The organism is Candidatus Binatia bacterium (assembly GCA_023150935.1).
Lineage (GTDB): Bacteria > Desulfobacterota > Binatia > HRBIN30 > HRBIN30 > JAKLJW01.
The window spans coordinates 32,501-117,704 of record JAKLJW010000010.1 but is presented as its reverse complement, the minus strand read 5'-3'; the positions used below and the strand labels follow the sequence as shown (position 1 = coordinate 117,704).

At 65.8% G+C, this 85,204-nt stretch carries 68 protein-coding genes, 1 tRNA gene and 2 pseudogenes (1 of these 71 only partly in view); 53 read left to right on the top strand and 18 right to left on the bottom strand.

Annotated elements, in window-relative coordinates; translation table 11 throughout:
• Both L6Q96_08640 and L6Q96_08635 read right to left on the bottom strand, forming a co-directional pair.
• Positions 1-2,429: hypothetical protein (locus L6Q96_08640; GenBank protein MCK6554629.1), on the bottom strand; the 2,429-nt coding region annotated here is incomplete at its 3' end.
• 223 nt (positions 2,430-2,652) lie between these two features.
• Positions 2,653-3,141, bottom strand: coding sequence for an L-2-amino-thiazoline-4-carboxylic acid hydrolase (locus L6Q96_08635; GenBank protein ID MCK6554628.1), 489 nt, complete (start codon positions 3,139-3,141; stop codon positions 2,653-2,655).
• A 545-nt stretch (positions 3,142-3,686) separates the two neighbouring features.
• Between L6Q96_08635 and L6Q96_08630 the strand changes: the two genes are divergently transcribed.
• Entirely contained in the window at positions 3,687-4,205 is a 519-nt protein-coding gene (locus L6Q96_08630) for a hypothetical protein (protein MCK6554627.1), read from the top strand.
• Between the two features lie 185 nt (positions 4,206-4,390).
• Here L6Q96_08630 and L6Q96_08625 read toward each other — a convergent pair.
• A pseudogene (locus L6Q96_08625) lies at positions 4,391-5,062 on the bottom strand (transposase).
• A gap of 242 nt (positions 5,063-5,304) precedes the next feature.
• On the opposite strand from L6Q96_08625, the gene L6Q96_08620 reads away from it, so the two are divergent.
• From L6Q96_08620 to L6Q96_08600, 5 genes are all read left to right on the top strand, one after another.
• A complete protein-coding gene (locus tag L6Q96_08620; protein MCK6554626.1) occupies positions 5,305-5,547 on the top strand; it encodes a hypothetical protein in 243 nt (80 codons plus the stop codon).
• Positions 5,535-5,945, top strand: coding sequence for a type II toxin-antitoxin system VapC family toxin (locus L6Q96_08615; GenBank protein MCK6554625.1), 411 nt, complete (start codon positions 5,535-5,537; stop codon positions 5,943-5,945). Before L6Q96_08620 ends, L6Q96_08615 begins: the two co-directional genes overlap by 13 nt.
• A gap of 151 nt (positions 5,946-6,096) precedes the next feature.
• The gene (locus tag L6Q96_08610; protein ID MCK6554624.1) at positions 6,097-6,342 is read left to right on the top strand and encodes a type II toxin-antitoxin system prevent-host-death family antitoxin; all 246 of its coding nucleotides are present in this window, start codon (positions 6,097-6,099) and stop codon (positions 6,340-6,342) included.
• 24 nt (positions 6,343-6,366) lie between these two features.
• Entirely contained in the window at positions 6,367-6,672 is a 306-nt protein-coding gene (locus L6Q96_08605) for a type II toxin-antitoxin system VapC family toxin (GenBank protein ID MCK6554623.1), read from the top strand.
• Between the two features lie 43 nt (positions 6,673-6,715).
• A complete protein-coding gene (locus tag L6Q96_08600; protein ID MCK6554622.1) occupies positions 6,716-7,186 on the top strand; it encodes a DUF29 domain-containing protein in 471 nt (156 codons plus the stop codon).
• Positions 7,187-7,327: 141 nt separating this feature from the next.
• On the opposite strand, the gene L6Q96_08595 is transcribed toward L6Q96_08600, so the two are convergent.
• The gene (locus L6Q96_08595) at positions 7,328-8,497 is read right to left on the bottom strand and encodes a Xaa-Pro peptidase family protein (protein ID MCK6554621.1); all 1,170 of its coding nucleotides are present in this window, start codon (positions 8,495-8,497) and stop codon (positions 7,328-7,330) included.
• Between the two features lie 871 nt (positions 8,498-9,368).
• Between L6Q96_08595 and L6Q96_08590 the strand changes: the two genes are divergently transcribed.
• Together L6Q96_08590 and L6Q96_08585 are read left to right on the top strand one after the other, a co-directional pair.
• A complete protein-coding gene (locus L6Q96_08590) occupies positions 9,369-9,524 on the top strand; it encodes an acyl-CoA dehydrogenase family protein (GenBank protein MCK6554620.1) in 156 nt (51 codons plus the stop codon).
• A 271-nt stretch (positions 9,525-9,795) separates the two neighbouring features.
• Positions 9,796-10,641 carry a MaoC family dehydratase N-terminal domain-containing protein gene (locus L6Q96_08585; protein MCK6554619.1) on the top strand — a complete coding sequence of 282 codons (846 nt, stop codon included), beginning with the start codon at positions 9,796-9,798 and terminating at the stop codon, positions 10,639-10,641.
• 28 nt (positions 10,642-10,669) lie between these two features.
• Here L6Q96_08585 and L6Q96_08580 read toward each other — a convergent pair whose 3' ends face one another.
• Positions 10,670-11,407 (bottom strand): sulfite exporter TauE/SafE family protein, encoded by a 738-nt coding sequence (locus L6Q96_08580; protein MCK6554618.1) that lies wholly within the window; start codon positions 11,405-11,407, stop codon positions 10,670-10,672.
• A gap of 168 nt (positions 11,408-11,575) precedes the next feature.
• Here L6Q96_08580 and L6Q96_08575 point away from each other — a divergent pair, with 168 nt between their 5' ends.
• From L6Q96_08575 to L6Q96_08545, 7 genes are all read left to right on the top strand, one after another.
• Positions 11,576-13,996 carry a hypothetical protein gene (locus L6Q96_08575; GenBank protein MCK6554617.1) on the top strand — a complete coding sequence of 807 codons (2,421 nt, stop codon included), beginning with the start codon at positions 11,576-11,578 and terminating at the stop codon, positions 13,994-13,996.
• Positions 13,997-14,291: 295 nt separating this feature from the next.
• Positions 14,292-15,068 (top strand): DUF4412 domain-containing protein, encoded by a 777-nt coding sequence (locus tag L6Q96_08570; GenBank protein MCK6554616.1) that lies wholly within the window; start codon positions 14,292-14,294, stop codon positions 15,066-15,068.
• A 1-nt stretch (position 15,069) separates the two neighbouring features.
• On the top strand, positions 15,070-16,584 hold the full coding sequence (locus L6Q96_08565) for an acetyl-CoA acetyltransferase (protein MCK6554615.1): 1,515 nt from the start codon (positions 15,070-15,072) through the stop codon (positions 16,582-16,584).
• 78 nt (positions 16,585-16,662) lie between these two features.
• Positions 16,663-17,538, top strand: a complete 876-nt coding sequence (locus L6Q96_08560; GenBank protein MCK6554614.1) for a carbon-nitrogen hydrolase — start codon at positions 16,663-16,665, stop codon at positions 17,536-17,538.
• Between the two features lie 68 nt (positions 17,539-17,606).
• Positions 17,607-18,458 carry an NAD+ synthase gene (locus tag L6Q96_08555; GenBank protein MCK6554613.1) on the top strand — a complete coding sequence of 284 codons (852 nt, stop codon included), beginning with the start codon at positions 17,607-17,609 and terminating at the stop codon, positions 18,456-18,458.
• Between the two features lie 247 nt (positions 18,459-18,705).
• Entirely contained in the window at positions 18,706-19,560 is an 855-nt protein-coding gene (rsmI, locus tag L6Q96_08550; GenBank protein ID MCK6554612.1) for a 16S rRNA (cytidine(1402)-2'-O)-methyltransferase, read from the top strand.
• 157 nt (positions 19,561-19,717) lie between these two features.
• The gene (locus L6Q96_08545) at positions 19,718-20,950 is read left to right on the top strand and encodes a M24 family metallopeptidase (protein ID MCK6554611.1); all 1,233 of its coding nucleotides are present in this window, start codon (positions 19,718-19,720) and stop codon (positions 20,948-20,950) included.
• A 202-nt stretch (positions 20,951-21,152) separates the two neighbouring features.
• Here the strand turns inward: L6Q96_08545 and L6Q96_08540 are convergent, their stop codons facing one another.
• The 3 genes from L6Q96_08540 to L6Q96_08530 all read right to left on the bottom strand — a co-directional run bounded on the left by L6Q96_08540 (position 21,153) and on the right by L6Q96_08530 (position 24,836).
• Positions 21,153-21,662, bottom strand: a complete 510-nt coding sequence (locus L6Q96_08540) for a hypothetical protein (protein MCK6554610.1) — start codon at positions 21,660-21,662, stop codon at positions 21,153-21,155.
• Positions 21,659-23,158, bottom strand: coding sequence for an acetyl-CoA carboxylase biotin carboxylase subunit (accC, locus tag L6Q96_08535; protein MCK6554609.1), 1,500 nt, complete (start codon positions 23,156-23,158; stop codon positions 21,659-21,661). The genes L6Q96_08540 and accC overlap by 4 nt, the downstream gene beginning before the upstream one ends.
• A 70-nt stretch (positions 23,159-23,228) precedes the next feature.
• Positions 23,229-24,836 carry a methylcrotonoyl-CoA carboxylase gene (locus L6Q96_08530; GenBank protein MCK6554608.1) on the bottom strand — a complete coding sequence of 536 codons (1,608 nt, stop codon included), beginning with the start codon at positions 24,834-24,836 and terminating at the stop codon, positions 23,229-23,231.
• A 157-nt stretch (positions 24,837-24,993) separates the two neighbouring features.
• Between L6Q96_08530 and L6Q96_08525 the strand changes: the two genes are divergently transcribed.
• The 4 genes from L6Q96_08525 (at position 24,994) to rpmB (ending at position 28,478) form a co-directional block, all read left to right on the top strand.
• Positions 24,994-25,548 carry an AAA family ATPase gene (locus tag L6Q96_08525; protein MCK6554607.1) on the top strand — a complete coding sequence of 185 codons (555 nt, stop codon included), beginning with the start codon at positions 24,994-24,996 and terminating at the stop codon, positions 25,546-25,548.
• Positions 25,545-27,689, top strand: a complete 2,145-nt coding sequence (locus tag L6Q96_08520) for a bifunctional (p)ppGpp synthetase/guanosine-3',5'-bis(diphosphate) 3'-pyrophosphohydrolase (protein MCK6554606.1) — start codon at positions 25,545-25,547, stop codon at positions 27,687-27,689. The genes L6Q96_08525 and L6Q96_08520 overlap by 4 nt, the downstream gene beginning before the upstream one ends.
• A gap of 70 nt (positions 27,690-27,759) precedes the next feature.
• Positions 27,760-28,170: a Rid family detoxifying hydrolase gene (locus L6Q96_08515; GenBank protein ID MCK6554605.1), complete on the top strand. Its 411-nt coding sequence runs from the start codon at positions 27,760-27,762 to the stop codon at positions 28,168-28,170.
• 116 nt (positions 28,171-28,286) lie between these two features.
• The gene (gene rpmB, locus L6Q96_08510; protein ID MCK6554604.1) at positions 28,287-28,478 is read left to right on the top strand and encodes a 50S ribosomal protein L28; all 192 of its coding nucleotides are present in this window, start codon (positions 28,287-28,289) and stop codon (positions 28,476-28,478) included.
• A 21-nt stretch (positions 28,479-28,499) separates the two neighbouring features.
• Here the strand turns inward: rpmB and rfaE2 are convergent, their stop codons facing one another.
• Positions 28,500-28,979: a D-glycero-beta-D-manno-heptose 1-phosphate adenylyltransferase gene (gene rfaE2, locus L6Q96_08505; GenBank protein MCK6554603.1), complete on the bottom strand. Its 480-nt coding sequence runs from the start codon at positions 28,977-28,979 to the stop codon at positions 28,500-28,502.
• Positions 28,980-29,146: 167 nt separating this feature from the next.
• The gene (locus L6Q96_08500) at positions 29,147-29,473 is read right to left on the bottom strand and encodes a hypothetical protein (protein MCK6554602.1); all 327 of its coding nucleotides are present in this window, start codon (positions 29,471-29,473) and stop codon (positions 29,147-29,149) included.
• A gap of 252 nt (positions 29,474-29,725) precedes the next feature.
• Here L6Q96_08500 and L6Q96_08495 point away from each other — a divergent pair, with 252 nt between their 5' ends.
• The 25 genes and pseudogenes from L6Q96_08495 (at position 29,726) to L6Q96_08375 (ending at position 61,678) form a co-directional block, all read left to right on the top strand.
• A complete protein-coding gene (locus L6Q96_08495; GenBank protein MCK6554601.1) occupies positions 29,726-31,129 on the top strand; it encodes a glucose-6-phosphate isomerase in 1,404 nt (467 codons plus the stop codon).
• Positions 31,126-33,003: a DNA mismatch repair endonuclease MutL gene (gene mutL / locus L6Q96_08490; protein ID MCK6554600.1), complete on the top strand. Its 1,878-nt coding sequence runs from the start codon at positions 31,126-31,128 to the stop codon at positions 33,001-33,003. Before L6Q96_08495 ends, mutL begins: the two co-directional genes overlap by 4 nt.
• Positions 33,004-33,163: 160 nt before the next feature.
• Complete coding sequence (miaA, locus tag L6Q96_08485; protein MCK6554599.1) at positions 33,164-34,075, top strand: tRNA (adenosine(37)-N6)-dimethylallyltransferase MiaA; 912 nt, start codon at positions 33,164-33,166, stop codon at positions 34,073-34,075.
• A 153-nt stretch (positions 34,076-34,228) separates the two neighbouring features.
• Positions 34,229-35,317 (top strand): prephenate dehydratase, encoded by a 1,089-nt coding sequence (pheA, locus tag L6Q96_08480; protein ID MCK6554598.1) that lies wholly within the window; start codon positions 34,229-34,231, stop codon positions 35,315-35,317.
• Positions 35,318-35,329: 12 nt separating this feature from the next.
• Positions 35,330-36,454 (top strand): histidinol-phosphate transaminase, encoded by a 1,125-nt coding sequence (hisC, locus tag L6Q96_08475; protein ID MCK6554597.1) that lies wholly within the window; start codon positions 35,330-35,332, stop codon positions 36,452-36,454.
• A complete protein-coding gene (locus L6Q96_08470) occupies positions 36,444-37,316 on the top strand; it encodes a prephenate dehydrogenase/arogenate dehydrogenase family protein (protein MCK6554596.1) in 873 nt (290 codons plus the stop codon). Before hisC ends, L6Q96_08470 begins: the two co-directional genes overlap by 11 nt.
• Positions 37,313-38,593 carry a 3-phosphoshikimate 1-carboxyvinyltransferase gene (gene aroA / locus L6Q96_08465; protein ID MCK6554595.1) on the top strand — a complete coding sequence of 427 codons (1,281 nt, stop codon included), beginning with the start codon at positions 37,313-37,315 and terminating at the stop codon, positions 38,591-38,593. The genes L6Q96_08470 and aroA overlap by 4 nt, the downstream gene beginning before the upstream one ends.
• Positions 38,590-39,276, top strand: coding sequence for a (d)CMP kinase (cmk, locus tag L6Q96_08460; GenBank protein MCK6554594.1), 687 nt, complete (start codon positions 38,590-38,592; stop codon positions 39,274-39,276). Before aroA ends, cmk begins: the two co-directional genes overlap by 4 nt.
• Positions 39,277-39,283: 7 nt before the next feature.
• On the top strand, positions 39,284-41,077 hold the full coding sequence (locus tag L6Q96_08455; GenBank protein MCK6554593.1) for a 30S ribosomal protein S1: 1,794 nt from the start codon (positions 39,284-39,286) through the stop codon (positions 41,075-41,077).
• 8 nt (positions 41,078-41,085) lie between these two features.
• A complete protein-coding gene (locus tag L6Q96_08450; GenBank protein MCK6554592.1) occupies positions 41,086-41,391 on the top strand; it encodes an integration host factor subunit beta in 306 nt (101 codons plus the stop codon).
• Between the two features lie 39 nt (positions 41,392-41,430).
• Positions 41,431-41,892 carry an HIT domain-containing protein gene (locus tag L6Q96_08445; protein MCK6554591.1) on the top strand — a complete coding sequence of 154 codons (462 nt, stop codon included), beginning with the start codon at positions 41,431-41,433 and terminating at the stop codon, positions 41,890-41,892.
• 78 nt (positions 41,893-41,970) lie between these two features.
• Positions 41,971-43,368, top strand: a complete 1,398-nt coding sequence (locus tag L6Q96_08440; GenBank protein MCK6554590.1) for a magnesium chelatase — start codon at positions 41,971-41,973, stop codon at positions 43,366-43,368.
• 54 nt (positions 43,369-43,422) lie between these two features.
• Positions 43,423-45,012 carry a VWA domain-containing protein gene (locus L6Q96_08435; GenBank protein ID MCK6554589.1) on the top strand — a complete coding sequence of 530 codons (1,590 nt, stop codon included), beginning with the start codon at positions 43,423-43,425 and terminating at the stop codon, positions 45,010-45,012.
• Positions 45,013-45,050: 38 nt separating this feature from the next.
• A complete protein-coding gene (gene mutS / locus L6Q96_08430; GenBank protein MCK6554588.1) occupies positions 45,051-47,639 on the top strand; it encodes a DNA mismatch repair protein MutS in 2,589 nt (862 codons plus the stop codon).
• Positions 47,640-47,792: 153 nt separating this feature from the next.
• Positions 47,793-50,486 (top strand): [protein-PII] uridylyltransferase, encoded by a 2,694-nt coding sequence (glnD, locus tag L6Q96_08425; GenBank protein ID MCK6554587.1) that lies wholly within the window; start codon positions 47,793-47,795, stop codon positions 50,484-50,486.
• A 13-nt stretch (positions 50,487-50,499) separates the two neighbouring features.
• Positions 50,500-51,417 (top strand): site-specific tyrosine recombinase XerD, encoded by a 918-nt coding sequence (gene xerD, locus L6Q96_08420; protein ID MCK6554586.1) that lies wholly within the window; start codon positions 50,500-50,502, stop codon positions 51,415-51,417.
• A 71-nt stretch (positions 51,418-51,488) separates the two neighbouring features.
• Positions 51,489-52,148 carry a site-2 protease family protein gene (locus L6Q96_08415; protein MCK6554585.1) on the top strand — a complete coding sequence of 220 codons (660 nt, stop codon included), beginning with the start codon at positions 51,489-51,491 and terminating at the stop codon, positions 52,146-52,148.
• A 163-nt stretch (positions 52,149-52,311) separates the two neighbouring features.
• Complete coding sequence (trpS, locus tag L6Q96_08410; protein MCK6554584.1) at positions 52,312-53,316, top strand: tryptophan--tRNA ligase; 1,005 nt, start codon at positions 52,312-52,314, stop codon at positions 53,314-53,316.
• The gene (locus L6Q96_08405) at positions 53,313-54,128 is read left to right on the top strand and encodes a segregation/condensation protein A (GenBank protein MCK6554583.1); all 816 of its coding nucleotides are present in this window, start codon (positions 53,313-53,315) and stop codon (positions 54,126-54,128) included. Before trpS ends, L6Q96_08405 begins: the two co-directional genes overlap by 4 nt.
• A gap of 4 nt (positions 54,129-54,132) precedes the next feature.
• Positions 54,133-54,699, top strand: a pseudogene (gene scpB / locus L6Q96_08400) (SMC-Scp complex subunit ScpB).
• A gap of 196 nt (positions 54,700-54,895) precedes the next feature.
• Positions 54,896-55,642, top strand: a complete 747-nt coding sequence (locus tag L6Q96_08395; protein ID MCK6554582.1) for an rRNA pseudouridine synthase — start codon at positions 54,896-54,898, stop codon at positions 55,640-55,642.
• Positions 55,643-55,869: 227 nt separating this feature from the next.
• Positions 55,870-55,943: transfer RNA gene (locus tag L6Q96_08390), tRNA-Met, on the top strand.
• A gap of 252 nt (positions 55,944-56,195) precedes the next feature.
• Positions 56,196-57,887 (top strand): right-handed parallel beta-helix repeat-containing protein, encoded by a 1,692-nt coding sequence (locus L6Q96_08385; protein MCK6554581.1) that lies wholly within the window; start codon positions 56,196-56,198, stop codon positions 57,885-57,887.
• Between the two features lie 125 nt (positions 57,888-58,012).
• Positions 58,013-59,194 (top strand): hypothetical protein, encoded by a 1,182-nt coding sequence (locus L6Q96_08380; GenBank protein MCK6554580.1) that lies wholly within the window; start codon positions 58,013-58,015, stop codon positions 59,192-59,194.
• Positions 59,195-59,245: 51 nt separating this feature from the next.
• Positions 59,246-61,678, top strand: coding sequence for a tetratricopeptide repeat protein (locus L6Q96_08375; GenBank protein MCK6554579.1), 2,433 nt, complete (start codon positions 59,246-59,248; stop codon positions 61,676-61,678).
• Between the two features lie 95 nt (positions 61,679-61,773).
• On the opposite strand, the gene L6Q96_08370 is transcribed toward L6Q96_08375, so the two are convergent.
• Positions 61,774-63,603 carry a thrombospondin type 3 repeat-containing protein gene (locus L6Q96_08370; protein ID MCK6554578.1) on the bottom strand — a complete coding sequence of 610 codons (1,830 nt, stop codon included), beginning with the start codon at positions 63,601-63,603 and terminating at the stop codon, positions 61,774-61,776.
• 578 nt (positions 63,604-64,181) lie between these two features.
• Here L6Q96_08370 and L6Q96_08365 point away from each other — a divergent pair.
• Positions 64,182-64,889: a cyclase family protein gene (locus L6Q96_08365; GenBank protein MCK6554577.1), complete on the top strand. Its 708-nt coding sequence runs from the start codon at positions 64,182-64,184 to the stop codon at positions 64,887-64,889.
• Between the two features lie 86 nt (positions 64,890-64,975).
• On the opposite strand, the gene L6Q96_08360 is transcribed toward L6Q96_08365, so the two are convergent.
• Positions 64,976-65,227, bottom strand: a complete 252-nt coding sequence (locus L6Q96_08360) for a helix-turn-helix transcriptional regulator (GenBank protein ID MCK6554576.1) — start codon at positions 65,225-65,227, stop codon at positions 64,976-64,978.
• 487 nt (positions 65,228-65,714) lie between these two features.
• On the opposite strand from L6Q96_08360, the gene L6Q96_08355 reads away from it, so the two are divergent.
• Positions 65,715-66,293: a septal ring lytic transglycosylase RlpA family protein gene (locus L6Q96_08355; protein ID MCK6554575.1), complete on the top strand. Its 579-nt coding sequence runs from the start codon at positions 65,715-65,717 to the stop codon at positions 66,291-66,293.
• A gap of 138 nt (positions 66,294-66,431) precedes the next feature.
• On the opposite strand, the gene L6Q96_08350 is transcribed toward L6Q96_08355, so the two are convergent.
• Both L6Q96_08350 and L6Q96_08345 read right to left on the bottom strand, forming a co-directional pair.
• Entirely contained in the window at positions 66,432-66,878 is a 447-nt protein-coding gene (locus L6Q96_08350) for a phasin family protein (protein ID MCK6554574.1), read from the bottom strand.
• Between the two features lie 942 nt (positions 66,879-67,820).
• A complete protein-coding gene (locus L6Q96_08345; protein ID MCK6554573.1) occupies positions 67,821-68,765 on the bottom strand; it encodes a hypothetical protein in 945 nt (314 codons plus the stop codon).
• A gap of 13 nt (positions 68,766-68,778) precedes the next feature.
• On the opposite strand from L6Q96_08345, the gene L6Q96_08340 reads away from it, so the two are divergent.
• Positions 68,779-69,339, top strand: a complete 561-nt coding sequence (locus tag L6Q96_08340; protein MCK6554572.1) for a hypothetical protein — start codon at positions 68,779-68,781, stop codon at positions 69,337-69,339.
• 20 nt (positions 69,340-69,359) lie between these two features.
• Here L6Q96_08340 and L6Q96_08335 read toward each other — a convergent pair whose 3' ends face one another.
• The 4 genes from L6Q96_08335 to L6Q96_08320 form a co-directional block, all read right to left on the bottom strand.
• Positions 69,360-70,373 carry a 2-oxoacid:ferredoxin oxidoreductase subunit beta gene (locus L6Q96_08335; GenBank protein MCK6554571.1) on the bottom strand — a complete coding sequence of 338 codons (1,014 nt, stop codon included), beginning with the start codon at positions 70,371-70,373 and terminating at the stop codon, positions 69,360-69,362.
• Between the two features lie 5 nt (positions 70,374-70,378).
• Positions 70,379-72,247 (bottom strand): 2-oxoacid:acceptor oxidoreductase subunit alpha, encoded by a 1,869-nt coding sequence (locus L6Q96_08330; GenBank protein ID MCK6554570.1) that lies wholly within the window; start codon positions 72,245-72,247, stop codon positions 70,379-70,381.
• A gap of 145 nt (positions 72,248-72,392) precedes the next feature.
• Positions 72,393-73,928 carry an Rne/Rng family ribonuclease gene (locus tag L6Q96_08325; protein MCK6554569.1) on the bottom strand — a complete coding sequence of 512 codons (1,536 nt, stop codon included), beginning with the start codon at positions 73,926-73,928 and terminating at the stop codon, positions 72,393-72,395.
• 5 nt (positions 73,929-73,933) lie between these two features.
• The gene (locus L6Q96_08320) at positions 73,934-76,732 is read right to left on the bottom strand and encodes a TIGR03960 family B12-binding radical SAM protein (GenBank protein ID MCK6554568.1); all 2,799 of its coding nucleotides are present in this window, start codon (positions 76,730-76,732) and stop codon (positions 73,934-73,936) included.
• Positions 76,733-76,908: 176 nt separating this feature from the next.
• Between L6Q96_08320 and L6Q96_08315 the strand changes: the two genes are divergently transcribed.
• The 6 genes from L6Q96_08315 to rny form a co-directional block, all read left to right on the top strand.
• Positions 76,909-77,523 (top strand): HNH endonuclease, encoded by a 615-nt coding sequence (locus L6Q96_08315; protein ID MCK6554567.1) that lies wholly within the window; start codon positions 76,909-76,911, stop codon positions 77,521-77,523.
• A gap of 96 nt (positions 77,524-77,619) precedes the next feature.
• Positions 77,620-81,198: a chromosome segregation protein SMC gene (smc, locus tag L6Q96_08310; protein ID MCK6554566.1), complete on the top strand. Its 3,579-nt coding sequence runs from the start codon at positions 77,620-77,622 to the stop codon at positions 81,196-81,198.
• Between the two features lie 90 nt (positions 81,199-81,288).
• Complete coding sequence (gene ftsY / locus L6Q96_08305; GenBank protein MCK6554565.1) at positions 81,289-82,374, top strand: signal recognition particle-docking protein FtsY; 1,086 nt, start codon at positions 81,289-81,291, stop codon at positions 82,372-82,374.
• A 51-nt stretch (positions 82,375-82,425) separates the two neighbouring features.
• Positions 82,426-82,653 carry a cell division protein ZapB gene (zapB, locus tag L6Q96_08300; protein ID MCK6554564.1) on the top strand — a complete coding sequence of 76 codons (228 nt, stop codon included), beginning with the start codon at positions 82,426-82,428 and terminating at the stop codon, positions 82,651-82,653.
• A gap of 3 nt (positions 82,654-82,656) precedes the next feature.
• A complete protein-coding gene (locus L6Q96_08295) occupies positions 82,657-82,929 on the top strand; it encodes a cell division protein ZapA (GenBank protein ID MCK6554563.1) in 273 nt (90 codons plus the stop codon).
• Between the two features lie 1,020 nt (positions 82,930-83,949).
• Positions 83,950-85,204 carry the 5' portion of a ribonuclease Y gene (gene rny, locus L6Q96_08290; GenBank protein ID MCK6554562.1) on the top strand. Its footprint extends 311 nt past the window's final position, so 1,255 of the gene's 1,566 nt are visible here — the first part of the coding sequence; the start codon lies at positions 83,950-83,952; its stop codon lies off the right edge, out of view.

Here is an 85,204-nt window from a genome sequence, read left to right as displayed (position 1 = left end):
ATCCTCGACGCGCGCCCGCACATGAATGATCCGCCGTCGTCGTTGCAGGCCAGTTCCGGTCCGACGCAGGTGCCCTCCCGGACGTACAGTACGCTGTCGAAGTTGGTCGCGAAGGGGGAGCCGCAGAGGGAAATGCTCGCGTCGTGGGATACCGTCGGCGTCCACTGGAACACCCGCTCGGGCGCGAACACGGCGCCACCGCAGCTTCCACCGAACGCGCTGCTGCCGCCGGCGGTCGTCCCCGCGACCACGCCGCCTTCCGGCGGGATGATCGTCGCCGCGCCGCAGGTGACGCACGCCGTGCAGTTGTCGTTGCAGACGTCTCCAGCGGCGCACTCCCCCTGCTCGCCGGCCGGGTCGCAGACTTCGTGTGCTCCGACAACGCCGTCGCCGCAGGCCGCCGCCTCGCAGGTCAGGCTGCACGAACCGCCGGGGGGGCAATCGCCCGTCTTGCTCTCGTACGTGAAGTCCTCGGTCGCTCTCGACAGCGGTGGCGGGTCGAGTCGCGCCAGCGCCTCGGCATTGTCGTTCAGTGTCGCGTCAAAGAAGTTGAGCGCGAGGTAGTTGATGATGTGCCGGGCGTGGCGCCAGGGGATTGTTCCCGGCTCACACTCGGGTGCCGGGCCACCCGTCGCTGCGAGGATCCGATCGGGAACCTCGCACGTATCGCCGCTGAACGTCTCGTGTACGGCGTCGGTCAGGTTCGCGAAGGCCAGCACCCTCGGCCCCGGTTCCAGCGCGTCGAACACAAACGGAGGCTGGGCCGTGAAGCGGCTCAGCGTTCCCCCCACGAGGAGGGTGGGGATGTCGAGCGCCGCAAAGACGGCCGCAGACTGGTCGGCGAGAAATGGCGTAACGTTGGGATCCATCGAGAAAACCGCCTTGACCCGCGGGTCGTCGAATGCACCGAGGGAGAAGGGGCACATGGCGAGTGCCATCACCGTGTAGCCGCCTGCCGAGTGGCCGGCGACCCCGATGCGATCGGCATCGATTGCGCCTGCGAGGAAATGGCCGGCCTCGCCGTCGAAGGCCAGGAGTTGGTCGAGCACGACGCGCAAGTCGAGCGGGCGGTTAACCGCGAAGTTCGCATCGGTGTAGTCGAACGCGTGGTCGCCGTGGTGTTCGACGCCGGCCACGATGAATCCGTGACTGACGAGGTGGGCGGCCAGATACACCCAGTTCCAGGGATCGGCACCGTTGCCGCCCGAGAAAAGTATCAGCGGAAAAAGGCCGGGGGCGCGGTCGACGTCCCGGAAGCTCGGCGTGACGAACAGCTCGGTGCCGAAAATCGTGACGACGTCCCGTGGCGCGCCCGCCACGGCCTCGATTGTGGACGGGTAATAGAGTGCGACCCGCACGGGCCGTGGTCCCGTGCCCGCGACATCGAGCCGCGCCGGGTCGACCAGGTCGACCGTGCGGACGCCCACCGGGAACGCCCCGAAGAGTCCCGTGGGGCCGAGGTCGAGCGGCGGGTAGACGCGCTGCGCGAGTTGGCGCGCGTGGGCGACGACGGTATCCATCAGCACGCCGATGCGCCCGGCGACCGTGGGGCTGGCCGTGAGCGGGACGAGGCCGAGGGTGTCGAACGTCGGCCCGCACGCCGGTTCGATGATCGCCGCCGCCTGTGCGCGCGCCTGCGCGACTCTGTATCCGCGAATACCCCGGTCGCAGAATCCTCCGTTGAATGCCCTGACGTAGCAGCCGGGTCCGTACGCCTGAACGACCTCGTCGTGGAGCGTCGCGAGCTGGGCACCGACGACCTGCTGGCACGCCAGTGTCTCGGGCGCCGGTGGTTCAGGAAAGTTGGCGTAGGTCGTCGCGATGAGATCCTTGCCCCACTTCTTGCACGCCTGGGCGGTACGCGAGACGAGATCGTCTAAGCCGGCGAGGAAGGTGAGCTGACTCGCGGTGTCGAGCGTGCAATTGCTGCGCACCGGCTCCTCGGTCGCGGCGAGCAAGGTGGCGAGTGTCCCTGTCCCACCGCCGAGCGCGTCCTCGCACGCCTCGTCTGCCTCGTTGCGGCAGGCGGCGATCGCCGCCGCGTACTGGCGCGCGCACGTTGCCGCCGCGCTCCCGGATGCGACCAGGCACCGGTCGCCCCCGCAGCCGTTCATGGCGTTGTTCACCGCCCTGATGATCAAAGTGATGTCGACCTCGGCGCCGGCCGGCACGCCTCGGGGGCACGCCGCGAGCTGCGCGTTGCCGAGGCTGATGTTGACGAAGATCAGCAGCTCGTCGATGCCCACGCTGCCGGTTGCGTCGCAGTCACCCGTACATGCGGCCGGCGTAGCGGTCTCGGCCGCAAGAATCGCGGACTCCGTGGCGAACAGGACAGCGGCGCACAGAAAGGCCGCAGACTTTAATCTCGCCAGGAACCGACGCCATCCACCCGGTGTTGCCGATTGGTTCGCGATGACCTCCGCAGCCATTGTCTTTCCTCCCGGTTCGGTTGCGGCACCATGTCGCAATCGGTGTCCACGTACCGAACAAGGATCGTGCCGCGCCCGCGGGCTCCACTGGCAATGACGCCCTTCGTTGCGGCGTCCAGCGTTCTGCACGAGTGCGGGTCCGTACGTACAGTGGCTTGGACTCCTGATCAGCGCGCGGATCCGGGGGACCTTGCGAGCGCCTGCTGCAGATCGCCGCCGGATGTCATCCCTGCGGCGTCATGCGGTAGCGGAAGTCGCAGAGCTTGCCGCCCTTCATGATAGTCTGGGCGCGAGTCAGCTCCACCTCCGGGCTGCCGACTTCGACGACGTGATCGTCTCCCTCGCACAACAAGACGGCTCCCAGCTCGGGTTCGCCGATGGCGCGAAAGAAATCTGCGTAGCGGCAGCCGGTGACGTCGAACTCCATCGCGTCGGGCTCCAGCTTGAGCATCTGCACGTCGATGTCGCCACCGATTCTCGGTACCGGCTCGGCGCTGAGTGCCGCCCACTTGTCCCTCGGGCTTCCCGGCTTGAGCGCGCCGAGGCGCAGGAACATGTCGCGCGACCACGCGCGCAGCGCGGTCGTCACCAGGCGGTTGGCGCGGTCCGCGCCGAGCTCGGCGCGCAGGGCCTTGAGCACCGGCACCAGCACCTGAGCCTGGATCTTGACCTGGTCGAGCAACGAGATCTCGGGGTTGATGACGATGTCCATGGCCGCCTCCTCTGGGTGATTCCGGCGGATCGTACCTCGGTGTGGCTGCATGCGCCACGGGTGCGCCAGGATGGCAGGATGGAGACACCCACGATGGCAGGATGGAGACAGGATGGAGACACCCACGACGTCTCGTCAACGGCACGACAGGATGGACAGGATGGAGACACCCATGACGTCTCGTCAACGGCAACCCGACCGGCGATCGGGCCACCCGTGGTTGCACCGGCAGGCCACCGAAGGAATTGCGCCCGTCGAACCCGTGTCCTCATTCGGAGGACAACCCCGGGTGTCCGGGAACCCCTGGCCCGTTTGACCAACGGCACCGTCGTCACCTCGAACACGGGGAGCTCGGGAGTCCACGTGACGCGTCGACGGCGCGAACAACCTCCGTATCGGACCACCGCCAGCACGTCCCGTTGCCGGTCGCCAACGTACCAGCCCGGCTGCGCTCGGCCGTCGCGGATGGGCGTCTCGTCAGTTCTGGCATTAGGACAACATGGGTGTCTTGATCCCTTTCCCTTCTTCGTTCTTCTTAGGACAACATGGGTGTCTTGATCCCTTCGACCGTCGATCAACAGGCCGTCCGCGCCTCCGCAGCCGCAGACGGCATCTTCCCCCTGGTCACCAACCTGCCGACCGACACCCATCCACCCCGGGAGATCCTCAAAATCTACCAGTACCAGGCTTTCGTCGAAAAGCGTCACGCGCAGCTCAAGTCCGTTGCCGAGGTCGTCCCGGTCAACTTCAAGAGCCCAGCCCGCATCGACGCCTTCCTGTTCCTCTTCTTCGTCGCGCTCACCATCGACGCCCTGCTCGAGCGCCAACTCCGCAACGCTATGGCCGTCCACCACCTTGACTCCCTGCCGATCTATCCGGAGGCGCGCTCCTGCAAAGCCCCCACCGCCGGCAAGATCATCGCCCTCTTCGCCAACCTCCGCCGCCATCGCCTCCTCGACGGCGACCGTCTCATCAAGACCTTCTGGGATCCGCTGACTGACGCTCAGCGTCTTGTCCTGCAACTCCTCAACGTCCCCGCCACCCAATTCGGTGCCCCAGCTTGAAGCCCTCCAACGCTTTTCCCCCTCATGCTCCGCACGCAATCTGCGGAATGTAGGTCAGAACACACTGAAACAGCTGAGTTTCGCTCGAATAGATTACCCCCGCAGAGGCTTATCGAGGCATTTTCGGCGCCGGGATGGCGGCTGTAAGCTGCGGCGGCCTCGCGCAGGCTGTGCATACCCGCCGCCTCTTCGATCTTCCGGTATCTGCCGCGGCCGCCGAGCGTACGCTGCACACTCTCGACGAACTCCCGCCCACCCACGGCCACGCTCTCGCTCCATTGTGGGTCGCGTTGCCGCGCCCTCGTGCGCAAGGCCGTCTCGATCCACCGGCTATGCGCCTCGGCCAGCTGCGACAAATCAACCCCGAGCGCATCAGCCAGCGCCTGACGATCGACGATGCGGTAGCGCAGACGCTCCTGCTGGACCTCGTGGTAGCCGCCGGTCTCCCACTGCGCCGGGTGCCTGACGACACCTGCCCGGACCATGTTTAGATCGATGTAAACCAGGCAGCGCGCCAGGTGCTCGCCCGTCTCGACCGCAGTGGCGTGGTAGCGGTCTTCCCAGAACGCGCCGCCGCGTGCCTTGCGCCGGTTGAACGGTTGCGCCGTCCGACCTTCGATGAGTTGCATGCTCGCAGCCACCTCCCCCCGCCCCTGATCCTGCACGAGGAGGTGGACGTGGTTGGAGGTGGCGGTGTAGTCGAGCACGCACAGCCCATAACGCTTGCGGGCCTCGAAAAGCCATCCGCGCCACGCCCTGCGATCGCGTGCGAACTTGAGCAAGAACTCCCGCCGGTGGCAGCGATGGGTGAGATGCCAGACATAGCCGGGCAGGTGATAGCGATGAGCGCGTGGCACTTCCGAACTTCCTTAAGGCGTCGATTCTCGCGCTCGAATCCGAGCGCTAACCCTTATTTAAGACCCTAAATACGACTCCTGTCAAGTGTATTCAAGTGCTTCCGCGGGTCCGACCCCGGAGGACCCCGGAGGCTCTCGATACCGGCACGGCTGACGCTCGATGAAGGTCTTCGGTGTCCGACGGGAACGGCCCGCGGCGACTTCCGTTGACGGGTTTCGTCCATGTGTGTACACGTACACGCATGGCCACCAAGACAATCTCGATCGACCTTGATGCCTACGAACGGCTGCGCGCCGCCCGAGTGCGCCCGGACGAGTCGTTTTCGCAGGTGATTAAGCGCGGGCAGTGGAAACGCCCGCGCTCCACCGGCGCAGCCTTGCTCGATGCGGCGCGAGCTGCGCCAGTGCCCCGCGAGCAGACGTTCACGCGGTGGGAGAAAGCTCAGAGACGGGACGTGCCACCGAAGGACGCATGGAAAGAGTAGCGTTGGACACGACGTTCTTGATCGACCTGCAGAACGAGCGGCGCGAACGGGGCAAGCCGCGTGGCGCCGTGGCATTCTTGCATGCCCACCCCGATACCGTGATCCTCCTGCCCACGGTTGCACTCGGCGAGTATCTGGAGGGATTCGACAATCCGTCCAGCCCCGAGGCGCAAGCTCTGGTCGGGTTTCTGCACCGGCTGGAAGTCTCGGAAGAGGTCGCCCGGATCTACGCACGGATGGCTCGCCGACTGAGAGCGTCCGGACGGTTGATCGGGACCAACGATCTGTGGATTGCCTGCACTGCCCTGGCAGCGGACGTCCCTATTGCGACCCGTAACGTCGCGCACTTTCGCCGCGTGCCCGGCCTGGAGATCGTGAGCTACGCGGCAGGGTCCTGAGCGGAGCAGTCGCAGCGGACAGAGCGGATAGCGGGTGCGGATCGCGGGCCTTCAGGGCCGACCTCATCTCATGACAACATACGACGGTCACGGAATGCCCTGACCTGAAGCTGGCCAGCCCACTACTCTATTGGTCAAGGTTGACCAACCAATGGCAGAAACCATCTACAATTCGTACGCGGCCAAATCGGCGATCTCGCGTCTCGTCGATCGTGCCGCCGCGGGCGAGGAAATCATCATCGCCAAGGCCGGCAAGCCGAAGGCCAGGCTGACCGCGCTGTCCTGGCCGGCACGTCGGCGCAAGCCGGGCGGCTGGAAGGGACGCATGTCCATCGCCCGCAACTTTGACGCGCCACTCCCCGGCGAGCTCCGGAAGGCGTTCGAAGGGCGGGAGTGATGCCTGCCACCCGACTGCTCCTCTGTGCGCAAAGCCATCGCGGAGGCCGAGATCGTCTTCGTCAGTGCCGCCTCGGCCCGGGAGGCGGCGATCAAGATAGCCCTCGGGCGTCTACGGATTCCGGATACGATCGAGGCCGGGGTCGTCGATAGCGCTTTCGAAAAGCTGCCGATCAACTTCTCCCACACAGAAGACGCGGCGCGACTGCCGCCGCATAACAACGACCCGTTTGACCGCATGCCGATCGCGCAAGCGGTCACGGAGGGTCTGACTCTCGTAACCCACGATCGGCGCCCACGCCGACACCGCCCCCCGCCGCGCCCCCCGTAGCCTTGTTGCGGACCCCCGCTCGTGAGTCGTACTATCGAGAAGCATGAAAACCGCCACGAAGACGAGGACATACTCGGCGTCCGAAGCCAGCCTGTACGACACCGACTTCTTCGAATGGACGCAACATACTGCGGAGCAGCTCCGGCGGCGGCATTTCGATAAAGCCGATATCGAACATGCGGCCGAGGAGATTGAGGACATGGGGAAGCGCGACCTCCGGGAGCTGAACAGCCGCACGGAGGTCCTCATGGCGCACTTGTTGAAGTGGAAGCTCCAGCCGCGCAAACGCTCGAATTCGTGGCGCGTCACCCTCGTTGTGCAGCGTCGCGAGATCGCAGCAATCTTACGGGACAGCCCGAGCTTGCGCCCACGATTGATTGCTGCCACCAGCAGGAACTACGCGGGAGCGGTCGATCGAGCCGTTGCCGAGACCGGTATCGGGGTCAACAAGTTCCCGCCGCACTGTCCTTTTTCGCACGCAGAGGTTCTCGACTCTCGCTTTCTCCCGGAATAAACCGCCGCAGCCCGCAAGGCACGTGCGCCCGGCTCGCTCTCACGTCCGGCCTCGCGCCGAGGCGCTGATCGATCGACTGACCGGAAAATTCCATGCGATGGCACGCCTCAACTGTGGGGAAGTGTAATTGTCGCTCATCACTCACGCGCCGATCACGGTCAATGTCGGGAGCGTCGAGCAAAGTAACTCGCCGCCGTAGGGCGTGACGCGGACCGGGCTTTCGAGGCGCATCCCGCACACCCCCGGCACCACCATGGCGAGGAACGCCACCTCGACGGCATTCTCCTCCAGCACCACGTCGCGGAACTCGTCGGTGTTGACGATCGCCGGATACCACTCGTGCCCCATGATCCCGAGTCCGTGCCCGAAGGCCGGAATCGTCGCCCCGCCGAAGCCGCAGGCATCCACGGTGTCGGAAACCTTCCCAAACACATCACCCACCGTACTGCCGGCGCGCAACGCCCCGATGAGAGTTTCCGCGGTTTGCCGAAACGCGTCGGCGAGTCGGACCTGGTCGGCACCGGGTGCACCGATGATGAAGTTGTGCGCGACATCCGCATAGTACAGGTTGTGGCACGGGTGGAAATCGACGATCACATTCTCGCCACGCTGGATGAGCTTCGTGCTCGGCGGCGTGGTCGCGTTCATCGGCCATGCGGCCCGGTACCCCGATGCCACCTCGGACGAGCCGGTCACCGCCCAGTGGTAGACGCTGCCGAGCCGCCGCAGCTCCATTTCCCCGATCCCCGCGACCTCGGCCTCGGACATCCCCACGCGCAGGTGTTCCTGGACGCGCGCCACCGCGGCGTCGGCCATCGCCGCGGCTTGCCGCATCAACGCGATCTCGCCCGGTTCCTTCACGTATGTCGCCCGGTCCATCACGTGGTTCGCCGGCACGAGCTCCGCGTCGGGCAGCGACTGGCGCAGGAGGTCGAGCTCGGTCGAGAAGAGATACCCGGCGTTGCCGCGCGGCGAATGCCCGACCTCGACCCCTATACGCGCCCGCGCCATGCCGAGGTCCTTGATCTGCCGGATCGACTGGTCCCACAGGTCCATCCCCGGTGCGCCGAAGTATCCGTGGACGGTGTCCAGCCACGACTCGTGTCGCAACCGTTCGAGATCGATGGCGAGGGTGGTCAGCGACATATGACCGTCGCGCGAAACGATCACGGTGCTCCGCCACGGCACGAACGCACCGGACACGAAGCTCAAGCTGACCGTACGCGTGCCGATCAGCAGGTCGAGCTTGCTGCGTTGCATTTCCTCGCGGATCTTCCGCAGGCGTTTCTGGTAGTCGATGAAGACGTCCATGGTGTCTCCCTTGAAGCAGAATTGCTGGGGGATTGTGAAGCAGACCGGGAAGCCATGGCAGCTGCCGTCTCCTCGCGCAGGCGTTCGGCAGGAACCGAGCGGAGTCGGTATCGCTATCGGTATCGGAATCGAAGGGAAGGATGATCTGCGGTTACGAACGACTGGATGTCTACCCGGCGGCTATCGAGGGCTGGGTGTAACGCTTCTGTCAAGGCCTCAAGGGGCATCGGAACGCCAGGGATGCTCGACCGGATCGTGGCCATGCTGACCAAGCTCGGTCGGCGTGGCTATGCGGTTCGCGAGGAACCGGCCCAGTACGCGACGGGGGGGATCGATACCGAAGCCGATTGCACGATGGGGAGGCAGGTGACGACGTCATCGAACGCGACGATCCAGGCCGAGCGGGCTCGGCCGGCGAAACACCTCGATCCAGACGGATGTGTCGACCAGCGTCATGAGCGCCGCCGGGACGCCGGCGGGGCATCGTCCCGCATCGCCTCGAGATTGCCCTCCCAGAGCCCGGAGCCTCGCAACTGGAGGATCCGTCGCGCCCTGGCGTGGCGGATGAACTCCTCGAGTGCCCGTTCCACCGCACGCTAGTACGTCTTTTCGCCGCTGAGCCGGGTGGCCTCTTCCAGCAGATCCTCACGAAGCACAAGATTCGTCCGTTTCATGCGCATTCTTGCATAGCAGGCACACGCCGGCGCAGCCATCGACGGGGGAGGCCTGCTTGCGTGCGGCAAGAAGTCCGGTCAAGAGGGACCGTCGGCGAAACGCGGACCGCGTTCGACCGCCACGGAGTCGATGATCACCGGCCGCGCGGCGGCCAGACCGAGCGCACGAGGACGCATATGAGCCCGTGGGACCCCCGATGCGCCCGTTCTACACCCCCAGCGACGAAGAGTTCCGGGCCACCGTCCGCCGCTTCGTCGAGCAGGAGATCACTCCGCACGTCGACGAGTGGGACGAGGCCGAAAGCTTTCCCCGCAAGCTGTACAAGAAGGCTGCCGAGGTCGGCAGGGTATAGCTACCGCTCGCCCGCAGCGGCTGCGGCGTGGTCGCCGTTGGCGGAGCGAGGACGGTCCCGACGGCCTCGGGCGGCGCCGAGACCGGCGAGCTTGGCGCTGACGACGGCGACGTCCAGTCGGCCGGGGTCGTGTTGTGGGGAGATTGTAGCGACATGTGTGTCCTCCTCGATCGCTAGCACGCTCGGCGGCCCCGAAAGGTTGCAGGGGCACCCGTCGACCCCGGGGGGTCTGGCTTGACTCAGCGAGGAAGTTCACTCAGAAAATCACCCCATGGCCAGACCAATATCCAGTGACCTCGTGGGCATGACTTTCGATCCGATCCCGTTCGCGTGGGAGACGAAGGACGTGCTGCTGTATGCCGTGGGCGTCGGCGCCAAGCCGGAAGGGGAAATCGAGTTCGTGTACGAGGGCAAGGGGCCCAAAGTCCTGCCGACGTATGCGGTGATCCCGGGCATGCTGTCGATGAGCGGACTCGTCAGCAACGTGGAGATCAATCTCGCCATGCTGCTGCACGGCGAGCAGTCCATCACCCTGCACCGCGAGATCCCGCCGGAAGGGAAAGTGAAGGTCACGGGCCGCGTCAGCGAGGTCTGGGATAAGGGCAAGGCCGCGGTGATTGGTGCGGAGGGCATCGTTGCCGATGACAAGGGCCCCCTGTTCACCACCAAGGCGACGATCTTCATCCGCGGCGCCGGCGGCTTCGGCGGCGAGCGTGGCCCCTCGACCGCCGGCCTCAACGAACCGCCCGACCGCCAGCCCGATTGCGTCATCGAGGACGTTACGCGCCCCGAACAGGCCGCCATCTACCGGCTGTCCGGCGACCGCAACCCGATCCACATCGATCCGGACTTCGCGAAGATGGGCGGGTTCGATAAACCCTTTCTCCACGGCCTGTGCACGTACGGGTTTGTCGGGCGCGCGCTCCTGAAAGGCTTGTGCGGCGGCGACCCGGCGAAACTCATATCGCTTTCGACGCGCTTCGCCGATCAGGTGTACATGGGCGATACGATCGTTACGAAAGTGTGGAAGACCGCTCCGGGCGAGGCCATCGTCCAGGCGGTCACGCAACGCGGCAACGTCGTCCTGTCGCAGGCGAAGGCGACTTACAAGGAGTAGCTCCCGCGCGCGGTCGAGAGCAGCCTGGTCAGTACAGCCCGAGCATCCGCCCGGCCAGCGCGATGACGGCGGCGACCAGGACCGGGCGAATCACCCGTTCGCCACCGTAGACGGCCACGCGCACGCCGATGATGCCGCCCACGATGAAGCCCGCGGCCAGGACCAGCGCCGGAACCCAGACCACCTGACCGCTCAGGGCGAAGACGGTTACAGCAACCGCCGTGAGCGCGGCGTTGATGACGACCTTGATGCTGTTGCCGCGGAGCAGATCGTAGCCGGTGAACGATAGACCGTAGAGCAAAGCGATCCCCACGCCGGCCTGAAACGCGCCGCCGTACAGACCGACGAGGAAGAAGAACCCGAAGGTCGCCGGTGCCGACCACTGGCGCGGCTGGCGGACTCCCCCCGCGCTCGTGTGGAGCAAGGGCGGCAACAGCAGCACCATCAGCACGCCGAAGAGCTTCTCGAACAGATCGTCGGGCACCCAGGCGATGGCGAAGGCCCCGGTGAAAGATCCCAGACATATCGGCAGCAGCATCGGCAGTGCCTGCCGGACCCCCGGCACGCCTTCAGCGCGAAAGCGCCACGCCGCGGTCAGGTTGTGGAGCAGAACGCCGATACGGTTGGTGCCGTTGGCAACGCCGCCGGGTAAGCCGGCCAGGACCAGCAGCGGTACGGTGAGCAGGGAGCCGGCTCCCGCCAGCGTGTTCACGATCCCCGCCGTTACGCCCCCGACGATAAGCAGTACGGCGTCCCACAATTCCATGTCGCCGCCTCGTACGAGGCGGGATACGAGGCTGTCAAGCCGGCGGCGAGAGCGGTTGACTCTCCGCGTCCGGCCTTACATGGTTGGAAGATCGATTGTATGAGAGCGGATCGGCTCCGGTGCGCCGGGAGTGTATGCCAATCCGACTCGTGGCGGGGGAGGGTTTGCATGACCGAACGAATTCACTCCGTTAAGAGTGGCGCTCAACTGGGGCTGGCGATGGCCGCCCTGATTGTCCTGTGCGCCTGTGGCGACAACGACGGTGCACCGGTGCCGCCGCCCCAACCCACGCCGACGGCGGTGCCCCCGCGGGCCGAGATCGTGCAGCCCGCAGACGGACTGCTCTCCGTGCCCGGAGACGTGGACGTCGTGTTGCGGGTTCCGCCCGGTACGGCGCCCGCCGACGTCTCGCTGACCCTCAACGGTTCGCGCGTCAGCATCCCCTTGCAGGCCACCGGCGACGAGCTGCGCGGGGTGCTGCCGGCCATGGCCGCCGGCGTGTACAAGCTTGGCGCCGTCCTGCACGGCGGCGACCGGGGCACCGCGGCCTTCGATCTCGTGTCGCTCGACCGGCCCGACGAATGCGAGATCCTCAACTCCGCTGCATGCCTACTGCCTTATCCATCCTCCCGCTTTCTGGAGACGGCCGACACACCGACCGGCTATCGGCTGCGCTTCCCCGAAGGCGGCATGCCGAAGCAGTTCAGCCGCATTCTCTCCCCCGCTCCTTATGCGGCTCTCGACGGGTTCAGTCCCACCGTACAGATCCTGATGACCTTCCCCGGAGGTGTCGATCCGGTGCGGTCGAATGCGTCGCGCCTGCTGCCCGAGCTGCGTACATACGACGATCGCTCCCTGCAGGCGGACAGCCCGACGATCCTTCTCGATGTGACCGCGAATCCGCCGCAGCGTGTGCTGCACTTCATCGAGACGGATGCGCGGGCGACCGATCCCGACCGTCAGGTGATCTTTCTGCGGCCCGGTCGCAGCTTGACGCCCGGACACCGTTACGTGGTGGCGGCCCGCAATCTTCGCCACGCCGACGACAGTGCGGTGAGCGCCGAGCCGGTGTTTGCGGCCTTGCGTGACGGCCGGCCGTCGGACATCCCGGCCGTCAACGCGCGGCGCGCCCCGATGGAGTCTATATTTGCCCATCTTGCCGCTGCCGGTATCGCGCGTGGCGATCTCGTCCTCGCCTTCGATTTCGTGGTCCAGAGCGACACCGGTCTGACCAGCCAGATGTTGTCGATGCGCGATCAGGCGTTCGCGTGGTTGGCGGAGCAGGAGCAGGCCGGCGCGCGCACCTTCACCGTCGATCGGGTCAGGGAATTCGACTGCTCGCAGCCGGGCGCCCGGGCGTGGCGAGTGGTCGAAGGGACCTATCAGGTGCCACTCTTCCTCGGGCGCGACCCGATGACAGCCCCCAATACGCCTGCATTCCTGAACGTCGATGCCATGGGCGTCCCCGAGCGTAACGGGTTCACGGCGCCGCCGTTCACGATCGCGATCCCCTGTTCGGTACTGACCGACGGTCCGAAGCCGCCGATCGTCCTCGGGCACGGCTTGATGGGTACCGGACGGGGGCTGGTGCAGGATGTGGCCGGGTCGGCGGCGTTCTGGGACTTCGATCTGGTCGCCGGCGCTACGGACTGGCGCGGGCTTTCGCAGCCTGACGCGGACGGCGATTTGCTGGGAACCTTCATCGGTAAGGTGATTCTCGACCTGCGCAACTTCGCGGCACTGCCCGACCGCTTGCGTCAGGGCATGCTCAACACGCTGGTGCTGGCGCGCATGATGAAGAAAGGGTCGTTCAACGCCGACCCGGCGTTCGTGGCACCGGGCGGAGCTGGTGCCTTGCCGGGCCCGGCCACGGAGGCCTTCTACTCCGGCGGCAGCCTCGGCGGCATCATGGGCTTGATGTTCGCCGCGCTGTCGCCCGACATCGTCAACGCGCACATCGCCATCCCGGCGATCAATTTCTCGATCCTCCTCCAGCGCGCGACGCCGTTCCTGCCCTTTCAGGGCGCTCTCGAGCTTACCGGCGTGACCGATGCCGCCGACCAGGCACTGCTCATCGGCATCATCCACGAGCTCTGGGTACGGGGCGAATCGGCCGGCTACGCAACTCACATCACCGCCAACCCGCTGCCCGGCACCAATGCCAAGAACATCCTCATGACGGCGGCGTACCTCGATCAGGCCGTATCGAATCAGGGTACCGAGATCGCGGCACGGACGCTCGGACTTCCGAGCCTCGTCGGCTCGCTGCAGACCGGTCTTGTCGAGATCCCCGATGTTGCAGGACCGGTCCCGTCGGCGCTCGTTACTTACGAAACCGGCTCGTACCGGCTCGATAATCCCGCTCATGTGCCGTTCATTCCACCGCTGGCTAATCTGCAGGCCGAACCGAACCGCTGCGACCCGCACGGCTTCCAGATGGTAATCCCGGCGGCGCTCGATCAGACGGCCGAGTTCCTGTCGCCGGGCGGCACGATTCGCAACTTCTGTGATGGTCGCTGCGATGGCGGGCTGTCCTACGAGCGGCCTTACGGTCTCGAAGAGACCTGCGACCCACTGGCGGCGGAGTAGGGCCAGGGCGCCCGCGGCGAAAACTCTCCCGGAGCCCGCGCGCTCGACTGTCGAGGCCCGATTCGGTTAAGTAGTGATGGGCACAATTACGGCGACGTATTCCGTGCGACGCTTTCCGTTCGCCCCGAGTAGCCCCGTTTTCTCAGGGGCGTATCGAGGGGCAGCCTGGCGGGCGGCTTTGCGGCCCCGCCCCTCGATACGCCGCCGGAAAGATGGTGCTACTCGGGGCGAACGGAATACGCTGCCGAATCAATGAGCCGGAGTACTGAGTTCTCGCTTAAGTGAGGTGGTTAGGATGACGAACCGAAGGCTCTTGTATCTGCTGCCGTGGGTGCTGGCGGCTACCGTGCCGGCTGGCGCGCAGGCTATGGACCTGATCATCAAGCAACGGCAAAGTTTCGATCGCGGCGACGGGCAGGCCAGCAGCAAGGAGGCCACGGAATACTCGGCCGGCAACAAGCGGGTTACGGACAGCGCCGACAGCCGGTTCATTGTCGATCTCGACGCCCGCACGGTCACCCTGTGCAGCAAGGCTTCGCGGACGTACTACACCCGGTCGTTCGACGAGGTGCGAGAGCAGGTCGAATCTGGCCGGAAGCGGTTGGCGGCAATGTCGGAGCAGACCCGCAAGATGGTTGAGGAGATGATGGGCGGGGGAGAAGTGTCGGTCGCGCCGACCGGCAAACAGGAGAAAATTGCCGGCTATACCGCCAGGGAGTATGCCGTGCAGAGTCCTCGGGTCACGGGGGCGATGTGGGTGACCGAGGAGATTGACGATCCGTTGGCCCGACGGGCTGCGGAGGCGATGGCCGATGCGGTCGGTGGCTCCGGCGGCCCGAGCGGTGCGCTGACAACGGCTCTGGGCAAGGTCAAGGGCATGCCCCTGCGCACCAGGATTACGATGAAGAACGGACCCGCCTCGGTGACGACGATCAACGAGGTGACGGAAGTCATCAAGGCCACCCCGCCTGCCGACGTGCTGACGGTGCCCGCCGGTTTCACGAAGCAGGAGGCGCCGTCGCTCAAGCCCTCGGCGCCGAAGGTTGTGCCCCAGCGCCCTGTGAAACCATAACGTGAAGCGCGACGATCGCTTGCCCGTCCTGATCGGGGCGGGACAAATCACGCAACGCGATGTCGATCCGGCGGTGGCGTTCGAGCCGCTGGGTCTCATGGCCGAGAGCGCGCGATTGGCAGCCGCGGATACGGGGGCCGGCCCGGGCGTGCTGGCGCAACTCGATACCGTCGCCGTGGTCAACACCATCGGTTGGCACTACAACAACGCTCCCGGCGCTCTGGCAGCGCTCCTCGAAGCCCGCCCCACCAGACAGATCTATACCCACGTCGGCGGCAACACCCCGCAGTTGCTCGTCAACGAGCTGGCGGCGGCAATCGCCGCGGGCAGCGTGGGCTGCGCGCTGATTGCCGGAGCGGAAGCGATTAGCACCGCGGTGCGGGCTCGCCGTGCCGGCGTTACTCTCGATTGGTCCCGGGGCGTCGACGGCACGCCGGAGACGATTGGCAGTGCTCGGCTCGGATCGAGCGACCACGAGATGACCCACGGGTTGCAACTGCCGGTGCAGATCTATCCGTTGTTCGAAAACGCTTTGCGGGCCCGTACCGGGCTCAGCCTGGCGGCGCATCGGGAACGGATCGGCGCCCTTTACAGCCGCTTCTCGGAGGTGGCGGCCCGCAACCCCGGAGCGTGGTTCCCGCACGCGCGTAATCCCGAAGAGATCACGAAGGTTACCGACGAGAACCGAATGATTGCGTTTCCGTACACGAAGCGGATGAACGCCATCATCGAGGTCGACCAGGGTGCGGCACTCTTGTTGACCTCGGTCGGCACGGCCCGCGCCCTCGGCGTGCCCGAGTCGAAATGGGTCTATCTGTGGGGTTGCGGCGACGCCACCGATCTCTGGTACCCGACGGATCGGGTGGATTTCTGTAGCTCTCCCGCCATCCGTGCAGCCGGTCGTGCCGCACTGGCAATGGCCGGCGTGGGCATCGACGACATCGACCATTTCGACCTGTACAGTTGCTTCCCGTGCGCGGTGCAGATCGGGCGCGACATGCTCGGTGTCCGCGACGACGACGCGCGCGCCTTGACCGTCACCGGCGGACTCGCGTACCACGGCGGACCCGGCAACAACTACTCGACTCACGCGATCGCCACGATGATGGAGCGGGTACGCAACTCGCCGGATACCCTGGGGCTGGTCACCGCCCTGGGCTGGTACCTGACCAAGCACGCCGTGGGCGTGTATGCGGCCACGCCGCCGCCGCACGCCGCGACCTGGCGGCGCGAGGATCCGGCTCGTTACCAGGCCGAAATCGACGCCATGGCGCACCCGCCACTGCAGCCCGAGCCGCAAGGCCGGGGGACGATCGAGACGTACACGGTGGTCTATGCGCGCGACGGTGCACCGGAGAAAGGTATCGTTGTCGGGCGACTGTCCGATGGCAGCCGCTTCGTGGCCAACACGCCGAGCGATCGCGCCGTGCTCGAGAGCCTGACCGAGAGAGAAGGAGTCGGACGTGCAGGCACGGTGACGTCAGGGGGCGGCCTGAACCGTTTCGATCCGGACTGATGGCGCGCGGGCTGCCGGCGTGCCGGTCGGTTGCTTGTCTTCGTCCGGTGGCTTCGGGATACTTGCGCTATGGGGCCCATCGAGTTCGTGGTGGCGGTGGCGCAGGTGAATCCGCGGCTGGGTGACGTCGAATTCAACCTCGATCTCTACGAGGAGCGCGTCCGGGCGGCGCGCGCCCGCGGTGCCGATCTGGTCGTGTTCCCCGAGCTGTCGCTGAGCGGTTATTTCCTGAAGGACATGGTGTCGACGGTGGCTCTGCGCATCGATGCCCCGGAGATCGCTCGGTTGCGGACGCTAAGTCGCGGGGGAGCCATCGTGGCGGGGTTTGTCGAGGAGACCGCCGACTACCGGTTCTTCAATAGTGCCGCTTACCTCGAAGACGGCGAGATCCGCTACGTGCACCGCAAAGCGTATCTGCCGACCTACGGTCTGTTCGACGAGGGGCGCTATTTCGCGCGCGGGGACCGTATTCGGAGCTTCGCGACCCAGCGTGGCCAGAGCGCGATGTTGATTTGCGAGGACTTCTGGCACCCGTCGGCGGTTTATCTGGTCGCGCTCGATCATGCGTTGCTGGTCATCTGCCCTTCGAGTTCGCCGCTGCGCGGTGTCAGCGACGACCGCGAGCAGGATGACAACGCGCGCTACTGGGAACTGCTGATTCGGATGTATGCGCAGACTTATGCCTTGTTCGTCGTGTATGCGAACCGGGCGGGCTTCGAGGACGGTGTCGGCTTCTGGGGAGGGTCGGAGATCGTCGACCCGACCGGGGCGCGGTTGGCCAAGGCGAAGTACTACGAGGAAGACATGATCGTCGCGCCGGTGAACCTTAAGGCGGCTCGGCGGCAACGCCTGGCGGCCCCGCTCCTGCGTGACGAGGACCTCGACCTGACGATTCACGAGCTGGTGCGCATCCGCGACCGGCAAGGAGCCGGCGGTGACGACGCGGGGAAGTGATAGGGCGTTCGCTTGCACGCGACCGACGGCGAACGACGAGTGACGAGCGGTTACTGCGCGGAGTGCCTATGGTTGCATCCCGGGATACGAGCGGCGGGCGGGTGCCCATTCCTACCAACCCGGCTTTGCTGCGGCGGGTGCTGACGGGCTTCGTCGCCAACGAAGTCCGCAAGGTGGGCGTCGAACGGGTGGTCGTCGGGCTGTCCGGTGGGGTCGACTCGGCGGTCAGTGCCATGCTCGCCGCCGCGGCGCTCGGGCCGACCAACGTCCTGGCGATCAAGATGCCTTACCGCACCTCGAGTCCGGAGAGCCTGGAACATGCCGATGCGGTGATTGCCGTGGCGGGTATCGAGAGTTTGCAGGTCGATATAACGCCACAGATAGATGCTTACTTCGCCCGCTTTCCCGACGCCGACAACATGCGCCGCGGGAACAAGATGGCGCGGGAACGCATGACAATTCTTTACGACCACTCGGCGCGCTGGCGGGCGTTGGTGCTGGGCACGAGCAACAAGACGGAGTTGCTGCTCGGGTACGGGACCCTGTACGGCGACATGGCCTCGGCTCTGAACCCGATTGGCGATCTGTACAAGACGCAGGTCTGGGCCCTGGCGCGGGCCATTGGCGTGCCGCCGGAGATCGTCGACAAGGAGCCTTCGGCGGATCTGTGGAGCGGGCAGACCGACGAGGCCGAGCTTGGCTTCGGCTACCGCGAGGTCGATGCCTTGCTTTATCTGATGGTCGATCTGCGCTACTCGCGGGCGGAGTTGCTGGCGGCCAGGTTCGCGGCGCCGTTTGTCGAGCGCGTCAGCGGCATGGTGCGCGGGTCGCAGTTCAAACGCCGCCTGCCGGTGATCGCCAAGGTGTCGGCGCGGACCATAGACCGGGATTTCCGCTACGCCCGTGACTGGGGACGGTGATACAGGGTGTTAGTTCCAATCCGAAAAGAAGAATCCGCAGATGGCGCAGATGACGCCGATGGGAGCGGCCAGATGGCTCCCTCAGCCGCACGATCTCCAGGCTCATCCGAGTGCGGTTGGGTCGGGAGGGGTGGTGGTCGCCCCAACCATTGGCCCATCGGCTTCCGCGAAATCTGCGACATCCGCGGATGTTCGCTCTGGGGGCCAACAACCTGACGACCCGAATCCCCGAACCCCCAAGCCCTCCATGTCCGGCACCCTCTTTATCGTTGCCACGCCGCTCGGCAACCTGGGCGACATCTCTCTGCGGGCGCTCGAGGTCCTGAAGACGGTGGACCTGATCGCGGCGGAGGATACTCGCCACAGTCGGGCATTGCTTGTGCATTACGGGGTGGCGACCCCGCTTACCAGCTACCACGACCACAGCGAGCGCGAGAAGGCGCCGCGCCTGGTGGCCGAACTGCAACGTGGGAAGCGCATCGCCTTGATTTCGGATGCGGGGACGCCGGGAATTGCCGATCCGGGTTTTCGTCTGGTCCGCGCCGCGGTGGCCGCGGGCATTAGCGTTGTGCCGGTGCCGGGTCCGTCGGCGGTGGTGACGGCGTTGAGCGTCGCCGGGTTGCCCACGGATCGGTTCGCTTTCGACGGCTTCGTGCCGGCGCGCGCGGGTGCCCGGCGGCGGTTCTACGAACGCCTGGGCGGCGAGACGCGCACCGTCGTCGTCTACGAGACGGCGCGCCGCCTCGCGGACAGTCTGGCTGACGCCCGGGCGGTTCTCGGCGAGCGCGCGGTTGCCGTCTGCCGCGAGTTGACCAAGCGCTTCGAAGAGGTTGTGCGCGGTCCGCTCGGCGTCGTCCTCGAACAGGTGCGGCTCAGGCCTGTCGAGACGATGCGCGGCGAGGTGGTGCTGGTTATCGCGGGTGCGGAGCCGCGCGCGGCGGAGACGCCGGAGGAGAGCCTGCCGGCCGCCATCGTGCGGCTGCGCGGTGAGGGACTCAGCCTGAAGGAGGTTGCCCGCAGGCTGGCGCGAGAGCGTAAGATGACCAGTCGCGAGATTTACAAGGTGGGCCTTGCCGTCGGTAGCGCGCCGGAAGATGACTGACACGATCCCGGCGACACGCCCGCCCCCCGGGGATGAGTGAAGCAGCGACGAAGTCGAGTGGGCGGCCGCGATGGGCCGGACTCGACACCGGTGTGGCATTCTGCCAACAAGCATGGTGGCGCGGCGTCCTGGTCGTGCATCGAAAGGAGCCCTCGCCATGGCAGGAAAGCTCGCCGTTATCGATCGTACCGATCCCTTCTTCGTCGACTGTCCGCAGCGCGTTAGAGCCGTGCAGGCCGCCATGCAGGCGGGCGGCATCGACGTTTATCTCGGTACGCGCCCGCGAACGCTGAGCTGGCTGCTCGACGTCTTCGTCCCCTGGCGCAGCTACGTGCTCGTTCCGGCCGAGGGCATGCCGACGCTGTTCACGTTTCTCCTCGATGGCGATCGTATCCGCAGCGAGACCTGGATCGACGCCGATCGTGTACTCGGCTACGCGGGTCTGCCGGGCATGGAGCCGATCCCGAATATCGCCAACGCGATCAAGCAACGGATAGACGGCGCGCGCGGGCGCGTTGCTTACGAAGACGGCATCTCCGTGTACACGCCCGAGGGTTACCTGACGCGCTACGAGTATCAGGCCCTGCAGGCCGAGCTGCCGAGCGTCGAGTTGGTCGACGGGCACGCTATCGTCGATCAGCTCTCTCTGGTGAAGGACGCGGGCACGATCAATCGGTTTCGCGAGGCCGGACGGATCTGCGACGTCGGCCACGAGGCCGTTCGCGCGGCGATTGCGGATGGCGGCTGGCGCGGCCTGACGGAGACCGCGGTGGCGGGCATTGCCGCGCTGGCCATGCGGCGCGCCGGCAGTGTGTCGGAGTGGAACTTCGCCGGGCTCAACGAGATCGCCACCGGCTGGCGCACGGCCCTTGGCGCGTGCACGCCGCCGACGGATAAGCCGCTCGCGGGCGGTGAACCGTGCATGTTCGACCTCCACTCGATGTTCAAGCTCGGCCTGGGCGATCATTCGCACAATTACTTGCTCGCACCCGCCACCAGCCGGCAGCGCTGGCATGCCGACAACTTCGTGGCGTTGATCGCGCACCTGCTGAAGACATATCGCCCGGGCATGACGCCGGAAAGCATGCTCGCCGAGGTCACGGGGCTGGCTGCCGAACGCGGGTGCGCGGACTTCGTGATGCCCGCGGTGGAGCACGGGATCGGGCTGTGGGGCGACGAATGGAAGATCGGCGCCGAGCAGAATCAAGCGATGCCGTACTGGACCGACCGCTCGCACGTGTACCGGGAGAAGGAGATGCTGATTGCGGCGATGCAGTACGTCTGCCCGCAGGACCAGATCGGCTTCCGTTACGAGAACGCGATCCTGCTGCACGAAGGCGGCTGCGAAACCATGTCGAAGTTCGCGCTCGGCATCGAGGAGATCTTCTGATCCGGTCACGCCCGGAAGTTCCGGGGTCCCGGACGAGCGTCTACGCGGTGTCGAACTCGGGGGGAAAGGCGGGGCTCACCGCAGAGAACGCGGAGGGCCGCAGAGGATCGATTCCTCTCGAGGCCCGGTACGTTCACCGGCCTCTGCGTCCCCCCTGCGTCCTCGACGGTGAGTATCTTCTTGGCCTGCGGTGGCGGGCTGCTCAAGCTCGCGAGCTGCCGTCGTAGTCGAGCACCACGAGCACCTGCCCTCCGTCGACTGTCTGACCGGCGGTGACGCGCACCTCCGTGACGGTCGCCGGCGCGTCGGCGGTCAGCCGGTTCTCCATCTTCATCGCTTCGAGGATCAGCAGACCGGCGCCCGCATCGACGCGGTCGCCGGGTTGCACGAGCACCTCCAATACCTTGCCAGGCATCGGCGAGACGACCTCGGGGGTGGCGACGGTGCCGAGGCTGTGCCCCGAAGCGGCGCCGCTTTCGGAGACGACATGGTAGACCTCCCCGGCCAGTCCGACGAAGCGTTCGCGCCCCTGCCGCGCGATCGCTACCCGGTAGCGGCGGCCGTCGACCGTCAACAGCATCGTGCTGTCGTCCAGGTACGTCGCCTCGACGACCTTTTCCGTGTCTTCGATCGTGACTCGATACGCCGCGCCGTCGCGCTGGACGGTGGCCGGCAGGTGTCGCGTGCCGAGGCGGAGGTGGAGGTGGTTCATCCGCGGCCGAGCCTCCACAGACCGAGGGTTTGCCACGGAGTCTCTGGCGTTGCGGGTGCGGTGCCGTCAGCCGCGACTGCGGTGCGGCGCGAGCTGTCGATCGCGGCGGCGATCGCGGCCACGAGTTGGTGCCGCGTGCGCCCGGGCCAGGCTGGGATGTGATCCTCGATGAAGTGCGTGTGCGTCTCGCCGCGGGCGAACGCCGGGTGTTCGAGGATATCGATCAGGAAGGGAATGCAGGTCATGCAGCCGAGAATCACGCAATCCCCGAGGGCGCCGAGCATGCGCCGGCGGGCGGCCTCGCGGTCCTCGCCCCACACGGAGATCTTGGCCAGCAGGGGATCGTAGTACAGCGGCACCGCGAACCCCGCCGCGATGCCCGAGTCGACGCGGATGCCTGGCCCGAACGGCTCGCGCAGATAACGAATCGTTCCCGGGCTCGGCAGGAATCCGTGCGCCGGGTCTTCGGCGTACACGCGGCACTCGATGGCGTGGCCGCGCGGGCGGATGTCGTCCTGCTGCACCCAGAGCGGCTCGCCGCCGGCGACGCGAATCTGTGCGTGGACGAGGTCGAGGCCGGTGACCAGCTCGGTGATCGGGTGCTCGACCTGCAAGCGGGTGTTCATCTCGAGGAAGTAGAAACTGCCGTCCGCATCGAGCAGGAACTCGACCGTGCCCGCGTTGCGGTACCCGACACTGCGCGCCGCCGCGAGCGCGGCATCGGTCATGCGGCGGCGCAGCGCCGGATCGACGGCCGGCGATGGGGTTTCCTCGACGATCTTCTGATGGCGGCGCTGAATGGAACACTCGCGTTCGCCGAGGTGTACGACGCTGCCGTGGTTGTCGGCGAGCACCTGCACTTCGACGTGCCGGGGGCGCTCGACGTAGCGTTCGAGAAAGAGGCGGTCGTCGCCGAAGGCTCCGAGAGCTTCGCGCGCGGCGGCACTGAACGACTGTGCCAAATCGGCGCCGGCGCGCACGATGCGCATGCCCTTGCCGCCGCCGCCGGCGGCGGCCTTGATGAGCAGCGGATAACCCAGGGTTGCGGCAGCGGCGGCCAGTTGTTCGGCGTCGCGAGGTGGGTCTTCGTTAGCCGGGACGACGGGCACGCCGGCGGCGGCCACCGTCTGCCGCGCCAGGGTCTTGTCGCCCATGGCCGCGATCGCCCGGGGACTCGGTCCGATGAAGGTCAGCCCGGCAGCTTCGACTGCGGCGGCGAAAGCGGCATTTTCGGCAAGGAAACCGTAACCGGGATGGACGGCGTCGGCGTCGGTTCCCTGAGCGGCGGCGACGATGCGCGGAATGTTGAGGTAGCTCTCGTGGCCTGGCGGTGGTCCGACACACACGGCATCGTCGGCGCACAGCACGTGCGGCGCATGCGCGTCGGCCTCGGAGTAGACGGCGATCGTGGCGATCCCCAGCTCGCGACAAGCGCGCATGATGCGGACGGCGATCTCTCCACGATTAGCGATGAGGACGCGGCGGATGGCAGGCATGGGCGGTGGCCAGACGCGAGTGGCGAGTCCTTAGGGGTTAGCCCCAATCCGACAGTCCCGTTTCCGGCCTCTACATGCGAAAGACCCCCGGACGCGTGTCCGGCACCGGCGCATTGCGGGCCGCCGCCAGGGCGAGTCCGAGCACGTCGCGGGTGTCGACCGGGTCGAGGACGCCGTCGTCCCAGAGGCGGGCGGTCGAGTAGTAGGGGCTGCCTTCTTCTTCGTACTTGGCGAGGATCGGGGCGGTGAACGCGGCCTGTTCTTCGGGGGTCATGGTCTGTTTCTTCGCGGCGAGCTGCTGCAGTTTTACCGTCAGCAGTGTACTTGCCGCCTGCTCGCCGCCCATTACCGAGATGCGGCCGTTGGGCCACATGAACAGCAGGCGTGGCTGATAGGCGCGGCCGCACATGCCATAGTTGCCGGCGCCGTTCGAGGCGCCGATCATCACCGTGTACCTGGGTACGGCGGCGGTGCTGACCGCGTGTACCATCTTGGCGCCGTCCTTGGCGATGCCGCCGTGCTCGTACTGCTTGCCGACGATGAACCCGGTGATGTTTTGCAGGAACACGAGGGGGATCTTCCGTTGCCCGCATAGCTCGATGAAGTGTGCGGCCTTGAGGGACGATTCGGAAAACAGGATGCCGTTGTTGGCGACGACGCCGACGAGGTAGCCGTGGATGCGGGCGAATCCGGTGACCAGGGTCGTGCCGTAAAGCGCCTTGAATTCGTGGAAGCGGCTGCCGTCGACGAGTCGGGCGATAACCTCGCGAACGTCGAACTGCTTGCGCGCATCGCGCGGGACGATGCCGTAGATCTCGTGCGGGTCGTAAGCCGGGTCCTCGGGCGCCTCGCAATCCAGGGTGGTGCGGGTGGTCGGGCCGAGGCTTTGGAAGATCGAGCGTGTCAGCTCGATGGCGTGGTGGTCATTGGCGGCGAGGTGGTCGGAGACGCCGGAGATGCGGGTGTGGACGTCGCCGCCGCCCAGCTCCTCGGCCGTGACCTCTTCGCCGGTGGCTGCCTTCACCAGGGGCGGCCCGCCGAGGAATATCGTGCCGGTGCCGCGCACGATGACGGTTTCGTCGCACATCGCCGGTACGTAGGCCCCGCCCGCCGTACACGAGCCCATGACCACGGCGATCTGTGGGATGCGTTCCGCCGACAGGCGAGCCTGGTTGTAGAAGATGCGTCCGAAGTGATCGCGGTCGGGGAAGATCTCCGCCTGCAGAGGGAGAAAGGCGCCGCCGGAGTCGACGAGATAGACGCAGGGTAACCGGTTCTCGAAGGCGATCTCCTGAGCCCGCAGATGTTTCTTGACCGTGAGGGGATAATACGTGCCGCCTTTGACGGTGGCGTCGTTGGCGACGACAACGGCCTCGCGGCCGTGGATGACGCCGATGCCGGTGACGATTCCGGCGGCCGGCGCTTCATTGCCGTAGAGGCCCCATGCGGCCAGCGGGGCGATTTCGAGAAAAGGAGTATCGGGGTCGAGCAGGGCGTCGATGCGCTCGCGCGCGAGCAGCTTGCCCCGCTCCTTATGGCGGCGGCGCAGCTCTTCGGGTCCGCCAGCCTGCGCGGTTTCGAGGCGCGACCGCAATTCGGTGGCGAGTCCCTCCTGGTAGGCGCGGTTCGCCTGGAACTCCGGATCGGAGGTGCGGATCTTCGACTCGATGCGCCGCATCGGCCGGTTGATACCAAGGTTGTAGAGGCAGGGCCAGTGGGCTCGACGCCCGGGGGCGCTCGATCTCCGAGGCGCTTGTCGGTTCCCACCGGGACCGTCTGGCCGGCCGACGGGCCGCGTTGTTGCCACCGGTCGATCCGGCTACTATCGAAAGGTGATGCTGATCACGATCTCGGGTACGCCGGGGAGCGGCAAGACGACGGTGGCAAAGCTGTTGAGTGCCCGGCTGGGCCTGCCGCACATCTACGCGGGCGACCTGTACCGCCGGGCAGCCGCCGAGCGCGGTATTTCGCTGGCGGAGTTCAACCGCCTTTCGGAGCAGGACCATTCGATCGACCGCGATCTGGACGCGCGCATGGCCGCATATGCCTGTGCCGGCAATGCCATACTCGAAGGCAGGCTGGCCGCTTTCGTCGCCCGCCAGGAAGGCGTCGATGCGCTCAAGGTGTTCCTGACCGCCAGTGACGCCGTGCGGGCCCAGCGCGTCGGCCAGCGCGAGGGTAGCGACTGGGAGCACGTGTTGGAGCAGAATCGAGCGCGCCAGGCGTCCGACGCCGGCCGTTACCGGGATATCTACGGCTTCGACCTCGGCGACACTTCGATCTACGACATCGTCCTCGATACCGACCGCGCCACCCCCGACGAGCTTGCGGAGCATGTCCTTGCCGCCGTGCGCGAGCGGTACGGGGCAGACGCGGTCTGCGATCCATGAACCTGCCCGCCCTCATCGACCGCGTCCGCGGCTACGATAGCGCCGCCGACATCGAGGTTCTGCGCCGGGCCTACGATTTCTCCGTGCGCGTGCACAAGGGGCAGCGCCGCGCTTCCGGCGAACCCTATTTCACGCATCCCGTCGAGGTGGCGGGCCTGATTGCCGACCTAAAGCTCGACGTGCCCAGCGTCGTCACCGGTCTCCTCCACGACACCGTCGAGGATACCCTGACGACGATTGACGAGATCCGCGATCACTTCGGAAGCGACGTGGCTGCTCTGGTGGACGGTGTAACCAAGATCAGCCAGATGAATTTTAGCAGCCGCGAGGAGAAACAGGCGGAGAACTTCCGCAAGATGCTCGTGGCGATGGCGCGCGACATTCGGGTCATTCTGGTGAAGCTGGCCGATCGCACGCACAACATGCGCACGCTGGAGAGCCTGTCCCCCGAGCGGCAGCACGAGATCGCGCAGGAGACGCTCGAGATTTACGCGCCGCTGGCGCACCGGCTGGGCATTTACTGGATGAAGAGCGAGCTCGAAGACGCTTCCCTGCGCTACCTGCACCCGGAGGTCTACTACCAGCTCAAGCGCAACGTCGCGAAGAAACGAGCCGAGCGCGAGAAGTACATCCACGAGGTGATCGGTATCCTGTCGAAACGACTGGCGGATAACGGTATCGAGACCGAAGTGACGGGTCGGCCGAAGCACTTCTACTCCATCTACCAGAAGATGCAGACGCAGAACCTCCTCTACGACCAGATCTACGATCTGGTCGCCTTCCGTGTCCTGGTCGACTCCGTGCGCGACTGTTACGGCGCGCTCGGCGTCGTGCACGCTCACTGGAAGCCCATCCCGAGCCGGTTCAAGGATTACATCGCCCTGCCGAAACAGAATATGTACCAATCGCTGCACACCACGGTGATCGGTCCGTACGGCGAACGCATGGAGGTGCAGATCCGCACCCACGCCATGCACCGGGTTGCCGAGTTCGGTATCGCCGCACACTGGCGATACAAGGGCGGGCGGCGCCAGGCGGAGGACGATGCGCAGCGCTTCACCTGGTTGCGCCAGCTCCTCGAGTGGCAGCAAAACACGCAGGACCCGCAGGAGTTCCTGCGTTCGGTCAAGGAAGACCTGTTCAGCGAAGAGGTGTTTGTCTTCACGCCGCAGGGCGACCTGCTTAACTTCCCCGAGGGTTCGACGGTCATCGACTTCGCGTACCGCATCCACTCCGAGGTGGGGCACCACTGCACGGGGGCGCGGGTCAACGGCCGGCTCGTCCCCCTGCGCTACCATCTGCACAGCGGCGATACGGTCGAAATTATCACGACGGCGAGTCAGACGCCGAGCAAGGACTGGCTCAATTTCGTCAAGACCAGCCGCGCCAAGCAGAAGATCCGCAACTGGATCAAGTACCAGCAGCGGACGCGCAGCGTCGCGCTCGGACGGGAAATTATCGAGCGCGATCTGGCGCGCCACAGCCTCGATCTCGGCCGGCTGCGCAAGGACGGCAGGCTTACCCAGGTCGTCGCTGCGCTGGGGCAGAAGGACGAAGAGACCGTCCTGGCGAGCATCGGCTACGGGAAGCTGACGACACACCAGGTGCTCGCTCACCTGCTGCCCGCGGAAGCGTTGCAGCAGGGGCCCGTCGACGAAAGCCCGCTGCGCCGCTTGTTCCGGCGGATTGCCCGACAGAGCCCTGCCGGCGTGCGCGTCAGCGGAGTTGAAGACATGCTCGTGCGGTTCGGGAAGTGTTGTGCCCCGCTGCCCGGGGAGCGCATTCTCGGTTTCGTCACGCGGGGGCGCGGTGTCACCGTGCATGCCATCGACTGTCCGCGGGTGCTGGAGAGCGACCCCGAGCGGCGCGTCGAGGCCGTATGGGACGACGGTGCCTCCGGACCACGCCCGGTGACGCTGGAAGTGGCATGCATCGACGAGCCGGGCCTGCTGGCGGCGATCAGCAAGGCGATCAGTTCGACAGGGGTTAACATCAGCGGCGCGCAGATCCGCAGCGTACCCGAGAAAAAGGCCCTCAATACCTTCGACGTCGTCGTTAACAGCGTCGACCAGCTCAACCGCGTGATCCGGGCTATCGGCAAGGTGCGCGGGGTGATGAAAGTGGCCCGCGCCCGCGGCTGACTGCTCGGCGAGCAACGTGCGGCGCACAACGACCTGCAATAAACGACAATCTCATACCCCGGAGCCTCCTATGCCCACGCATCCCGCAGCCCCCCACACCTCTCCCGTGCCGATCGCCACTGCCGCCGCACCGCAGGCGATCGGTCCATACTCCCAGGCCGTGCGCAGCGGCGATTTCGTTTTCTGCTCCGGGCAGATCGGACTCGATCCCGTGCGCGCGGAACTCGTTGCCGGCGGCGTGGAGGCGGAGACAACTCGGGTGCTCGAGAACCTGCGCGCCGTACTTGCCGCCGCCGCCTTGAGCCCCGGCGCCGTCGTGCGGACGACGATATACCTGACCGACTTGAACGATTTCTCTCGCGTCAACGCGCTCTACGAGAAGTTCTTCGCGCCGCCGTATCCGGCGCGCAGCACGGTCGGGGTTGCCGCGCTACCTCGCGGTGCCCGCGTGGAGATAGACGCGATCGCGCGCGGGGCGTGAGGTCTCGGTCGCAGGCGGAAGAATGCCTTTGACATCCCTCCGCCCATTGGCTAGGCAAACACCCCGGTTGATTCAAGGAAGCCCCCAGGCCCACAAGCCCTCAGGAGACCCCACCAATGGCCCGAAGCTGCGAAATCTGTGGCAAGCACAGCTCAGTCGGTCATAACGTCAGTCACGCGAACAACAAGAGCAAACGCACCTGGGCGCCGAACCTGCAAAGTGTGAGAGCGCAGGTCGGCGGCGGCGTCCGACGGCTGCTCGTCTGCACCCGCTGCATCCGCTCCGGCAAGGTAGCCAAGGCCGCCTGACGCCTCCCGGCCCCCCGGCCCTCAATCCCTCCGCCCGTCCCGTATCCTTTCCACCAGCCCTGTCGTCGAGTAACCCCGCGCGAAGCGCAGCGCGCGCACCTTGCCGCCGCGGGCACGGACGATATCCGCCCCGACGATGTGGTCGGGCTGCCAGTCGCCGCCTTTGACCAGCACGTCGGGCTGGATCGCCCGGATCAGTTCGTACGGGGTGTTCTCCGTGAAGAGCACGACGGCGTCCACCATTTCCAGCGCGGCGAGCACCTCGCAACGCGCCCCTTCGGGAACGATGGGGCGCGACCGGCCTTTGAGACGGCGCACCGAGGTGTCGCTGTTGATACCCACCACGAGCACGTCGCCGAGCCGGTGCGCGGCGCGCAGATAGCGCACGTGTCCGGGGTGGATGATGTCGAAACAGCCGTTCGTGAAGACGACGCGCAATCCCTGGCGCCGCCAGGTGGCGACGCGACGCCGCGCCGCCGTCCAGGTGAGGATCTTGTTCAAGTCTAACCTCCGCCGTTGAACTTATGCGGGGTTACCGCGCAGGGATCAAGGCCGTGCCGACCCTGCTGCCGCGCCTGTGCGCCGGAAACACAGCGGCCCGGTCCACCTTGGCAGCGAACCGGGCCGGCGTCAGCTTTGCGTCGATAACGTCGAGGTCTTGTAGTGGTCTAGACTTCGTCCCAGCCGGTGAGATCGAGATGCCGTTTAGCTTCGTCGGGAGCGATCAGGGCGCATGCCACGCAGAATACAACCCCGTCTCCGAAGCAGGCCGAATCGGTAACCGTCCCGCAACCGTGGCATTCGATCGGCTGCATCGCGTGCACGCGGCGAACCTCCCAGCGCTGGCCGCCGCTCAGCACCTGGACGCGGTCGGTGACGCGCATGCGATCCTGCACCGTAGCCTCAACGCGGTTCCGGTCCGCGACACTGCGCGCGGGAAGAAACACTCCGCCGCCGGCGAAGGATACGTGCACCACACCATCGACGATATGCATTATGCGAGCTCCTCTCTCTGAAGTGCGTGACCTGTGGGTGAAAGCAATCGCGGTGCCAGTGTCCGGGCATTTTGCCCGCGACTCCGGAGGCGGCCGTGCGGCTCGGTTTGGGTAGTTGGGTGTCAATTCCACACGGCAGAGCGTCATTCGGCGTGACGCTCCGTCCGAGGTGGGTGGCTTGACTGGTCAGGTGCTGTGGGGTGGCGCCGGCGATTCCTTGTAATGGTGCGGGGTGGGTGGTAGGAACCGCGCATGCCGGACTACCGTCGCCGGGCGACGCGCGAGGCGATGAGCGCGCGGCTCGACGTCAACGGCATGATGGCCGACATCATCGGGTCCGAGGGGGTGGCACGCGACGAGGTGGAATCGTTGTCGGTCCGCCTTTCCGAGGCCATATACGCGTTCCGGGCGCGGCGCGATGCCGGCGCGATGGCGGCGTTCGACCTGCCATATCGGAAGAGTCTTGTCGCCCAGACCAAACGACTCGCCGCCGAGGTCCGGCCCGAATGCGACACCATCGTGGTGCTCGGCATCGGCGGATCGGCGCTGGGCGCCCGTGCGCTGGTCGATGCGCTCGCGGGGGGGTCGCCCAGAGTGGTGGTCGCCGACACCGTCGACCCGTGCAGCTTCGGCCGTCTGCTGGATGGCCTCGACCTCGAACGAACGACGTTCAACGTGATCAGCAAGTCCGGGGAGACGGCCGACACGATGGCGCAGTTCCTGGTCGTGCGCGATCTGCTGTTGCGGCGTCTGGGGGCCGTCGACTACGGGCGCCGGATCGTGATTACCACCGACACGGAGGCCGGCTCGCTGCGGCAGATAGTCCACGACGAGGGTTTCCGGGCCCTGCCGATGCCCCCGGGGGTGGGTGGGCGGTTCGCGGTGCTCGGTCCGGCGGGCCTCTTTCCGGCCGCCGTCGGTGGGGCACGTATCGACGACGTTGTCGCCGGCGCGGCATGGATGGACACCCGCTGCGAGCCGACGGAGGTGTGGCGCAATCCCGTCTATCTGCTGGCGGCGCTGCTGTTCCTGCTGGCGACGCGGCACGGTCGCAACGTCTGCGTGCTGATGCCTTACTGCGAGCGACTCCGCGGATTCGGTGCCTGGTTCGTGCAGCTCTGGGCCGAGAGCCTCGGCAAGGCCAAGACGCTGGATGGTGCGAAGGTGCATGTCGGTCAGACCCCGCTGGTTGCCGTCGGCGCGACGGACGAGCACTCGGTCTTGCAGCTTTTCGTCGAAGGGCCGCGCGATAAGGTGGTCCTGATGATTCGCGTCGACGACCATGGGCGGGAGGTGTCGGCGCCCGCAGCTTACGCGGATCTCGAGGGCATCGGGTACCTGGGCGGCGTGGGTCTCGGCCAACTGCTCAACGCCTCGCAGCGTGCCACCGAGATTGCCCTGGGCGTGCACGGGTGCCCGGTCGGCGTCATTACGCTGCCGCAGCTGAACGCTTTCACGATGGGTCAGCTTTTCCACGCGTTTGAACTTGCCGTGGTTCTCGTGGCGGGATTGCACCGGGTCGATCCGTTCGTGCAACCGGGACTCGAGTACAGTGAGGGGCTGACCTGCGGGCAACTCGAGCGGTCCGGGTTCGAAGCCCAGCGCGACGAGGTGCGGGCGTGGCTGGCGGCAAAGCGTGCGGAGTATCTGTTGTGAGTGTGCGGCAGGCTGATCTTGTGGGCGCGCCTGGGGAGGGGCTCATTCTGGTGCTGCCGCCGCATGTTGCCGAGCAGATTGCGGCAGGGGAGGTGGTCGAGCGGCCGGCATCGGTGGTCAAGGAGCTGGTCGAGAACGCTCTGGATGCGGGAGCCACGCAGGTGCGGGTGGAGCTTGAAGACGCGGGGCTCGGGGTCATTGCGGTGATCGACGACGGCGAGGGCATGAGTGCCGACGACGCGCCGCGGGCGTTCGCGCGACACGCGACCAGCAAGGTGCGCACGACCGACGATTTGTTTCGCATCCGCACGCTGGGCTTTCGGGGCGAGGCGCTGGCGAGCATTGGTGCGGTGTCGACCACGACTTTGACGACCCGGCGGCCCGTGGACCTGAGTGCCGCGCAGGTGGTTGTGCGCGCCGGGGAGATCGTCGACCAGCGAATAATCGGTGCGGCGGCAGGGACGCGAGTGGAGGTGGTCGACCTGTTCGGCAACGTGCCGGCGCGCCGCAAGTTCCTCAAGGCGCCGGCCACCGAGGTGGGTCATGTGAGCGAGCTGTTGACGCGTACGGCACTGGCCTGGCCGAGAGTCGGCTTTACGCTGCGGCATGGGACGCGGATGCTGTTGGAGTATGCCGCCGTCGGCGATGGTGCCGAGCGAGTGGCGCAGGTCTTCGGCCGCGAGCGCGCGGCAGGGATGCTAGCTTTCGAGTGCCGTGGCGCGGCGGGTCGCATCCATGGCTGGCTTACCAACCCGCAGGTGAGCTTTCCGTCGGCCCGGCAGATCTTTACTTACGTCAACGGCCGCTTTGTGCGCGACAAACTCGTGAGCCATGCGCTCGTAGCGGGGTACAGCACGTTGCTCATGCACGGCCGTTATCCGGCCGTGGCGGTGTTCATCGAGGTGCCGCTGGACGAGGTGGACGTCAACGTCCATCCGGCGAAGTCGGAAGTCCGCTTTCGGCGCGGTGGGGCGGTACACGATCTGATCACGCGTGCGGTACACGACCGGTTGCGCGCCTATCGGCCGCCACTGCCGGAGGTGGAAGAGGCGGCGCCGGAAGCGGCCGCGGCGGCCATGACGGCGGCGCAGTTAGGTCTGGGTTTGCGGCCGCCGTTGCCGCCGTGGCGGCCCGACACGATGCCGGCGATGTCCGCGGCGCCGCTGACGGGTTCCTGGGCGATCGTTCACGGCAGCCCCGGCCCGTTAACGGCGGAGATGCCTGCCGGTGGCGGGCCGCGTGCAGTTGTCGTCGAGGGGGGCAGCGGCTCGGCTGCGGCGGAGTCACCGGGTTTCTTCGCCCGCCTGCGGGTGCTCGGTCAGGCCTTCGAGGGCTACCTCGTGTGCGAGACCGCCGATGCTCTCGTGGTGATCGATCAGCACGCGGCGCACGAGCGCGTGATGTTCGAGCGTCTGCGAAGCGCATACGTTGCCGGGGGCGTGGCCCGCCAGCGCCTGCTGGTGCCCGTCGTGGTGGACGTCGGTCCGGCGGCGGCGGCGCTGCTCGAGGAGGCCAGGGGCGACGTCGAGAATCTGGGCTTCGAGCTCGACGGTTTCGGGGGCAGTACGGTGGCGGTGCGGGCGGTGCCGGCGTTGCTGGGCGACAGTGATCCGGCAGTGCTGGTGCGCGACCTGGCCGAGGAGCTAACCGAGGTCGGCCGTTCGCGTCGCATTGCGCAGGCAGCCGAGGCGGTGATTGCCCGGCTCGCCTGTCACAGCGCGGTGCGCGTCGGCCAGGCTTTGAAGGGAACTCAGGTGCAGGCGCTGCTGGCGGCAATGGACGGCATCGAGCTGTCGACGAACTGCCCCCACGGGCGTCCGGCGTTCGTCACGTTGCCGCGGCGGGATCTGGAACGTTTGTTCCGACGCACGTGAGGGAAACGGGGGCGAGTCCGGGGCGAAGCGGCCGCGGCCTGGCCGCCTACCGGGCGGCCCCCTGAGTTGCTAACAACCTGACGGCCCGACAGTCCAATTGCCCGCACGGTGCTCCATGTCTTCTCGGACTGCAGATTTCAGCTGCCGGCCCCCGCGGATCGTGGCGATTCTTGGCCCGACGGCAGTCGGCAAGAGCGCGGTGGCGCTCGCCGTTGCCGCGGCGCTCGATGCCGAGATCGTCAACGCGGACTCGCGGCAGGTGTATCGCGGGCTCGACATCGGCAGCGCCAAGCCGACCGCAGCGGAACAGGCGCGCGTGCGCCACCACCTGATCGATGTCGTCGCTCCGGACGAGCATTTCGATTGCGCTCGCTTTCGGGAATTGGCCGGCGCTGCGATCGCGGATATCGCGGCGCGCGGCAAGCGCGTGTTGCTGGTGGGCGGGACGGGGCTGTACGTGAAGGCGGTTGTGCGCGGTCTTGTGCCGGTACCCGGGCGCGACCCGGCGGTGCGAGCGCGGCTGACTGCCGCCGAGGCCGCCGCGCCCGGGTCGTTGCACGCGCGCCTGACGACGGTCGACCCGCCGCTGGCGGCGCGGCTGCATCCGCACGACGTGGTGCGGCAGGTGCGGGCGCTCGAAGTGTACGAATTGAGCGGACGTCCGCTCAGCTCATGGCAATCCGCGCACGGTTTCCAGGGCGGCGACGTCGAGGCGCTGCTGCTCGGGCTGACTCTGCCGCGTGCCGAGTTGTACGCCCGGATCGCGGTGCGCTGCGAGGCGATGATCCGCGACGGGTTGGTGGAGGAGGTGCGGCGGCTGTTCGCGGCCGGGTACGATGCGGCGTTGCCGGCGTTGCGCAGCCCGGGTTATCGCGAGATCGGTGCGTATGTGCGCGGGGAGTGCGATCTGGCGACCGCGCGCGACCACATGGCGCAGGCGACGCGGCGGCTGGCGAAGCGCCAGATGACCTGGTGTCGCGGCATGGCGGGGCTGCGGTGGACGTCGCCCGAGGCCGAGGACGTCATCCGCAGGGCCGACGCCTTCTGGCGTCTGGCGGTTGACGCCGCGTAACAATCGTTGCATTCCGTTCGGGCATGCGGTACCAACAGCCATCGTTTGTCGAATCCATGAAGACGCCGAGTAGAATCAACGTCACGACGCCGTCGGTCGGGTGGGCCGACGTTCGTGGCCGGTGCAATCGGCCGGTGTCTTCGGGGGAGCCTCTTGCCGCGCGCGACCTCGATTGATGCCCTGCGCGCCAAAATCGACCGCATCGACGACCGCCTGCTGGCGCTGCTGAATCGGCGCGCCAGCCTGGCGGTGCAGATCGGCCAGCAAAAGCACCATCACCAGGCGACGGTTTACACCCCCGACCGCGAGAAGCGCATCCTGCAGCGCCTCGGAGCCGCAACCGGGGGGCCGTTGGACGCCGCGCGTCTGCGTCCCATCTTCCGCGAGGTGATCGCGGCGTGTCTGTCGCTGGAGCAGCCGCTTCGCATAGCCTGCCTCGGGCCGCTGGGAACGTTCTCGCATCAGGCGGTGCAGCAGCAATTCGGGTCGCTGGCCGCCGTGGTGCCGGTGGATTCGTGCGCCGCGGTCTTCGACGAGGTGGAGCAGCAGCGGGCCGAATACGGTGTTGTGCCGGTCGAGAACTCGACCGAGGGCGTGGTGACGGCGACTCTCGACCGGCTGGTCGAATCGCCGCTGTCGATCAAGGCGGAAACGCAGTTGCGTATCGAGCACTGCCTGATGGGTCGTGCCCGCGGCCTGGGCGGCATCCGGCGGATCGTCTCCCATCCGCAGTCGCTAGGTCAGTGCCGCCAGTGGCTGGCCCGTCATCTTGCGTGCGTGCCGCAAGTGGAAGCGGCGAGCAACGCGCACGCCGCGGAGATCGCCGCGCGCGACCCCCGGGCAGGGGCGATCGCCGGGCGGATGGCCGCCGAGCGCTACGGTCTGCGGATTCTCGCGGCGGGCATTCAGGACCAACCCAACAACTACACGCGCTTCCTGGTGATCGGCCGCGACGGTGTCGGCCGTCCGAGCGGCGACGACAAGACGTCCGTCGTGCTCGGCGCCCCGCACGAGGCCGGGGCGCTGCACCGCATCTTGAAGCCGTTTGCCGACAATGCCGTCAACCTGTGCAGCATCGAGTCGCGGCCCCTGAAGAGCAGGCCGTGGGAGTACGTGTTCTTCCTCGATCTGGTGGGTCACGCCGGCGAGCCGCGCGTGGCTCGTGCGCTGGCGGCTCTGGCCAGGCGCTGTCTGTTCGTGCGGGTTCTGGGGTCGTATCCGGCGGCGTTGCCGCCGGTTTGATGGGAGAGAAACATGACCATCGACATTCGACAACTCGTGCCCGAGCACATTCACGGACTCGCTCCTTATCCGCCCGGCATGCCGATCGAGGAGCTCGAACGCGAGTACGGCGTGTTCGATTCGATCAAGCTGGCGTCGAACGAGAACCCGCTCGGGCCGTCGCCGAAAGCGCTCGCGGCGATCCAGCGGGCGCTACCTAACATCCACCGCTATCCGGACGGCAACTGCTTTTATCTGAAGCGCGCACTGGCCAAGAAACTCGGCGTCTCGCCCGAGGCCGTCATCGTCGGCAACGGCTCCAACGAGATCATCGAGCTTGCGGTCAGGACCTTCATGCAGCCGGGCGACGAGGCCGTTATCGCCGACCAGGCGTTCGCCATCTACCGTATCGTCGTACAGGCCGCCGGGTGCGTCGGGCATCTCGTGCCGCTGCGCAGCTACACGCACGATCTGGAAGCGATTGCCGACGCCGTGCGACCGGGAACGCGCATGGTCTTTCTCGCCAATCCCAACAACCCGACCGGGACGATCTTTCGTCGCCGTCAGTGGGACGAGTTTCTCGTCGGCCTGCCGGCGCAGGCGATCGTTGTCATGGACGAAGCCTACTTCGAGTTCGTGGACGACCCCGAGTATCCGGACTCGTTAACGTATCACCGGCCGGGGCGGCTGCTCATTACGCTGCGGACCTTCTCTAAGATCTACGGTCTGGCCGGGTTGCGGGTGGGGTTCGGCGTCGCGCAGCCAGAGCTCGTCGAGGTGATGAACCGCGTGCGTCAGCCCTTCAACGTGAGCAGTCTGGCGCAAATCGCGGCGCTGGCGGCGCTCGACGACGACGCCCATGTGGAGCGGACACGAGCGTGCAATCGCGAGGGCATGGCTTACCTGAGGCGGGAGTGCGAACGCATCGGGCTCGAGACGGTGCCGAGCTGGGCGAACTTCATGATGGTGCGGGTCGGTAACGGTGTGCGCGTTTACGACGCCTTGCTGCGGCTCGGTGTCATCGTGCGGCCCATGGGTGTGTACGGCTTTCCGGAGCACGTGCGGGTCACCGTCGGTACGGCGGAGGAGAACGCGCGCTGTGTCGCCGCGCTCGAACAGGTGTTGCGCCAGGGAGTAGCGGGTGTCGATGCGTTTTGAGCGCATGACCGTCGCCGGCGTCGGCCTCATCGGGGGTTCGCTGGCGCTGGCTGCCCGCGCCGCCGGCGTGGTCGGCGAGATCGTCGGTCTCGGGCGCGGCGCGGCCAACCTAAGGACGGCGCTGGAGCGCGGCATCGTCGACCGTTACAGCCACGATCCCGCCGAAGCGGCGCGCGATGCCGACCTGCTGGTGCTCGCGGTGCCCGTGCGTGCCTGTGCGGCGGTTGCCGCGGAGTGCGGTCCGGCGCTCCGGCCGGGGGCCGTCGTCACCGATGTCGGCAGCGTCAAGGCTCACGTGGTTGCCGCGGTGGAAGCGGCGTTGGCGCCGGGTCCGGCGTTCGTTGGGGCGCACCCGATCGCGGGCACCGAGGGTTCGGGGGCGGCGGCGGCGACCGCGGAACTGTTTCGCGGCAGTCGCTGCGTGCTGACCCCGGGCGCGCGTTCCACGCCCGCGGCCGTAGCTCGTATCCGGGCGCTGTGGGAGGCCGTCGGGATGCGCGTCGAGACCATGCTGCCGGAGCGGCACGACGCCGTGCTGGCATGGACCAGCCATCTGCCGCACGTCCTGGCCTTCAGTGCGGTGACGGCGATCCTGGATAAGGATGCGACGCTGGAGCGGTGGGGTGGGCCGAGCCTGCGGGACGTCACGCGGGTGGCCGCCAGCTTGCCGGAGACCTGGACCGACATCTTTCTCTGTAACGCGGCCGCGGTCGAGGCGGCGATCGTCGGCTTCGAGGGGGCGGTGGCCGAATTGCGGGCCGCCGTTGCCGCCCAGGACGCCACGCGAGTGACGGCGATCCTGACGCGTGCGCAGGCGGCGCGCCGGTCGTGGTTCGCGGCCGGCGGGGGAGGGGCGCCGTGAGTACGGACGTGCGCGTCATCGTTCCGCTGCAACGGGCGCCCGATTGCGAGGTGCGGGTTCCCGGTTCGAAGAGCATCACCAATCGCGCGGTGCTTCTTGCCGCTCTTGCCGAGGGCGAGTCGACGCTCGATGGCGTGCTCTTCAGCGACGACACGCGCTTCATGCTCGATGCCTGGCACCGTCTCGGGATCGCCGTCGCGGTAACCGAGGGTGCCGAGCGCTGTTGCGTGCGTGGCTGCGGAGGCGCGGTGCCGGCAGCGACCGCGGATCTTTTCGTCGGCAATGCCGGGACGGCGATGCGGTTTATCGTGGCGGCACTGTGTCTCGGCCACGGTCGGTTCCGCGTCGACGGCAGCGCGCGCATGCGGGAGCGCCCGATCCAGGATCTGCTCGACGCCCTCGGGCAGCTCGGGGGGCGCGCGCGCAGCGAGAGTGGGGGCGGCACGCCGCCCGTACTGGTGGAGGCCGACGGTCTTCTCGGCGGTAACGCGCGGATCGTCGGTTCCCGCAGCAGTCAGTTTCTCTCCGCGGTGCTCATGGTCGCACCATACGCGCGTCACGGCGTGCGCATCGCGGTGGAGGGTTCGCTGGTGACTCCCCCGTACGTCGATATGACGGTGGCGATGATGGCGGCGTTCGGCGTGCACGTGGAACGCGACGGCTACCGGTCGTTCGCCGTGCCGCCGCAGCGCTATTGCGGGCGCGCCTATCGTATCGAGCCGGACGCATCGAGTGCGCAGTACTTCCTGGCTGCGGCGGCGCTGACGGGGGGACGGGTGCGGGTTCCGGGCCTCGGTAGAGATTCACTGCAGGGCGACGTGACCTTCGCTGACGTACTCGAGCGCATGGGCGCCCGGGTCGTTCGCGGAGACGACTTCGTCGAGGTTCGCGGCGGTGCCGCACTGACGGGGATCGAGGTCGACATGAACGCCATCTCGGACACGGCTCCGACGCTGGCGGCGATCGCCCCGTTTGCCCGGTCGCCGGTGATCATTCGCAACATCGCCCATGCGCGCCTGCAGGAAAGCGATCGTCTGCACGCCGTTGCTACCGAGCTGCGGCGGCTCGGCGGGCGCGTCGCCGAGCGGCCCGACGGCCTCGTCATCGAACCCTCGGAGGTGCGGGGCGGCACGGTGGAGACCTACGACGACCACCGCATCGCCATGAGCTTTGCTCTCATCGGACTGCGGGTGCCGGGAATCGCGATCCGGGAACCCGGCTGCGTGGCGAAGACCTTTCCCGGCTACTTCGACTGTCTGGAGGGACTGCGGCGGTGACGGCGATCGTCGTCGCGATCGATGGGCCGGCGGGGTCCGGCAAGAGCACGGTCAGCCGGCGACTGGCGACGGCGCTCGGGTATCGCTACGTGGATACCGGCGCGATGTACCGCGTCATCGGAGTGCTCGCGGCGGAGGGCGGTGTACCGATCGGCGACGTCGGTGGGTTGGCGGCTCTGTGCGATCGGACGGAGATCGAGTTCGTTGACGCGGGCGACGGCGGCAGAGTCCTCGCCAATGGCCGTGATCTCAGCCGGGCGATCCGAACCCCGGCGGCGGCGCAGCAGGCCTCGCGGGTTTCGGCCGTGCCGGCGGTGCGCGAGCGCCTGGTGGCGAAGCAGCGGACGATGGGGGCCGGTGGTGGGGTGGTGATGGAGGGACGCGACATCGGCACGGTCGTGTTTCCGGAGGCGCCCGTGAAGGTGTTCCTCGATGCGTCGGCCTCGGAGCGCGCCCGGCGGCGCGCGGCCGAACTCGGGGACGCCGGTGCCGCGGCCGTTGCCGCAATGGCCGGAGAGATTGCCGAGCGCGACGCGCGCGACCGTGGGCGCGCGCACTCGCCTTTGTGCCCGGCGGCCGACGCCGTCGTGGTCGACACCACGGAAAAATCTATCGAGGAGGTTGTCTGCGGGCTGCGCGATCTCGTTCGACGACGCATCGCGGCGCTTGCAAGGCAGAATTGACGAAGATATGACTGACATCACATCCCCTGGGGGTACCAACAACATGGAACAGCAACAGAACGCCGCCGCCACCGCCGGCGACAATGACTTCGGCGCGCTTTTCGAGCAGAGCCTGCAGGCCGTACGTCCCGGCGAAGTAGTGCGCGGCCGCGTCGTCAAGGTGGCGCGCGACGCGGTAACGGTGGACATCGGATTCAAGTCCGAGGGCGTCATCAACATCGACGAGTTCATGGATCGGGACGGACACGTCCTGGTCGCCGAGGGCGACGAGATTGACGTCTTCTTCGACGGGACCGACACGGAGCACGGCGGGGTGCAGCTCTCGCGCGCCAAGGCCGAGCAACTCAAGGTGTGGCGGGAGATCGAGCAGGCATTCCAGCGCGACGGCGCCGTCGAGGGTACCATCGTCGGCAAGGTGAAAGGCGGTCTCAAGGTCGATGTGGGCGTTCCGGCTTTCCTGCCGGGTTCGCACGCCGACCTGCGGCCGCCACGCAACCTCGACCGGTACGTTGGCCAGCGGGGCCGCTTCGCCATCCTCAAGTTCAATCGGGCCCGCGGCAACGTCGTGGTGTCGCGCCGCGCCGTGCTGGAGCGCGAGCGCGAAGCTCTCAAGGAAGAAACGCTGAAGGTGCTCGAGGAAGGCGTCATCCTCGAGGGCGTGGTGAAGAACATTACCGAGTACGGGGCGTTCGTCGATCTCGGGGGCATCGACGGATTGCTGCACGTCACCGATATGTCCTGGGGGCGAGTCGCCAAGCCGGCGGACATTGTCAAGGTCGCCGAGCGCGTCAAGGTTGTGGTACTCAAGTACGACGCCGAACGCGGTCGCGTCTCGCTCGGCATGAAGCAGATCCAACCCGATCCGTGGTCGAGCGTCTCCGAGCGCTATCCCATCGGCATCCGCATCCACGGCAAGGTGGTCAGCCTCGCCGACTATGGCGCCTTCGTGGAACTCGAGCCGGGCGTCGAGGGGCTGGTGCACGTGTCGGAGATGTCGTGGACGAAACGTGTCACGCATCCCTCAAAGGTGGTCGAGATCGGCCAGGAGGTCGATGTGCTCGTCCTCGACGTCGATCCGGTCAATCGGCGCATCTCCCTCGGCCTGAAGCAGGCGGCGCCCAATCCCTGGGAATTGCTCCGCATCGACCATCCGGTCGGCAGCCGTGTCGCGGGCAGCGTCAAGCACATCACCGAGTTCGGCGTCTTCGTCGGCATCGAGGAGGGCATCGACGGGTTGGTGCACGTCTCCGACCTGCACTGGACCCGCAAGGTCAAGCACCCTTCGGAGATCTACAAGAAGGGCGATCCGATCGAGGCGGTGGTGCTCGATATCGATGTGCCCAACGAGCGCGTTGCCCTGGGCGTCAAGCAACTGACCGAGGATCCCTGGGCGTCGCTGTCGGTGCGCTATCCCGCCGGCGGCCGGGTGCGCGGCAAGGTCACGAGCGTCACGGATTTCGGGGTGTTTGTCGAGATCGAGGATGGCATCGAGGGACTCATCCACGTCTCGCAGCTCAGCAACGAGCGCGTCGAGAAGCCGCAGACTCTCTTCCAGCCCGGTCAGGAGGTCGAAGCCGAAGTGTCGAGCATCGACACGAAGGAGCGCAAGATCGGCCTCAGCATCAAGGCGCTGCGCCGTACGGAAGAGCGTGAGGAGATGGAGTCTTATCTGCAGCGCGAACGTGCCGGGGCGCGTTTCTCCTTCGAGGATATCCTCGGGCAGGAGTTGCGGCTCGATCGCGACGAGGTTGCGCGTCAGACGCCGGGCGGCGAGGATGCCCCCCCCAAGAAGGACGACTGAGGCAGAGTATGACGAAGCGCGGCCTCATCGAGGAGGTCGTCAAACGCTACCCGCAATACTCCCGGCGCGATGCCGAGGTAATGGTCAACGCGGTCTTTGGGAGCATGGCGGAGGCGCTGCGACGAGACGAGCGTATCGAGATCCGCGGGTTCGGCAGCTTCGTGGTCAAACGGCGCCGCGCCCGCGAGGGTCGCAATCCGAAGACCGGCATGACGGTTGCGGTGGCCGCCAAGCGCGTGCCGTTCTTCAAGGTTGGCAAGGAACTCCGCTTGCGCGTCGACGGGCAGCCCGCTGAGGTGGGCGCGGAGAGTTGAACCACCCGACCTATGCAGGTGCTCTGGGCCCCTTGGCGCATGGCCTACGTCGGGGCGCCTCAGCCTCCCGGCTGCATCTTCTGTCACGCCGCGACGACGCCGGACCGCCGCGGCGCGCTGGTGCTGGTGCAGCAACCTGTCCTCGTTCTGCTTAACCGCTTTCCCTATACCGGTGGCCATCTGATGGTGGCCCCCCGCGCTCATCACGGCGACTTCGCCACGCTGAGTGCCGAGCAGGCCACCCTCTTGTCGGACGTCTTGCAGCGGGCGGTGGCGCTTCTGCGCGAGACCATGCAACCACAAGGTCTGAACATCGGCATGAATCAGGGGGCCGCCGGTGGCGCCGGTATCGTCGATCACTTGCACTGGCACGTCGTCCCGCGCTGGGTGGGCGACACCAACTTTATGCCGATGCTCGCCGAGGTGCGCGTCATTCCCGAGCACCTCGAGGCGACCTACGACCGGCTCGCCCCCGGATTCGCGGCGCTCGAAGCCGGTTGATCGATAGCGTTCCTAATGGTCGGGGTCGGACCTATATAATCCGGAGCGAACCGGGGGAGAGAGAGGCTACCGATCGTGATACCACAGGCGGCGACGCTGGGAGAACTGCGGCGCGAAGGCTACCGGGTCCGCCCGGTGCGCGAGGAAATGCGGAACAACCTGCTGCGACGGCTGGCAGCGCACGAACGCATTCTTCCGGGCATCGTCGGTTTCGACGACTCGGTAATCCCGGAGATCGAAAATGCCGTTCTTGCCGGCCACCACATGGTGTTCCTCGGCGAACGCGGACAGGCGAAATCGCGAATCATCCGCGGCCTCGCCTCGCTGCTCGATCCGCTGGTCCCCGCGGTACAAGGCTGCGCGATCAACGACCACCCGTTCATGCCCATCTGCAAACAATGCCGCCGGCGACTCGATGCGGAGGGCGACGCCCTGCCCATTGTCTGGATCGCACCCGAAGCGCGCTACGGGGAGAAGCTGGCGACTCCGGACGTGTCGATTGCCGATCTCATTGGCGAGATCGATCCGGTGAAGGTGGCCGAAGGACGCTACCTGGCGGACGAAGAGGCCATCCACTACGGCATCGTGCCGCGGACCAATCGCGGCATCTTCGCCATCAACGAACTACCCGACCTGACCGAGAAAGTGCAGGTCGGGCTTTTCAATCTGATGGAGGAGAAGGACGTTCAGATCAAAGGCTACAAGATCCGGCTACCGCTCGACGTCGTCATCGTGGCCAGCGCCAACCCCGAGGACTACACCAGCCGCGGCCGAATTATCACGCCGCTCAAGGATCGCTTCGACGTGCAGATCCGCACCCACTACCCGCGCACCATCGAAGACGAGATCGCCATCATGGAACAGGAGCTGCCGGCCCTCGAACGGCCCGACCGCGAAGTTCACGTGCCGGCGTTCATGGCCGAGATCGTCGCGCAGCTCACCTTCGAAGCGCGCGGCTGCAACGAGATCAATCAGGCATCCGGGGTCAGCGTCCGCGTGACCATAAACAACTACGAGACGCTCATCAGTAACGCCGAGAAACGTGCGGTGCGTAACGGCGAGCGTGAAGTCGTGCCGCGACTCACCGACCTCCATGCCCTGGTAGCGTCGACCGTGGGCAAGATCGAACTCGAATACGCCGGCGAGGACAAGAAGCCGGACGATCTCGTCGAGCGTCTGCTCAACCGCGCCGTGCTGCGCGCGTTCGACAAGTGGCTCACCGTCGAAGAGTGCCGGAGTGTCATCGATTACTTCGCCCAGGGTTGGGGAGTCGAGGTCTCCGACACGATGCGCGCCGAGGATTACATGGAAGGAGTCAGCGCCATTCCGGGGTTGCGCGACATCGTCCGCTGCCTCGGTAATGCCGAAAGCCCCGGTTTCATCGCCGCCGCTACCGAGCTGATTCTCGAGGGCCTCCATTTGCATCAGAAACTCAACAAGGACCGCTCGGGAGCCCGTTACGCCTTTCGCGCCTGATGACCCGCTAACGACCGGCGCCCAGCCATCGTCCTGACGACCGACACCGGCTCCATGCTCACCCTGCGCTACACCGAATGGGACGGCCGCCAGCGGGTGCGGTTGGAGGCGGACCGGGTGTTCGAGAAGCTCGCCGAGTACCTCTCTTACACCGACGATCTCCAGCAGGCGCTCGACTGGCTGATGCGTCACGGGGTGGAGTGGGAAGGGATGCGCGTCGTCGGCCTCGACGAGATCCTCGAACGCGTGCGTGAGCAGCTCCGTGAGCGCTATCGCACGTTCAATCTGGACCACGTATTTGACGAGCGGCGACAGCGCCTGGATGACGCGCTCGACCTCGAACGCGATGCGCTGGGACAGCGGGCCGACGACCCCACGGCGGCCGCCCGCCTGCGTCAACTCGCCGAGCTGCCGTATCGGCTCGCCGAGGCGCTGGAGCGCCTGCGCGAAGGCCACTTCGCTGACGACGAGGCGCGCCGTGCTATCGAGGAATTGCTCGACGAGCTGGACGACATCCGGGCGCTGGAGGATTTCCAGCGCCGTTTCGGAGAGCTCTTCCACGGTCGCGAAGCGCTCGGCTACGACGAGGCGCTGGATCTGATGCGAGAAATCGAGCGTCTGAAGCGGCTCGAGGAACAACTCGTAGCCGGCACTCTCGACGGTATCGACGGCGGTGACGTGGAGGGCCTGCTCGGGGCCGGTGTGCGTCGCGATTTCGAGGACCTGCGAAGCATGATGGCCCTGTTGCACGAGGCCGGCTACCTTGCGCAACGCGAGGGGCGCACCCGGCTTTCGCCAAAGGGGGTGCGTAAGGTCGGGCAACTCGCGCTGCGCGAGATATATCATACTCTGTTGCGCGACCGGCCCGGAGGTCACCATAGCGACCACCGCGGCATCATGGAGGTGCGACCCGATGCGACGCGCCCGTATCGTTACGGCGACCCCCTCAACATCGATCTTGTGGGTACCCTGAAAAAGGGCCTCGGGCGCCGCGCGGGGGTCCCGATCGAGATCCGGCCGGGCGACTTCGAGGTCTTCGACACCAATCTTTCGACTACCGCGTCGACGGTGCTCTTGCTCGACATGAGCTGGTCGATGAGCTGGGAGGGGCGGTTTGCCGCCGCCAAGCGCGTTGCGCTGGCTCTGGAAAGCCTCGTCCGGGCTCGCTTCCCCCGCGACTACTTCGGTATCGTCGGTTTCTTCACGCGCGCCGTCGAGTTGCGGGCCCGCGATCTGCCCGAAGCGAGCTGGAACATGGGCGACCCTTTCACCAATCTGCAGGACGGTCTCCGGCTGGCGACCGAACTGCTCGGCCGGCATCGCAGTACCAATCAGCACATTATCGTCATCACCGATGGGCAGCCGACGGCGTACTTCTCACGCGGCAGGCTTTACTGTGAGTGGCCGCTCTCGTTCGGCGGCATCAGCCTGCGTGCCGCGCAGGAAACCCTGAAGGAGGTAGAGCGTGTCACGCGACGGGGCATAACCATCAATACGTTCATGCTCGACGACAGTCCCAGTCTGCGCGCGTTTGTGGAACGTATGACCCGCATCAACAAGGGACGCGCCCTTTACACCCGCCCCGACCACCTCGGCCAATACCTGCTCGTCGACTACCTCGGCCGGAGGCGAAAGAAAGTGTAACCCCCCCCAAGCCCCCAAGCCCCCAAGCCCCCAAGCCCATGAAAATCACCCCGATGCTGGAGCAGTACCTGCGTGTCAAGGACCGGCATCGCGACGCCATCGTCTTCTTCCGCCTCGGCGATTTCTACGAGGTGTTCTTCGAGGACGCCGAGATCGCGGCCCCGATCCTCGAGGTGGCGCTCACCACGCGCAGCAAGAAGGACGAAGTGCAGATTCCCATGTGTGGTGTGCCGTATCACGCGGTACAGCCGTACGTAGCCAAGTTGCTTGCGGTCGGACGCAAGGTCGCCATCGTCGAGCAGATAGAGGACCCGGCAACCGCCAAGGGCCTCGTGGCGCGCGCCGTGGTGCGCGTCATTACGCCCGGAACCGTCACGGAGGAAGAGTGCCTCGATCCGAAGGCGCCCAACTATCTGGTTGCCGTCGTGCGTGGCGGGTCGGAGCCCGGTGGCGACAGCGTCGGCGTCGCGGCCGTGGATCTGTCGACGGGAGAAGTGCGGGTCTCGACGCTCCCGGACACGGCCGTCCTGGCTGACGAACTGGGGCGGCTGGGTCCGCGCGAGCTCCTTGTCTCGGCTACGGACGAGGCACTGGCGGCCGCGGCGATAGCTCTGGTCCCCGATGTGTCCACGAGCCGTCTGCCCGCCGACGACTTCCGGGTCGACGCTGCGGACGAGTGGCTCGCCCGCAGCGGTGCGCCGGCGCTGCCCGCGGCCGCGCGGGCGGCGCTTGCGGGTTGCTTGCGGTATATCGCGGCTACCCACCGTGCCGGAACGGCGCACCTGCGCCTCGTCGATCTCGGCGGCGGTCACGACCGGCTCGTGCTCGATCAGGCCACCCGGCGCAATCTCGAGCTGCTCACGACACTGCGGGGCGAGCGGCGAGGAGCGCTGTTGTGGGTGCTGGATCGAACGGCGACGCCGATGGGCGGCCGCCTCTTGCGCCAGTGGCTGGTCGCGCCGCTGACCGACCTGGCGGCGATCGGGGAGCGCCTCGATGCCGTCGAGTATCTGCGCGAGCACCCGAGTCTGCGCCAGGACATCGAAGCCGACTTGAAGCCGATCGGCGATATCGAGCGGCTCAACGGGCGGCTGGCGGCGGCGCGTGTCACCCCGCGCGACGTGGCCGGACTGGCGGCGAACCTCGAACGCGTCGCCCGGATCCGCACTCGGCTCGTGGCGCCGGCGCCGTCGGTTCTGACGGCGGCGGCGGCCGATCTCGATGCGATGCCCGACACGGCGGCGCGCATTGCGGCGACGCTGGTCGATTCCCCGCCGCTGGCGGTCAGCGCGGGAGGGCTGATCCGCGCCGGTTGCGATGCGGAGGTCGACGAGTTCCGGACCCTTGCGCACAGCGGCAAGCAGTGGATTTCCGAATACGAGGCGGCGGAGCGGCGCCGCACCGGGATCGGCTCGCTCAAGGTGCGCTACAATCAAGTCTTCGGCTACTACATCGAGGTCACCAGGCCGAATCTGCCGCAAGTTCCCGCCGACTACCAGCGCAAGCAGACGACGGCGAACGCCGAGCGCTTTACCACCCCGCAGCTTGGCGAGTACGAGGCCAAGGTGGTCGGCGCCGAGGAGCGTCTGCGGGCCCGGGAAGCCGAGATATTCGCCGCCCTCGTCGCCGACCTGGCGGCGCAGCAGGAGAGGATCGGGCGCACCGCGGCGACCCTGGCGCGCCTCGACGTCCTCTCGGCGCTGGCCGCAGTCGCCGAGCGGCACCAATACGTGCGGCCGCAGCTCACTCGGGACCGGCGGCTGGTCATTCGCGATGGCCGGCACCCGGTGGTCGAGGCGCTTGCCGGCCGCGGCGGGTTCGTGCCGAACGATTGCACCCTCGATCCGGACGGCCCTCAGATACTGACGATCACCGGGCCGAACATGGCGGGCAAATCGACGTATCTGCGCCAGGTGGCGCTGATCGTGCTGCTGGCGCAAATGGGGAGCTTCGTGCCGGCCAGTGCCGCGGAAATCGGACTTGTCGATCGCCTGTTCACGCGCGTCGGCGCCTCCGATAACCTCGCCGGCGGCGAGTCGACCTTCATGGTGGAGATGAAGGAGACCGCCGAGATCCTGGGCAATCTTACGTCGCGCAGTCTGGTGGTGCTGGACGAAATCGGGCGCGGTACGAGCACCTTCGACGGCATCTCGATCGCCTGGGCCGTGGCGGAACACCTGCACGCGGCGCCGGGGCGGCCGCTGGTGCTGTTTGCCACGCATTACCACGAGCTGACCGATCTGGCGCGCACCCAGGCGCGCATCGGCAACGCCTCGGTGGCGGTGCGCGAATGGAAGGGCGAGGTGGTCTTTCTGCGCCGCATCGTTCCCGGGCCGGCAAGTCAGAGCTACGGCATTCAGGTAGCCACGCTGGCGGGGGTGCCGTCGCCGGTGATCGAGCGCGCGCGTCAGATTCTGCGCAACCTCGAAGCGGGCGAACTCGACGACGCCGGCCGGCCACGGCTCGCCGAGGGCACCGCGAATGCCGGCCCGCAACTGGCACTGTTCGCGCCGCCTCAGAACCGCCTGCGGGACGAGCTGGCGGCCATGGACGTCAACCGACTGACGCCGATGGAAGCGCTGGCGCGCCTGCACGAGCTGGTCGAGCGCGCACGCAAGGATGCCTGATGGACGTCGGGCACACGGTGGTACGCCTGGCTCGGGGATCGAGACGGTCTTTCTGCCGCGCCTCAGGAAAGGTAGATTAGGACGGTGCGGGCGAGTGCTGAAGGCCATGGCGGGGAGCCTACGACGTTGACGGAGGGCGGCGCGGGGGAGGTCGTGCGGAGGTCGTTCGGTCCCCTGAGGGCGGATACCGACTGGGGGCAGCAGGCGCGAGAGTACCTCGATGCGACCCGGGCGCACCTGTTCAAGGAGCACCTCGCCGGTGCGGCCGGCTCCGCGGTGGTCGAGAGGTACACGGCGGCGATGGACGAGGTCTTGCGGACGCTTTTTGACGCCGCGGTGGCGACCTACGTGGCCCGCTATTCTCGCATCGATCAGCGCTGCACGGTCGTCGCGCAGGGCGGCTACGGACGCGGGGAGCTCAACCCATGTTCCGACATCGACCTGCTCTTCCTCTACCCGTACAAGCGCGAGCCGTACGTCGAACACGTTGCCGAGAGCATCCTTTACAGTCTGTGGAACACGAAACTCGACGTCGGCCATGCCATGCGCAATGTGCGGGAGAGCATTCGCCTGGCGGGCAGCGATCTCAAGGTGAGGACGGCGCTGTTGGATGCGCGGTTCCTGTGTGGCGACCGGTCGCTTCATGAGGAGCTAACGGCCGCGGTGGAACAAGACGCCGCGCGCAGTGCCGATCGGTTCTTTCAGGAGAAACTTGGAGAAACTCGGGCACGGCACGAACGGTTCGGCGACTCCGTGTACCTGCTCGAACCGCAGTTGAAGGAGGGAGAGGGCGGGCTGCGCGATCTGCACACGGCGATGTGGATGGCGAAGGTGAAGTTCAAGATCCACGCAGTTGAAGATCTGGTGCAGAAGGGAGTTGTTACCGAACGCGAGATGGCGGAAATCGCCGCCGCGCGGGACTTCCTGTGGCGGGTGCGCAACGGCCTGCATTTTCTTTCCGGCCGGCATCAGGACCAGCTCACGTTCGAGTATCAGGAACGGCTGGCGGCCGATCTCGGCTTCGTGGACACGGCGACGCGCAAGGGCGTCGAGGAGTTCATGCGGACTTACTACCTGCACGCCGCGACGGTAAACCGTTTCGGCGAAATGGTCGGTGAACGCTGTATCGAGCGGCCGCTGCCGCAGCGACTCATCGGCCGCTTCAACCGCCGGCAGATTCGTCCGGGGGTGGTGGTCGGCCACGGCATGCTGTCGATCACCGGGGTCGAGGTGCTGCACACCGATCCCGCCAATTTCATTCGCGTGTTCGCCGATGCGCAGCGCCAGGAGGTGCCGATCGCCAGCGGGACGAAGCGGCTGCTGCGGGCCAACCTGGATCTCGTCGGCGAAGCGGAACGCAGCTCGCCGGCCATGGTCGATGCCTTCTTCGAGGTGTTGCGCGGCAAGCATCGGGTTTACGAGACGCTGCTCGAGATGCACCGGGTCGGCGTGCTGGGAGCCTTCCTGCCGGAATTCGGGGCTTTGCTCTGCATGGTGCTGCACGACCTGTATCACATCTATACGGTCGACGAGCACTCGTTGCGGCTGGTGCGCGAACTCGAACTGTTGCGGGCAGGGGCCTATGAGGATGCGGCGCCGCTGCTCACCCAGGTGATGCGCGACGCCGACCGGGTGGAGATCCTTTACCTGGGGGCCATCCTCCACGACATCGGCAAGGGACACGGCGGCGGCCACCCCGAACGCGGGGCGCGCATGACGCGCGCCGTTGCCGCCAGGTTGGCGCTCAATCGCGACGACGCCGAGCAGTTGGAGTTCCTGGTGGCCTGCCACCTGGTCATGTCCCATCTGGCGCAGCGTCGCGACATCCACGACCAGCGCCTGATCATTGACTTCGCGCGGCGCGTCGAGACGCTCGACAATCTGAAGAAGCTGTACTTGTTGACCTTTGCGGACATGCGCTCGGTAGCGCCGAAGATCTGGAACAACTGGCACGACATGCTGTTGCGGGACCTTTACCTGCAGACTCTGGACGTGTTCGAGCGCGAGGCGTTCGTCGAGGAAGACGTGGCGGAGCGGACGGCACGGGTCAAGCAGCGGATTGCTGCTGTGGCGGCGGATCTGTCGCTCGGGCCGGTTCTGGGGGCTTTTCTGCGCGACATGCCCGACCGCTACTTCCTCGGCACGCCGGAGGAGAGCGTCCTGCACCATCTGCAGCTCGTGCGCGCGATGAGCGACGATCCGTTCATCAGCGAGGTGAAGCACTATCCCGAGCGTCAGTTCAGCGAGTTCGTCGTGATTACGCCGGACCGTCCGGGCCTGTTCTCGATGCTCACCGGGATATTGCTGTCGCACGGCATGAACATCCTGACCGCGAGCATCAACACCAGCGCCCGCGGCATGGCGCTCGACGTATTTCGCATCTCGCACGGCGATCAGGCGGAGGCCGCGCAGCGTCCCGAGCGCTGGGAGCGCGTGCAGGTGACCCTGGCGCGGGTATTGACGGGGGAGGTCGACGTCGAACGGGTGGTTGCCGAGTCGGTGCGGCCGTCGATCTTCGCCACGCGGGTGGTGCCGCGCGTGCCCACGGAGATCGAGATCGATAACGAGGTCTCCGATCATTTCACCGTGCTCGACGTGTACACGCAGGACCGGGTCGGGGTCCTGTTCTCGATCGCCAATGCTCTGTTCCACCTCGGTCTCTCGATTCACATCGCCAAGATCACGACGAACGTCGATCAGGTGCTCGATGTGTTCTACGTCACCGACCTGCAGGGGCGGAAGCTTACCGATCCCGAAGGGTTGGAGCGGGTGCGCGCCGATCTGTACACACGGCTGACGACTCAACCGGCGGCTACGGAGCCGGCCGCCGTCGCCGCAGGTGCGTGAACGGTCGGCGCGGATGCCGGCACCAGAGTTCCCAGCGTTGCCCGGCGTCGACGGTCATGTCGATCAGTTTCTGACGTACTTGGCCGCCGAGCGCGGACTTTCCGCGAACACCCTCGAGGCATATGGGCGGGACCTCGCGGCGTTTGCGGAAGTGTGCGCGCGCCGCGGCGTTCGGACCGCGAGTGCGGCACAGCCACGGGACGTGGTGGCGTTCCTCGATGCGCTTCAGGCGCGCGGCCTGAGTGCGCGCAGCCGGGCCCGCATGTTGAGTGCGGTGCGCGTCCTTTTCCGTTTCCTCGTTCGCGAGGGCGTATTGGCGACCGATCCGACCCGCGATCTCAACCTGCCGCGCCTCGATCTGCGACTACCGCGTTCGCTGGCGCCGGACGAGGTGGGTGCTCTGCTGGCGGACGACGGCAGCAAAACGATCGGTCGGCGCGACGTGGCGATGATCGAGCTGCTGTACGCCACCGGACTGCGGGTGTCGGAGTTGGTGGCGCTACGAGTGAGTCAGGTTAATCTGGAGGCGAGTTACCTGACGGTGGTTGGCAAGGGACGCAAGGAGCGCGCGGTGCCGATCGGCCGCAGCGCGCGTGCGCGGCTGCTGGCGTACCTGCAGGACACGCGGCCGGCGCTATTGCGCGGGCGGGCGAGCACCTATCTGTTCCCGAATCGCTATGGGCGCGCGCTGACCCGACAGGCATTCTGGCGGCGCCTGCGTGCCGCCACGCGGCGCGCCGGACTGGCCGGCCGGATCAGTCCGCACACGCTCCGCCACGCCTTTGCGACTCACCTCGTGGACGGCGGTGCCGATGTGCGTGCCGTACAGATGATGTTGGGCCATGCCGACATTGCGACCACCCAGATCTACACCCACGTAGCTGGCGACCGCCTGCGCGCCGTCCACCGCAAGTTCCACCCCCGCGCATAAACTGTCCCCAAGCCCCCAAGCCCCTCCTTCACCTTCCCCCCACCCATCCCATTTGCTACCGTCCCAGCCACGTGGAAGCATTCGTCCAGCAATTGTCGGTATGGGCCCTGCCGGTATTGGCAGCGATCATTTTGCACGAAGTGGCGCACGGGATGGTGGCGTACCGCCTCGGCGATCCGACGGCGGCGCGAGCGGGTCGGCTCACTCTCAACCCGCTGCCGCACATCGATCCGGTCGGGTCGGTACTCGTGCCGCTCGTGCTGATCGCCATCAAGGCCCCGTTCCTGTTCGGCTGGGCGCGTCCGGTGCCGGTCAATTACTCCAATCTGCACCATCCCAAGCGCGACATGATGTTCGTCGCCGCGGCCGGGCCGGTGACGAACATTCTGCTCGCCGTGGCCAGTGCCGTCGTTCTGCGGTTGCTCATGGGGATGGAGGTGCCGGCCGATTCGGTCTACGCGCCGCCGCTGGTTGCGGGACTCACGCCGCTGACTTTGATGGTGCAGAACAGCATCGTGGTGAACATCGTACTGGCGGTCTTCAATCTTCTGCCGATTCTGCCGCTGGATGGCGGGCGCGTGATGGTGGGTTTGCTGCCGCTGGATCTGGCACGAGCGTATGCCCGTCTGGAGCCGTACGGAATGCTGATCGTTGTCGGACTGCTGGCCACCGATGTGCTCGACGGCGTCATCGGTCCGGTGATCACGGTCATGCTCCGGGTGCTGCTGTGACGAGCGGCTCGGTCGACCCGCGCGGGGAGCGCGTAACGCACAATCCATGCCGGGGACGAGGGGATGTTTTTCCGCGCTCGGTGGCCGCGCTTTCGGTTCTTGGTTCGGGGTTTCGTATCTCGGCTTCGGCGGGCCAGGCGGGGATGGCGGCGAGGGCGGCGGAATGAGCGTGATCGTCAGTGGTATGCGTCCGACGGGCCGGTTGCATCTCGGGCACCTGCACGGTGCGCTGCGCAACTGGCTGCGGTTGCAGGAGGAACGGCGCTGTTTCTTCTTTGTGGCGGACTGGCACGTGCTGACCACCGATCCCGAGCACACGGGGGCGATTGCCGCGCATGTGCGGGACATGGTGGCCGTGTGGCTGGCTGTCGGTCTCGATCCCGAGCGGGCGGTGCTGTTCTGCCAGTCGGCGATCAAGGAGCACGCCGAGCTTCACCTGTTGCTGTCGATGATCACGCCGACCCCCTGGCTGCTGCGTAATCCGACGGTGAAGGAGCAGGCGCGCGATCTGGGTTTGCTGAGCGTCGACGAGGAGGCCGACGCCTCGACGCTCAACTACGGCCTTCTCGGTTACCCGGTGCTGCAGTCGGCCGACATTCTCATGTATCGTGCGACCGGAGTACCGGTAGGGGTCGATCAGGCGCCGCACATAGAGCTGACGCGCGAGATTGCGCGGCGTTTCAACGGCCTTTACGGGCCGGTGTTTCCCGAGCCCGAAGCGTTGTTGACGGCGGTGCCGAGAGTGCCTGGCACCGACGGCCGTAAGATGAGCAAGAGTTACAACAACGCGGTCTTTCTTTCGGATACGCCCGAGGAGGTGGACCGCAAGCTCAGTCGAATGATGACCGACCCGCGGCGGGTGCGGCGCACCGACCCGGGCGAACCGAACGACTGCCCCGCGTTCAACCTGCACCGCATCTATTGCACTCCCGACGAGATCGAGTACGTGACTTCCGGCTGCCGCACGGCGGGCATCGGGTGCCTCGATTGCAAGAAGGTCGTGATCAAGCACGTGATTGCGGATCTGGCGCCCATCCGTGCGCGTCATGAGCATTTCGCCGCGCACCCGGAAGAGGTTGACGCCGCGCTCGTGCGTGGCAATGCAAGGGCGCACGAGGTTGCGGTAGCGACGATGGCCGACGTGCGCGGGGCGATGCGCGTAGGATGACCTCTCCCTACCGGGTCAAGCTCGATATTTTCGAGGGGCCGCTCGATCTGCTCCTCCACCTGATCAAGAAGGACGAGGTGGAGATCGTCGACATTCCGGTGGCTCGAATTACCGAGCAGTACATGGAGTACCTCGAGATGATGCGCGATCTCAGTCTCGACGTCGCCGGGGAGTATCTGGTGATGGCGGCGACGTTGATGCTGATCAAGTCGCGCATGCTGCTACCGCCGTCGGAGGAAGACGCGGAGGAAGAGGAAGCCGATCCGCGGGCCGATCTCGTCCGCCAGTTGCTCGAATACCAGCGTTACCGTGAAGCGGCGCTGGCGTTGGCGGAGCGGCCGCTCCTCCAGCGCGACGTCTTCGCCCGCGAGCCGTTCGCCGATGTCGAGCTACCCGCCGATGCCGGGGTGCCGCGACTGCAGGTGAGCACTTGGGAGTTGCTGGCGGCACTGAAAGCGGTGCTGGCGCGGGCCCGGCCGGAGGCCGTGCACGAGGTGGTTACCGAACGCGTCTCGCTGCGCGAGCGCGCGCAAGTGCTGCTCGACCGCCTGGTGCGGAAGCGTGCGGTCGACTTCGACAGCCTGTTCGACGATACCGCCACGCGGCTGGAGATGGTGGTGACCTTTCTGGCCCTGTTGGAGCTGATGAAAATGGGGGCGGTGCGAGCCGTGCAGGCCGATCTCTTCGGAAGGATCGTCATAGAGCTCGCCACCGACGACCCGGCGTCGCTGGAGTTCGGGTTGCTGGACGACTACGACGGCAAGGCCCGTCAGCCGGACCCTGAAGGTGCCAACGAGACGAATCAGGACTGAACCCATGCCCACAAAGGAAGCGGAAACCGAAGCGAGCGACGATCTCCAGGCCGACGGGGTTCCCCCGGACCAGGAGGTCGAACAGGTCCACGCCGACGCTCCCGTCGACCGGGACGCCGGAGAGCGTATCGAACGGATTATCGAAAGCGTGCTTTTCGCGGCCGGTGCGCCGGTGTCGTTGCGCAAGCTTGTGGAGGTCCTCGGCGCCAGCGGTCCGCGGCCAAGCTCGAAGGAAGTCGAAACGGCGCTGCGATCCTTGCAGGAAAGCTATGTTGCCGAGCAGCGCGGGATCCGGCTGTACGAGGTCGCCGGGGGTTATCAGGTCCGCACTGCCCGCGAGAATGCGGAGTGGGTGCGGCAATTGTTCCGCGAGAAACCGGCCCGCCTGGGCCGGGCAACCCTGGAAACGCTGGCGATCGTCGCCTACAAACAACCCGTCACCCGGGTCGAGATCGAAGCGATTCGCGGCGTGGACGTCGACGGTGTCCTGAACACGCTGCTTGCCCGCAAGCTCATCATGATCGCCGGGCGCAAGGAGGCGGTGGGGCGGCCGCTGCTATACGGAACCACCCCGGAGTTTCTGGAGACCTTCGGTCTCAAGGCCCTTGACGAGTTGCCCACGCTCCACGAGTTAGGACCCATTCCAGATGGAGAAGCGTCCGCGTCGCCAATCGAAGAGCCGGCCGGCACACCCGCCGCGGCCGCCGCGGCCGAGTCAGCCGGCCACGAGGCCGTTACGCCCGACCTTGTCGCGGCAGCGGGCAACGTTGCCGGGGCCGCCGCCGGCGGGCCCGGGGCCGGAACGATTGCAGAAGATCCTGGCGCGGGCGGGGGTTGCGTCGCGGCGCACGGCCGAGACGATAATTGCGGCGGGGCGGATCCGGGTGAACGGCCGGACAGTGACGGAACTGGGGGCGAAGGCGGACCTCCGCCGCGACCGGATCACGATTGACGGCAAGCCGCTGCCGGTGGCGCCGTTGGTTTACGTGCTGCTGCACAAACCAACCGGCGTGGTAACGACCCTCTCCGACCCGGAGGGGCGCCCGACGGTTCGCGACCTGGTGCCGCACGTTCGGCATCGGGTGTTTCCGGTTGGCCGTCTCGACTTCAACTCATCGGGCCTCGTCCTGTTGACCAACGACGGCGAGCTGGCCGTGCGGCTCATGCACCCGCGTTACGGTGTCCGCAAGGTGTACCTGGCCAAGGTCAAAGGGGAGCCGGCGCCGGAGACGGTGGCGCGATTGGCTCAGGGGGTCAGGCTGGAGGAGGGGCTCACGGCGCCGGCGGCGGTACGTGTGGTGAGGAAGCAGGACGATAAGACGTGGTTGGAGCTGGAGCTGACGGAGGGGCGTAAGCACGAGGTGCGGCGGATGTGCCTGGCGGTGGGCCATCCGGTCGAGAAGTTGCGCCGGGTGGCGCTGGGGCCGCTGGCACTCGGCAAGCTGCCGCCGGGAGCGGCGCGAGATCTGACCGACCGCGAGGTCTACGAGTTACGCCGGGCGGTCGGCCTGTAGCCCCAGTCCGGGTGGAGAACGGAACGCGCGCTCCGCGCGTGTTCGGCGTTGGGATGCACTCCCGACGTCTCTCGGCCGATTGACCCTTCGGGCGGTGGAAGTTGGGTGCGGGTGTGACGGGGTTTCGGCGGGGGCTGCGGGCGCAAACGAGGCGCGTACGCGGGCAGGCCGTGCGCGTCGCCTCCGTTGACATCGGCACGGACGGCAGCTAATCCCTTCGCTCTTGCAGCGGGGTGGAGCAGTCCGGTAGCTCGTCGGGCTCATAACCCGAAGGTCGGAGGTTCAAATCCTCCCCCCGCAACTGGATGGCGGGCCCGGTGACCGGTACGGTTACCGGGCCCGCGTGCGTTGGGGGCGCTCCCTGACGGTGTCCGTGAGAATTTTGTGTCTGCACCCCTGCAGGCTACCGATAATGCTTGACTGTCCGCTGGCGGACGGAGTATAGCCACCAAAGTCGGTAGTTTTCGGTGGACAGTAATTTCCTTGGGAGATCGGGGGAAGTATGCGCGGGATAACGGGAAAATGTCGTCGAGCGGCGATCGGGGCCCTGGCTGTGGCGGCCGCTGCGATATGGGTCGCGCGGGCCGACGCCTATCCGAGCTACGACGACGGTGTGGGCAACGGTTGCGTGCAGTGCCACACCGGCTTTCAAGGCGGGCCGTCTGTTGGGACGCTCCATCTGCGGCATCAGAACGATTTCGGCATCACGAGCTGCACCCTCTGCCATCAGTTATTCGGTGGGGATACCCCCGTCCTGACGTATTACAGTGCCCAGGGGTACGGCTGCTCCGGTTGTCACGCGCAGGACTACGGTCACACATCTCTCCTGAGTGGCCAACCTAAAGCTACCGGCTACGGTTTGCGGCTGTATCACGCGAGTGAGGGTGTGACGGCCTGTGTGACCTGTCACTTCCCGGGCTCGGGTGTCACCGGTGAGCCCGACCCGGCGCCGGCGGTCTTACCGGAAACCTCCCTCCCGCCCTATTACGGGTTGGCGAACAACAACCTAACCGATCCGTGCAGCAGCACCCAGGAAGACATGTCGTACGATGCCGACGCGGTTGGTCTCGACAACGACGGTAATGGTCTCGTCGATGGCCTCGATCCGGCGTGCGCGGCGCCGCCCGTCGATACCCCCACCCCGACACCGACATCGTCGGCCCCGACTCCGACTCCGACGGGCACATCCACGCCGGCGATGAGCGGCAAGCGGCTGATCAAGGTCTTCCCCGGAAGCTCTATTCAGGCGGCTGTCGATGCCGCCGCTCCGGGAACCACGATCGTCGTGATGCCGGGGCTGTACGAGGAGACGCACGGTGGGCAGAACGCCGTGAGCGTCCGCAAGGACGGTATCCGGCTGATTGGCCGGAAGTACGGTCATGACCGGGTCGTACTCAAGGCCGTTCCCGGACAGAAGAACGGTGTGGTCGTGGAGCCCTCCGCCCCCGGCGGCCGTATCGACGGCTTTACCATCAGGGGCTTCGTGATTCGGGATTTCCCCAAGAACGGTATAGTCACCCGCTACGTCGACAACTTCAGGATTCAGGGGAATGAGTCCATCGACAACAAGGAAAACGGCATCTGGCCGACGCTGTCCGCGAAAGGACTGGTGAGCCGCAACGTTTCCTATGGCTCCGACGACAGCGCCATGTGGGTCGAGACGTCGGTGAACGTCCGCGTCGTCAACAACGTCCTGCACACTAGCGTCACGGGACTCGAAGTCTCGAACAGCGACGACATCCTCCTGCGAGGCAACGAGGCATACAACAACACTGTCGGGATCGGTCTCTACATGCAGCCGGGTTTGGAGCGTAAGCAGTCCAACCGATGGCATGTGACCCGTAACCATGTCTACGACAACAACAGGGCGAACACGGCGCCGCCGTCGTCGATGGCAGGTGCCCTGCCCACGGGCGGAGGAGTGCTGCTGCTGGGACCGGATAGCAACCTGGTCGAGAATAATTTGATCGAGAACAACGGCTTTTATGGGGTTGCGGTGGTTGACTACTGCCTGGTCGTGGACGGGACGGCGTTCAATTGCGTGGATAATGTGCCGGACTTCGATCCTTCCCCTGACAACAACCGGATCAAGAGTAATCGCTTTGTAAATAACGGCACATCGCCACCCATCGGTCACCCATTTGCCTTCCTGGCGAATGACGCGATCGCATTTGGAGGCAGCGGCAACTGCTTCGAGGACAATATCCTGAGCACCTCTTTCCCCAATCCCCTTCCCGGGTGTTAGAGCGGGAGGCGACTGCGGCGAAAGCTTTGGAGTCGAGCCTCGACGCGGCGCGCCAACCGGAACGGTCGGCGCGCCGCGAGCGTTTGCGGGGGAACGTTTGCGGCGCTTGCGGCCGTGCCATCTAGATGAACGACCCCCGGCCTATTGTTCGCCGCTTTACGGGCCCCGAGGCACACGAGCTCTACATCCTCTGCCGACCAGACGGAACCGCGAGGCCAGCCCTTCAGGCTGAGGCCCTGTACAGGGCAGTCGCCTCTCTTCTCGCCGATGAAGGGGCGTCGCCGGAGAACGTCGTCTGTGAGGCCGTCTATTTCCGGGACATCCAGAGTGACGGCGATGCGGTCATCGGCGCGCGAGCGCGCGTTCTCGGAGAAGCGATCCGATCGTCCGGGGCGGTGACAACCCTGGTGCAGCAGCCGCCGCTCGATGAACGAATATCTCTCGAGGTGGCGGTGCTGGCTCTGGTTCCGCGCCGCTCAACCGCCGGTGGTGTTGCGCGGGACGTCCGTGTCGAGTCCCGCTGCGAGTGCCCCGGGTGTTCACGGGTTCGTGCGCGGCTTGTCCACGTTGCCGATTGGACGTCCGCCTACACAGGAAATATCTACGGTTTGGGAGGAAACGCTTTCGACGAAGCGTACGACATGTTCGTCTCCGCGGAGGTCCTTCTGGAGGCGGCAGGGATGACCTTCGGCGACGTGGTTCGCACGTGGATATACGTGCGCGACATCGAACGGGACTACGCGGCTCTGAATCGGGCTCGCCGCGAGTTCTTGCGGCAGAGGGGCATCGACCTACTCCCTGCCAGCACCGGTGTCGGCGGAGGGCTCCTTCCGGAGCGGCACAACTTCTCGATCAACCTGTACGCCGCACGGTCGCCGCGACCCATGGAGATCGGACGGATGTCCGCCCCGAGTCTCAACGAGGCCCCGGACTACGGCGCCGATTTTTCCCGCGGTCTCAAGGTCGTGGAAGCCAACAGAGTCGCGCTTTACGTGTCCGGGACGGCCAGCGTCGACGAAGCGGGTCGTACGGTGCATCCGGGGGATTTCGTGGCGCAGGTCGATCGTATGCTGATGAACATTTCCTCGTTGCTCGCGGCGCAAGATGCCTCTTTTCGGAATGTCGTTTCGGCAGTAACCTATGTAAAGTATCCGAAAGATGGGGCACGCCTGCGTTCGTTGTTTCGCGACCGGGGCTTCGGCGGTTTTCCGACCGTGCTGGTCGAGGCGCCGCTATGCCGCGCCGATCTCCTTTGCGAGACCGAGGTAGTTGCAGCCTTACCGCTATCGCAAGCCACGACGCCGTAGGCCGAGGATATGGGCAATACTAAGCGCCGGAAGCCGCAGCCTCGCCGGAGAATGCGGCCGGCAATCGTTGCAGTTACGGTTCTGCTCGCCGGGCTCGTCGCGGGACTGTTCATGGTTCTCCGGGACGATTTGCCGGATGCGCAAGACATCCTGACGAGCAGCCCGAGCGGCGCCGCTGGAAGGCTGACCGTCACCTACCCGTTGGACGGCACGTTGTTTCCTCCGGAGATTGTCGCTCCGACGTTCGTCTGGGACGATCGCTCGGCGGGCGTCGACCGCTGGTTTGTGGTGACGCAATTCGGGGACGGCGAGCCGCCGTTCATGTTCTCGGCTTCAGAACGACGATGGCGTCCGTCGGAACAGGACTGGGCACAAATCAAGCGGCGATCGTTGGAGAAAGATGCCACGGTTGTCGTGGCCGGAGTCGATAGTCGTGACCCGGCGAAGATTCTGTCGTCGGCCAGGGTGCGTATCCAGACGTCGACGGACGAGGTGGGCGACTCGATCTTCTATCGAGAGGTCCCGTTGCCGTTTCTGTCGGCGGTAAGGGATCCTTCGCGGATCAGGTGGCGATTCGGATCGATCGACTCAGAGGCCGCGCCGCCGATCGTTCTGCAAGACCTCCCGGTCTGCGGGAACTGCCATTCGTTCTCGGCCAACGGTCGCGTGCTTGGTCTCGACGTCGACTACGGCAACGACAAGGGCGCCTATGCCATCCTCCCCGTGGCCAAAGAGATGCGTCTAGATGACTCTAAGATCATCACCTGGGCAGACTACAAGCGGGACGACGGGGAGCTCACGTTCGGGCTGCTTTCTCAGGTATCGCCCAACGGACGCTATGTGGTCAGCACTCTAAAAGACCGCTCGGTATTCGTCGCCACGCCGGAGATCACCTTTTCGCAGCTCTTCTTTCCCATCAAGGGAGTTCTGGTGACGTACGACCGTGAGACGAAGAGCTTCCAGCCGCTGAGGGGTGCGGACGATCCGGAGTTCGTGCAGAGCAACCCGACCTGGAGTCCGGACGGCAAGCGTCTGATCTTTGCGAAAGCGAAGGTCTACCAGGCCGAGCGTATCAGTCAGATTCAAAGTATCCTGCTCAGCGAGAAGGAGGTCCCCGAGTTCGTCTCCGAGAAGCGGCCTTTCCGCTACGACCTCCACACGATTCCGTTCAACGATGGGCAGGGCGGAACGCCGGAACCTCTGCCCGGAGCATCCGGCAACGGTATGAGCAACTATTTCCCCAAGTACTCGCCGGACGGCAAATGGGTCGTGTTCTGCAAGGCGAGGAGCTACATGCTGCTGCAGCCCGATAGCGAGCTTTACATCATGCCGGCTCAGGGCGGGGAGCCGAGACGGTTGCGCGCCAACACGCCGCGGATGAATTCGTGGCACAGTTGGTCTTCCAACAGTCGCTGGCTCGTCTTCTCCTCGAAATGGAACACGCCGTACACGCAACTGTTCCTCACGCATATCGACGAGAACGGTGAGGACAGTCCGCCGGTGCTGCTCGAACGATTCACGGCGACCGACCGAGCGGCCAACATACCCGAGTTCGTCAGACTTGCGCCCGACGAGATTACCCATGTGCGCGAGGAGTTTCTGGATGCGTACTCGTTCCTGAGGGCGGGGGAGGCCAACGAGCGCACCGGAGATCACGCCGGCGCCGAGCGCGCCTTTCGCAGGGGCTTGAAAGTAGAACCCAGTAACCCCGACCTTCTGAACGCGCTCGGCTGGACGCTGTTCCAGCAGGCGCGGACGGCGGAGGCGATCGAGCAATTCGAGCAGGCCTTGCGCGCCAACCCGAAGCACGCCAAAGCGAACAACAACCTGGCGCTGGCGCTCATCGATCGAGGTGATCCCGCGCGCGCGGTGGAGGCGTATAGGGCCTCCCTGGCGGTGGAACCGAAGGCGGAGATCTACAGCGACCTTGGTTTCGTCTTGCAGCAGTTGGGCAGGAAAGACGAGGCGATCGACAGTTACCGGAAGGCAATCGACCTCGATCCGGAGTGTGGCCCCGCTCATTTCAATCTCGCGGTCGCCCTGCTTGGCGAAGATAAGTTCGAGGAGGCAGCGCTACATTACGAGAAAGCGATCGCGGCAAGTCCCAGTGCGGAGGCCCACAACGGCCTCGGCTTCGTCCTCGATAAGCTCGGCAAGAACGTGGAGGCGATCGCCCAGTTCCGTCGGGCTATCGAAGTCGACCCGGCCTACGTGCCGGCGTACAACAATCTTGGCGAGGTGTATGTGAAGGAGGGCAAGCTCGATGACGCGGTGTCGGCTTATCGCGACTCGCTCAAACAGCGCCCGAGCGCGGCAATTCGCACCGACCTCGCGACGGCACTGTGGAAGCAGGGCAAGACGCAGGACGCCATCCGTGAACTGCAAGATGCGCTCAAGGTCGATCCTGGCAATGCCCGGGCGCGCCACAAGCTGGAAGCCATGCGCGGCGCACAGATGGCGGCCGGAAAGGCGGGTGTCGAGTAGCGGGGAGTTGCCCGCCAGTCCTCCTCGCCCACCCTCCGCATCCTCCGCCGGCGCCACCTATTTCCGGGGTGCGACGCCAGTCCGTTGAGAGATGCTCACGGTGTCGACGAGCACTTTAATGCGGTACCCTTGGTGTTCGCCTCGCAGGCGACCACCGCGGTGGCGCAGTCGTCGCCAATGCGGATCGTCTGGCGCACCTTGATTGGAGCCGTCGTGTCGATGATCGCCGGTATGTACTTGCTGGCGAAGACGTACTTGATCTTGTTCTCGCGCAGCCCGAAAAGGGCCTTGACCAGGCCGAGGGCACCGGCGACATCTCCCTCCTTATCTTTGAACTTCCACTTCTCTTTGGTCGGTTGACCGCTTTGGACGAATGCCCCTGGCGGGTTCAGCGTTGCCGCGAAGAGGCTCGCCGTCTGGTTGAAGATAATAGTGACCACCTGGCTGTCCGGGTCGATACTTATCCCCGCCGGCAGGTTGAAGTCGCCCCTGGATGTGTGCTTGTCGAAGGGGCCCGGAACCTTGGTGGTATCGGTGAATCTTGCCTTTGCGTAAGCGGGAATCATGTGCGGTCCGAGCACGTCCTCGCAACCGAGGACCGGAATGCCCCCTGTGGTCAACTGGCAGGAGTTGTCGCAGAGGTCGTCCGCGACGGCGTTGCCGTCGTCGCAGGCTTCGGGAGATGTGGTTAGTCCGTTTCCGCAACACGTACCGGCGCCGCACTCAGCATCAGTAGCGCACACGGCACCGGGGGTAGGGCCGCCGATGCACTCGCCCTGTACCTGGCAGGTCGACGAGCACGGACTGGTGGGGCCGTTGGCGGGGCCAAGATCGCAGGTTTCGGAGGGCGTGTCGATGACCGCGTCACCGCAGATGCAGGCCGCAGCACGGAACGGGCAATAGTCGCAGGCGTCGCCGAGACTGTCGCCGTCACTGTCCAGTTGGCTCGGATTGGCGTCGTTCGGGCAATTGTCAAGGCCATCCGGGACGCCATCGTCGTCACCGTCGGGATAGACCGCAAACGCGTGTACGGTCTCGGCGCTGAGTCCGCCCGTGGAACCGTCGAAAAACAGATCGACGGCGCCGACCGGTGAGGCCCCAAAGGTGCCGACGTATCGCAGGATATCGCGCGAGGGCTGATTCGGGGGCAGGCCGATGCCGGAACTTGGCGCACGGAAGAGCAGGGTATCAGGTTCTATCAGGTCGAAGGCCCAGTTGTCGGAGGTGAAGCTCCCAGAGCCGCCGCCGTTGATTGCGCTGGCATCGAGGAAGAGGGAATAGTTGCAGGCCGTAATGGACCCGCCGGACGACCAGGCTGTCGGCGTGCACTTGAGGATATCTTCATCGCTGAAAGTGATCCCGCCGAGGGTTGCCGTCGACGGCAGGGATAACAGGACGTCGCAGGTGGGCGGGTTCTGGTTTTCGCAGGTGCCGTCGGTCACGACGTCCATACCGGTCCAAACGCGGCTGTCGCTCGATCCCTTTACGGCGTCGCCGTCCAGGTAGAGGCGCCATTCTCCACTCGCGTAGGGTAGCGTGGTCGGATCGTCGGGTACGAACAGCGCGAGGTCCTTCGACTTGATGGCCGAGAGATCGGGTATAGAGCCGTCTATGTTTACCCGCATCACGATGCCGCCGTTCGGGAGGATGTCGACCGCTTTGACGGCCGAGTTCAAACCGGCGGAGCTGCCGTCGAAGAGAAGACTCCAGTCGCAGATGGTGTTGTTTTCGCCAAGACTGACCGGGTCGCAGAGCAGCAGGTCTTCGTTGAGTACCGGAACGCCGCCGATTGTGCCGCTACCCGAGATGGCGATCACCATCTTAGGTTCGCCGGCGAACGAGAGGCTCGGTTGGGCGAGCGGGGTGACGGCCATGGCAAGGCCAACCGCCGGTGAGAAGGCGCGAACGCAAGCAGCCAGTTTCATCGTATTCCTCCCCTGCGGACGATCGCTGCACGTCCGTAAAACGACTAATCTCGGTGCTGATGTTCTCGCTGCACCCAATGCGCAGGTTACTTGATAAAGCATATAGCGCATCGTGGTTGCGATGTACACCAGAGGTTGTTCCGGCCCCGCGCGCGGTTTCCGGTGCCAATCGGGGTACGTTGAACCCCTCGACCGGTTTCCGGTTTCGAGTCCCGGGAGGTGCGGCAAGTCATTGTCGAGCGACGGAGCCCGCAGCGTCCGACTCGGGGCCGAGGTATTCAGACGAGTCCTTGCCGGGAGAAATCCGGTGGCCGACTTGGTGTTTTCTTGCTGACTCTGGCCGGCGTGTTTGCTACAGCCGGTGGCAGTCGACTATGCCGGGGACGGCCGGTCACGTGTCTTTGGGGGTGGCCGAGGCCCAGCCATCGCCGCCAGTGAGGATTCAGTCGAACTCGGGAAGTGAGGAGTTCAGTATGACCAAACGAAGGAGTGTGCGTGGGTGGTGGCCCCGCCTGTTGTGCGTCGCGGTGGCGGTAGGGGCGGTGGGTTGTCGATCCGACGGCATCAGATCGGTTCCGATGCCGCGCAAGATCGTCGACCTTTCGCCGGTGATCACCGAGGATCTGATCGTTCGACAGATCGGGTATCGTGCTGCGGATTTCCTCGGCGTGCCGCCGCGTATTCCCTTCGAGCCTGTGACTCCATCGAAGGAGGAGTATGCCTTCGGGCTGACCTACTTCCGGCTGGTGAGTAATCTCGGGGCGCACCTGGACCCGTCCGGGCGGCTGGTCAAGGGTGGGGAGCGGAGCGACCAGGTCCCGTTGGATCGTCTGTACGGCCCGGCCCGGCTGGTCGATCTACGTTGGAAGGATCGTCACAGTCCGCTGCAGATCACCGATCTGGAGAGCTACACCATCCAGAGCAACGAAATCGTGTTGCTGTTCGTGGGCTATGCGCATCCTGAGGACGAGGAGTGGCCGGCGTACCCGCCGCTGTCGTTGCAGGCAGCCAAGTGGTTAGCTCAAAAGCGCATTCGGGCACTGGCGACCGATATGCCAAGTATTGGTAGTTTCAGCCGATACGCCGATCTGATGGATAAGGATCGGCCGCCCGAGGAGGTATGGGCTGAGCGGCTGGCGTTCGCGCAGGCCGGAATCCCCGTGGTCCAAGGCCTGACAAATCTCGGTAGCCTGCTGGGAGAAAAGAATCTGGTCTTTGTGGGGTTTCCCCTTGCCATCGCCGACCGCGGGGGGGCCCCCATGCGGGCCGCCGCTCTGATCTTTTGAGCGGGGCGTGGAATAGCCGTTTCCGGTCCGGCCACGCCCCGTTACGACGCTGCGGCTTGCGGTTGCGGCGACTGACACGAGGGGCATCAACTCGCGCGCGCCATCAGGGGTTCGGGAGCGATAGTTACGGCGTCTGCCGCCGCAGCGGATGCCGGGTGAACCTGGGCTTCGAGCTCGCGCAGGGCGCGTCGGGCAAGGCGGCTGGGCTCGATGTGGCCGTTCTCCCAGCGGTTAACGGTCGATACGGTGACCCCGAGCGCGTGAGCGAATTCCTCCTGCGTCATATTGAGCTGGTGCCGGAGGAGGCTGATGTTCGATCCGTCTTTTGCGTTGGACATCTGTTTCTGAGCTCCTGTACCTCTCGATTCGAGCCGTGGTTCCCTGGCTTTCTGAGCCGTAGGCCCTGCTTTAGACTGAAGCAGGGGGTGTGCCACGCCGATGACCGGTTTTCTCGATGGTGCTGTCGAGGTCCGTGCGGGACCGGGCGGCGTCAGTACAGTGACGCTTCGGGGGAAAATGTGGCTGAGGGGGGGTTGATATCGTTAGCCCGGTTTGTCAGAAGAGAGACGCGACCGAGCCGAGTCCCTGGAGAAATCGGGGAGCGGAGGAACCACGTTACTGGGGTGAATCCCGGGCTTGAGCCCGGGAGGGGCAACTCTTTGAGCTCTAACCCGTCAGCTAACTTCGCAGGCTTTCAAGGAGAGGAGTCGCCACGAGCGGATCGTCGCGGAAGCGGCGTGGGGCCCGTGGGACGCCAGTGGGTAGCGGTGGTGGTGTGGAGTACCTCTCCAGTTGTGGGTCGCATGACACCGATTGGAGGGGTCTATGGCCACTACCACGACGACTCGTTTACTCACCTTTTTCACGCTCATTCTCAGCCTGACCGTTGGGGCGGTTGCGACCTCGCATGCGCTGGACTTTGGCAGTTGGCCGGTCGCGCGGGGGTGGCAGCAGGTAACGCATGCGTCTTGGTACGGTCGAGAGTTTGCCGGCCGGCGCACGGCGATGGGTCGACGCTTCAACCCGAACGAGCTGACGGCCGCGCATCGGTCGCTCGAGCTCGGTACCTGGGTGCGCGTGACCGACTTGTCGAGCGGGCGGTCAGTAGTCGTACAGATCACGGACCGTGGGCCATACAAGTATCGGCGCGGGATCGATCTGTCGTATGAGGCGGCGCGACGTTTGGGAATGGTAAGCCGCGGGGTTGCTCGCGTGCTCATAGAGCTGGCGTCAGCGCCGGCGCAGCAGCGGGATGCGGCGGTACGCCGGAACGGGCGAGCTACTCGTGCCGAGGCGTTGGCGGCCCATGGAAAAGTGGTCGGCACGGATGCGGTCTCGTCCAGCGGAGCGTGGTTGGCCGCGCCCCGCCTCGAGTGGCGCCCGCCGACGGCGGCGGAGGGCTGATCCGATCGTCGCTTTTGGGGTGGCCGGTCCTCACTTGGCGCTTGCCGAGATCCGGGCTATCGGGGCCCCGGGATAGCGTCGGATGGAGGTGGGACGGCAAGGGGGTGGCGCCCCTTTCTTATGCCGTAATTCGGCCGTTCAACTTTCCGCGCTTCTCTCGCCTTTGTCCCGGACTCGGGTCGAGGTCGCACGGGTTACGGTCCTAACGCGCCGTTCCAGTTGGCCGATGCGTCGGGACAGGCTGTGGATTTCCTGGCGTGAGGGCAAGTCCAGGCGTTTGAGTAAAGGGGATATGCGCTTTGCCGCTTCCTTCTCGAGGGTCGAGAGGAACCGCTCGGCGCGCGATTCGACATCCTTGGACGCGCGTTGAGCGCGGCGTTCGAGGTCCGATCGTAGCCTCTGGGCCTGGGAGAAGAGCCGATCGAGAGCGCGCCGTTGATCCCTGGAGATCAGGCTGGTTGCCTGTTTGCGCGTGCGGCCAAGCAGGCTGCGGGCCTCGCGCTGCAAGTCCTTCATGCTCTGCTGCAGTCGACCGATGACTTCGTTGGCAGGTTCGACGTTTCGCGATCGCGCACTTTTAGCCATTGACATCTCTCCCTTGCCTGAGGTGGCGGACTTCTACTACCGGGTCCCGCCGCTTGGCAAGGGGGTCCGGCCGCCAGGACGGCGGCTTGACGGGTCCGATCTGCGGGCGGCATAAGACGGCGTACCGTCGGGACTGCGTGCGAGGCGAATGGGCAAAGTGGGAGTGTGGGCCTGGTTTATTGGCCTGATGCTGTGGGGCTCAGGGGCCGCCGGCGGGTTGGTGGCGATAGCCCGTGGCGATCTCGACTGCGACGGCGAGGTTGGTCTGACCGATGCGGAGATCGTGGTTGGAGCCGTCTTTGGCATCGCACCGGCTTCACCAACCTGCGCGGGTGTCGACGTCAACGCCGATGGCGGCGTGTCGGCGGCGGACCTTGCGGCGCTCGTGGCTCAGATCGTGGCGGCACCGACGCCGTCTCCGACGCCGACGGTGACACCGGCGTTGGGTCCGATAGTAACCTTCTTGGGGATGGCGGCTGCGGACGGAACGCCGATCGATCCTGTGCAGGTCGGGGCAGACGGTACCCCTGTGTATCAACGATCCATTGGGGCCGGGTTCTATGTCGTCGTCGAAGCGGACCGTGGGGCCACCGGGTCACCGGTCGGTCTGAAGGTGTTCGACTCGCGCCCCGGAGACACCGGAGCCCGTCCCGACCTGCAGGTGGAGGTGTCGCGTCCTCTGGGGGCGGGAGATCGGCGTGTGTGCGCTGGTGGTGGCGTGCCGGGATTCGATCCCGAGGATTTTTCGGAGCGCAAGGAGGTTACCGACGCCTTGAACGACCTCGGTTGCGGGTTTGCCGTGAACACGAACTCGGTCAGGGCGTGCACCGTCAACCGTCATGGTTCGCCGGCTTTCATGTCGGACGCGCGACCCGAGGTGCAATTCTGCCTGCTCATCGACGGCGACAACGAGTTTGCGACGGGCGATACCCGAATCGTTGTTCAGGTTCGCGATGCCGGTGGAGAGATCGGGCCGCGGCGGGCTATGGTGCTGCGCGTGGGCAAGCAGACAGTCCCAACTTCTACCGTTTCACCGTCCCCTACGTGGACGCCACCGAGAATACCCACGACAACGCCCAGCCCTACGGCTTCCCGTCTCTTGACGCCCACGGCAACCGGACAACCGGGTCGTTCGCCAACGGCTACAGCCTCGGTGCCGGCGGTGGCTACGGCGAGCCCTAGCGCGAGCGCGCCGGCAGCGACGCCAACGCGGACCGGGACCCCAGTGGGGCCGGGATCCCCGACGCCCAGCCTGACTGTGACGGCGTCCCCGACGGCATCGCGAGTTGCATCCGCGGGGACGACGCCGACGTCAACGACGCGCGCTACCGCCACGCAGTCTGGTGTGGCGACGCCATCGGTCACGCCGACGCCGAGCAGCTCCCGCGTGCCCGCTGCCACGAGTACGCCTTCTCCGAGCGTAACTGCGGTTGCTCCGACACAGACGGGTCTACCATCCGCGACTGCCAGTCGTACCCTGAGCCCTTCGCGTACGGCGACGCGGACCGCAACCGTTACGTACACACGCACGGCAACATCGACTCCGCGTCCGTTCCTTTCCGTGACCGCCTCGCCCACGCGGACGCCGACTCGTACCCGCGTCCCGAGCCGGACCGCCACGGAAAGTCCGACCCCGACGGCAACTCGAACGCCTTCGTCGACGCGGACCGCGACGGCGACGCCGCTGCCGTCCGGTACGCCGACGGCGACACGCACCGCCACCGAAACGCCGACGGTGACGCCGTCTCGGACGCCGTCCTCGACGCGAACGCCGACCGCGACACCGACGCCCAGCCGGACGGCAACGTCAACGCTGACGCGCACGATCACTGCCACGCCGACGGTGACCGGCACTCCGACCCATACGGTTCCTCCAGAGCCGTTCATTACGTTCTTCGGGGTGGCGCGCGCGGACGGAACGGTTGTCGAGACACCGACCGCGATGTTGCGGCCCGGTGTGCCGATCTACGAGCGGCCGCGCTTCGGCTTCTTTCTGGTGGTGGAAGGGCAGCCGGGTGCCACAGGCGCCCGCATGGGCACTTCTGCGTATGAATGGGACCCGGATGACCCGAGTGAGCTTCCGGACGTGCAGGTGATCGTGTCCCGACCACTTGGGAATGGAAGCGCGGCGGTGTGCGACGACTTGCCGGATAATCGTGGCGGAGTTCCGGCCACCGTCGAGTTCACGCTGGATCAGGCGATGGCGGACGCGGTCAACGACCTCGGATGTCGCTTTAAGGACGGCAAGGGAGAGCCCGGTGGCCGGGGAGCTTCGGACGCCTGTACGCGACTGCGCAACGGGATCGATGCGTTCTGGGGAGAAGGCACGACGGTGCAGTTCTGTAGCCTAATCGACCGTCCGTTCGAGTTCCCCTCGGGGGATACGCTGGTGAGGGCCCGTTTACGTGACGAGGCAGGGCATGTCAGCCACGAGTCCGCGCTGGTCGTGCGCACCCGTTAGCCGTATTCAGCCCTGTCGTCTCACGACACCGTCCACGTTTCTCCGCGGTGCAGCAATTCCGTCGGATCGCCGGGCCCGAGTCGTTGCGTTGCGGCAAGCATCTGGTCGGTGACGGCATCTTCGTACGTGGGACGCTCTGCGGCTCGAAAGACCCCTATGGGTACCGGAAACGCCGGGGGCGCCAGGGTGCTCAGCATGAAGGCGAGCGCGCGATTTTTCTCGTCGTGAACGATCAGGTCGGCTTCGTCGACCCCGTTACCGAGCGTGACAACTTCCAGGTTGTGCCCGCGTAAGCGGATGCCGCGATTGCCTTCCTTGCCGAACACCAGCGGCTTGCCGTGTTCGAGGACGAGCTGGTGGTCCGCCTTGCGATCTTTCTCCGTCAGATCGGCCCACGCCCCGTCGTTGAAGATGTTGCAGTTCTGCAGGATTTCCACGAAGGCTGTGCCGCGATGTTCGTGTGCCCGGCGGAGCACGTCTTGCAAGTGCCTGGCTTCCACGTCGATCGTTCGCGCGACGAAAGTTCCGTCGGACCCGAGCGCGACGGTCATCGGGTTGAACGGGTTGTCTACCGAGCCGACGGGTGTGGACTTCGTCACCTTGCCCTGCTCGGAGGTGGGCGAGTACTGTCCTTTGGTCAGTCCGTAGATGCGGTTGTTGAACAATAGGATGTTGACGTCCAGGTTGCGGCGCAGGATGTGGATCAAGTGGTTGCCGCCGATGGACAGACCATCGCCGTCCCCGGTGACTATCCAGACGGAGAGCTCGGGCCGGGTGATCTTGAGTCCGCTGGCGAGGGCGGGAGCGCGTCCGTGGATGCTGTGGAACCCGTAGGTGTTCATGTAGTACGGGAAGCGGCTCGAGCAGCCGATGCCGGAGATGAACACCACGTTCTCGCGCGGGACACCCAGTTCCGGCATCACCTTCTGTACTTGGGCGAGGATAGCGTAGTCGCCGCATCCCGGGCACCAGCGCACGTTCTGGTCGGAGATGAAATCCTTGCGGGATAGTTTCGGGTTTGTGGCAGATGACATGGGTGTCAGTCCTCGAGCATGCGCGCGATGCGCGCGCTGATTTCGGATACCTTGAGGGGGAGGCCCTGAATCTTGTTGAGGCCAACGGCGTCGACGAGATACTCGGCCCGCAGGAGCTTGACGAGCTGGCCGAGGTTCATTTCCGGAACCAGGATTTTCTTGAAGCGGCGGATGATGTCGCCGAGGTCCGGCGGAAGCGGATTGACGTATCGCAGATGGACGTGGGCGACCTTGCGGCCTTCGCTGTGGGCCTGCCTGACTGCGGCGGCGATCGACCCGTAGGTGCTGCCCCAGCCGACGATCAGGAGATCGCCGTGGTCTGGGCCATGGACTTGCGTGGGTGGGATCTCGGCGGCAATGCCGGCGACCTTGCGAGCCCGCACACGAACCATCTGCTCGTGGTTAACGGGCGCGTAGCTGACGTTACCGGTCAGGTACTCCTTCTCGATTCCACCGATGCGGTGTTCGAGACCGGGGGTTCCGGGTACGACCCAGGGGCGCGACAAGGTTTCCGGGTCGCGGAGATAGGGGAAGAAGCCTTCGGGATCGGTGCGGAATCGTGCCGGTATCGCTGGTAGATCATCGATCTCCGGCAGCAGCCAGGGCTCGGCGCCGTTAGCCAGGTAGCCGTCGGTAAGCAGGATCACCGGTGTCATGTACTTCACGGCGATACGAACGGCCTCGAACGCGGTGGCGAAGCAGTCGGCAGGCGTCGCTGCCGCTAGCACCGGCACGGGTGAGTCGCTGTTCCGTCCGTATATGGCCATCAGGAGGTCGGCTTGTTCGGTCTTGGTTGGCAAGCCGGTGCTGGGCCCGCCACGCTGCACGTTGGCGATAACCAGCGGCAATTCGACGCTGACTGCCAGGTTGATGGTCTCCGCCTTCAGGCACATGCCGGGACCGCTGGTCGTCGTAACCGCCACGGCGCCCCCGAAGGCCGCGCCGAGGGCGCTGCCGACGCCGGCGATCTCGTCCTCGGCCTGGAACGTGTACACGCGGAAGTTCTTGAAGGCGGCCAGTTCGTGCAGGATCTCGCTCGCCGGCGTGATCGGGTAGCTGCCGAGGAACAGCGGCAGACCGGCGCGATGTGCCGCCAGCACGAAACCCAGCGCCGAGGCGGTGTTGCCGGTGATGTTGCGGTACGTGCCCGGGGCGATTCGCGCCGGCCGCACCTCGTAAGAGCTCGTGAACATCTCGGTCGTTTCGCCGAAGTTGTAACCCGAGCGCAGTACTTTGAGGTTGGCGTTGGCGAGATCGGCGCTCTTGGCAAAGCGCTGTTCGATCCACTTTTCGGTGGGTTCGAGGGGACGGTGAAAGAGCCAAGACACGAGGCCGAGGGCGAAGAAGTTCTTACAACGACTCACGGTTCTGGCAGGCAGGAGGGCATCCTTTAAGGTTGCCTGGGTGAGCCTGGCGATATCGACCTGGAACACTCGAAAGCGGTCGAGAGAGCCATCGGTGAGGGGGTTGCCAGTGTACTCGGCCTTCTTGAGGTTCTGTTCGCTAAACGCCTCCGTGTCGACGATCAGGATGCCGTTAGGACGCAGGTCCGCAATATTGACCTTGAGGGCCGCGGGATTCATCGCCACCAGCACGTCGAGTTCGTCGCCGGGCGTGAAGACCTCCTGGCTCGAGATATGGACCTGGAATCCGGAGACTCCACCCAAGGTGCCCGCCGGAGCGCGAATCTCTGCGGGGAAATCCGGCAACGTGCTGAGGTCGTTGCCCGCGACGGCGGATTCGGTGGTGAACTGCATGCCGGCGACCTGCATGCCGTCGCCGGAATCGCCCGCAAAGCGGATTACCACGGACTCGCGTTCTTCAATGATCTTCGATGCTTGAGCAGCCTTTGCGGTGCTCTGTGGTGCGCCCATTGGCAGAACCCCTCCTCCGAACTGGCCCTTGACGGATGCTTCGGTACGGGGCGGTAGGTCGCCGTACCTCGGTCACGGCCGCTTGGCCCGGTAACAAGTGCCTATAACGGCGCGCGACAGCCATTTCAAACGGGTACGCGGGCGCTCAGGCGGCGGCCTCGACGGCGGTGACCTCGTAGCGGTCTTCGCTCATGTCGGGGCTGACTTTGACGGCTATCTTTTTGTCGAGCCTGGTTTCCAGCATCTGGAGGGACTGCTCCTCGTTGCGCCGGAGGAAGTCTGCGACCGCGGGGTGCACGTGAACCGTAATCTGGGCAACGGATGCGTTGAGGGCGCCTTCGCGCTGAATTCTGCGCAATACCTCGTAGGCGATCGTCGCCGTGGCCTTCACGTGACCGCGCCCCTCGCAGGTCGCACACGGGGCGCACAAGACCTGCACCAGGCTTTCCCGAGCTCGCTTGCGGGTCATCTCGATCAGCCCCAACTCGGATAGGGGCAAGAGCTTCGATCGCGCCTTGTCGCGTTTCAGTGCTTCCTGCAAAGCCTCGACAACGAGGTTCTGACTTGCGGCCTCCTCCATGTCGATGAAGTCGATGACGATGAGGCCGCCGATGTTCCGCAGCCGAACCTGTTCGACGATGACACGGACCGCTTCGAGATTCGTCTTTAGGATCGTCTCTTCCTGGTTTTGTTTGCCGACGTACCTGCCGGTATTCACGTCGACGACCGTCAACGCTTCGGTGTGGTCGATGACGATATAGCCCCCGGACTTGAGCCAAACCTTGCGTTCGAGGGCGCGGTTGATCTGGGTCTCGATGCCGTAACGGTCGAAAATAGGTTCGGCGACATCGTCGTATTCGATCCGGTTCTTCAGGCGAGGCATGACGGTGTCCACGAACTCCAGGATGCGTTGGTGCTCGTGCTCGCTGTCGACGACCAGTCGCTGGGTGTCCGTCGTGAAGAGATCGCGAACGGTGCGCAAGACGAGGTCCATGTCCGCGTGCAGGACGGTCGGGGCGCCGGCACGTTCGCTACGGGATGAGATGCGGTTCCACAGCTTTTGCAGGAACTTTATATCCCCCTGAATCTCGCGTCGCGATAAGCCTTCGCAGGCGGTGCGGATGATGAATCCGCCCTCTGGCGGCCGTTCGCCGAGCACCAGATCCTTGAGCCGCGCCCGTTCGGTTTCGTCTTCGATGCGACGGGAAACCCCGATGTGCGCCGACGACGGGGTATAGACGAGGTAGCGCCCCGGGAGGGAGATCAGCGACGTGACGCGGGCGCCCTTGGTTCCGAGTGGCGGCTTGGCGACCTGAACGAGTATTTCCTGCCCTTTCCTGAGGCGGTCTTCGATCGGCACACGGCGCTGCGCAGTGCGCGTATCGTGCGCATTCTCATCGGTCAGGACGTCGATTGGAGTGCCGCCATCGTCGGCGATGAACTCGTCCCCGATGTCGATTAACAGGTCAGAGCCGTGCAGGAAGGCAGCCTTCTCGAGGCCGATGTCGACGAAGGCGGCCTGCATGCCCGGTAGCACGCGCGTGACGATGCCCTTGTAGATGTTGCCAGCGATGCCACGGTCGTGGGAGCGTTCAATGAAGATCTCCACGAGGCGCTGCTTTTCGAGCAGGGCCACCCTGGTTTCGAAGGGTGCTGCGTTGATGACGATCTCGCGCGCCATCTGGATCAGCCTCCGCTGGCGGATACCGGGGCGGACTCCACGCGGTCGTGGAATACGGTAGCGATTTTCCGCACCGGCAGCGCGCGGGCTGTGGTGCTGTCGATGCCCAGCACAGCCGCAAGCAAGTCGCTCGGCTTGAGGGTGCCGTCGGCCCCGAAGGCGACGGTCATGTCGAGCGCTCGGTCGGTCAGAGCCAGGTGCGACACGAACTTGCGTGCATCGACGCGTCGCGGACCGTTGCGGCCGTGCTTTTCGATCGGGAAGGCGTCCTGTGCCCAAAAAGCGGCGACCCGCGCTTGCACCCGCGCGCGGGCATCGCTCATCGCCCCGAAGCGGACATCGACCGAGTACTGAAAGGCGACGATCTGCGAGGTCACGCTCGGGGTGGACAGGGGGATGGATGTGGCGCCGCGGATCTCGATCCCGTCGGGCATCTCGTTGCCGAGAGCGTTCGCGACGTCGTTCGCCGGTAGGTTGTCGGTTAGATCGATGTCGATCAGTTCGCAGGCGCTCTCTACGCCGAGCGGGAGAGCCGGCCCGAACGCGAAGCGCGGCAGCGGGTGGAATCCCTGGGAGAAGGCGACTGGAACGCGCGCACGTCGGGCGGCACGGTAGAAGAGATTCGTCAGCTCCAGAGCGCCGATATAGCGGGCGCTGCGTAGCTTGGCGTACTGGAGCCTGATGCGGGCGATCGCCGGCGCGGTGCCGCCCCGGACGGGCGGCCGTATCGATTCACCATCGGCGGACAGCCATGCCTCGGCGGTGCCCAGGCCACGGGTTGGGCCGGGGGCTGATTGCCGCCGGGACGACGGGGCATCCGCGTGTGCGGCTATGTGACGCTCCGACAGGCTGGTGGCGAGCGCGGCCGGCTCTTTGGTGTGAAGCTTCTGCCACCTGCGCGGTTCCCACCCCCCCTCGTCGGTGGTTCCCACCACGTCGCCGGCCCAGTGCGCTATGGCTTGGCCGCGGTGCTCTGCGGCCTTAGCGCCGGTGAGGTGGTAATCGATGTTACGAACGGTCGTGAAGTCGCAAGCCCCGCAGTATGTGCAACGGGACACGCTGCAATCCGGCGTAAGTGTACGTTCGAACGCGCCAGCCAATTCGCGTTGGAGGAAGTCCTTCGTTACGCCGCAGCTCAGATGATCCCACGGGAGCACTTCGTCCAACAAGCGGCGTCTCAGGTGAGCGCTCGGTTCGGTGCCGGTGTCTCGGAGTGCGGCCTCCCACAGGTCCGCGCGGCTGTGGTCCGACCACCCGTCGAAGCGACAACCTTGCCGATAAGCCGCGAGCAGGATGTTGCCGGTGCGGCGATCTCCGCGCGAGAAGATCCCCTCGATCCACGACAGACGCGCATCGTGCCAACGGAAGCGCAGATTGCGCTTGCGTAGTTCCCGGCGCAGCAATTCCTGGCGGGCCTCGATTTCGCGAACCGAGATCTGGGGTGCCCACTGAAACGGCGTGTGGGCCTTGGGGACGAAGTTGGAAACGCTGGCAGTTACCTCGGTGCGGAAGTTGCCAGCCGAAGCCACCTTGTGCGTCAACTCCACGATGCCGAGGAGATCGTCTTCGGTCTCGCTCGGCAGGCCCAGCATGAAATATAACTTCAGGGCGCGCCAACCGAGAGCGGAGATCTGCGCGGAGGCCTCGATCAACTCGGCCTCGTCGTATGCCTTCTGGATCACGTCGCGCAGGCGCTGGGTGCCGACTTCCGGGGCGAGCGTGAAACCCGTCTTGCGAACCCGCTTGATCTGCTCGAGCAGCGGAGGCGCCAGGGCATCGACGCGCGTCGAGGGTAGGGAGACGGCTATGCGCTGCGCTGCCAGCCGGTTCATAAGTTCGGTCAACAGCGGATTGACACAACTGTAATCTCCGGTGCTCAGGCTCAGCAGCGACACCTCATCCTGCCCGGTCTGACGGACGGCACTCTCGGCCTGCGTCAGTACACGTCGCGGGTCACGTTCGCGCAACGGTCGGTAGATGTATCCAGCCTGGCAGAAGCGACATCCCTTGACGCAACCGCGCATGACTTCGAGACTCGGTCGGTCGTGGACAATCGGTACCGTCGGGACGATGAAGCTCTGCTGGAGCGGGATGGTATTGAGATCGGCGACGACGCGCTTTTCCACCCGGTCGTAGCCGGGGCGAAGCGGCTCGATGGATACCAGTTGTCCCTTGCTGCCGTAGCGCGGTGAGAAGAAGGCCGGGATGTAGACGCCGCGCACGCGGGCCAGTTCAGCGAGCAGATCGGGGCGGTTGGCGCCGTCCCAGGCTGCCACCCGATCGCAGATATCGTGAATGACTTCCTCGCCGTCCCCGAGGACCACTGCGTCCAGAAAGTCGGCGAGCGGTTCGGGGTTGAAGGCGCAGGGGCCACCGGCGATCACCAAGGGGTCCTCGGGGCCCCTGTCGGCGCTGTGCAGCGGGATGCCGCCCAGATCGAGCATGGCGAGCACGTTGGTGTAGGTGAGCTCGTACTGGAGTGTGAAGCCGAGCACGTCAAGATCGCGCAACGGCGTTGCGGTCTCCAATGTGACCAAAGGAAGCTTCGCGGCTCGCAGCTCGGCTTCCAGGTCGAACCATGGCGCGTAGACCCGTTCGGCGTAGGTGTCGGGTCGCCGGTTCAACAAGTCGTAAAGAATCTGCAGACCCGGATGGGATTGGGCGATCTCGTAGACGTCGGGGAAGGCGAGGCCGAAGCGGACGGTAACTGAGGCGGTGTCCTTACGGATCATGCCGCGTTCGTTGCCCAGGTAGCGGCCGGGACGCTCCACACGGGCAAGTATCGCTTCGTACGCGGCGCGCATGACAGTTATCTTTCAGCGGACAAATCTGGCGAATCATAGGGCGGTGATGGTGGCAGGGCAAGGAACCGCGACGGATTTCAGGCTTCGAGCCTTGGGCTGTACCTCGAGGTGCTTGACTTCCCATGCGGGAAGCAGTACCAGCTTGCAAGTTTTATCTGGTTTGACGTCGTTCCAAAATGTCTGCCGGCGTTACCGTTCTCAATACGAAGGTTCTGGTGTTGAATCGGGCGTTCCTGCCCATTCAAATCACCTCTGTTCGCCGTGCGTTTTCTCTTTTGTATCAGGGAATTGCGCGTGCGGTTAATGAGGAGTACCGGACTTTCGATTTCGAAAGCTGGGCGGATGTCTCTGCGTCGGTGCATGACGATACCATCGGTCTGGTGAATCGGGTGATCCGGGTCCCGCGAGTCATCTTGCTGCTGGCATTCGACCGGGTGCCGCGCCGTCAGGTGCGCTTCAGTCGCTTCAATATCTATTTGCGTGACCGCAACACCTGCCAATATTGCGGCCGCAAGTTCGCTCGGACGGAACTGAATCTGGATCACGTCCTGCCGCGCTCGCAAGGGGGTCTGTCGCTTTGGGAGAACGTGGTTTGTTCTTGTCACGAATGCAACCGGCGCAAGGGTGGGCGGACGCCGGAGCAGGCGGGCATGCGGTTGTTGCGGGAAGCGGCACGGCCGGACTGGACCCCGTTCATGCTCCAGACCTTCAGTCTGCGGCGGTATCGGGAGTGGGCGCCGTTTCTTTCCGCGGTGGACGTTTCGTACTGGAACGTGGAGCTGGAGCCATAAGGGATCTGCGGCCACCTTACGAGGAGACGACTCTCCTTGACCCAACGAGGCGGCGGGTGTGAAATAGCGGCGACGAAGAGGGGTGGTGGTGGGGTTATGCGGCTCAAGCAATTAGAGCTCGGCGGTTTCAAGTCATTCGCACATCGAACGGTACTCGACTTCCCCGCCGGAATCGCGGCGGTGGTGGGGCCGAACGGTTGCGGCAAGTCGAACATCGTAGACGCCATTCGGTGGGTCTTGGGCGAGCAGAGCCCGAAGCACCTGCGGGGCGATTCGATGGAAGACGTCATCTTCAAGGGAAACGACCGTGTTGCGCCGCTGGGGATGGCCCACGTGTCCCTCACGTTCCTGAACGAGGGACCGCCGCGGGTGAGTGATCCGGAGGGTCTGGGCGTGTCGACGGTTCCGGCGCACCTCCGCGACCTCCCGGAGATCACGATCTCACGGCGCTACCTGCGCTCCGGCGAATCGGAGTATTTCATCAACAAGACACCGTGTCGGCTGAAGGACATCACGGAGTTGTTTCTCGGGACCGGGGTCGGTACCAAGGCGTACTCGATAATCGAACAGGGCCGGGTCGAACAACTCGTCAACGCCAAGCCGGAGGACCGCCGGTTGTTCATAGAGGAAGCCGCCGGCACCACCCTCTACCGGAGCCGTAAGCTGGCCGCGGAGCGTAAGATGGAGCGCACCCGCGAGAACCTTCTTCGGGTAAGCGACGTCTTGCGTGAGGTCGACCGGCAAATCCAGTACCTCAACCGCATGGCGCGCCGTGCTGAGCAGTACCGCTCGCTCCAGGAAGAGCTGCGGCACCTGGAGTTGCAGCTCGGCAGTGTCAGGTGGCGCCGATTGATGGCGGCGATCGCGGCGGTCGAGGCCGAGCTCCGGGAGAGCCGCGATGCCGAACACGGTGCGCAGGAGCGGCTGGTGGCATGCGAGACGCAGAGGGAGGCGGAGGCGCTTGCGTATACCACGGCCGAGCATGGTCTGGCGGCGCGGCGGGAAGCCGCAGCGGTGGTCGATGCCGAACGACAGGCTTTGGGCGAACGCAATGTGCTCTTGCGCAAGGAGTGCGAGGAGCGGGAGCGGAGGCGCACGGCCCTCGATGCGGAGCGAGGTCTGGCGGTCGAGCAACGTTCACGCGCCGAGCACTCGTACGAAGACCAGGAGCAGGCACAGGCGGCGAGTGCGGCGGCTTTGGCGGCCGACGAACAGCGACTGGCTGCCCGTGAGGCGGAGCTGGAAGAGGGGCGGTTCCGGCTGGCGCTCGCGAGCGCGGAAGTCGAGGATCTCAAGGCTTCGCTGGTCGGACTTGCGGCGCGCGAAGCGGAAGGACGCAACGTCGTTGCCACGCAGACGCGGCGACGCGAGGAGGCGGATCGCCGGGCCGAAAGGGCGCGCAGCGAGCAGGAGGAGTCGAGCGGCCGCCTCGCCGCGTTAGACGCGGAGGATGCGCGTCAGCGTGCCGTGGTGGCGGACCTGCGGGATCGACTCCATCGTGCGGAAGGCGAGCGCGAGCAGCGGGCCGAGCGGGTTCGTACGCTGGCTGGCGAAGGTCGCGACTGGGCCCGAAAGGCCCAGGCGTCCCGCGACGTGCTGGTGCAGGCGCGTTCGCGGTGGCAGTCGCTGCGGGACCTGCAAAGCAATTACGAGGGGTACCAGCGTGGCGTCCGGTCGGTGTTGCTCGACGAGCAGCGCGCCGAGGGCGTGCTGGGCGTCGTCGGCGAAGTCATCGGCGTGGCCGCGGAGCACGAGCGGGCTTTGGCGGCCGCGCTCGGCGACCGACTGCAGTACGTTATCGTCGAGCAGGCAGATGTAGGGCTGGGTGCCGTGTCGCGCCTGCGTTCGCAGGACTCGGGGCGGGGTAGTTTCATTCCGCTGACCCCGAGACGGGTGCCGGTCAATGGCAACGGTGCGGCACGTATGAATGGCACCACGCGACCGTTGCTCGACCTTGTCGACGTCGAAGAACCCTATCGGCTGGTCGCCGAGACGCTGCTCGGCGACGTGGTGCTGGTGCCAGACCTCGATGCCGGCCTGTCGTTGTGGCGGCAAAACGGCATTCACGTCACCATGGTCACACCGTCCGGCGAGGTCATCGATGCCACGGGAGTGATTACCGGAGGTAGCGAAAGGCCGTTGGAGGAAGCGATTCTGGCGCGTCGCCGCGTGCTCGCCGAGCTCGAAGCCGAAGCGGCGGCCGCCGAGGCGGAGTTGGCCGAGGCTGAGCGAGAGATGCGGTGCCTCGACGCGGAAATCAGCCGGGAGGAAGCGGCGCTCAAGGTTCTCAGCGCGGATGCCCACGCCCTGACGGTCGAGCTGGTGGCAGGGGAGAAGGCTCTCGAACGACTCGAGGCCGAACGCCCGCGCTGGATCGACCGCCTCGAGGTTGCGCGGTTCGAGGCGGCCGCGGCGGCGTCGGAAGCGGCGGATAGCGCGTTATTGCTGACCGAGGCCTGCCGACAGGCCGAAGCCTTGGCGACCGAGCGTGCCGAAGTCGAGGGGCGCCTGAGGGAGTGCCAGGGGCGGACGTCAGAAGGCGCGGCGCGGGTGGATGCGCTGAATCGGGAGGTGTTGGCCTTGCGGGTAGGGGTGGCGCAAGGTCGTGAGCGCATCGAGTCGGCCCGCGCTGCGATCGACGCGTTGGGGACGCGGATTGGGGAGCTCCGGGACCGCGAGGCGACGCTGGGGCGTGAGATCGAAAGGACCGATCAGGAGCGCGCCACTCTGGACGCTGCCGCTGCCGAGGCCGCGGCCGGCGCGTTGAGGTTGGCGGAAGAGCGGGCGGCGATCGAGGCGGAGGTGAACGCGGCGCGCGCGGCGGTCGAGGCCGCAGCCGGTGCACTGGCGGCGCAGGAACAGCGTGCGCGCGCACTGCGAGATGAGATCGGATCGTTTCGGGCGCGGGCTGGGCAGCTCGAGATCGCCGCAGCGGAGGATCGGTTGCGCGCCGAACATCTCAGCCGTACGATCGAGGAGCGATACGCGGTCGTGTTGGCGGACGAGCCTGCGGTGGAGCTCGACGTCGCCGAGGACGAAGCCCAGGCACGGCTTGATGGGTTGCGGGAAAAGCTTGGGCGCTTCGGTGAAGTCAATGTCGCGGCGATTGCCGAGGTGCAGGATCTGGAAGAGCGCGCCCGCTTTCTGCGCACGCAGAAGGATGATCTCGAACGGTCTCTGGGCGACCTCGATCGCACCATTCAGCGTCTCAACCGGGCTTCCAAGGCGAGGTTTGCCGAAACGTTTGCGGCCGTTAACGAACGCTTCCAGGCGCTTGTGCCGCGCCTGTTCCGCGGCGGTGAGGCGCGGTTGGTGCTGACGGACGATCGCGATATTCTTGCTTCTGGGGTCGATATCGTCGTGCGTCCGCCGGGCAAGCGGGTGGAGTCGATCGCGTCGTTGTCGGGCGGCGAGAAGGCGCTGGTGGCGGTCGGCTTGATCTTCTCGCTGTTTCTGATCAACCCGACACCGTTCTGCTTTCTCGACGAGGTGGACGCGCCTTTGGACGACGCCAACATCGGCCGCTTCACCGAACTCGTCGAGGAGGTGAGCCAGCATTCCCAGTTTATCGTGATCACGCACAACAAGCGGACGATGCAGGCTGCCGGCGTTCTGTACGGGGTTACAATGGAGGAGCCGGGTCTGTCGAAGATCATTTCGGTGTCGATGCGGTAAGTGCGGTTGAGGTCCCGCCACCGCGGGGGGGGGCGGATGTGGAGTGCGGACCAGCGGTAGCGCGCGATTGGCTGGCAGAATATGGAGCGGGTGTACAGCCCCGAGGTTCTCGCGCTTATCGGGGCGGCGGTTGCCGTCGGGATCTGTCTGACGGCGGTGGGGGTGTGGTGGTACCTGCGTGCTCGCCCGGCTGAGACGAAGACGGCGGCGGCGTCCGGCGTTGCGCACACGGCCGCTCCCGCCGTGTGGAGTCGAGTCCGTGAAGGCCTTGGTGCCGCGGGGCTGGCGGGGCGACTGCGCGCTGCCTGGGGGAGCGCCAAAGACATCGAGCAGCGCTTTTCGGACGTTGAGGAGATCCTTCTCGGTGCGGACGTTGGGGCGAGGGCAACTGCCGAGTTGCTGGCCAGGCTGAGGCCGCACGCCCGTGACCTCGGCGATCCCGAGGCATTGCGCGCGGCGCTGCGCGCCGAGTTGACGGGTATACTTGCGGAGGCCAAGGCGACCGGGGGCGAGGAGAGGAGCCCGCAGGTGATCCTGGTGGCGGGGGTCAACGGTGTCGGCAAGACGACGACGATAGCGAAGCTGGCGCATCGTTACCGGCGGCACGGTAAGAAGGTGTTGTTGGTGGCGGCCGACACGTTTCGTGCGGCTGCGGCGGAGCAGTTGGCGCACTGGGCTGAAAGGGTGGGCGCCGACTGTGTTCGCCATCAGGCCGGGTCGGATCCGGCGGCGGTGGTACACGATGGGCTGTCGGCGGCTCTAGCGCGGAGTGCCGACGTGGTCATCGTCGATACCGCCGGACGACTACACGTGAAGAAGCAGTTGATCGAAGAGCTCAAGAAAATTGTTCGGGTTATCGGCAGGCAGATAGATGGCGCACCGCACGAGGTGCTTCTCGTGTTGGATGCCACAACCGGTCAGAACGCGATCGCGCAAGCTCGGGTCTTCGAGGAAGCATTGCAGGTGACGGGCATAGTGCTGACGAAGTTGGACGGAACGGCGAAAGGCGGGTCGGTCGTGGCCATCCGATCCGAGCTGGGAATACCGATTCGGTTCGTGGGCCTCGGGGAGAAGCTTGACGATCTGGCGCCGTTTGACGCGGTCGAATTCGTCGAGGCCATGCTGGCCCCGGCGCCGCCCACCGGGGCGAACTCTGCTGTTGCGAATTCTGCTTGACACCCCGGGTGATCGCACGTAACGTCTCGCAATTCCTAGGCATCTACGCCTATGTCGCTGGATAGTTTGAAGGTCCTTGAGGCTAGGATCGGCCAGTTTGTCGACCAACATCGGCGCGCGAAGGACGAACAGGCCGCCCTTGCCGAGCGTGTCCGCGAGCAGGAGCGCCAACTCGCGGAGGTAGCGGCGCAATTGAAGCGATACGAACTGGAGCGGGCAGAGATCAAGGCGCGTCTCGAAAGAATTCTGAGTCGACTGGATGGTTTAGATTTGGCCTAACCAATGAAGACCGCTATCGACGTCGAGATAATGGGGCAGCGCCTCAGCGTCACGAGCGACGACGGCGAGGTGCACCTCCGGCGGGTCGTCGATTACCTGAACGATCGCATGCGGGAGTTGACGGCGGGAGGGAGTGGTGGTTCCGGTACTGGCACGGCAATCCTCGCGGCGTTGAATATAGCCAGCGAATATTGGAAACTAAGGGAGGAACAAGAGGAAGTTTCTCGGGCCTTAGACCGGCTGTCTCGGCGCATCGTCGACCAACTCGGCGGTTGAGACTGCCGGTATGGAAAGGAGAGAGCATCGCGACTTGGCGAAGCCATCGAGGTGCGGTCCGGAATGACGGCGTTTCCGCGGATGCGGAGTGCGGCCAAATAGGGGCGTTGGACGTGTCAGGAAGCCGCAAGTCGGCCGTGACCCACAAGAGCGGATGTGAGGGTGGGATGCGGGCGTTGGACTAGGTTTCGGTCATCGACATTAGGTGCGTTACCAGTCGAAAGAGGAGATGCGCGGGGATAGATGTGGTTGGCACGATCGGCCGTCCAGTGTGCGCGTGGTCGGTACGAAGGAGGCCGCGAGCCTCTTAGGATGAAATCCGTACCTAGCGAACGGCGTGGGTAGCGGTTAAATGCCCCGTCTCCTCAGATCCCCTCCGGAGTAGCTTCGCCCGGTCGCTTTGACCGGACATGAGTGACAAGAAGGCAGCGATCCGACGGGTCCTTCGGGCGCAACGTGCCCGCTTGTCCGAGGATCAGATCGGGGGTGCCGCGCTCGCAGTTGCCAGCCGCGTGCTGGCATTTGGCGCTTACAGGGAGGCGCGGGCGGTGGCTGCCTACGTCGCAACGGATGGCGAAATCCCGGTCGACCGTGTTGTCGCCGACGTGGCGGCCTCCGGGCGGATGATCTTGCTTCCTCACCAGGGGTGCTCGGGGTTCGTTAGGTGGGAGCAAGGGGAGCCCTTGTTTGCGGGGCACGGTGGGATTTTGGAGCCGAGCGCCAGCCGCGCCACGGTGCCGTCGCCACCGGCAATAGTTCTGGTTCCGCTTGTAGCCTGGGATAGCACGGGTTGCCGTCTGGGGCGCGGCGGTGGTTTCTACGATAGGGTATTGGCGGGGCTGCACCAGGACGTTGCCGTTGTAGGGATAGGGTATGAGTTCCAGGAGTACCGCAGAATCCCGTGTGATCCGTGGGATGTTCCTGTCCACTACGTGATCACGGAACGTCGTGTCGTGACGTGTGCCACGACAAGGGTCACTCGTTCGACGGGCCGGATACAGAAAGGAGGGTTATCCCGACATGGGTGAGATGATGTTCACCGTATTGGCGGTTCTGGTCCTTGCCTCAGGGCTGGCGCTGCTGTTCGAGATGTTTCGCCGTCAGCAGGTCCGTCACCGTACGGCGGGTGCCGTGGAGACCGCTCAGCGGACGGTTGCGGAGTCAAGGACCGAGGCGGAGAGCATTCGGCGCGAGGCGGAGATAAAGGCGAAGGAGATGCTGGTCCAGGCCCGTGCCGACGCAGAGAAGGAGTCGCGCGAGCGGCGGCGGGAACTGAGCCAGATGGAGCGCCGTCTGGTGCAACGTGAGGAGAGCCTCGAGAAGCGAGGTGAGCAGGTTGAGAAAAGGGAGGCCGACAGCGGGAGGCGTGAGCAGACCCTGCGCGATCAGGAGCAGGCGTTGGCGCAGCAGCGGGACGAGGCTGGCAGGCTGCTGGAGGAAACGCGCAAACAACTGGAGCGGGTCGCAGGGCTGACCAGGGAGGAGGCGAAGCGGGCGCTTGTGGAGCAGATGGTCGATGAGTCGCGGCATGAGGCGGCGAAGCGAATCCGTTTGGTGGAGGAGGAGGCGCGATCGGAGGCCGACCGCCGGGCGAAAAAGATCGTGACCGTGGCGATCGAACGCCTAGCAGGGGAATTCGTGGCCGAGCGGACCGTGTCGGTGGTGCATTTGCCCAGCGACGACATGAAGGGGCGGATTATTGGTAGAGAGGGGCGAAACATCCGGGCGATTGAGGCGGCAACAGGGGTAGACCTGATTATCGACGACACGCCCGAGGCGGTCATCGTGTCCTGTCACAACCCGATTCGGCGGGAGATTGCGCGGCTTGCGTTGGAGCGTTTGTTGAGTGACGGGCGGATTCATCCGGGCCGGATCGAAGAGGTCGTCCGCAAGGCTGAGCAGGAAGTGGAGGAGAGCGTTCGCGAGGCCGGCCAGCGGGCGGTGTTCGAGGTTGGCATCCATGGGGTGCATCCCGAGATCGTCAAGTTGCTCGGTATGTTGAAGTACCGGTATAGCTACGCCCAGAACGTCCTGGCGCATTCCGTTGAGGCGGCTTTCATCTGCGGAATGATGGCCGCGGAATTGGGACTGAACGAGAAGCAGGCGCGCCGGGCTGCGTTGTTGCACGACATCGGCAAGGCGTTGACTCACGAAGTCGAGGGCTCGCACGCGATAATCGGCGCGGATTTCGCGCGTAAGTACGGCGAATCCGCCAAGATCGTAAATGCCATCGCAGCGCACCACGAGGAAGTGAAGGCTGAGACCATCCTTGCAC

Coding starts and splice junctions, on each gene's coding strand:
- L6Q96_08530 (MCK6554608.1), bottom strand. CDS start 24,836: ATGCGGCGCATCGAGTCGAAGATCCGCACCTCCGATCCGGAGTTCCAG.
- L6Q96_08335 (MCK6554571.1), bottom strand. CDS start 70,373: ATGTCATCTGCCACAAACCCGAAACTATCCCGCAAGGATTTCATCTCC.
- L6Q96_08540 (MCK6554610.1), bottom strand. CDS start 21,662: ATGAACCACCTCCACCTCCGCCTCGGCACGCGACACCTGCCGGCCACC.
- L6Q96_08545 (MCK6554611.1), top strand. CDS start 19,718: ATGGCAGGAAAGCTCGCCGTTATCGATCGTACCGATCCCTTCTTCGTC.
- L6Q96_08320 (MCK6554568.1), bottom strand. CDS start 76,732: ATGCGCGCCGCGTACGAAGCGATACTTGCCCGTGTGGAGCGTCCCGGC.
- L6Q96_08380 (MCK6554580.1), top strand. CDS start 58,013: ATGAACGACCCCCGGCCTATTGTTCGCCGCTTTACGGGCCCCGAGGCA.
- L6Q96_08455 (MCK6554593.1), top strand. CDS start 39,284: ATGACTGACATCACATCCCCTGGGGGTACCAACAACATGGAACAGCAA.
- rpmB (MCK6554604.1), top strand. CDS start 28,287: ATGGCCCGAAGCTGCGAAATCTGTGGCAAGCACAGCTCAGTCGGTCAT.
- L6Q96_08375 (MCK6554579.1), top strand. CDS start 59,246: ATGCGGCCGGCAATCGTTGCAGTTACGGTTCTGCTCGCCGGGCTCGTC.
- smc (MCK6554566.1), top strand. CDS start 77,620: ATGCGGCTCAAGCAATTAGAGCTCGGCGGTTTCAAGTCATTCGCACAT.
- accC (MCK6554609.1), bottom strand. CDS start 23,158: ATGCCTGCCATCCGCCGCGTCCTCATCGCTAATCGTGGAGAGATCGCC.
- L6Q96_08355 (MCK6554575.1), top strand. CDS start 65,715: ATGGCCACTACCACGACGACTCGTTTACTCACCTTTTTCACGCTCATT.
- L6Q96_08610 (MCK6554624.1), top strand. CDS start 6,097: ATGGCAGAAACCATCTACAATTCGTACGCGGCCAAATCGGCGATCTCG.
- L6Q96_08580 (MCK6554618.1), bottom strand. CDS start 11,407: ATGGAATTGTGGGACGCCGTACTGCTTATCGTCGGGGGCGTAACGGCG.
- L6Q96_08595 (MCK6554621.1), bottom strand. CDS start 8,497: ATGGACGTCTTCATCGACTACCAGAAACGCCTGCGGAAGATCCGCGAG.
- L6Q96_08360 (MCK6554576.1), bottom strand. CDS start 65,227: ATGTCCAACGCAAAAGACGGATCGAACATCAGCCTCCTCCGGCACCAG.
- rsmI (MCK6554612.1), top strand. CDS start 18,706: ATGTCCGGCACCCTCTTTATCGTTGCCACGCCGCTCGGCAACCTGGGC.
- L6Q96_08365 (MCK6554577.1), top strand. CDS start 64,182: ATGCCGCGCAAGATCGTCGACCTTTCGCCGGTGATCACCGAGGATCTG.
- L6Q96_08525 (MCK6554607.1), top strand. CDS start 24,994: ATGCTGATCACGATCTCGGGTACGCCGGGGAGCGGCAAGACGACGGTG.
- L6Q96_08590 (MCK6554620.1), top strand. CDS start 9,369: ATGCGCCCGTTCTACACCCCCAGCGACGAAGAGTTCCGGGCCACCGTC.
- L6Q96_08445 (MCK6554591.1), top strand. CDS start 41,431: ATGGCCTACGTCGGGGCGCCTCAGCCTCCCGGCTGCATCTTCTGTCAC.
- trpS (MCK6554584.1), top strand. CDS start 52,312: ATGAGCGTGATCGTCAGTGGTATGCGTCCGACGGGCCGGTTGCATCTC.
- L6Q96_08500 (MCK6554602.1), bottom strand. CDS start 29,473: ATGCATATCGTCGATGGTGTGGTGCACGTATCCTTCGCCGGCGGCGGA.
- L6Q96_08575 (MCK6554617.1), top strand. CDS start 11,576: ATGACCGAACGAATTCACTCCGTTAAGAGTGGCGCTCAACTGGGGCTG.
- zapB (MCK6554564.1), top strand. CDS start 82,426: ATGTCGCTGGATAGTTTGAAGGTCCTTGAGGCTAGGATCGGCCAGTTT.
- L6Q96_08620 (MCK6554626.1), top strand. CDS start 5,305: ATGGCCACCAAGACAATCTCGATCGACCTTGATGCCTACGAACGGCTG.
- xerD (MCK6554586.1), top strand. CDS start 50,500: ATGCCGGCACCAGAGTTCCCAGCGTTGCCCGGCGTCGACGGTCATGTC.
- L6Q96_08635 (MCK6554628.1), bottom strand. CDS start 3,141: ATGGACATCGTCATCAACCCCGAGATCTCGTTGCTCGACCAGGTCAAG.
- hisC (MCK6554597.1), top strand. CDS start 35,330: ATGACCATCGACATTCGACAACTCGTGCCCGAGCACATTCACGGACTC.
- L6Q96_08470 (MCK6554596.1), top strand. CDS start 36,444: ATGCGTTTTGAGCGCATGACCGTCGCCGGCGTCGGCCTCATCGGGGGT.
- L6Q96_08405 (MCK6554583.1), top strand. CDS start 53,313: ATGACCTCTCCCTACCGGGTCAAGCTCGATATTTTCGAGGGGCCGCTC.
- L6Q96_08315 (MCK6554567.1), top strand. CDS start 76,909: ATGTCTGCCGGCGTTACCGTTCTCAATACGAAGGTTCTGGTGTTGAAT.
- L6Q96_08585 (MCK6554619.1), top strand. CDS start 9,796: ATGGCCAGACCAATATCCAGTGACCTCGTGGGCATGACTTTCGATCCG.
- L6Q96_08325 (MCK6554569.1), bottom strand. CDS start 73,928: ATGGCGCGCGAGATCGTCATCAACGCAGCACCCTTCGAAACCAGGGTG.
- L6Q96_08615 (MCK6554625.1), top strand. CDS start 5,535: ATGGAAAGAGTAGCGTTGGACACGACGTTCTTGATCGACCTGCAGAAC.
- L6Q96_08345 (MCK6554573.1), bottom strand. CDS start 68,765: ATGAACGGCTCTGGAGGAACCGTATGGGTCGGAGTGCCGGTCACCGTC.
- L6Q96_08515 (MCK6554605.1), top strand. CDS start 27,760: ATGCCCACGCATCCCGCAGCCCCCCACACCTCTCCCGTGCCGATCGCC.
- L6Q96_08555 (MCK6554613.1), top strand. CDS start 17,607: ATGGTTGCATCCCGGGATACGAGCGGCGGGCGGGTGCCCATTCCTACC.
- mutS (MCK6554588.1), top strand. CDS start 45,051: ATGAAAATCACCCCGATGCTGGAGCAGTACCTGCGTGTCAAGGACCGG.
- L6Q96_08295 (MCK6554563.1), top strand. CDS start 82,657: ATGAAGACCGCTATCGACGTCGAGATAATGGGGCAGCGCCTCAGCGTC.
- L6Q96_08570 (MCK6554616.1), top strand. CDS start 14,292: ATGACGAACCGAAGGCTCTTGTATCTGCTGCCGTGGGTGCTGGCGGCT.
- L6Q96_08370 (MCK6554578.1), bottom strand. CDS start 63,603: ATGAAACTGGCTGCTTGCGTTCGCGCCTTCTCACCGGCGGTTGGCCTT.
- L6Q96_08495 (MCK6554601.1), top strand. CDS start 29,726: ATGCCGGACTACCGTCGCCGGGCGACGCGCGAGGCGATGAGCGCGCGG.
- L6Q96_08350 (MCK6554574.1), bottom strand. CDS start 66,878: ATGGCTAAAAGTGCGCGATCGCGAAACGTCGAACCTGCCAACGAAGTC.
- L6Q96_08330 (MCK6554570.1), bottom strand. CDS start 72,247: ATGGGCGCACCACAGAGCACCGCAAAGGCTGCTCAAGCATCGAAGATC.
- L6Q96_08630 (MCK6554627.1), top strand. CDS start 3,687: ATGGGTGTCTTGATCCCTTCGACCGTCGATCAACAGGCCGTCCGCGCC.
- L6Q96_08450 (MCK6554592.1), top strand. CDS start 41,086: ATGACGAAGCGCGGCCTCATCGAGGAGGTCGTCAAACGCTACCCGCAA.
- L6Q96_08600 (MCK6554622.1), top strand. CDS start 6,716: ATGAAAACCGCCACGAAGACGAGGACATACTCGGCGTCCGAAGCCAGC.
- L6Q96_08435 (MCK6554589.1), top strand. CDS start 43,423: ATGCTCACCCTGCGCTACACCGAATGGGACGGCCGCCAGCGGGTGCGG.
- L6Q96_08520 (MCK6554606.1), top strand. CDS start 25,545: ATGAACCTGCCCGCCCTCATCGACCGCGTCCGCGGCTACGATAGCGCC.